The following is a 115,343-nucleotide window of genomic DNA, read 5'->3' as shown; positions in this document are numbered from 1 at the left end:
GCCAAATTAGCTGTGGGCAGTTCAATAACATTGGTTGAGTTTTTGTGGTGTACTCATGAAAGAACAAAAGACAAGAATAAGGTCTAAAATGGCACATGAGGATTTATCGTAATAATAACAAGAAAAGAATTTAAAATGAACATAAATGAGTTAATAGGCGAAACAACCACCTACGATAAGAAGCAACAACTCGAAGTCAAGAGACCTAAGAGCTGGCTAAAAAGTGTTTCAGCCTTTGCCAATGGTGAGGGCGGAACATTGGTGTTTGGTATCAGTGACGACGACCAAGTGGTAGGACTTGCTGATGCAGAAAGTGATGCAGAGAGAATAAGTGAGGAGATAAAGACCAAACTTGACCCTATACCTGCCGTCAACCTCGAATTTAAGGAGGTGGACGGCAAGAAGCTTGTGCTGCTTCATGTCTATAAAGGACAAGAGACACCATATTATTATATAGGTGACAAACAACGATTGGCATTTGTGAGAGTCGGTAACGAGTCAGTGGTAGCTGACAGACTTCAATTGAAGAACCTTGTTATGAGAGGTGCTGGTCGTTCGTTTGATGCTATCCCATCACCATACAAGTTTGAGGATATGTCTTTCTCCAAACTCAAATCTGTTCATTTTAAGCGATTGAACCAATCGTTTGATGATAGTGATTTCGTTTCATGGGGAATAGTTGACATTGACGGGAAACTAACCAATGCCGGTGCATTATTGGCAGATGATTCCCCTATACGCCATTCTCGTATCTTCTGCACACGTTGGAATGGACTTGACATGACGAGTGGTTTGGGGGAGGCTTTGGATGATGCCGAATTGGAAGGTAGTGTCATCAGTCAATTGCAAGATGCAGTTGCTTTTGTGAGAAACAACTCTCACAGAAGATGGTGGAAAGAAGCTGAGTATCGAGAAGAACTGCCAGATTATCCTGAGCGTGCCGTAACCGAAGTGATATGCAATGCCATCATTCATAGAGATTATATGGAACTTGGCAGTGAGATACACATAGATATGTATGACGACCGCATGGAAGTGTATTCCCCTGGTGGCATGTTTGATGGACGATTGATACAACAACTTAATCCTCTGACTGTGCCATCGAAACGTCGCAATCCTTTATTGGCAGATTTCTTTCATCGCTTGAAACTGATGGAGCGTAGAGGTAGTGGCATGAAAAAGATAATTGGTGAGTATAAGCGTTTTGAAAACTTGGAAAATTATCACGCACCAGAGTTTAGTTCCAATGCAACAGAATTTCATGTTACTCTATGGAACCTCAATTATGGGGAGGATGTCGTAAAAGACAACCTTCATGTCGTAAAAGAGACGGATGATGTCGTAAAAGATGTCGTAAAAGATGTCGTAAAAGAAAAAGCAAATGCTACAAAAGAATTTGTTAAAGCACAACGGCAAATTTATAAGTTGATTTCGCAGATGCCCCAAATCAGTGCTGCGCAAATGTCAGAGAACATGGGGATTTCTTTGCGACAAGTGCAACGATACCTCAAGCAACTTTCCGACCAAAACCTAATTGTAAGAGAAGGTAGTCGCAAAAATGGCATTTGGAAAATCTTGGACGATGAATACGAAGGCTTCTTCAAAAGAATATAAACGATAATAGCAGGTGGCTATATCCATAATAAGTAAGTAGAGAAGGAGAAATATGGGCAAGAAAATATGATACTTTCTTGCCTATTCTACATACAAATCCTTATAAATGTCTTTTAGTTGCTATAAGCACTCTCACCATGCTCGTAGATGTCGAGACCTTCCTCCTCTACTCGCTTGTCAACACGTACACCTACACTCTTATCTACTACCTTGAAGATAATATAGGTAACTACGATGCTGTAGATGATGCTTACCACGGTGGCTACTACCTGAATCCAAAGCTGATGCCAGTCGCCATAAAGGGCACCCTGCACGCCTTCGGCTCCTGTTACATATCTTGTGGCGAAAACACCGGTGAGGACAGATCCCAGGATACCACCCATGCCATGAACACCAAAGGCATCGAGGGCATCATCATACTTAAACTTCTCCTTCACCACTGCTACCATGAAGAAGCAGACGATGGTGGAAATGATTCCGATGCAGAAAGCACCCAATATATCGGTACTGCCTGCGGCTGGAGTGATGGCTACCAATCCGGCTACGGCACCGGTACAAGCACCCACCGTGGTTGGCTTCTTGTTGACAATCCAGTCGATGAGCATCCAGGTGGTGGCTGCAGCAGCTGTGGCGATATGGGTTACAAGGAAGGCATTGGCTGCCAGACCATCAGCTGCCAATCCGCTACCGGCATTGAAGCCGAACCATCCCAACCAGAGGAACGACATTCCCATGAACACGAAGGTGATGTTGTGAGGTGTGATAGGATGACCCGCACGGTAATCATCACGCTTGCCTACACAGAGTGCCATGACCAAAGCAGCTACACCGGCATTGGAAACACTTGTCGAAACCTCCGATAACGCAAGCCAGAGGATTGCCGCTATCCGCATATTCTGTGGAGAATGCCCAGGAATATCCGAAGGCTACCCATATCAAACTGACCACTGCCACAATGAATACCGTCTGCATCAGAATGCTCAGGATATTCTTCTGGCGAACCAAACCACCATAAAAAAGTGCTATACCTGGGATTGACATCAAGAGCACCAAGATGGTGGCCATGATCATCCACGCTGTGTTACCCGTATCAAGCGTAGTTAATAATAAACTGCTCATATTTATATCTTATAGTTAAATTAGAATACAATATTATAATATAGTCTCTCAAATATAAACTTCAATACCAATCATAAAGTTCAATGTTAAAACTTCAATGTTCAAACCTCAAAATTCAAAGTATCTTTATTCCTCTTTCTCAGCGTTATACAATGCGATATCGCCTCGCTCGCCAGTTCTGATTCTAACGGTATCCAGCACCGGAATCACGAAGATTCTGCCATCTCCTACCTCGCCTGTCTGGGCAGCTCCCTGGATGGCTGCGATGGTTGGCTCCACGTTCTTGTCGCGAACCACGATGTTCAGGAGCACACGCTCTATACTGCTCGTATCGTACATCACGCCACGATAAATGCGTGCCTGGCGCATCTTTCCCTCACCCCTTACATTATAATAAGAGAACCACTCGATGTCGGCAGCTAAAAGTGCCTTCTTGACATCCTCGAATCTAGACTTACGGATAATTGCCTCAATCTTCTTCATAATCCTTTAATAATTAATAATGTGTTAATACTTTTATTGATTGTCTCCAACGAAAAACGGACTTTCATTGATTGTCACGCAAATCAAGTCATCCTTTTACATATTGTTCGTTTTCGGCTGCAAAATTAATACATTTTGTCAGAATTTCAAAGATATTAAAAGCATTTCGTTTCTACTTTTCTACTGATATTATAAATTTATCCGGCTATCCTATATTCTGCTTACAATTTGTAATCTATCCTACTTTTCTGCATTACAAATTGTAAGATACTAAAAAACAACCATCATTTTCTGCATATCTTTTCTTGCACATCTCAACAAATAGTCGTACCTTTGCAACCAAAATCAAGCAAATAGTCATCGAAATATTCGAAAGACTATCAAAAAGTCAAGTTTCGAAAGAGGCAAGACTGGAAAGAATGTCGAATCTCAAGATAGAGACAAGGCGTGAGAGATAGAAGAAGAGTATTCAAACTTTAAGGACAACGCAAAATGAAAGAAACAGTTCATTTCACAAAAATGCAGGGTGCTGGAAATGACTACATTTATGTAGATACCCAGCTGTACGACATCCCCGACCCAGAAAAGGCTGCCATAGCCTGGAGTGCTTATCACACAGGCATTGGAAGCGATGGACTGGTTCTCATCGGAAAACCGCAGGATGGCAGAAGAGCAGACTACTCGATGCGCATCTTCAACGCCGATGGTTCAGAAGCGATGATGTGCGGCAACGCTAGCCGATGCATCGGAAAGTACCTTTATGAAAAAGGACTAACTCGAAAGGAAACCATCCGACTGGAAACGCTATCGGGCATCAAAATCTTGAAATTGCATCTTCAGGATAACAAGAAAGTTGTGGATTCAGTAACAGTGGATATGCTGAAACCAAGATTGGAAAATCCAGAGCAGTTTATCGGTCCTTCTGTACTCGAAGCCGACGGAAGAATCTTCGAAGGCACTTACGTTTGCATGGGCAATCCACATTTCGTTACCTTCGTTGATGACATCGACTCCATCGACATTGCCCATTACGGCAAGATACTGGAAAGAGACCAGGCTTTTCCGCAGCGCTGCAACATCGAATTCGCGCAGGTTACTGATTCTGACATCATAAGAACACGAGTTTGGGAAAGGGGAAGCGGAATTACAATGGCCTGTGGAACAGGAGCCTGTGCCACTGCCGTAGCCGCAGCCCTGACCAAGCGTGCTGGCAGAAAAAGCAGTATCGTAATGGATGGCGGAACGCTCCACATTGAATACAGCGAGGCAGACGACCATGTATACATGACGGGACCTGCCGCCTTCGCCTTTGAAGGAGAAATTGAGATTCCAGAATAAATAAGAGCAAACTTAAATAATAATAAGGTTGATGAAGATACATCAGAAAAAGAGATATCTGAAGAGACCGCAATAAAAGGAGAACAAAAATATGGCATTAGTTAATGAACATTTCCTGAAACTGGCAAACAACTATCTGTTTGCCGACATCGCAAAGAAGGTGAAAGCCTACAAGATTGCCCACCCTAAGCAGCGAGTAATCAGTCTGGGCATCGGTGACGTAACCCAGCCTCTCTGCCCTGCCGTCATCAAGGCGATGCACAAGGCAGTGGATGAGATGGCAGAACAGGCTTCCTTCAGAGGCTATGGTCCGGAGCGTGGCTACGACTTCCTTCGCGAAGCTATCATCAAAAACGACTTTCTGCCTCGTGGCATCCACCTCGACGCCAACGAGGTGTTCGTAAACGATGGAGCCAAGAGCGACACTGGAAATATTCAGGAGATTCTGAGATGGGATAACAACATCGGTGTCACCGACCCGATTTATCCGGTTTACATCGACTCTAACGTGATGATTGGCAGAGCGGGAGTCTTTGAGAACGGCAAATGGAGCAACGTAACCTACATGCCATGTGATGAGAGCGACGACTTCATCCCTCAGATTCCAGACCACCGTGTGGATATGATTTATCTCTGTTATCCAAACAACCCTACGGGTACGGTCATCTCGAAAGAAGAACTCAGAAAATGGGTAAACTATGCCATCAGAAACGAGAGTATCATCCTCTATGATGCAGCCTACGAGGCATATATCACCGACCCGGAAATTCCTCATTCTATCTACGAAATTCGTGGAGCCAGAAAGGTGGCGATAGAATTCCACAGTTATTCAAAGACAGCCGGTTTCACCGGTGTACGCTGCGGATACACCATTGTTCCTAAGGAGTTGAAGGCTAAGACTTTGACGGGCGAGGAAGTGGCACTGAACCCTATCTGGGACCGCCGCCAGTGCACCAAGTTCAATGGTACCAGCTATATCAGCCAGCGTGCTGCCGAAGCCATCTACACTCCTGAGGGCAAGGAGCAGGTGAAGGCAACCATCAATTACTATATGGAGAATGCCCACTTGATGAGAGCTGAACTCCAGAAGCTCGGCTTGAAAGTTTATGGTGGCGAGAATGCCCCATATCTCTGGGTGAAGACGCCAAACAACACACCAAGCTGGAAATTCTTCGAAGAGATGCTTTATGGTGCCAGCGTAGTCTGCACCCCAGGTGTCGGCTTCGGTCCATCAGGCGAAGGCTACATCCGTCTCACCGCCTTCGGCGAACACGAAGACTGCAAGGAAGCCATGGAGAGAATTGCCAAGTGGCTGGGAAAATAAACATTCCAACAGATTATTAAACATTGAATATCAAAAATTTTAAAATATATAAGGTATGAGCAACTTAAGATTTGAAGCTGTTTCAGAGGCTTCCAAGAGAAAGCCTGTTGAGGTAACCGCTCCTAGCGAGCGACCAAGTGAATTCTTCGGAAAGAAGGTATTCAACCGACAGAAGATGTACAAGTATCTCCCTGCAGATGTCTATGAGAAACTGGTAGATGTCATCGACAACGGAGCTCGTCTCGACCGTAACATCGCCAACGCCGTAGCCAAAGGCATCAAGCAGTGGGCTGACGAGAATGGCGTAACCCACTACACCCACTGGTTCCAGCCATTGACAGAAGGTACTGCCGAGAAGCACGATGCCTTCATCGAGCACGACGGCAAGGGTGGTATGATCGAGGAATTTTCAGGTAAGTTGCTCGTTCAGCAGGAGCCTGATGCTTCTTCATTCCCATCTGGCGGTATCCGCTCTACCTTCGAGGCTCGCGGTTACTCTGCATGGGATCCAACATCTCCTGTGTTCATCATCGACGATACACTCTGTATCCCTACTGTCTTCATCTCTTATACAGGTGAGGCTCTCGACTATAAAGCTCCGTTGCTCCGTTCATTGCACGCTGTAAACGTAGCAGCCACAGAGGTTTGCCACTACTTCAACCCTGATGTCAAGAAAGTTATTTCCAATCTCGGTTGGGAGCAGGAGTACTTCCTGGTAGATGAGAGCTTGTATGCTGCACGTCCTGACCTGATGCTGACAGGCCGCACCCTGATGGGTCATGATTCGGCAAAGAACCAGCAGATGGACGACCACTACTTCGGCGCCATCCCTGAGCGTGTTCAGGCATTCATGAAGGATTTGGAAATCCAGGCTCTTGAGCTCGGTATTCCTTGCAAGACCCGCCACAACGAGGTAGCACCAAACCAGTTTGAGTTGGCACCTATCTTCGAGGAGACCAACCTTGCCGTTGACCACAACATGCTCCTGATGAGCTTGATGAAGAAGGTGGCTCGCCATCACGGTTTCCGCGTACTTCTCCATGAGAAGCCATTCGCAGGCATCAACGGTTCAGGTAAGCACAACAACTGGAGTCTGGCTACAGATACCGGCATTCTGCTCCATGGTCCTGGCAAGACACCAGAGGACAACCTCCGTTTCGTAGTCTTCATCACAGAAACTTTGATGGGTGTATATAAACACAATGGCTTGCTCAAGGCTTCTATCATGAGTGCTACCAATGCACATCGTCTGGGCGCCAACGAGGCACCTCCAGCAATCATCTCTTCATTCCTCGGCAAGCAGTTGACCGACCTTCTCGAGCACATTGAGAAAGCCGACAAGAAGGACCTCTTCACCGTGGCTGGCAAGCAGGGCATGAAGCTGGATATCCCTGAGATTCCAGAGTTGATGATTGATAACACCGACCGTAACCGTACATCACCATTCGCCTTCACCGGCAACCGTTTCGAGTTCCGTGCCGTAGGTTCTGAGGCTAACTGTGCATCAGCAATGATTGTATTGAACACCGCCGTAGCCGAGGCTTTGACCGACTTCAAGAAGCGTGTGGATGAGTTGATTGCCAAGGGTGAGGATAAGACATCTGCCATCATCGATATCGTTCGTCAGGATTTGAAGACCTGCAAGCCTATCCGTTTCGACGGTAATGGTTATTCAGATGAGTGGGTAGAGGAAGCTGCCAAGCGTGGTCTGGACTGCGAGAAGAGCTGTCCAAAGATTTTCGAGCGTTATCTCGACCCTGCATCTATCAAGATGTTCGAGGATATGGGTGTCATGAAGAAGAACGAGCTGGAAGCCCGTAACGAGGTGAAATGGGAGACCTACACCAAGAAGATTCAGATTGAGGCTCGTGTAATGGGCGACTTGAGCATGAACCACATCATCCCAGTGGCTACTCACTATCAGAGTCAGTTGGCTAAGAATGTGGAGAACATGATTGATATCTTCGGCGACGAGGAAGGCAAGAAATTGACAGCCCGCAACATCAATATCATCAAGAAGATTGCCGAGCGCACTCAGATTATCGAGACCGGTGTTGAGGAGTTGGTTAATGCCCGCAAGGTAGCCAACAAGATTGAGAATGAGCACGATAAGGCGATAGCTTATCATGACACGGTAGCTCCAAAGATGGAGGAGATCCGTTATCAGATTGACAAGTTGGAGTTGGCAGTAGCCGATGAGCTCTGGACCTTGCCTAAGTATCGTGAGCTCCTGTTCATCCGCTAAGGTCATTATCTTCAAATCGAAATAAAAAAAGCTCTAAAAAGGGCTACTCTTCATCAGATATAACAATTGAACGATCAATCTATTTCTTTTATTGGTTGTTTAAGTTTGCGCGGAGTGTGGTTGTGAAATCACGCTCCGCTTTTTTTCCCAAAAATTACGCTAAAATCTGCTGAATAGCTTAAAATGAGCGATTTATGAGTGTTTCACCTCAATGGAGGTAATGATTTAGCAACGGTTCTAATTTCTGCAATCTGCATACGTTTGCTTACCTAACAACTCTTATTAACTGCAAAATTACAACAATAACACGAAACCGCAAGGGATTTTTGCAACTTTTACAGTTAAATTTCTGTAATTATATAATGTGGCATAATCGTAATCACAGAAAAAAATGTATTTTTGTAGGCAAGAATCATATAAAAACAAGACCCGATAGCTTGACGAATCAGAGGCTACCGGGAATCAACGCTACAAAGATAGTGTTTTTTCTTGTTACAACCAAGTAAATGGACGATTTTTTATGGAATATTTAGAATTTGAGCGAATCTTGTCTGCCAAACGAATGCAGAGATATAAGGATGCTGCGAATGGTGACACTCGCAAGGCTATGGCTTTGTATCGCTACAACTTACGTTTGTCGCAGGAGATGTTTACGATAGTTAGCTGCTTTGAAGTGGCATTGCGTAATGCGATTGATAGTCTTTTGGTGCCGACCTTGGGAGAGAATTGGCTGAAAGATTCTGTTCAAGACAATGGAATATTCTCCAATGGACGCATGAACGAGACAAGGAAAATCATAGAAAAGGCATACAACCGATTGAATAGACAAGGCATATACTCTCATTCCAAACTGATTGCAGAAATGGAATTTGGTGTTTGGAAATATATGTATTCCTCACTACAATATCGTGTGACAGGACAATGTCTGCTAAGGGCATTCCCTAACAAACCTCGTTCGTCAGCTGCGATTCAATACAACAACACATACATATTCAATGAACTTGACAAGGTGAACAGTTTGAGAAACAGAATTGCACACCATGAACCTATCTGTTTCAGACTTCATGCATCGGAAATTGACACAAGTTACATCGTCAATGAATACCAGAAAATTCAGACTTTATTCTCTTGGATGGGAATAGATTCTCGCTCAATGTTGTATGGGCTCGACCATGTGCAGAGTGTCTGTTCCAAAATCAATGCCTTAAAATAAGGCATATTTACATTCTTTAACCAAATTTCGTGCAGTCATCAAGCCATTGGTGTATCTATATCAAAATAGATAGTACGAAACAATTCGCTCATGGCTTCGAATATAACAACATTAGTAGAAAAAGCAAAACTAGGTGACGCTGACGCTTTCAGCACATTATACCAGATGTATTATCCTAAGATGAAAGGGATATGCATCAATATTCTTAGAGAGGACAAGGCTGTCGTTGATGACCTTGTCCAAGATGCTTTTGTACTTGCGTTTGTTTCGTTGAAAGACTTGAAAAATACTCATAGGTTTAGTCAATGGCTTACAAGTATCACCACTAACCTTGTCTTGAAATATCAGGAGAAAGGTAAGAAGTACAATTTCATTTCCTTGTCTGAAATAGAGGAAGATTTTAGTATCGTGTTGGAAAATGACAGTGCTTCCCAGCAATCAATTCAGTATGAGGAAATCATGTCGGCAATAGACAATTTGCCAGAAGGGTATAAGAAAATATTCAATATGTCCGTATTGGATGGCTTATCACATCGAGAAATCGGAGAATTGCTTGATATTGCCCCACATAGTTCTTCCTCACAATTGGCAAGGGCAAAGGCAATGTTGCGAAATACATTGTTTCCAAGGGCTATGCTTCTCATCGCATTGGCGTTGATAGTCATTCCTGTATATAGATATTTTACAGCAAAGAAGAAACTCGTTTCTAAAAATGATGTGAATATAGTTAGAACCCGAAAGCCAAGTAAAGGCATTACGCCTATGCAAAAGAAACCTAATGTTTCTGTTAGTAGTGCGCAAAATGCTGTTTTATGCTCTAATTATCTAAGTGTTCAACATGGAAAGAACACTGTAATAACTGTTAGTGATTCTATTAAGGCTGGTCAAAATGTTATTGTCGAAATATCCGATTCTTTGCAGGAGAGCCAACATTTTTTGGCAGATAACAAGCGAGATAGTATCATCATAAAAGATTCTGTCTATACACCTATTCCAAATGAGGAAAAATGGATTGCAGGTGATACAAGGACGCACAAGAAAAGTAAATGGCAATTGCTTGCAGCAGGTTCTTTGGGTACTACTCTTGCACAAAACGTCTATAAGATTATAGCAGGCAGCGGTGATGATATAACGAGTGAACAACCATCAGAAAAGAGCTTTACGACATGGGAAGAGTATGCGGAATATCTACATCGCTTAACTCCAACAGACCATACGGCTGAAAATGTTGCCATGATGGATATTGCCGATAACAACAAGGGTAAAATTGAAGAGGCAGAACATCATGACAAACCTATAACATTAGGATTGGCTGTGAACAAGAATATTGGAAAGCATTGGAGTTTGGAAACAGGACTCCAATACTCTTACTTGAAATCATACTTCACCTTAGGTACAGGCGATTACCGTGTTGACAAGGAACAAAAGTTACATTACATCGGTATTCCTGTCAAGCTCTCATACCAATTCATGAGGTACAAGAGGCTGTCAGCTTATGGTTCAGCAGGAGCAAGCATTCAGATACCATTATATGGAAAGACTTATGCAGATTATATAGTAGGAGGAAAGTCTGGCTATACAACGGATTGGAAGACAACATCTTCAATGCAGTGGACTGTTAACACAAACATTGGAATACAATATCAATTTGCACCAAAGCTGACTTTATTTGTTGAGCCTACGCTGAATTGGTATATTCCGAATGGAAGTGCTGTCAAGAATGCTTGGACAGAACGTCCATTTACCTTGACTGTGCCTTTCGGCATTAGGTTCTCTTGGTAAAAAAGTCTCATTTTGCGTGCAGTCTTTATGAACTTTCTGTATCTATATTTACAGAAAGTTCAAAAAATAAGATACATGCAAAAAAGACATACAGACAGGAAGATGTATTTCCGTGACTTGGAGATAACATCTAAGGAGTTTTACATCAGTTACTTGTCAGATTTCACGGAACTGACATCAAAGAGTAGAATCTTGGAGGTTGGCTGTGGCGAAGGAGGAAACTTAGTTCCCTTTGCACAGTTGGGCTGCAAGGTGACAGGCATAGATGTTGCGGAATGCAGAATCAAAGATGCTAAGGCATACTTTTCTGAGATCTGTAATCATGCAACATTTGTATGCTGTGATTTCATGCAATATCCTGTTCCATGTAATGAAGAGGATAAATATGATGTAATACTATTGCATGATGTGATAGAACACGTTCCGACAAAAGAACTTTTTCTTGTACACCTAAGAAAATTTCTGAAAACAAAAGGTGTGCTGTTTGTCGGATTTCCAGCATGGCAGATGCCTTTTGGGGGACATCAACAGATTTGCAGAAGCAAACTTTGCTCCCATCTTCCATTCATTCACTTGTTGTCAAACCCTTTATACAAGTTGTTGCTAAAAGCATGCAATGAAGAGAAAGGAACAATAAATGAACTTATGAGCATAAAAGATTGCCGAACAAGTATAGAGTTGTTTGAAAGACTCATACACCAATGTGGCTTTTCGGTAACTGACCAAAAACTTTGGTTCATCAATCCTCATTACAAGCAGAAGTTCCATCTTACCCCACGGCTCTTGCCTCATTGGGTCTGGAGAGTGAAGTATATCAGAAATTTCTTCACCACTTCATGCTGGTATGTATTAAGCATCGGTAATAAAGAGAAATTTTAAAGGAAAGTTATATCGTAAAACTTGATAATCCATGAGGGCGCTAAGCGTACCCTCATAGATTTTTATAATCTTAGACTTTTCTCCATTGAAAACAAATGTAACTTTAGGTTATTCCATTGCTCTTTGAACCATTCAACAATAGGCTGTCTATTGACATATAAAAACAATTGGTTAGGCTTGGTAGAATCAGCGAACACCTTGATTTCTGCATTCTCCACTTTGAACTTTCTTCTGTGTTCCTCGGAATAGAGTGAACCGCTAAAGTTGAGTGCCTTTCCGGTCAGAAGCACTCCGATTTGCTCGATGGAGAAGCCAATCTTCCTGCACAGGTCTTCCATTTGCAAGCGTGCATCCAACATAGGGAACCAAGGCTTGGCTTTGCGGATGATGTCGTTGAGTAAAGAAACCTCTTCTGTGTGCTTGCTCTCTAAATTCGCAACCTCCGATTGGTGCTTCTGCCGCATCTCGCCAAGCTGTTTACTGTGGCTGTCCTCCATTCGCTGCACCTTCTCATGGAGTTCGTCTATGTATTGCTCTCGGTCTGTTACAAGCTCACACAACTTTCGGTTGTGTTGTTCCACCTCCTTCAATTTTCCACTGCCCAAAAGAGAACCAATCTTTGAAACAAGGGCGGTCTTGGCTTCCATCTTAGCAGCCTGTAGCTTCTCCGTGCTGATTTCACTCTTGGTTTGTTGTAGAAGTTGTTCTGCTTCCTCTACATCGGATTGCAATAGTTTCATGCAGTTTTGAAGTCTCTCCGTCTCTCGCTTGATGTTGCGGTAATACTGTGCCGTGGTGGTATGCCTCGCATCCGATCCACGGATACCTCTCATCAAGCCATACTTGCCCATGGCTTCAGCATAGCTGTCGTGATAGCCAACCATCTTGTCACGGTTGAGCACATCATCGGCACACAACCTCACGACATTGGCTTTCTTGCGGTATGTCCGCTTGCCCTCTTCCGTTGTCTTGTTCTTCGCCTTTCTCCGTTCGCCAGTCACTATCGGAACGATGGAGGCGTGGAGATGTGGCGTGTGCTCGTCCATGTGGAGAACCACCGACACGACATTCTCCTTGCCGAACGTGTCCTGCAACCACTTCAAGCTGTCGTTGCACCAATCGTCAAGCTGATCATTGGCTGCGATGTTCATCATGTCCTCGTGCGTTCCAGACAGCACGGTTCTAATCACCCTCACCTGGTCATTGGTTATCTTGCGCTTGATGCCTGCCGTCTTGATGCGGTGGGCGATGGCTTCGTCACGACCATACACACCGCTCGGCATCTTGACAAGCTCACGGTTGAGGTGAGTTCTCGTAGGGTCAGCGTTGTCGGGTATCACCTTGCGCTCTATGTGGTCTGACTCCCTTGCGTCAGAGCTGCCCTTTGCCTTCTTGAAATCCAAACTGAAATGTCCCATAATAAACTTGTTTTTGAGTTGTACAAATCCGCTTGCCGCATTGCGCCCTGCGCATGGCTCACGGGGTTTCAAAAGGGGATGCCCCTTTGCTCAAATGGGTGTTTTTAGCGGTGGCGTGCCACTGCGTCAAGAAAACGCCCTATTGAGCTATGGCTTTTCCGTTCAGAATAGCCATTGGAGCAGGAACCGCCTACATACCTAAGGCTGCGCCTTTCTTCCGAGGTGGAGCAGTCCGCTTAACAGGCTGTACTTGGTGTACCGACTGTTTGGATTTCACTCCGCACAGATAGTCGTTCAAGTCGTTGTACTCGCTGTACAAGTGGGATGCATCCCTCACACGGTAGCTGAGGGCGTTCTCGATGGCAAGCGTTGCCTTCCGCCCTGCCTCGTCGTTGTCGAGCAGACAACTGATGCGCTCGTAGCCGTGGAGTGCGTCAACAGCCTTGTCCACATTGCTTGTGGAGTTGAGTATCACGTAGTCCTGCGCTTCCAATGACGGACAAGACGGAAACTTCTCCATGCGTAACGAGAGAAAGGAAAGATAGTCCATCATGCCCTCGAAAACATAGCAAGAGTATCTTGGCTCGCCTTGCTGTCGGATATGTGTGATGTCCTTGGGGGACATGCAACCCTTGAAGAATCGGTTACGAACCTCGTAACCGCCCGACTTGTTCTTGAAGCCGATGGCGAAGTAGTTCTTGCCATTATGCGAGAAGTGGAGTTCCACACATTCCTTTCGGGCTATGCACAGGTCAATATTCCGCTCGCTCAGATAGCGCAGGAGTGCAGGGTGGTTGAGCTCCCTAACCTCCAATCTCTCAAAACTCGGCTCGGAAGCTTGCTGAGGGAAAGAAAAGTCGGTCGGGCGTACATGGGGCGCTTGCTTCTCCATCTTGTCCAAGAGATATGGCAAGTTGTCTGATGCGTAAAGGTATGACGCAAGGGTGATGATGTTGCCGCCCTTGCCCATTCCGAAATCGAACCAACTGTTCATCGTGGTGTTCACCTTGAAAGATGGCTCGCTCTCGTTTCTCAGCGGTGACTTGTACCAAAGGTTTGCACCCTGCTGTTTGACAGGGTGGTGTCCCAAACTTAGCAGATAATCTGCAATCTTGATTTGCTTTGCTTCTTGAATATTCATGTCTTACTGTGGATTAAGTGGTGTATGTATTTCTGATGAATTGTTGAAAATAGTATGTATTGGTATGATAACCAAAGGCTTATCTTCTCAACAAACTCTCAACAAATGGTTCTTTTCAACAAAATCACTGGGCAAAAGAGAAAGACAGGCATTAGCGGTCATGTTTTCTCTTTTCAACAGTCTCTTTCTTTTGTTGAGAGATTTGTTGAGAAAATGTTGAGCCTTAAATACTTGATATCCAACACTTCTTTCGTCATATTCAACAATTCAACAAAATTATATGCTATTTAGCTTGTCCCTCGTTACAGTGTAGAACCTGCCCACACGTTTTGTTGGCGAGTAGTGACCGCTGCTGTTGTAGTTGTACTCGTATGAGGTGTAGGTGAGGGCGTTCTCTGAAGGTTGCAGCTTCCAACAGTCCTGCACTATCTTTCGCACAAGGTGCTTCTCCGCTTTCACGTGGTTGCATTGCAACAAGGCGATTGCATCATTGAGGCAGAATTGCAAACTGTCGGTTTGGGTGTTCTCCATGACCTCAAGGAACAGCTCCGACATTTCCACCTCAAGTCGGTTGCGGTTGCAGCGTATGATTCTCCTCAGAGCATCGGTCGCTATCTGTTCGGGGGCGAACCACATTCGGCTCTTGTGCTCTGTGGATAGCGTTCTGCCTTGCAGCTGGAACAGAAAAGCAGGTATCTCAGCCTTTAGTTTCTCCAAGAAGTTGGTATCATCCGCTTGCAATGATGAAATCTTCCTCACCCAATATCGGGTCTCTCCCTCGTCAATGATGACAGGCAAGGACTCGTTGTTGGAACATAGCACGAACTTGGCAAAGAAAGAAATTTCATTTCTGTCCTTGCCCTTGGCTTCCACCTTATACGAGAGTGTGGTGCTGAGGTTCTTCAACCGCTCGGAATCCTCCCTGCGGCTGAGCAACACCTCGTCCACGACAATGAGCAGCTTGCCAGCCCAATCGGAGTTGAACTGACTGCGGAAGTCCTCGTTGGTGTTGAATGTTACGTTGTCTTGAAACAACGCTTTCAGAAAGTTCAAGAATGTGGTCTTGCCAGTGTTTCTTTCCTCTGATACAAGCAACAGAATGGGCAACTTTTGCACAGGTTTGAGATAGAGTAGTTGCAGGTAGTCCATGCCAAGCTCGTATTGCTCACCAAAGATGTGACTTAGCAACTTCTTGATGTTCGGAAAGTCCCCTTGCATTGGCTTGTGACCTATCGGCTCGTATAGATTGAGGAAACCATCTATCACCGTGCGATGGTTCACATGTTCTGGAACGGTACAGAAGCCGTCATACTTGTGAACGTACACATGCATGTCATATGGACTAAAACGCATCGAAAAGAACTCCAAACAAAACTTAGAGAAACGTCATAAATAGCTCATTTTCAATACATATTCATTAACATAACGCTCCAACCGCCTATTGCGAGTTTCATCCGTTTATAGTAATTTTGTACCACGGTTGTACCATGGGCAGAGGGACACACGGTTCTTAATGAGGGTTCTTATTTCCTCTTATTTCCCCTTGTTTCCTCTTAAAAGTTTCCGTCAAGGACCATCCCCCATGAGTCACTGCAAAATTCAAAAATAACGGTAAAAATGAATACTACAACTCGCATTCCAATCGTGCTGATGTCCGTAGAGGAAACAGCGCAGGCAGTAAGCATCAGCGTCAAGACAGTACGCAGTCTTATTCGTCAAGGCAGGCTAAGAGCCGTAAATTTCGGTACACGCATGACCAGGATCTATTTGCAAGACCTTCTTGAAATAGCCAAGGGACAAGGTTATCAGGTGGTTCTCCCTTCTTCCCTATCGTTAGAAGGAGCAACGTCCAAGAAAGCACAGAGGCTAAAAGATGCCGAGACTGGCTCAGTCAACAAGTTGGCAAAGTGTCGCAAGACTCCCAGGGCTGGTGAAAGAGCACCTGATGGAGTAACCCACGACACCCATTACACAATGGCAGAGGTGTTGAGCACCTTTAATATCAAGTATGGAAGATTCTATGAAGTCCGCAATCGTTACCAACTCCAGTCAGTTCACGCATGGGGAACGACCTGCTTCAAGAAAGAAGACGTGGAAAGGGTTATCGGGCTTTATAATGAAGAACAGGGTAAGAACATTTCCGATGACTGGTACACCTGCTTCGACATCATGAAACTCTACGGATTAGGCAAGACACAGGTACGCAGATTTGCGGAGACCCATGGAGTGAGAATCCGAAAGTTCAAAGGCGGAAGAGCCAACTACTATCTGAAAGCAGACTGGGAGGCTGCACGCAAGAAGGCAGAGAAAAGCAGTACTACGACCAAGGCAAAACGGAAGTGAGACACAAGTCAAGAGATGGTTCAAACAAACTCATATACGACCCATGCCGTTGCAATTGCTATGCAGCACCCATCCATGTCGGTCGAAACAAACCCACAACGCAGAGTAACGGATATAAGACAAAAAACGCATCCAATACCTGCTTTTAGTCTGATTTTGAGCGTAAAATCATACTCAAAAGCAAATTCAGGTTAAATTCTGGCTGTATTTGAAGCCATCTTTGCTTTTCTCTTTTCACGGCAATCTAACTTTGCATCGGATTTGAGAGTTAAAGCGTTGCGACCATGGCTATTCGCATCCACAGATACACATCGGTAAGAATAATAAAAGAATAACAATATGACGAACATTTGTACAAAGGTCACCGTGCGGAAACGACCTATCAAGAACGGACAGACTTCCCTCTATCTGGATTTCTATCCTCCAATCCGCAACCCGAAGACAGGCAAGCTCTCACGCAGGGAGTACCTTGGTCTTTACATCTACACCAACCCTGTTGAACGCTTTCAGCAGGAGTACAACAAAAGTATGATTCAGAAAGCGGAAATCATCAAGTGCCGCAGGACTGAGTCCATCATCAATGAGGAGTATGGCTTCCTCGACCGCAACAAGGGCAAGGAGAGCTTCTTGGAATATTTCAAGAACCTCATGATTGAGCGTGGCAGCAGCCAGAACTGGGCAACCGCCTACATGCACTTCCACAATTACACGCATGGCGAGTGCCGCTTCTGCGACCTTACCGTTCCGTACTGCCAGGGATTCCTCGACTACCTGTTGTCGGATGCCTGTATGCACAACGGCAAGCGCATGATGGGAACAACAGCCAACAACAACCTTACCAAGTTGAAGTGCATCCTTGCCATCGCATACGAGGACGGACTGCTCAAAGAGAATATCGCCAAGAAACTTGTGCGTGCCAAGGCTCATGGCAACAAGCGGCAGTTCCTCACCAAGGAAGAGTTGTTGCAGTTGTCTCAGACTCCTTGCAAGAGTGATGTCCTTCGCCGTGCAGGTCTCTTCTCCTGCCTTACAGGTCTTCGCCTTTCTGACTGCATCAGACTCCAGTGGGAGAATATCGTCAAGTTGGCTGATGGCGGCTGGGGAATGGACATTATCACAAAGAAGACTTCCACCGCTGCAATCCTGCCTATCAGCGAAGAGGCTTTGCAGCTCTGTGGCGAGCGAAGCACTGGACAGGTGTTCAAGAATCTCACGAACAGTACAGTGGCATTGTATCTCAAACCGTGGATAAAGGCTTCCGGCATCGAGAAACACATCACCTTCCACTGCTTCCGTCATACCTTTGCCACCTTGCAGTTGGCAGAGGGAACGGACATCTACACCGTGAGCAAGCTGCTTACCCATAGCAATCTTGCCACTACTCAGGTGTATGCCGATGTGGTGGACGAACTCAAACGTGATGCGGCAGAACGTATCTCGCTCAAAATACCAACAAAGGAAGAGAGTGACCAGACATAAGTGAAAAACATAATCAGGATAACAAATGGAAGAAAACAAATCATTATCGTTCGACCAACTGCCCAGTGCAGTTGGCGAACTTCTGACAAAGGTCAATACGATGATGACTCGTCTTGATGACATTGGTCAGAGAATAGGCAATGCTCCGAGCGAGAATGACCATGTTCTTATGGACATCAGAGAGGCAAGTGCCTTCGTCCGAAAGAAAGTCTCATCGCTTTATGCTTACACATCTGAAAGGCGCATTCCTTTCTACAAGAGAGGGAACACGCTCTACTTCTTCAAAGACCAGCTGATAAAATGGATTGAGGCAGGTGGCTCATGGGACAAGCCTTACGAATCGACCCAGGAGGAACAGGCAGACTTCGAGGCTCATCTGGCAATGTTGCAGAAAAGCAAGAAGAACAAGCCTGCCTCCATGAAGAGGGTCAAGGGCGAGAAAAATCCTGATGGGGAAGAATGGCATGACGGATAAGAGAATCATGTAATCTACTTTTTACGAAAGGGGAAAGAGAAACTATTCATTCTTTCTTTGCTGAGTAATCCGTTTCACTAATAATCAGTTTTTCAAGATGAGTAACCAAAGCATAAAATACGGAATCCTGCTGACCAAGGAACAGCTCGATTTCTTGAAGGATGACAGGCAGGGCTTCCACCGCATGACCGCCTTCGGCACTTTTGTATCAATGGCATCCACCAAGCCAAGTGTTTATCTGAAGACAGGCTTCTCCGCTTCTCTCTCCATCGGGCAGTTTGCCATCTCTACCGTTGAGCTGTCTGCCCTTTGGAAGTGTGACCGCAAGACAGCGGCAAAGGTGGTGGAACTGTTCAATCAGGTGGGCATCCTCTCAACCGAGAGGAACAACCGCACCTCCATACATACGATACTATGCATCGCCTTCTGGTACGTTGACGGCATCAAGGAAGCCATCAAGAACCCCTTCTACAACCGTCAATCCGTGACTTCCGCCACCCAAGAGGAATCGGTGTCCAATGTCCCATCCGATACCGCTTGCTCTTCGGAAGGCAATCTTTCCAATGGCATAGGTCAGCAGAAAGACAGCAGCGTCAATCCTGCCACTACTGACATTCTGCAGCCCCATGTTCCTGCCTCTTATAATACCTCTTCCCCTTTCGTTAATTCTCATGTTATCGGGGATGGACTTTCAGATCCTTCTCCGATACCACAAGACTTCAAACAAAGGGAAAAGGAAGGTGATGACCATTTTGAGTATGAGGTTGGACAGCCGTCAGAAGATGACTGCAATCAAGGAGAAGGGGCATCACCCATTGAGTTGCTGCCGTCTCCTGTCTATGATGACGAGGGCAACCTCTTGCAGCCACCGCCCCATGAAGGACGATGCGAGGATCACACGGAGAGACATGGCGCGCATATCACCCCAAGTCACTCATGATGTCATCTCTACTTTTCCCTTATTTCGACTATTGACGTTCCCGACAGGCAAGCTATCCAGAAGCCGCTACCTCTATTAGCCGTAGTTTTTTTTCGGAGGTCTAAACAAGAAGTACCAGTGTCAGACGGTTTCGCTTCGCCCACCGCTTCCTACTGGCATTCTTGAATGTTCGCAGGCTCACATTGGCTGTCCTGTTATATCAAGTATAAACTTTATAAACCCCATCTACAATGACAAAAGACAAGAATAACAACACGGAGAAAACCTCAAGGAAGAGACCTCCGAAGACCAGACACATTGACGTTCGTTTCACAGAAGAACACTACGACTTGGTAGTACATAATGCCCGACTGTCAGGCAGGAGCAAGAGCACATATCTTCATGACTTAGGCATCGGACACAAGCCATCCCTACCCATGACCGCAGAGCAGGAGGAAGCCTTGAAGGGCTTAATCGGGGCAAGGTCTGAACTGGTTTATGTGCGCAATGCGCTTCATGCCCTGCCACAGACCGAGAGACTAAAACTCTTCAAGAGAGCCGACTTCATGGAACGTTGGCTTCAAGGCATCAACACCCTGATAGAGGAATTGAGCCGCATTAGAGACAAATTCTTGGATATGTTATGATAGCAAAAGCGTCAGCAATTCAGCATGGTCAGGCAATGACCAATTACGCAACCAAAAACAATCGCGCGGACATCGTCAAGACCAACCATCTCAGCGAGGGTCTGCCGCCGATGGGCATGTGGGACGAGATGGTGCTGCATCAGTCCATGTTCAAGCAGAGGTATGCCAAGAAGCCCATCGAACTGACGTCCATCCGCTTTGAGCTTTCCCCATCTGAGGAGGAGGCACGTAACTGGACTATGGAGGACTGGAGAAGATTCCTTGACGAGTTCATTCGTGAGATGGATGGTATCTCCAAGGTGAACCACATCGGCAAGAAGAAAGGCAAGGCTGCAACTTCGGTCAAGCCGACCAACATAGCCAACTCACAATATTTTGCCGCCCTTCACCGTGACTCCAAGAGTGGCATTCCCCACCTGCATCTGGTGGTGAACCGCATCGACATGGACGGTAATCTCAATGATGTGAAGTTCATCGGTGAGCGTGCCGTGATGGCTGCGAAAGCCATCAATCAGCGTCATGGTTGGAAGGATGCCATGGATATTCGTCAGGAACGCATTGCAGAGGTGACCAAAGCCTGTATGGATGTGCTGCGTTCAATGCCGTTCTTTGATTGGGATGAATATGCCGACCGATTGAGGGCAAAGGGATATGACATCGAGCTTATCCGTGACAAGAATGGTCAAGGCAGGGTGCATGGCTACCGCTTCAAGTTCGGAAAAACTACCATCAAGGCTTCCGAACTGGGTGTAGGAAGGAATCTCACCGCATCGAAAATCGGGAATACCTTCCGCAAGCTGCACCCTCAGCCAACACCTGTTGCAGTTGGTCAAAGACCTTCTCCTTCTGTTTCAAACGCTACCACATTGGACAGCAGAAATACGGCATCGCAAGGTGGTCTGTCTCGTACAAGCAATGTTGCCAAACCTGACCTTCCTGCCGGATTGAGAAAGATTATTGAAGTCGATGGTGAGCGTTTCAGCATAGTCATGCCGAGAACTGCTTACGACACGATGAACAGTTGTATCGAAGTTCCCGAGAATGGATCCGCAAGCCACACTGACATTCTGAATGTAGCCATGCTGCTCTTCATGAACTACCTTGATGCTGCCACATCGATGTCTGAGTCATGTGGTGGCGGTGGCAGTCCTGGCAGTGGCTGGGGACGTGATAAGGACGATGATGACCGTGAATGGGCAAGACGTTGCGCAATGCAAGCAAACACACTCTGCAAGCCGATAAAGAGAGGCATGAAACGATAACTTTTCAAACAAGAACGGTATGGGAAGAAACAAGAAAGATGCCACACAGGATGTGCTTAACCTGTACAATCAGATGCAGGAGGACGAGAACATCGAGAGTGGCAAGGAAGAAATCAAAGTGACCCTGAAAGAGATTGAATCAGCCAAGAAAGCACTCTATGAGGCAAAGGAGGAACTGGGCAATGCCTATCGGAGGTTGGAATCAACGAAAGTGGCACTTATGGCTGCCCACAGGAGCACGGACAACATCGTGGATAGTATATGCCATGCCATAGTCAAGGCAGAGCAGAGCAACCTCAAAGTCGGCATCAACGATGAAGGAGTTGCCCAGTTGGATAAGCGGAACAACACCGCCATTTCTGCTTTCAAGCAAGCCCTTGACGAGCATGAGAAGCGGATAAACGACCTGTTCACTCACCAGCAGAAAGAGCTTAAACGAATCCGCAATATCGAGGAGGGTGCATACTTCAACGGTAGCACCTATGCCTGGATGTTCGGCTTGGCTTTCCTAAGTTGGTCTATCATCTTTGTTGAAATCACCATTTGGATATGCATCACACTTTTTTAGAAAACTCAAAACATCAGAATCATGACAGACAACGAATACAGCAAGGCAAGAAAAGCCGCTGTTGATGCCCTTATCTACTGGGCAAAGACAGGCATGAGAGAGTTCACCATGCGTGACGCAGTAAACGACTATCTGGAGGCGAGCGGTGCTAACCGCCCCTCCATCGGTGGCGAATAGACCATCCTTGCACACAGAAAAAATGCAGCCAACCGACTGGCGATTGACTGCATATACAATTCATTTTGCAATAAGATTACTTACTTTCCCTCTTTTCCATCGGTTTTATTAGATGAGTTTGTTTTTGTAGTTGCTGTTTTTGATGAGGTTGCTCGTGGAAGAAGAGTTGGATTAGAGCCTATTGACCAACGATTATTCTTCGGTTGCGACGGAGGAACATTTGTGTTTGTGCGACTGGTTTCTTTTCGCTTTTGTTCCGCTTTTCTTTTTTCCTCTGCTCTTCTCCTCGCATTTTCCCGTTCTAAAGCAATGCGATTACGTTCATTAATCTCATGAAGACGTTGATTGTTTATCCTTTGTTGCTCTTGTTGGAATCGTCTCTCATTTTCTTTTCTAATTTGTTCATTACGTTCTTCTTCAAGATATCCTAAATTCCGCAGCATTTTAGTTTAACTTATTTTATAAGTACCTGAGCAACAAAAAGTTGCTCAGGATTTTGCCATGTCAGATTTTTCACCTATCTTAGTGTTGCAAATCAAAATATGTATCAAACCCGACAGACATGGCAAAGGTAGCAATAAAATCTGAGAAACTCTCTCCTTTTGGAGGAATTTTTTCAATAATGGAGCAATTTGACTCCAATCTCTCATCTGTAATCGACTCAACCCTCGGTATGAGATGTAGGCTGTATGGTTATCAATACAGCGAAATCATCCGTTCGCTTATGAGCGTTTATTTCTGTGGCGGCTCATGCATAGAGGATGTCACCACTCATCTGATGTATCACCTCTCGCTTCATCCGACACTTCGCACATGCAGTGCCGACACGATTCTCAGAGCCATAAAGGAACTGACCCAGGATAACATTTCCTACACATCCGACACTGGCAAGACCTACGACTTCAACACGGCAGACATGCTGAATACACTGCTCCTCAATTGCCTATTGTCCACAGGGCAGCTGAAAGAGGGCGAGGGGTATGACGTTGACTTCGACCACCAGTTCATAGAGGCTGAGAAGTTTGATGCGAAACCCACATACAAGAAGTTTCTCGGGTACCGTCCAGGTGTGGCTGTCATTGGCGACATGATTGTCGGCATAGAGAACAGCGACGGCAACACTAACGTTCGTTTCCACCAGAAGGACACGTTGAGGAGATTCTTTGAGAGGATTGAACAGAAAGGATTGACAGTCAATCGTTTCAGGGCAGATTGCGGATCCTGCTCAGAGGAAATTGTGGAAGAGGTCGGAAAGCATTGCATGACTTTCTATATCCGCGCCAACCGCTGCGGTTCGCTCTACGATGACATCTTTGCACTCAGAGGGTGGAAGAGAGAGGAACTGGGCGGCATTGAGTTTGAACTGAACTCCATTCTTGTTGAGAAATGGAAAGGGAGGGCATACCGTCTTGTAATCCAAAGGCAGAAGCGAATTGACGGTGAGATTGACCTGTGGGAAGGCGAATACACCTACCGCTGCATCCTTACAAATGACTACGAGTCTTCCGAGAAAGAGATTGTCAAATTCTATAACCTCCGTGGAGGGAAGGAACGCATCTTCGATGAAATGAATAACGGATTCGGCTGGAACAGGCTTCCAAAATCCTTCATGGGAGAAAACACGGTGTTTCTTCTGCTTACGGCACTCATACGCAACTTCTATAAATTCATCATGGCGAGGCTTGACGTGAAGAGGTTCGGACTCAAAGCAACAAGCCGCATCAAGGCGTTTGTCTTCAAGTTCATCTCTGTGCCAGCCAAATGGGTCAGGACATCAAGGCAGTATGTGCTGAATATCTATTCATGCAACAACGCTTATGCTGATGTGTTCCAGAATGACTTTGGATGACACCGACAACTTATGGTCGTGATTTTGCGTATTGCCTCAAGTCGCATGGTGGGGTAAGGGGATTTAATGCGTCTTTGTGGCGATTTTTGCTGCGTTGCACCCTCTTTTGCCACAGTGTCGCTACCTTTTTGACCTCTGTGTCATCTTATGAGGGCGGTTGCGGATTTGAGGTTGAACTTTTGTGCAATGTTGAAGATTAGTAATTCTATTCAACATTTGTGCTAAAAGTCGGCTCCATCGCCAATTTGCCAGCCGTTATGCGGCAGCTTAAAAAAAGACGACACCAAACCAAAAAAATCATCTTGACAACCACCCGACTTTGAACTACGAAGGATGAAATTTTTCAGGGACAACTTCCAGCATTTCCAAAAAACAGTTTAACCATTGACTTGGAGACAAACAAACAATTTGAGCATTAAGGTTTAAACCGAATTTTTCCGAAATTGACCTGACCTGACTTTTCCTGAAAATCGACTTTAAAGCTGTTTTTACAGATAAATCAGGTTTCTCTAACAGACAGGAAATAAATGCTAAGTATTTGGCTTTAAACTTAAAATCAAAAAATAAGTGTTTTCTTTTAATGTTTAACAGGGCTGATTTGACAGTTGGCGGTGGCAAGAAACTTTCAGGACCTACCTCATAGACAAGTTTCAAATCAAAAAAAGTATGATAGAAAACGGTATATGGATTGTAAAGCTTCCTCGAAAATAACTTTTGTGTAGGTTCTAATTGAAGGACAATGGAACCTCCCAGAAAATTTCCAAGACTCTCAAACATCAGGATTTTGAAAATATCGGAAGTAATGCCATAAGGAATATTTGACACCACTTTGAAAGGAAATTTCGGAACTGCAAAATTCCTAAAATCACAACCGACAACTTGAACATTTCGGGCATCAGAAAATAATTTTCGTAAATGTTCAACCAAAGCTGTGTCGTTTTCAATAGCAACAACATTGTTGGCGATTTTTAATAAATGAACAGTAAGAAACCCCTTGCCTGCCCCAATATCTAAAACCGTATCCTGATTACTTATATTTGCTTGTCTTATTGCATCTTTTATTAGCACTTTATCAATAGTAAAGTGCTGACCCGTAAAACGAACGGGCAATTTCTTTTTTGTCTTCATAAAATAAAAAATTTAAATTAAACAATATGCCTTTCGGCATTATTTGACAATCTCAATAAAATCAGTAGGAATATACGCAGTAGCGACAAGGCACAATCCCGAGATCTCAACAACAATTCTTTGTTGTCCTGCTATTCTGGCAACTTTTCCAACCACTCCCTTGAAGTCACCAGCTATTACTCGTACTTTATCTCCACTTTTATAGTGACACTGTTCCGCTGTAACAATGCGTACATGCTCACTATCAGTACTTGTTGCTTTGATAAAATTTATCATTGCATTGTATGGTATAATAAGCGGAGGATTTTTACCGTTTGCCTCTGGAGGAAGCGTCTTATCCAAATAATATTTTATAAAAGAGATTGGGGCATCAACTGTCTTTTTCACAAAACTGTCTGATTGTTCCCTTGTGGCGTATATAAAAAGAAAGTTGGGAAGAAGAGGCTGTTGTATTCGCTTCTTCTTCCCAGCAATCACTTTTAGTACATAGTGCATCGGCACGTATGTCTTAATATCATTCTTCTTTGCTTTCTCTACGGCTGCATTTACCCTGTTATAAGTAGCACGAAGAACAAACCAGTTGTAACCTTCCTGCTGGACATATTCCGAGGACACCCCTGTTTGTGAGCTTTGGGCTTCGGGGGAGACATTGGAGGCAAATCCAATGTGAGGAGGTGAATCGCAACCTCGTTTGGTATGCGCATTAAGCAATGCGTTCATATCGGCTTATATGTCGTTGCTCGTTAATAGCAATATAGACATAAAAAGAGCGTGGAAACGTCTGTTGTCTATTCCACAGTCTGAGGCTCTAGCAATTGCCTATCATAGTTGAACAGACAACGTCAGAGCCCACGCCGATATGAATAATCATTTCCATTAGGAGACCATAATAAACAATTGTTGTGCCCGAAAAGGTACAATCCGTGCTTACAGGTCTCCGCAGGAGCGATATTATCACACCCGGGACATCTACCGTTGGCTTTGCTCAAGACTATGATAACTGTTAATTTGCTAGATTACAGACTGTCTTAAACAGAGCGTTAGTAAACGCCTTCATTATGTCTGGACTATCTTTCCCACCCAATGCCCGCTTTGTACCGCTTTGTCATTATGACTCCGCCATACTCAGCACGGCGTAGGCTGCCTTGTATGCCATCACGAAAGAACACGTCTAACCTCAATGGCTATAAACATGGCGATAATAGTCCGCTGCAAAAGTACAAAGAAAATCTCAATACAACCTCATTTTGTTATGGAAAAGTATGTATAAACCTTAAATTTAACCATAATTAACTAATTCTTGCTCAAATCTCGTATATTTTGTGTAAGGAAATGGCCTCTTATTGGCGTAAAAAGCAAAAGACAGATGCGAATGTCACATCTGTCATTATTGTTGTCGCACATGTCTTTCTTGAAAGAAAGCCTATGGCTGGTTTATTTCAGAATGATTTTCTCCTTTGCTGGATGACATAAGGAGAATGTACTTTTGCCGTCTTTGTTTGTATAGCAGAAGTCGCATGAATTTATAATATCCATGCCAATCACCACATCATAGTCTGAATTGTCGTTAAGCAGAGCCTGAACATTCAACTCTGCTGTTCCTGTTGGAAGGATAACATGAACAAGGTAAGTCCAGGATTCGACATCACCTCCTGCACTCGAAATAAGAGCCTTGTTCTTCGGTTGTAACCCTAAAGCATTTACAACTTCCTGTGAAATCAATGTATTGGTCGCTCCTGTGTCCCACAATACATTTTCAACTTGGCAATGAACAGGAACAGCCACGTTTGCCGACAAATCTACGGCTGGACAGATAATGACGTTTGTAAGAATAGCCTCTGGCTGGGATTCGTATTCTTTTGTATATACAGCCATTCCTACCTCAACTCAATTTTTCCCGTATATGAAGTTTGTTGAGGAACAGGCTCGTCAGTGATAAGGCGAACCAAACGGACATAACCTGTCCGTGCAGCTCTATTTCCGTTAATGACGGGAGCCTGAACTGCGGTTGCAAAATCTATTGTCTTGTTCTTTATAACTTTCATATACCTACAATTTAAAAAATGTCCCGCTGGGTACGCTGTTCTTATGGGAAGCGAGCGGGATTTGTCAATGCAAAGGTAGGCATTCAATTCCAAAAAACCAAACAATTGGAAGAAAAACTAATCTAACTACCCTAAATTTAACATTTTATCAGGAAAACTACTAAACAATGAATACGTCTTTCAAACGCTATTCTATTGCCGCCGAATTATTAACCTGCATTGTCTTTCAGCATTATATGCCGACTGAGATACAACCGAGGTACAAGACATCCATTTTCGCCCTATGTAGAAGCCACAAACAAGGCTCTCTCACCCCTCCTTTTCTTTTTCGATTGTCTCACTCTTTATGGCTGATGAAAGTGGGACTTTTCATCAAAAATGCGCTCTTTGGATAGCAACCAGCCAAAATTGCCCAAAATATTTTCATAAATAATCTTAAAATTGCTTTTTGCCCCTGTCATAGTTTTTTCTCTTTGCCGAGTGCCTTGAACTATAGATTTTCCCCTGTTCAAAATTTGTACCGTTTTGAATTTGTTGTTTTCAAGAGAGTACTGTGGCTCAGCGTGTTAGGATATATAAAAAGGCTTCTTGATGAACTCCTTGCCGTAGTCCTGACGCAAGGTTTCCATGTTCCAAGGAATGCGCTTTCTTACCTTTTCACCACTGATGTTAGGTTGGTCAACCACCTTGTACAAGGTAGTGCCAACACGGATGAACACCTCGTTTGGCGGAGGTGCTGCCTGTGGCTGTTTTCTTTCCACAGCTACAGGTTGTTTGTTGTTGTTTGTCTTGCTCATAATCTAACCTTTGTGAGTTGATAAAATTAAAGTTGCAAAGGTAAGGGTGGAAAATCAAAACGCAAAACACAAACTTGCGCAGAATGGAGAAGTTTGCACCGGCAATGTTAAAAGATTGGAAATCAAGGTGCTTGATGTAGGCTTTCGGGATAAAATAAAACGAAAAAATCCCAAAGAAAGGCTTCCTTGTAAACCTTTCCTCGGGATGAACAAAAAGTAATTTTACATTATACTTTTACTTGTCTGGTTCTAATTCTTCTACTGCATAAATGGCATGTAGTTCAACTTTCTTAATCTTAGGATATGCCGTTTTATAATAATCTGTCACATCTTTGACTATACTTTCTTGGTCATAGTAAAATGTAGCCAAAACGACTTCCGTATAATTACCAATAGGTAATAAATGCCAAACTTCGGAGTTATCGGCATTTGGCTGAATCTTAAGAATTCCATCCATGCGGACATTTCCTTTATCATCTGTAATGGTTAGTCTCTTGGTTACATAAGAGCCGAAAGGAATATAATCACGAGTACGTATTGTATAATATTTATTGTATGAGTCTTTCTCTATGGCATCAGCTGCAATAGTTGCAGAATCCTCAGAAGAAACACCTTCAACAAAACATTTTCTATCTACCACATACATTGTTCTACTAAGTTCCCAAAGAGCCGTCCAATCTTTTACTTCAACCTTTAATACAGCAGTATTTCCATCGGAATCGGTTATGGTGATAGTGGTATTTCCTACAGAAACACCACTTACATAGATTTCTTTCTCTGCTTCATTTGTTGAGCACGAGACTTTGGCTATACTTTCATCGGAAGATGTTGCTGATATTTTGCCTTTAGCTCCATTTACATTAACTTTGCTGCTACTTTCCGTATAGGTGGTAAGAGAGGTAATCACAATCTTTTTACCAGTATTTATGTCACCAATGATTTCGTCTTGTGTGAGTTGAATACCAGAGTCATCATCACCGCAGCTTGCCAAAGATAGCAAAGCGGTTAATGCAATAAGAATCATTTTAATTTTCATACATTTCTTCAATATTAAAGGGTTACACTTATATCTAATAAACGCAGACCGTATCAAAAACTTGCATGAGATTTCATATTTTTCTTCATGTGCAATATAAATCACCCTATCAAGAATTTTGTGAATCAATAAATCTATACGACAGTAAATCAATAAGTCAATACGACAGTGAATATCCAAGCGTCAAAGATGCGACCATTCTCAACTAAAAGCATTTGTCCCTCCGTAGAGTTGCAGGACAATGGCTGTTTTCTCTTTTGCTCCGTACAACCTCTTGAAGATGGCATCACGAAGTTGCGCTGCACCATTAGAGGTGAGACGGAAGCAAATGGCAACAACCATAGGGAATCCATACAATGTTTGCCAAATACCTTTGGAAAGTTCTTGCCTCTGTTGGACTTCCGACATCAACAACATACCTTCTTTATATATGGCTCGTATCACAGAGTTGAGTTTCGGGGCGGTAACATGAAGCATATCCACCAACTCGCCCTCACTCATCCACAAGTTCTCCAAGTTGGACGGAATGGATAACATTCCATTTCCGTCCACGGTGATTACAGTCCTTTTCATGCCATCCCTCCCATTGCAGGCAAATGCCCCTTGATTCGACTTTCAAAGACAGATATGTCATGGTCAAGCTTGGTGCTTGTCACCTTAGCGTATATCTGCGTTGTGGTGATGTTCGTGTGACCAAGAATCTTACTCACACTTTCTATCGGCATACCATACTCCAAGGCTAAAACAGCCCAACTATGACGGGACACATGGAACGAAACCCGCTTCTTGATGCCACACATTACAGCTACTTTTTTGATGCGCTTGTTGATGCCGTCAAGATTACCAATGTTGAACAAGTGGTTGCCCTTTCTGAAAGATTTGTATCGCTCAACAATCTGCATAGGAATATCCATCAGCTTGATTTGAAACGGCACGCCTGTCTTCTGACGTTTGGACACAATCCAAGGAGCACTGTTTACCATGCTGATATTGTCCTCAGTCAAGTTCTTGATGTCAATGAATGATATACCTGTCCAACAACCAAAGATAAAGAGGTCTCTTGCAAATGCCATATTGGGGTCTTCCAACTTTATATCAGTCATGGCAGTAAGCTCATCCAAGGTCAAGAACTCACGTTCCTTGTGGTCTGGGTCAACGTGGTACATGGCAAACGGATTTCTCGGTATCTTGCCGTTGTAGTGTGCCGCCGTAACGATATGTTTCAGAGGTATGGAGTAAATCCAAATGGAGGACTGCGCAAGCCCTACCACATTTTTCAAGTAAAGGCAATAGTCACGGATAAACTCCTCGGTAAGCTCATTCATGGACATATCGCTGCGCTTGTACTGATACTTGATGAACTCGGCAACGTACTTTCTCACCACAAGATACTTGTTGTAAGTGTTCTTGGCTCTGTCCTTGCCTACACGCTTGGCAAAGGCTGCGTTCTCCTTGTCGAAAGCTCTGAGCAAGGTCTCGTATTCGGTGCCTATGCCTTGATAGGCGTTTCTCACCATTTCAGCGGTAACGAACGCCTCACGGTCGGAAAGTCGTTGGTAATGCTTGGCGATTTGAGCCTTGATGTTGTCGAGCGCAAAATTCACCTCCTTGGCTTCCTTACTCTTGCCTATGGCTCTGTTGCCCTTGGCATCCCAGATAGCCTTGGTAACGCTCTGCTTGCAACTGAACTGTGCGATAGTTCCGTTGATTGTCACACGTCCCATGATAGGGACAATTCCGTTTCTCTCCTTGCTTCCATTTACATAGAAGACTGTCTTGAAAGTGCATCTCATAATTCTTACTTTTTTGTTCGGTGCAAAATTAAACTATGAGAGCTGCATGGCAAAATCAAAACTTACGCAGAATGGGGAAATTTGAACCGTCACCGTTAAAAATGCTTATTAGGGCGTTTCTGCGAGGTAATGATTTGAAAGCGTTTCTATTTCTCCAATCTGCGTTTTTCGCTATTCCTCGTCTATGCCACTTAATGCCAACAACAGCCACAACCACTTGAAACTCAAAATAAAAGCATCATTCTGCTATATTTTGCTTTTTTAGGCGTTATTTTTCAAAAAAAGAAGGACTAAAAAAGCAAAAAATAGCAGATTTGAGCTTTTGTTTTGAGTTTCAAGTGGTTGTGGCAGTCGTTGGCTTTTTGTGGCATTCGTGAGGAAATGCGAAAATGGCGGATTTGAGAAGTAGAAACGCTTTCAAGTCATTACCTCAAAGAAACGCTCTAATAAGCATTTTTAACGGCTTCGGTTTTTACTTCTCAATTCTGCGCAGGTTGTGAATTTGCCATGCAACTCTCATGATTTAATTTTGCACAGAACAAAAAGCAAGGAATTATGAGAAGTACATTCAAGACAGTCTTCTATGTAAACGGAAGCAAGGAGAGAAACGGAATTGTCCCTATCATGGGACGTGTGACAATCAACGGAACTATCGCACAGTTCAGTTGCAAGCTGAGCGTGACCAAAGCGATATGGGATGCCAAGGGCAACAGAGCCAAAGGCAGAAGCAAGGAAGCCAATGAGGTGAACTTTGCGCTTGATAACATCAAGGCTCAAATCGCTAAGCATTACCAACGGCTTTCCGACCGTGAGGCGTTCGTTACCGCTGAAATGGTGAGAAACGCATATCAAGGCATAGGTACGGAGTATGAGACATTACTCAGAGCTTTTGACAAGGAGAACGCAGCCTTTGCCCAACGCGTGGGAAAAGACCGAGCTGTCCGAACCTACCGCAAGTATCTGACGGTAAGAAAGTACGTTGCCGAGTTCATCAAATTTCAGTACAAGCGCAGCGATATGTCCATGAATGAGCTTACCGAGGAGTTCATCCGTGATTTTTGTCTGTATTTGAAGAATGTCATTGGACTCACGCAATCTACCATTTGGATATACTCCATACCATTGAAGCATATCGTCACGGCAGCACACTACAACGGCAAGATACAGAGAAATCCGTTTGCCATGTACCACGTTGACCCAGACCACAAGGAGCGTGAGTTCTTGACAGAGGAAGAATTGGACATATTTGCAGGAATAGAGTTGGAAAATCCCAACTTTGCTTTTGCGAGAGACTTATTTATGTTTGGTTGTTGGACAGGTATCTCTTTCGTTGACATCAAGAATCTTACAGAGGACAATGTTGCCATTATAAGTGGGTCTCCATGGATAGTTTCTCAGCGTCAAAAGACAGGCGTACCATTCAAAATTAAACTGATAGATGCAGCCATACAGATAATTGAACGTTACAAGCCATTGAGAAAAGATATGCACTTGTTTAATATTGGCTCACTTGACATGGTAAACAAGCGTATAAAGAAAGTGGCAAAAATGTGTGGCATCAAGAAGCGAATTTCATTTCATGTAAGCCGGCATTCGTTCGCAGTTTTGGCTTTAAACTACGGTATGCCGATAGAGAGTGTAAGCAAGATACTGGGACATACGGACATCGCCACAACACAAATTTACGCAAAGGTGACAAGTACTAAATTGGAGCATGACATATCAGCTTTTGAAAGTCGAATCAAGGGGCATATGCCGACAATGGGGGGAATGGCATGAAAAGGACTGTAATCACCGTGGACGGAAATGGAATGTTATCCATTCCGTCCAACTTGCAAGACTTGTGGATGAGTGAGGGTGAATTGGTTGATATGCTCCATGTCACCGCCCCGAAACTCCATGCTGTGATAAGGTCGATATACGAGGAAGGTTTGTTGCCCATGTCGGAGGTACAACAGAAACAGGAAACCTCCAAGGGCATTTGGCAAACGATGTATGGTTTCCCGATGGTTGTTGCCCTTTGTTTCCGTATAGGCTCTTATGGTGCTGTTCGGTTTCGGGACACCATCATGAAGAAGTTGTACGGGGCAAAAGAGAAAAGTAGTGTCATTGTCCTACAATTCAGTGGAGGAACAACCGCCTTTAGTTGAATGTCCTCTTGCTTGTTTGTTGGCTTGGCGCTGTCGTACTGTCGTGAATAAGTACTGAAGCATAAGCATGACATTCTTACTTGTAGGGGGATGAGTTCTGTTCATAAAAATGACGGACAAAACACCCCTTATTTTTGTTGAATTGTTGAATATGATGAAAGAAGTATTGAACATCAGGCATTTACGGCTCAACATATTCTCAACAAATCTCTCAACAAAAGAAAGATAATGTTGAAAAGAGAAAACCATGAACACCATTCCTTTCTTTCTTTTTTGCCCAGTAATTTGTTGTGTAGAGCTATTTGTTGAGAGTTTGTTGAGGGTATAAGTGGTTGGTTCTCATAAAGATAATACCTATCTTCAACAATTCAACGTTTTACATGCCCTCACTTGGTACGCTGTAAAATGTGCTTGTGGATTAATTGGCAACCGCTCTATTCTCCGAAATGGTTGCAGCAACGTTCCTTGGAGGCTTTGCGCCTCCAGCCACTTGGGCGAACCTCCGCAGTGTTTTAGCATGGCATTAGATTTATGCAGACTATACCGAGGACACACAGCACACATAACATACTCGGCATAGTTCACAAAGGAAATCAACAACACACAACTGAAACACTTGGCAAGTTTCACACTGAAAATATCACCTTTTCCTTTGCAAACTCCATGTACAAAGTAGCTTGTGTCTGTGACCTTGTTCTTTCAATGTGGCAGCTTTGATGTTTGGCGTAAATTGAGAGAATTAAGGTCTGCAACCTTGGGCATGGAAAGCCGAAAGGCAAATATCTCGTCTTTTGTTCTTAGAGGAGGAAGCGAGGTTATGTTTTGGGAACCCCAAAACGCCTCGCTCCACCATGAGGGCGGAGAAATTTTGCTCCCAACGGTTGCAGAAAGTGAGTGTACCAACTGTAGGCAGTGCATAGAAATATGTAAATAGATTTGTCAGGTGTAGTTTATTCTTCCTTTATTTGCACAAAAGTATGTTTTGAGTGTTATAAAAAATAAAAAAATGCACTATTACGTTGATATTTTTGTATTTTTGCACTCAGTTATCTTGGACAGCAGAATTTGAAACACTGAAAATCCGTAATCTGTCTATATGTAAAATCTTTAAATTTGGATTATTATGACTAAGAAGTTTTGGTTAATAGCACTCATCGTAGCTTGCACTGTTGTATTTGGCAGTTGCGATAAGTCTGAGGAATTGAGTGTTGAGCAATGTAAGTTGGATATGAATCTATTCAACCAAACCTATACTGTTAATGATGAGGGGTGCTGTGTGCTAAAAGGGAGAAAGCCAATAGCAGCAGAAGAAATACAGAGTAAGGTCAAGGGCTATGGTTGGGAGAGTATTGCCACTTATGAGGTACAGGAAAACGGAAAGTTGAGCAAGGAGGAATTTTGGAAAGACAGATTTGGTGGCAGCCCTACACACTTTTGGTTTGAGACATCACAGCAAGCTTTTAGTTATTTTTATAGTGATGCCTTGCCAGCCTTTTGTTTCAGTCGTGTATCATGGACTTATGACATGGACAAAGGCTTCATACTGTTTGGCAGCAACAAGCAGACAACAGACAGCAGATACATGCAGATTCTTAAGCTTGACGAGTCGAATGGCAAAACCTTAATGTACACCATACAAAAATTGGGAGCGACGAGTGATGGCAGCAATGGTTACAAGTCTATATATGGCATGATTGTATATAAACGCATGACCGAAACCGATTTGGAAATGATGAAGAAAAGTTACACGTATGATACGGATATTGACCGTTCTGTTCCCGACAACTGCAAGTTTAAGATTAAGGCATACTATGCAGAAGACGACAAAGACAACACAGACCCTGTGTTTCAGACCTTCTGCCTTGTAACATTTGAGCTTACCGATGAATATGGTTTCAACTCTTCAGATAATGCCTATTACAACTACTACGATTCAATTACTTGGACGAGTGATTGTCGTGATATGCCAGATAGCTTTGGAATCATGGAACGTAAGACAAACTGTTTGAATACTTCCTATTGGTGGAGCACATACTTCTTCACGCCTCATGACAATACTATTGTCTATGCCAATGGCTATAAAGATGGCCGTATTGTCTATCAAGCCCGAAAGAGGCTCTATTTGGTGAATGATGGATTCTTTGGTTACGATTGGGATAACGTAAGGTATAATTCCAAGAACCCCGAACTAACAGAATATTGCTTGCTGGACAAGAGCCGTGAGTTTATCCTAACTCCACCTACTGCCTACAAAGAAGACATTACAAAACCGTATGCAGAGTTACGTATTGTACTGAAAGGAGCAAAAGACAAAAACGACAAGGAATATATGTTAGGCGTGCTTGAACGTGAAAGAGAAGGTCTGTTGAAGATTATGGACCAGTACTATGAAGCACATAGTACTATAAAAGAAACAGAAAAGGCTTCGCTGTGTAAAACGTTTAAGGCACTACCCGAAGATGCTGATATTAAAGCATATTGGCGTACAAAACATTCTCGCATGGTACTGATACTTAAAACTGACGGGGAAGACCCTATAAACAGTGAATACTATGTGCATGCGGAACCAATTAAATGATAAATAAGTTTAATGTGGACAACAATAGTCATAAGGCGAAGTTAATCTTTGTTTTATGACTATTGTTTTTTTGCACCAACATAGTGTGGTTTCATTTTTATTTTGTATTTTTGCAACTGTAAAGAGTTGTTAGGCAAAGCAAACATATGCATATTGCAGAAGTTGTGACTATTGCCAAATCATTACCTCTATTGAGGTTGAACACTTATAAATCGCTCATTTTAAGCTATTCAGCAGATTATAGAAGAATTTTTGGGAAAAAAGCCTACACCTAAGTACACTCTGTATTTAGGAAATACTACCTGCCTCGGTATCAGAATCTGACTACACACATTTCTCCATCAACACAAAGGTGATGAAGCCCAGGAGAAGAGCGTAAGTGGCTTGCTTCTGAAAGCCATGGGCATGGGTTTCGGGAATCATCTCGTCGCTCGTTACATAAAGCATGGCACCACCGGCAAAACCCAGCATCACGGGGAGGAAGGTGGAAGAGGCTGAACCCAAACCGAAACCCAACAGAATGCCTGCCACTTCGAGCAGGGCGATGAAGATGGAAATGAAGAAGGTGCGGGGCGCTGAAACGCCAGCCATCATCAAAGGAGCGATGATGACCATTCCCTCGGGGATGTTCTGCAGGGCGATACCGAAAGAAACGCCCCACTCCGTGGCACCTTCTGCAGAGCAGACGCTCACACCTGCCGCCATTCCCTCTGGCAGTTTGTGCAGGGCTATCGCCATCACGAAAAGCATCACATGGCTGAGTCTGTCATTGTTGCGATGCTCCTCGGGGTCTAGTCCCGTGATATGATGAAGATGGGGAGTTACCAGATCTAGTACATTTAGAAACAAGGCTCCTGCCATCACGCCGATTACTACCAGCCACCAAAGACTGGTCTGCTCGAAGGCTGGCACTATCAGTCCCAACGTGGAAGCCGCCAACATGATTCCGGCACAATATCCCAATACGGCATCGTTCCATTTATGGGGCAACTCCTTGACAAAGAATCCCAGAATGGCACCAATAATGGTGGCACCACAGAGTCCGGAAGCACTTATCAATACGTTTGTCATTGCATTTTTTTGTTTTTAAACTATAAAATATATCGAAGTTATCAGTAATGTATGTGAAGATGCAGATACTTGATAGAAGATAAAAAAAGCATGGACAACCTCACGGCTATCCATGCCCATCTATTTCGTATCTGATCTATTCTATATTAATGTGTATAGTCATGGTGAAATTGTTTTTTATTTCAACTTCTTATCATCGAAACTATTTCAACTTCTTATAACCGTAAGCTGCATTATTGCCCAACTGCTCTTCAATGCGGATAAGCTGGTTGTACTTGGCCATACGGTCGGTACGACTCATAGAACCCGTCTTAATCTGACCGGAGTTAGTTGCTACGGCAATATCAGCAATTGTAGTATCCTCGGTTTCACCAGAACGATGGGAAGTTACGGTGGTGTAACCATGACGATGAGCCATCTCGATAGCATCCAGAGTCTCGGTGAGAGAACCAATCTGGTTTACCTTGATGAGGATAGAGTTAGCTGCACCCATCTTGATACCCTTTTCCAGGAACTTCACGTTGGTAACAAAGAGGTCGTCACCTACCAACTGGCAACGGTCGCCGATGGCAGCGGTCAACTTCACCCAGTTATCCCAATCGTTCTCATCCAAACCATCCTCAATAGAATCGATAGGATATTTGGTAATCAACTCCTCCAGGAACTTGATCTGCTCAGCAGCAGTCAGTTTCTTGCCATTAGGATCCTTCTTCTTGCCATCCTTCAACTGGCGGTAATCATAGAACCACTCACCATTCTCCTGAACGGCAAACTCACTGGCTGCACAGTCCATGGCAATCTTCACGTCCTTACCTGGCTCATAACCGGCATCCTTGATAGCCTGGCAGATACTGTCGAGCGCATCCTCAATACCATCGAGTGCAGGAGCAAAACCGCCCTCATCACCAACGGCAGTAGAAAGGCCGCGGCTCTTCAGAAGCTTAGCCAAGGCATGGAACACCTCAGCACCCATACGGATGGCCTCCTTCTCGGAAGGAGCACCCACAGGACGGATCATGAACTCCTGGAAGGCGATAGGCGCATCAGAGTGAGCACCACCATTGATGATGTTCATCATAGGAACTGGAAGGGTGTAAGTATTGCAACCGCCGATGTAGCGATACAATGGGATGTGGAGATACTCTGCAGCAGCATGAGCCACAGCCAGAGAAACACCGAGGATGGCATTGGCACCCAGATTAGACTTGGTTTTGGTACCGTCGAGCTCCAACATCTTATAATCGATGGCACGCTGCTCCAAGGCAGAAAAACCTACCAAAGCCGGAGCAATCACCTGATTCACGTTCTCCACAGCCTTCAAGACGCCCTTGCCGCCATAGCGGTTCTTGTCGCCATCACGAAGTTCCAAAGCCTCGTTCTCGCCAGTGGATGCACCAGAAGGAACCGATGCACGACCTACGACACCTGACTTCAATGAAACTTCAACCTCTACTGTAGGATTGCCACGAGAATCCAAGATTTCTCTTGCATGAACATTTTCGATAATCATAATACTATAATACTTTTAATTACATTAAACATTTCTTATTTCTGATCTTATTTCCGATCTGATTTCTGAGTGCAAATTTAAGTATTATCTGGCAAACCACCAAATTTTTGGCATCATAAAAAGAGGTATTCGCCCGAAAATACCTATTTATAGGTAAGAAGAGGCATCTGCCCTATCATGAACAGTTGAATTATTTCAGTTCGTCTAGGTAATAACTGATTCTTCCTCCCTCGTCACCTATCTGCACATTGGCATCATACCAGGAGATAATCTGGAGCTTGTAATATCTCTCGCCATCCCACGAACGGATTACGTAGGTATGGAAAGAAGGAGTATATACTGGAGGTGGCCCCGAGAAACTCATTGCCTTTTCGAGCACCGGATTGCCGCTTACCAACTGCTTGGCAGGACCATTGTTCGGGTCGAACCAAGGGTTCTCGTTCATATCCAGTTTGTTGGCGATGCAATACTTGTTCCAGTCGTTCTGTGACATGGTGACATAGACGCTTGCTGAATCATCCACGGCGAAGGTCATATTGTGTTCTGCCAGATAAGCATCTACCTGCGCCTTGCTCGTCCACTTGTCATATTCGCCATAGCCCAGGTCGGCAGCTCCGCCCTTGCCTGGTCCGCTCGTTCCACTGTTGGTGCGGAGCTGATAACCATTGAAGGCGAGGTCCCACTCCGTAGCAGGATAAGCCATCGTATTGGGGTCATCCTCCATGTTCTCCATCACCATAATGCTGCTGGCCTGTCTTTTTACCGTCTTATAGGTTAACTTGCCTGTAGCTTGATTCTTGGTAAAGATGGTATCGCCGTTCTCATCACGCTCTGCATCCTCGAAGATGTTCTTCTGCACACCTTCGCTCCAATACTTTACGAGTTTGGCAGTACCTTTATAATGGAAATACTCCTCTATTGGTTTGCCGTCTATAAAGGCGATGACACTCTGGTTAGGATTCAGCACATTATAGCGATGTCCCGTCTTCAGGTCAAAATAGAGCCAGTCGTTGGTAACACCCGTGCTATAACCTGTTTTTCGGGGCAAGGTATGACCTGTGAAGTCCTCTGCCTCATAAGATACGCAGCTCGTCATTGCGGCTGCCATACCTATTATATATAGTAATGCTTTCTTCATTATTTTTTCTTTCTAAATGCTTTTACCAATTCATCTACCAACACTTCCACCTGCACATGCGCCTTGGCTCCTGCCGTGGCTGGCACGTTAAACATGGTGATGCCCGAACCCAGGGTCTTTGGCACATAGTTAAAGATGTTATCCACACCCACCGTCACCTTCACCTTATTATAGAAGGTCTGAATCACCGACAGGTTGCACAAAACATACTGAGGCAACTGGCAGCGGAAGTAGGCATCGTGGCTCTCGCCGTTTACAGAGAGGCGGTCCTGCACATCAAACTTCTTCTCACCCATGTAGCTTGCCGAGAAGGTGGCACCCAGTCGGTAGTTCTTCTTGTTGTACTTATAGTCGAGGCTCGCCGTAGCAGCATGAGGCGAAGTGGTGTTCACCTGGATGCCATCCGTCTTGCTCACGTTCACGTAGCTGTAGGTGGCATTCATCGTGAAGTGGTTGAGGAAGTGCCAGCGCATGATGGTCTCCAGTCCGATGAGGTTCTGCTTGGCGAGGTTGGTATATTCAAAGTTATACTGCATGTCGTAGATGCGCCATACGCCCTCAATCTTCTTGCGGAAGAAGTTGCCATACACATTGCCCGAGATGAAGAAGTTATCATTCGAGTACTCTGTGCCCAGACTCACGTAGTTGTTCTTCTCAGGCTTCAGGTCCTCGTTACCCTTAATCATGAACATGCCGAGGTGGTCCCAGTTGAAGAACAGCTCCTTGATGCTTGGCGAACGGTAGCCCATCGAATAGTTGGCTCTCCATGCCCAGTGATCCGAAGGACTCCACTTGAAGGCAATCTTAGGCATCGCCATCAGTCCGAAGGCACGGCTGAAGTTGGTTCTCACACCTGCCGAAACCATCCAGTGGTCGTTCATCGTCCACTCGTCCTGCAGGAAAGCCTCCGTCTCTTTTAATGAACGGGTGCGCATGATGTGGGAGGCATCGCCGTTGAATCGGTCGCTCGTCAGGTCATCGCTCAGGTGCTCGATACCGAGGATGAGGTCGTGGCCCTCGAACTTCTGCGAGGTGATGGAGAGGCGAGGCTGGAAGATACGGCTTTTATACACTTTGGTACGCTCGTCGATACGCTCGTGGCGCTTGAAGCGGTCGTAGAAGTCGCCATGAAGGGAGGCGGTAATCTTGAACCAATCCTTGAAGGAGTACTTAATCTTGGTTCCAGCTGTCCAGTCACGCGCCTGACTGAAGGTCATGTCCTGAATGAGGTCGTAGGTGTTCATATAGAACGCACTACCGTAGGCAAGAATCTCCAGGTTCTTGAAAGGGTCGTAGAATACCTTCTGCGATACCGAGATATGCTCTGTACCCTCGATGCCCATTGGCGGACGGGAAGCCACGCTGGTAATGGTCACGTCGTGGTCGAGCCAAGGGTTCGCCTCTTGGGTATAGACCTTCTTGTCGTTCTCTGCCTGGTACATGTAGAAGGCATCGCTCGAAGAATACCACACGTCGGTCTGCGAAGTTACCTTGCCTGCATTGAATCCTGCCGACACCCAGCTTTGCAGGTTCGGGCGGTCGGCGTTTTTCTCAAACATATACAGGAAATCCTTTTGGGAAGGATTCTTGTAGTTGGTCTCGTTCATCTGTCCCCAGCGTACACCAGCCTGAATATCGATAGGCTTGGTAGTCTTCTTGGTGATGAGGTTGATGACGGCACCCGATGCACGGCTTCCGTAGAGGGTACTGCTGGCACCCTTCACGATTTCGATGCGGTCGATGGCATGGAGGTTGAAACGCTCGTAATCGAGGTTACCCGCCATGTCGCCCGTCAATCGCTCGCCATCCTGCAGGAAGAGCACGTGGCGGGCATCCAAGCCCTGCATGGAGATTTCGTTGCCGAAACCCACCTTCTGGATGTTCATACCCGGTGTCTCCTGCTGCAGAGCCTTGGTCAGGTCGGCATAGCCTGCATCTACCAGTTCCTTACCGCCGAGCACCTGCGTGCTCACTGGCGAGAGCTTGATAGGTCGGGCGGTACGGGAACCTGTAACCACCACCTCGTTCACCTTCATCACGTCCTCGGTCATGAAGAGCTTGAGGGAGCTGTCGCTTCCGATGGTTCCATTCAGAGGGTTATAGCCCACGGATACCACCTGGTAATAACACTTGTCACTCTGAGGCACCGAGATGGTAGCCTCACCATCCATGTTGGTAACAACACGCTGTGGCGATTTCAATTTCTCGTTGTCGGCGTAGGTGATGACTGCGCCGATGACTGGTTGCTCAGTGGCTTTGTCGAAGATACCGAACTTCACCTTTCGCTGCGCAGCGACAGGGAGGGCGAGTATCAGCAGTAAGCCGATAAGCATTACATTTCTAATTGTCTTCATTTATATTGTCATTCTATTTTTTCCAATTTCTTACACGATTTCAGCCTCGCTATGGCTTGTTTCTCTTCCCTTCATTTTTTACTTGCAAAGGAAAGAGAGATATGTCTGGGCATATCCCTCTTTCCTTTTATATATAAGCTACAGTCTCTTATTTGATTCCGTGCTCCTTTTTATACGCAGCCAAGTCTTTTTCGTACTGTTTAAATTCAGCTGCATAATTGTTGATGCGATTCTTGTCTATTGTTTGCAAGAAACATTCTGAACGTACATTCATCATGTTATAGCTTACAACAAACTGAATTTGATGCGTGTTAACATTATAATAGCCTTGTATAAAACTACCTTTGACAACAGAGCCATTTGAACCATCACCATCGAAATCTGAGCCATCTTCATTTTGTCCCCAGCAAGAACCATTCTCACCTTTGAACTTAATCCAACCGCTTCCGGAATATTCTTTTTGTTCCCATGAATTCAGTTCTGTACACTTAACATCACACTTAAAATTGATGGTCATACCCATGGCACCTACAGTAAAGCCTAACAACGATATGTTGAAAGTTTGTTTGTCAGTTCCACTCCATTGAAACTTAAATTTCGTAGGACAGCCAGTTGCAAGCAACGTTTTATCGACACCGCTCATTGTCGCTTTTGTGCTAAGAACAATGTCTCCATTCAGATAGTTTTTGGCACTTTCGACCAAAGCCTCGTCAGCATTACCTTCTGTAATTTCTTGATCAGAAGAGCAAGAAGAAAGGACAATAAAACCTGTTAAGACCAAGAAGAAAGCAATAAAATACTTTTTGATTTTCATTTATTAAAACTCTTTTGCATGATAATCGCTTGGCTGTATTTTTACAGCCAAGTGATATGACAAGAATATATTACTCATTACCTTCGAAAGTTACAGCAGTATCGAATGCAATACCTAACCAAGTAGCAAGGCATTTTACGTCATAAACCAACTTGCCATTTGCTATAGTACCACTAATTGTTCCTGCATAGTCAGTTGACCCCCAAATCTTCAAGGTAACAGTGCAAGCTCCCGAGAAATTACCTGTAGAAGGATCAATTGTCAAATTAGATGCTGTAATTTTAATAGTACCTGGCATCTTACCAACCTGAAAAGCCTCAGAAACAAGGCTGCTAATAGTTGCTCCATCTGAAACAACAGTAGTTACCTTGTCTTTCACAGGGGCTTTAGTGCTGCCATTCATGTCAACTTTTGTAAAGTCACCAACATAGTCAACTGTAGTAGCTGCCAATGTGCTAATACCCATCTCTGTAGCCGCTGTTGTTGCGGCATTTGACATTGCAACGATTCCAAACATTGCAACGATTACCATTAATATTTTTTTCATGTTGTTTAAAATTTGAAAATAATAATATGCTAAATTAATCTATCCCACTTTATTGCACCAACTTTTCTGTATGAAGCCCACAAACTTTTCAGGTGATTTTTATAGCTTGTTATGAAAGTCTTTGTTACCTCTTTGTCAAAAACGTCTTGAGAAACAGCTAACCCTATCTGATTTTCTGTATTATCAAAAGATTCCAATGTTGAAACTCCTGCTTTATTATAATAGTAATGAGTCAAAGTTGGGAAAACAATATCACCATTACCCAAGTTGAGCAGTATTATTTCATATGTTGCATAAATAGAACTTAAATCTACTTTTTTGAGTGCAGGCAAATCTCTTAATTCAATAGATTCTATAACGCCCTTATTTGGAGTTGGTAATACTATCGTTTCAAGTTTTGGACAATCTACACAATGAAGAGCGTTGCCAATATTAGCATCAAAATCAGCTGGATTCTGGTTGGCAATGATAGTATTTGACAAATCTAAAACACTTATATTTTGATTCTTTGTCAACTTCAAATTAGTAATACTTGTTGCTCCACTCAGATCCAATCCTAAAGTAGTTGTTTGTGTCAACCAAAGTGCTGTAATATTATTTCTTGGCATCAAATACCCCAAAGTATATTGATGCTCACCACCTTCATAGCCAAAAGCAATATGGTTACTTGGATAATATGGATTATTTATAACATATTCCAAACCTTCTATAGATTGAATTTTGTCAATATCTGCATATTGGTTTTCAAACATTAATTGGAAACTAGCCATATCCATCTTAGCCATAGGTATGCTAATATCTATTTTATCATCTGCTGTGAAAATTCTAGGAAGTGTTTGCTTCAAAAATGTACGGAAATACTCGTCAGGAACTTCTCTCAATGTATTATACTTCTCCAAAGAACCCTTATCATTTACCATTTGCATATCAACAGTCTTGTTCTCTGCCTCATTCTGGGTATAGAAAGGCATCAAATCCTCTACATTATACTTGCAGGAAGCAGGGAGATAAAGTTTTGTAAACTCATGAAGGATAGTAGCTTTCACCTCATCATTCTCAACCTTGGCTGTTACCAAGCCGTCGAAGTCGTAGATGTCATTGCCTTGCAAATCAAGACCTGTAATCTGTGAAGGAAGTGAAGCGATATGGAAAACTGGACCATAGCCATTGTTGCTAAGGTTCAACTCTTTCAAATTAGGAAAAACAGAAAGTTCCTTCAAGGCAGCGGTATCAACCTTTGTGCCTGAAAGGTCGAGAGATGTGGTGCTGTTGGCTTTGTCGTCAAGGAGCATTTTGCCATTTTCATCAAACTGGTATCCCTTACCCTTGAGGATAGTCATCAACTCAGAGTTGCTTACAGCCACATTGCTGTAAGAAGGTGCATCGTCGTCACTGCCGCAAGAAGCAAAGCCGAGGCAGAGTGCCAGGGCAGCGAGACCGATGAAATTCTTAAAAATCTTCATTGTTTTTTGAACTTTTAAAATGTTTATAATTAAAATTAAATACTATCTTGAATTAGGCTGCAAAGGTACATATTTTTAAGAAGGTATGCAATACCTAAAAATTAGGAAATCGTCATCCTCATTTATGGGGATACAAAAGCAAAAATCATGTTTTTCATGCTATTTTTCACATATTCTAGGTATTTTAAAAAGAGGAGGGTGTGTCTTGGACTTTTGACACACCCTCCTCTTGTCGTTTATGGAATCATCTCAAAACTAATCACATGCAGCTGATTGCTGCTTACATGCAGCTCGTAACGCCGAGCGAGGTAGCGATGGCCGTCAGGATGCTGATGGCTATCTGAATCACCATTTTCCAGGTTTCCTTTTTCATCATCTTTAGTTTTTTATCTATACCCTAGGCAAGATACTTATGACACACCCTCCTATAGGCTAGAGAGTAATTTGCACGTTGTCGCCGTTAGAACCGGCATCGGTATTGCCGCCGGAAGTACCCGTGTCACCCTTGTTGTCGCCTTCAGAACCGGTGGTTCCTCCGCCCTCGGAGCCGGTGGTTCCGCTGCCGCCTGCATTGCTTCCGCCGCCAGTAGTGGTACTTCCGCCGTTGCCGTCGTCGCCGCCATCAGGGTCGATAGGCAGGTTGAGGTCAACGTTGGTCTTGCCCTCCTTGATGGCCTTGAGCACGGCAGCCTGAGCGCTGCGGCTAGCCACGAGGTTGAACTCGGCGTCGTCGATCAGGTTCTTGAACTCCTTGCCAGGCTCCCACTGAACCTTCACCTGGGTGATGTTCTGCGCCGTAAACTTGTCGGCAGTCTCTGCGCCCTTGGAGCCGAGCAGGAGAGAGAAATCGCCCAAATCACCCAGACGAATCTTCTTGCCCTCGAGCAGCATCTCTCTCATGCAGTCCACTGCCATGTAGAGGATGGCGCTGATGTCAGCTCTAGAATACACACTGCCGTGAGAAGTGATGTGCTTGGCAAACTTCTCGATGGTCATCACATCGGTGTACTGCGAGATGGCGAACGCATTCTGCTTCTCGGTCTTCACGAGGTCAAGGTCCTTCTTCTCAGGATTCTTACCCTCCTGCTTAGCCTGGTTGATGCGTGACTTTGCCTGGTTGATCTCCAAAAGGTTTGCGTTCACGCTGCGCATTACGATGCTGTAGTTAATCATACTCGTTTTGTGTTTAATGAGTTCTTGTAAATCACAATTACCCAGAAAGCCCCGTTTCTGTGCTTTTTGGGTCTTAATAGATGACCGGCGCCTGCCATCATTTAAGACCCGCTGCGGTCTTCTATGATGACCGCCCTGAGGCACAAAAGGCTGTTCTTTCGATTGCCGGTGCAAAGATACAAAGATTTTTGGTATCCGACAAATTTAGGCATGTGATAAGGGTCGATTTTCAGCAGCTTACGATTTTGAAACGTATTCAGTATTCAGTATTCAGTTTTTTTCGCTGTTGTTTTCATCCTCTATATAGATAGTATATTATATATTATATATATATATTAATATATAATATAAAATAATTACTTACAATTTGTAACCATAGAAAGGGTAACTATCGCGAAAAAAACTGAATACTGAATACTGAACACCCTACCTGTAAGGTCAAAAGCTTTGAAACCTCAAGAAGTTGCGCAACGTGGAGAAGCTTTTTCGGATTATTTACCTTTTGACTTTGAACTGCTCCATCCATAATAATAATTGCTACTTTTGTTTGGCAACCTACCCTTAACCTTGCCCTTGCGAGTAACCTGCCCATACTTATCCTTGTAAACCGTAGTGGTCTTGCCGAAAGAGTGGGTCTTACTTTCTGATGTTCCAGTAATTTGTCCATACTTGTCTTTATACACAATCACACGCTTGCCACCTCTTACCGTAGTTTCAGCAGTACCTAGGTTCTCGCCATACTTGCCACGGACAGTCTCTTTGACTGTCTGAGCATCAATACAGGAACTTAGTCCTGCGAATATAAGGAATGCCAAATATTTCTTCATACAATGCGTTTTATTAAGTTAGCGGACAATCCTATCCGTATTTTGCCGGTAAAGATACAAAAAATATAGATATGTTGAATGTTATTTCTAAGATTTCGACTATAAAAGTACAACTTTTCCGTGTTTTCTATCTGTACGGCGACACAAAGCCCTCTATGATGCCTTTCGAAAGCATGTAGCGTACTGCTAAAGGCCAAAGAAAACTAAAAAAACTCCGAAAATTTGTCTGTTAGCCTAATATTCATTTACTTTGCATTTTGAATATTAACTAAACAGGTAAGATTATGCCAGATTTTTCAGACACAGAGCGACGACTTATCGATTTATTGAAGGTTGGAGCAAAATTTTCTGCTAAAAATTTGGTGTTTTCAAATAAAAGTAGTATTTTTGCCCCGATATTTAAATTATAGGCTTATGGTACATGTAAATGAAACAATAGTAATAAAAAGCTCTTCTGCTAAGATGGCGGAATGGGTCAAGAAACTGAAGGCTCATAAGGCTGAGCAACTGGAAAAGTTGCGCAACGTAGAGAAGTGTGACTTTGAATTTCAGTTCTGATGAAAGAGGCGGTCTATTCTTTTTCTAATAGTGCTGGAGATAAATTTTACCTTCGCCTTGCAGCTGATAGTGATTTGTTTCTTTCAAAAGAATTGACTTCTTTTTTGAAAGATAAGGATTTTGAATTATGGGGTATTTATCTTGAGAGATTAGGTAACGTCCAAAAAGTGACACCTATGAAGCTTTTGAATAAAGTATCTCAATTCAATAGTTCGTTAAAATTTGAGATAATGGCTAAGCAGCTTTACGTTGCCAGCCAAAGAGTTCTTTGATAGTATGACTAATTAACTTTCGGTTCGGTATTCTCCGACACTTGTTGAAAATTAATTTAGCGATGTATGTGCTTGCCATAATCTCCTTGAAAGAAGCCATGGAATACGGCAATTCATTTTCCTTCATCATCACTTTCGCAACATTCTGTGATGCGAATGATGCATTATAGGAAAAGTCCAACTGGTTCTTGTGTCTTGCTTGGCAATGCGTAAGACCAGTATATTGCTTTGCATCGCGAAAACAAAACTCTATTTGGAATCTTGAGCGGTATGTGCGCAACACTTCCTCACCCGACATGGATGTCTTTGTTGAGAAGAAAAGCTTGTGTTTTCCGTTCGGCATAACCCAAATGACAAGGCGCACTTTCTGCTTCAATGCCTTTGAATAGGCTATGAGTGTGTAGGCTGTGCCTTCAAGTCCTTCAATATGCAACTCTGCCATACGTGTGAGGTCAAGTTTCTTGTAGTTGATTTTTCCGTCAAGTGTCTTGGGACGTCCAGGCTTATTGGAACGAGGTCCCGTATACACATAATATAGGCTCGCAGTATCCCTGAAGCGGCTGACAAGATGGAAACCGCACTCTTTGATTCCGTCCACAAACGGACGGATAGAGAAGAAAGCGTCAGCGACAACAATATCGGTGACCTTCAACAAATCCTTCTTATAACGCTTGATGACCGCTATGTAATGTTGCACGAGAGTCATGTTACGCATTTTCAATTCTCCAGTAGATGGAGTCTGATGGGCGCGCAGCATCATGCAACTGTTGGCATGGACATCGACAAGTGCAAGCCCCATGATTTCAAGCCCATGCTTCATGGAACTTGCACAACCGGACCAGAAAGTACCGATATGCGGAGTCTTCTTACCCGACTTGCTGATGTAGCTCGGATCGATGGCTATAGCCAATAGACCATCCATATTCAAGTAACGTCGGCATAGGGCAAGGTTGAACTTCACCCAGTCTATGCATTTAGCACGACCACGGTTGAAGTTCGTTCTGTAGGTCTGCTCACAATGGGTGCCGTAACGCTCCATTTGAGTGAAATTTATCTTTCTTTGTATCGTCATGTACAATAAAAGTATTTCCAAGAGTAGACTCTCGAAAGTTTTGCTTAACTTTGCAGATGAACTTTTGATAGCATCTCTGCATATTTCCGTATATTGGTTGAGTGGTTCTGATGTCATATAACTTTGAGCTTAGAGAACTATAAAGTTACTGATAATCAGCCACTTAACCAAATTTTATTAGTTATATTACGTTAATTAACTCTCTCATTTTCAATCGATTACATAAGAATTAACAGAGTATTGTCAATTGATTGCAACATTTTTTATAGGTCATCCTAATGCTATATTGTATTATCAATGTGATGACATCTCAGATGTTCCTATGAGTTTTAAGAAAAAAGAAACGGGAATGTTGGTGCAGGAATATCGTAATCGTTTGTTTACTAGTATGTTTGAAAAAATAGTTAGAAAGTTAAATGTTTCAGTTATAGATACTCCTATATACATTGATGCATGTGGTAACGATGTGTACATTCATTTGATGTCGCGTGAGATACATGCTGATATAGCAGAGATTATCAGTAAGGACATTCACAAAGGTTTTGATAAATAAAGCTTTTGTGAATGTCCTTATTTTTTAGTATCCAACGAGAAGAATTCCTTTTAAGGGCAATTTGATTCTGTTGGTAATATACATTGTCTCCAAGAACGGGTAGATTCTTTCAAAATCATTGTGGTTGCGGTATATCTTCCTCACGGCAATCACTAAATATTCCACGCCAAACATCATTGATGCTTCGAAAATATCTTTTAAGAACTGGTGGTTCTCGGTAGCCCTGCCGGCTTCTACCTCGATAACTGTTTTCTTGTCTGCACTAATGGCATCTGCATAAAAATGTTTGTCTATACTGTTGTTGTATCCGAAAAGAACAGGAACCTTGATTTTCCCTTCGTCCTTCTTGTTTTGTTCCACGCAATAACCGATTTTTTCGAGCCCTGGACGAACTATAGATAAGACATCATCAGACCTCAAATCGTTTGTAGAAGATGAAATCTTATCTTCAACTTCTTTAAAGACATTAACAACGTCTTCCATAGGTTCGGTTAACCCCATGGAGCGTGGAAAGAATTGATATAAAATGTTTGTATCTTGCATAAATCTGAATCTTAAATTTTCAGGGCAAAGATAAGTATTTTTGCTGAGATAGCCAAGAGAAATCTCCATTATTTGTATAGCCATAACTATACAAAGAGTAAGCTTTCCTTATGTTCGTGTTCTCATAAAATCTTATTTTGTTCATTCTGACAAATAGCCGTTGTATAGTTATAACTATACGATTATCAGATATTTGTATAGCTATAACTATGCATTAACAAACATTGGCCATCTTTTGGCCTTTATTGGCCTTTTATTTTACAGATATATTTATTCTTAATGTATCTTTGCAATCCAAAAAATAACGAATTATGGAATTGCTGATAAAGGAAATATTAAAGCGTAAAGGTATATCTGTGAAGGAATTAAGCCAACAGTTGGGCGTAACTAGAGACGCTTGTTATAAATATATTAATGGAAATCCTACCATCAAAGTTTTGGATAGGATAGCTAAAGTGTTAGATGTAGATGTAAGGAGTCTGATTAATGGTAAGGATGGAAAAAATTTTTGTGCATCAGACGATGTAAAGGGAAAGGTATAAGGATAGCTATGAATTTGATCAGTTTGTTTTCAGGAGCTGGAGGTTTTGATTTAGGCTTCCAGATGGTAGGTTTCAAGATAATAATAGCAAATGAAATTGACTCCAAAATTTGCCCCACCTTCCGTGCCAACTTCCCCGATGTTCATCTCATCGAGGGAGATATTCGAAAGTTGAGTCCATCTGATTTCCCAGATGATATTGATGGAATCATCGGCGGTCCTCCTTGCCAGTCTTGGAGCGAAGCGGGCTCGTTGAAGGGAATCAATGACGCACGAGGACAGCTCTTTTATGATTATATCCGCATATTGAAGGATAAACAGCCGCTCTTCTTCGTAGCTGAGAATGTATCAGGAATGATGGCTGCCCGCAATGCTGAGGCTGTTAAGAACTTCCTGGCACTCTTCAATGAGGCTGGATATGATGTGAATCTTCAGATGTTGAATGCCAACGATTTTGATGTTCCCGAAGACAGAGACCGAGTGTTCTATGTAGGTTTCAGAAAAGATTTGGGCATCAAGGAGTTTGTTTATCCTACGCCGCAGAACCATCGCCCTACGCTTCGTGAGGCAATCTGGGACTTGAAGGATTCGGCAATTCCTGCCAAGGAGAAGAATCATAGCAATGGTGATGCTTGCAAGGTGCCAAACCACGAATACTTTATAGGTGCTTTCTCACCCATCTTCATGTCGAGAAACCGAGTAAGAGCATGGGATGAACCTGGATTTACGGTACAGGCTAGCGGTCGCCAGTGCCAGCTCCATCCTCAGGCGCCGAAGATGATTAAGGTAGAGAAGAATCTGCAGAAGTTTGTGCCTGGCAAGGAGCATCTCTATCGCCGTATGTCGGTAAGAGAAGTAGCTCGGGTTCAGACATTCCCTGATGATTTCAAGTTTATCTATACCGATGTGAATATGGGTTATAAGATGATTGGTAATGCCGTGCCGGTGAATCTTGCCTATCATATGGCGATGCAGATTAAGAAGACGCTTGAATCACGGGGAATCAAGAGCAAGAGGGCATAGGGGTATTTTTTATAGGAGGTCGTAATATGAAAGTAGTTTCATTCTTTTCGGGATGTGGAGGCTTGGATTTAGGTTTTGAACAAGCATCAGTTGATGAATGCGATGGATTATCATGTGCCGCAAGAGCGCTATCGTGTATTTGTTGTAGGTATAAGAAGGGATATTGATGTTAATTATCAATTTCCGGAACCTGATACCTATTCTTTCATAACCCTGCGCCAGGCTATTGGTGAAATTACAGAAGAGCCTAGAAAATATATTTCAGAACCGGTGAATGCTGAATATGGTCAATGGTTGAACCATGATGTCTATATGGGACCATTTGATGATAGGTATATGGCTAGAAATCGGGTACGTGGATGGGATGATGTCTCATATACGATGCAGGCGAAAGCCCGCAACTGCCCATTACATCCTCAGGCACCCAAAATGATATATGTATCTAGGGATAAACAGATATTCCGTCCGGGGTATGAGCATTTGTATCGTAGGCTGAGCGTGAGAGAGTGTGCTCGAATCCAGAGTTTTCCCGATCATTTCCGTTTTATTTATCACGATGTTTCTGATGGGTATAAAATGGTGGGGAATGCTGTTCCACCTCGGCTTGGCAGGGCGATAGCTCTGTCTACCAAGGATGCATTTCAGTCTTATTCGTCTAAGCCATATTCCGTGCTTGTTGCTACTTATCGTGATGATAGGCAGTTGCGTATGTCATTGGAAAATAAGCTCTATTATGTGAGGGCTGGTTTAAGGGCAGGAGCCATGCAGTTTTCTCTGGGCATGAAAGCTCCTCATTATCTCTTTCTGCACAAAAGTGGTTCATATATCCTGCTTATCTTAAAGGAAGTAGAACCGAGACTGGTATCATCAAAGTATTTGGAGAATCTGGGATTTCATCCTTCTGGTGATCAGTATTGGGTATTTGAAGTCTTGGATGTAGAAACAGAGAACAGAACGGAATATATTAAAAACTATGTTTCAGAGCATGGCGGTATGAAGATGAAACCCTATATCTTGGAGCTAAAGCTATAAGTCTTTTTCCTGAGAATATCATAGGAAGTAGAGAGAAAAAGTGATTTTCTCAACACCAAAGGAGTGCTTTCACAAAAACATTTCGAAATTTTTGCACTTGCTTGTTGAATTCGCGGTTATGAGTGGGCTCAGTTATAGTTATAATCAAGTAAAACAAGCAGTGCAGAGTGCTGCACCTACCATTCATATTCCATAAAAGTAACAGGGAGAAGTGATGCTGCAAAAATGCTCACTTTTCCCTCTTTTTTTTCAAAAATCTAAAAATCAGAAAAATAATCGTACTCATTTTACGAATTAAGGAATCGTAGTACACGCCTCTATTTCGCTCCTTTTTTATAACTTCACGCTCGAATTAAAAAAAAGAAGTTATGGCAAGAGGACGTAGTTACATGAATTCATATGCCGATGGCTATATGAGAGGCAAGGTTGTCAAGGAAGTGGGAGCACTCCTTGACCACATGATAGTGGAGGAAATCACAACCCCCACAATAATAAATTTGGAGTTTGGCTCTGCTTACGATACCATCAGAAAACTAAAGCAGCAAGATGCCTCAATATCTTTTGAGATCATCAGACAATTCTGCTACGTCATTGGCTACTATCTCTACAAGGAAATAGAGGCGGTGGAGAACTACAAGAAAGATGTAAGAAATAGGGAATCCAGGCTTGCCATGCTGTATGAGATGAAAGAAAAATATAAGAAAATTTACGGAATGCAAGCCGTAGTAGTTCTCAACCTCATGCATCAGGGAAAGGATTTGCTGGCTTTAATGAAGCGAGTATAAGTAAGATTTTAACCGGACCACTATGTGTATCAAACTGATTGTGGGCTAATTATTAATTAAAAAATATATCTAAAAATAAGAAAGAATATCTGATGAATCCGGAGACTACTTGTCCCCTAAGGGTGTATGCCCTTATAGCTCTCCTGGAATTTGCTTGTACCAGCAAAATTGTTAGCGCAAACAGACTCTGACGTCCTCTACTAAGGAATGAGTGACAAAGTACTTAATTACTAACCATTATAAATTTCGAATTATGGGGAAATTTATCATCAAGCTCGTTCGCTTGATACTGAAGTATGGGCGTTTCAGCCTTGTTAGCGTGGTCATTCAATTGAATGGAAACAGCAAGTATATTGAGTATATGAACAACGAATTTAAGGAGGAGAAGCCATGCTTGGAGAAGGAAGAACCATAAATGTATCAGGTAATGCCTGTTATATAGAGTATGTGGAGAATTGCTATATGAATGGTAGCTCCAAAAAGAAGAACGATGATGATCCTGCGGCACGCATGACGGATGAACTGAAGGGAGAGAAGGGACTGGCAATCTTGAAGAATCTGCAGATGCATGGGGTACTCGACGAGAACTTCTACCCTCTGGAGTTGTCCAACTCAGAGTCTGCGGTCCTTGCCTATCAGATAGCCATAGCGCTGGATATCAAGGAGATGTGGAAAGTGTTCTCTGACCTTTGGAATATTTCTTCCAATGCCCTGAGAGCTGCTTATAATAGAGGTATGGAGCAGAAGAAGACGATAAAATTCCTGGATGAAATAACCCCTTTGCTGAAAGTATAGTACTAGTACGCGTACATAGTACGTACTAGGTAAGTATAAAAATATCTCTGTATCTTTGCACCCGTAATCAGACAAGTAAAGTCTGGTTGCGGGCGTTTTTTGTTTATAGGAATCCGGTACCGTTCCTGAAACTGAAATCTGGCGAATATCTCGCAGCCCAACCCTTTAATATGATATATTGATATGGCAGAAAATGCTTATGTGTTTTTTCATCCGCAGTATGGCGGATTGAGAGTGGTGAACAACGACGGGGGATTGTTCTTCTGCATCGAGGACCTGGTTGCCATCACTGATATCGGCAGAGATACATTGTTCCCGGTATTAGCCGACACGGAGGGGAAAGTGGTCGAAATGTATGTGGAAGTGCATATAAAAAAGGTGCCGAAGGATTTTACACATCGTTTGTTTTTCGGTGAATTCTTTGGCAATGCTGACAAGGTGGTGCAAAAAAGTAGAATAGCTTGGAGAAATATGATATTCGTTGACTCTCAGGTGGTGAAAGATATGACGATAGACTGTTCGAATGATCCTGAGCGTAAGTTGTTTTACAAGTGGGTCAAGGATTTTATCCAGCCTGTGATGGAGGACGAGGACAGATGCTGGCGTCATGAATGTGTCATGATGAAAAGAGTCTGTTATGACCCTCTAAAAAAGCCGATTGACATCCGATATGCTGCCGACGGCCTGTATATCAACGATATGAGAATCAACTGACATTATTCATCTTATAAACAAGAGATTACAATCATGAAACAAGTAGCAAAGAAGCAGCTCCTCAACGCCCAGAAGGTGGACGGAGCCATCATCAGTGAGGAAAACGGTGCCATCAGCTTCCGCAAGGCGCCATGGAACGATAGCGAGGTTATCTGCGAACAGCCTAAGGTGATACCGGGCAGAATGGTATGCTCAGGCGAGAATAGAGGTGACATGTTCGACTTCAAGCCTTACGAGCGTACGGGTGAGAAGATATTCGAGGAGATCTTCAAGACCAATCACGCCGTGGTGCGCACCACCAAGCGCTCGGTGCAGGTGAACTATACCTTCAGTAGAGACCTGGACAAGCAGGACATGCTGCGCTATCTCAAGGCAGAGCACAAGGAGCTGCTTGCCGGATTCAAGGAGAAATTATAGTGATTAGTGATTAATGATTAGTGATTAGTGATTAATGATTAGTGATTAATGGATAATGAATAATTAACATTCAACATTTAACATTCAATATTCAAAACGATGGAACATCTTATAGCATATAATCCGTACAAGAATGGCAATAAGGGGAGCGTAAGCTCCCAGCCACTCTCGGTTTACGACAAGACCATCGCTTATCCCTGGATGGCAGACCTGGTAGCTGCCATCCGTGGGGGTAACGATGAACTGAAGAAGCAGCTGCCTTTCCGCTGCGCACACTACTATCAATTCCAGAACAACAGACGCTCGCAGAAGAACGCTGTGGCCGAAAGCTTCCTCTTCCAGACCACCATCGACGTGGACGACAAGGAATATGTGGACAAGGCGATAGAGAAGGCACGTGAACTGAACTGCAGCGACACCATCTGGAAGGGTGCCCTGCTGCACCTGGAGTACTCAGCCCGCAAGAAGCTGCACATCGACATCCGCATGCCCATCGGCATGACTATCGAGGAAACGCAGCGAGCCTATTGCGAGGCGCTGGGCGTGCCCTACGACGAGAGCTGCATCACGCCAGAGCGCATGCTCTTCATCACCGACAAGGAGTCGGAAATCTATCGCTCACCCCATTGGTACGAGGTGCTGCCACAGGAAGAGCTGAAGAAGCGCAGACAAGCCTACCTGGACCGTGGACTCACCATCGATGGAAGAGCTGGGAAAGTTAATAGTTTACAGTTAACAGTTAATAGCAATGCTGCTCATGCTGCTCATCTCAGCCCTGCTGGAGTTCTTCAGGATGCTGGGGCTGTGGCAACCGGCAAGAACCTCGCAGCCTTCGACCTCTTCCGCAATGCGGCTGGCCTGAAGGATGTAGATATCAACACCCCAGGCTCCCGCCACTCATCGCTTCTGGCAATCATGAGCGCAGGCGCATCGAGAGTGATGGCCGAAGAGGAACTGAAGGCGGTGGTGGCGCAGAAGATGCCTGCCTTCTCGCAGGAGCGTGACTGCCAGCAGCTCATCCACGACTTCTATGCGAAATATGGCGACAGTTCGAAGCCGATGTCACAAGCCGTGATCCGCATCAATGCCCAGGCAGAGAAGTACTCCCAGAAGGATGCCGATCCCTTCAAGACCATGAGTTCCGTGGGTTCCGAGGGCGGCACGGATTCCAATGCGGAAGATGATAAAATCGCTCCGCCTCCGATGCCCGAACATCTCCCCAAACTCGTGGAACTTCTGCTATCGAAGACTCCAGACGTCTATAAGCCTGCCGTGGCACATGCCATCTTCCCGCCACTTGCCACACACCTCTGCAAGACCACCTTTAAGTATATCGACAATGTGGAGCATGAGGCTACCCTGATGTGCTGTCTGCTGGCAGGCACGGGAGCAGGCAAGAACTGTGTGCAGATGCCTATCAACATGATTATGGAGGACATCAGACAGCGCGACCGTGAGAACCTGAAACGTGAGAAGGAATGGAAAGACGAGGTGACACGCAAGGGCGCCAACAAGGATAAGCGCAAGCGCCCGGAAAACCTCATCATCCAGGAGATAGATGCAGATATGACCAACCCAGCCTTCGTGATGCGCACGGCCGAGGCACAGGAACATTTCCTCTATACAACGCTCAACGAGATAGACCAGTTTGATGCCCTCAAGGGGCAGGGCAACCAGCAGTTCAAGATCATCTGCCTTGCCTTCGACCCGGGGAACCAATATGGTCAGACGCGCGTGGGCACATCGAGCGTCACCGAGCGCATCACCATCCGGTTCAACTGGAATGCATCGACCACCATCCAGCTGGGGCAGCGATATTTTTCCAAGGTGCTCACCGACGGACCTATCAGCCGCATCAACTTCTGTACCATCCCGGAGCGGGAAATTGGTGCCGAAATGCCTGTATACGGCGAATACGACGATGCCTTCAGAGAAGCACTCAGACCGTACATAGAGAATCTGTGCAAGGCGTCGGGTAGAATAGACTGCGACGAGGCTTCTGCCCTGGCAGAAAAGTTGAAGGAAGAGAATGCCGACTTTTCTCGCATGTCGCAAAACAGGGTGTTCGAGAATCTTTCCTTCCGTGGCAACGTTATTGCCTTCCTCAAGGCTTGCGTGCTATACGTGGCAAATGGCTGCAAATGGGAGCCTGAAATAGACGAGTTTATCAGATGGAGCGAGAGTTACGATCTGTGGTGCAAGATGATTTTCTTTGGCGCAGGCATAGCCAAGGCTAATGAGGTGGGAGAGAAATCGAACAAGCGAGGACCTGCCAACCTGCTCCAGCAGTTGCCCGACAACTTCACCTACACGCAGGCTGAGATGGTGCGTCTGCAGAACGACTTCGGCAAGAAGGGTACGGCGATGATGCTGAGAAACTGGGTGAACCGCCATTACATTGAGAAAATTCCTCCGAAGGGAGCAAATGCCGGCGGAGCTGACGGAAAGCAGGATGGAAAGGTGTTCAGTATTCAGTTATTCAGTTTTAAGAAGCTATTGTTTCGTTCCGACGGACTCGACCTGAGAGGTTTCGACGTTTAACAATATTGAAAACTTATAACATTTAACATTCAGACAAATGGAAATAGTATTAAAGCGAATTGCTAAAAAAAGAAATTATACCATCGGCAGACTCTATCTGTTGGCCGATGATAGTGTAAAGCGTATCTCGTTGCCCGGCAAGAAGATAGGCGATAAGAGTACATTGGTTCATACCTTTGACAGCCAGTTGCTGTCCAAGGATACGTATCTCTGCGATACCTTGGAGCCTACATGGCGCAATCTGTTGGGCATCAAACTAAAGCCAGAGGAAGTGGATGCCCGCTATAGCCGCATAAGTGGCAAGAAGGCACGTAAGGTATCTGGTCATACGGCCATTCCTGAGGGATCATATCCCGTGGTCATATCGTATTCGCCAAGATTCAAACGTTGGCTGCCATTGCTGCTGAGCGTGCCGAATTTCGAGGGCATCCGCATCCATGCAGGCAATTATCCTGACGACACGCAAGGCTGCGTTCTCGTTGGGGAGAACAAGTTCGAGGGCATGGTGGTAAACTCTCGCATCTGGCTACAGCGACTCATCAACGCCATGGAAGCGGCTCGCGACAGAGGCGAAAGCATCTGGATTACCATCCAATAGACAAGCAGCATCCCGGCATAAGGGATGCTGCTAATAAAGCAAATCCGCCCTTTACTTTTTCATCACTTTCCCGATAATCTCCTCGAAATCTTCCTTCTGCATGGCACCCATCTGCATGGTAGGATTGCCCTTCAGCGGGATAAAGAGGAAGGTAGGAATGCTGCGGATGCCGAAGACGGAAGCCAACTCGGGTTCCTGGTCGATATCCACCTTATAGAAATCTATCTTGCCGGCATATTTCCCGGCTAGAGATTCTACCATGGGAGCCATCATCTTGCAAGGTCCACACCAGGTGGCATAGAAATCGATAATGGCAGGACGGGAGCCTGCAAACACCCACTCATCGGGATGAGACTCGTAATCCATAATCTTCTTCCTGAAATCGGAAACTGTAAGCACCTGCACCTTTCCTGCAGAAGCAGACTCTGAAGAAGATTCTACATGAGAAGAAGCCCCCTGCTCTTTCTCCTTCTGAATCTGTTTAACCTGCGCCACATTTTGCGCCTTCTTCGTGCAGGCGCAAAAACAAAAAGGGAGGGCTACAAAAACAAGCAAGAATGCTTGCCTGAAAGGGATATGAATATTCACCATATAAAAATTTGTTATCTTTATTACACAAGTTTCGCAAGTAACCTCCGGTCCCCGAAGGGGGCCAACTTTCAATAACCGCTGGTGGAATGACCGAAGGTCATGGAACCTGCGGACAACCAATAGTAGGGAGAAAGCGTCCCCAAAGGGGGCGAACCTCATCCAGTCTTGCTCCTGTTCGCCCCCTTCGGGGACGATAAGAGAGTTTCTGTCACTATCCGCAGGTTCCATTCCCTTCGGTCATTCCACCCGCGGTTATTCACATTCGCCCCCTTCGGGGACGGTAGAATGCTACTTGCGAAACTTCAGTTAATAAGCCAAATCAACTGCCACTGGATATACGCGGCATGGGTCGAAATACTCGGTACAACTGTTTACCATTGCCTGCAAATCTGCCTTGGCAATACCATGGAATACCTGCTTGTCATTCACCCTGATGGTTACAGGCTTGCCGAGGTCAACCAGCTGATTGTTAAGATATACTCTCAGTTTGCCACCAGTGGCTACGGAATAGCTGCGGTTGAACTTCAGGTCGATGCCCCACTGCTTATCCTTCATGGTCGTGGTGTAATCCACATTGCTCACCTTGATGGAAACCACATTCTGGTCGATATCCATCTCGTAGTAAGTTCTCTGCTCTGATGGGCGAGCCAGCACCTGCAGGTTGTAGAAACCCGAACGGCGTCTGCCATCCATCTCGAAATCCTCCCAGAGCACGGTCTTAGGATATGGATTGCGCACAAACTGCTTGAGCCAAGGTGTGGTGAGACCATAGGTGATGTGATGCTGCATACCCGGCAAAAGATGAATGCGATGACGGAAGATAGGCGTCTTATCCACTGCCAGCGGACGGGCCAGCTGCGCAGAATCGAATGCCACCTGGGTGTACCAGGTAAGGTCGTTGCGATAGAAACCGGTATCATCAGCCCCCGTGAGGAAGGAGAAACCGATGTTGGCACAGTTCTCTACAGGCGCATTCTTCAGCGGTTCGCCACCAGCCATCGGACCGGCTGCTGCCCAATAATCTGCATAGAATGATGCCAGTCGCTGACTGCCATAACCACCCTCGCTGATACCGAACACATAGAGTCGGTTGGCATCCACCTCACCATTCACCAGGTTCTGACGAATCAGTTTTTCGAAAGCATACTGCTTAGACAGATGCCACCAGCGATAGTATTCACCCTCGTTAGGAATCTGAGGAATGAAATAGATGGAAGGCGAATCCTGGAAGCTCAGACCGAGCTTGATGCCATTAGACCACTCTCTGTCCTTAGGACCCGAGCCGTGGATATACAGGAAGAGCGGGAACTTTCCGTCGGCAGCCACGCCCTTCTTGCCATAATAATAAGGCATCACGGCATTTGGCTCCAGGCATTTAGGCAGGTTCCACGAGCTGTTCTTAGCCAGTTTCAAGTCTTCCGGCTCAATGAGTTTCTCCTCCTGCAAATTCCTGTTGGCATCGCACCACGCACTCCACACCATCTTCTGATAGCTGGCTATGTCCTTGCCATCTATCGCTTGCTGCAACTTGGTTTCAAGCGGAGCGTTCTGGGCAAATTCAGCCTTGCCTTCCTTCTCCAATGCTTTCTGCTGCGCTTTCAGCGACTGCAGAAAGTAAGTATTCACCTTCTTCTGCAAGCCCGGCGACTGCGCCATTGTCTGGGTTGTGTAGGTTAGTGATGCAACAGTCATCACCATGCAAATCATTTTTTTCATTTCGTACATTGATATTTATTTAATTCAAGTTTCGCAAGTAACCTCCGGTCCCCGAAGGGGGCCAACTTTCAATAACCGCTGGTGGAATGACCGAAGGTCATGGAACCTGCGGACAAACTAATAGTAGGGAGAAAGCGTCCCCAAAGGGGGCGAACCACATCCAGTCTTGCTCCTGTTCGCCCCCTTCGGGGACGATAAGAGAGTATCTGTGACTATCCGCAGGTTCCATTCCCTTCGGTCATTCCACCCGCGGTTATTCACATTCGCCCCCTTCGGGGACGGTAGAATGCTACTTGCGAAACTTCAGTTTATTTAATTACTAGTCTTTCAGGGAATAGGTAACCGTGGTCACCACCCTCACCTTTTTAATATAAGGTGTATTCGAATCCCTATCCTCTATCGAGAACTGCCCCTGGTCAGCATTCATGATCTTGTCAATCTTGCTCTTACTGTTTTCGGCAAACTGTGTGGCAGTCTGCTCGGCATTCTCTATCGCCTCCTGCATCATCTTCGGTTTCATCTTGCGGAATGCCACATACTCATACTTCACCGGATTCTCGTAGCCTCCATCCACAATGGCAACGCCCTTCTGGAGCAGGTCACCCTGACGGGCGATGATACCGCGAACCAGTTTCACATTATGCGAAGTAACGGTGATAATCGACGTGATGTTATAACGATAGCCCTGGCGGTTTTCGCCATATCGCTCAGCATTGAGGTCGATGACCACAGGTGCATTGACATTGATTTCGCTCGCCTTCACGCCATTCTCCACCAGGAAGTTTCTGATGGTTCTCGTGGTGGCATTGATTTTTTGATAGAGTTCAGGCAGGTCGTTGCCTATTTCCTTGGAAACGATAGGCCACGTCACCTTGTCCGCCTCCACCTCCTTCTCGGCAAGGCCTTTCACTACAACCTTACGGTCTTTACTAATCACACTCTCAAGTCCCGACTTGATACAGAATCCAAGCATGATGATGCCGATGGCTAAAATCACGGCTTGCTTAATACCAGAATTGATGTTCATAATTAGTCCTCCATTATTAAGTTGTTAAATTTGAGTTTCCAAAGATACAACAAAAATACAGAAAAGCAATACTTTATAATGATAAAATATGCTAAAACACACCATATCAACCCGTAATCACCATTTTTCCTGCCTAAAAACTTGCATATATTACCAAAAATCCCTACCTTTGCAATAAAACATTTCTAGCCAAAAACAATAAAATGGATTATAACATGATTGGGACCGCATGGTCGTTACTGCCTCCCGTCGTCGCCATCGCTCTGGCGCTGAAGACGAAAGAGGTGTATTCTTCTCTCTTTATCGGCATCATTCTGGGTGCCGTGCAATATTGTATTTCGATGGGAACGGGATTCGATGGATTCCTGGTTCACCTAACCAACCACACTGTGGGCGAAGGCGACGACGCCAAGGCCTACGGATTGATTCACTGCCTCTCCGACCCATGGAATGTAGGCATTCTGGTGTTCCTGGTGGTATTGGGCAGCATCGTTTCGCTGATGAACAAGGCGGGTGGTTCAGCGGCTTTCGGCCGCTGGGCTTCCAAGCACGTGAAGTCGAAGATGGGGGTGCAGATAGCCACCATCCTGCTCGGTATCCTGATATTCATCGACGATTACTTCAACTGTCTTACCGTGGGTTCGGTGATGCGCCCTATCGCAGTGCGCAACGGCGTGACCAAGGAAAAGCTCGCCTATCTCATCGACTCCACCGCAGCACCGGTCTGCATCATCTCGCCTATCTCCAGTTGGGCAGCAGCCGTATCGGGCTTCGTATCGGGAGGCGAAAACGGACTGGCGCTCTTCTGCAAGGCGATACCTTTCAATTTCTACGCCTTCTTCACCATCCTCTTCATGCTGGGCATCGTGGTACTGGGCTTCGACTTCAAGGCGATGAGCAAGTATGACGCCCGACTGAAGGAGTGGTACGAGCGCACCAACGGCGGAAAGCTCGACGAGGTGAGCGATACCAAGCTGCAAATCGTGGAACACGGCGTGGGAGCCAAGCAGCAAGAGAGTTCAGAAAGTAGAGGTTCGGTAAGCGACCTTGTGATTCCAATCATCATGCTCATTGTATTCTGCATGGCGGGCATGGTTTATTCGGGCGGATTCTTCGATGCCGCCAATGCCAACTATCTGAATTTCGTTGATGCCTTTGCGGGCAGCAATGCTTCGGTGGGCCTTGTACTCGGTTCGCTGGCAGCCCTGATTCTCACCATCGTGATGTTCACGGTGCGCAAGACCCTGCCATTCGATGAGGCGATGAGTAGTCTCATCAAGGGATTCGAGGCGATGGTGCCAGCCATCCTGATTCTTACCCTGGCATGGACCCTGAAGAGCATGACCGACTCGCTGGGAGCAGCAGAATATGTATCTGGTGTCGTGGCAAGCAGTGCTTCTGAGTTGCAGATGCTCCTGCCGGGCATCATCTTCCTGGTAGCCGGTTTCCTGGCCTTCGCCACCGGAACTTCCTGGGGAACCTTCGGTATTCTGATTCCTATCTGCATCGCCGTCTTCCCTGCTGCCGACCCGCTGCGCATCATCTCTATCTCAGCCTGCATGGCAGGAGCCGTCTGCGGCGACCATATCTCGCCTATCAGCGATACCACCATCATGGCGAGTGCGGGAGCCGAGTGCAAGCATGTGCATCATGTGTCATCGCAGTTGCCATACGCCCTGACAGTGGCAGGCGTAAGCTTCCTCACCTTCATCGTGGCTGGCTTCACCCATACCTGGGGCATGGCTACGAGTGCCATCGTATCGTGGATATTCGGTATGTTGATGCTCGGATTGGCTTTATTTTATCTAAATAAGCGCCAGAAATCAAAATAGTTCTTAATTTTCTTGCATTATTGGAATATTTTCAATATCTTTGCAGAAGAAAACAGATAAAGAATATATTAACATTTAATACAGAATACATTATGAAAGAATTGAAAGGAACAAAGACAGAGAAGAACCTCCAGGAGGCTTTCGCTGGTGAGTCAATGGCTCGTAATAAATATACATACTTCGCAAGCAAGGCTAAGAAGGATGGTTATGTTCAGATAGCTAACATCTTCGAGGAGACTGCTGCCAACGAGAAGGAGCACGCTAAGTTGTGGTTCAAGTACTTGGAGGGCGGTGCCATCAAGAGTACAGAAGAGAACCTTCTGGCTGCTGCCGAGGGTGAGAATGGCGAGTGGACAGAGATGTACAAGCGCATGGCTGAGGAGGCTCGTGAGGAGGGCTTCGATGAGATTGCCGCTAAGTTCGAGATGGTAGCTGAGATTGAGAAGCACCACGAGGAGCGCTATCGCAAGCTCCTGAAGAACGTTCAGGACAAGGTTGTTTTCTCTCGTGATGGTGACTGCATCTGGCAGTGCTCTAACTGCGGTCACATCGTAGTAGGCAAGGAAGCTCCAGAGGTTTGCCCAGTTTGCAACCACCCACAGAGCTACTTCCAGATTGAGGCTAAGAATTACTAAGTAATTCAAGTTTCGCAAGTAACCTCCGGTCCCCGAAGGGGGCCAACTTTCAATAACCGCTGGTGGAATGACCGAAGGTCATGGAACCTGCGGACAAACTAATAGTAGGGAGAAAGCGTCCCCAAAGGGGGCGAACCACATCCAGTCTTGCTCCTGTTCGCCCCCTTCGGGGACGATAAGAGAGTATCTGTGACTATCCGCAGGTTCCATTCCCTTCGGTCATTCCACCCGCGGTTATTCACATTCGCCCCCTTCGGGGACGGTAGAATGCTACTTGCGAAACTTCAGTAAGTAATTTGCAAATAGAATAACAAAGGGCAAAAGCATTGGACATCTAATGCTTTTGCCCTTTTTAACGTACTAAAAAACGGAAGCCACAACTTTATTATTGATGAATCTTATCCAGCATAATTTCAATCAATCTCGGCACACCGTAATTTTCTATCTCGCTTTCCTTAATCCAGATGTAATCATCGGGAAGAGAAGGTCGTTCCTCAACTTCCTGCAGATAGAAATCGGCAAGAAGAATGCGATGGGTCAATACATGCTTCACATCCTTTGCCAGCAATATCGGATCCTTCACGAAAGAAGGCAATTCCTTCATATCCGATATATTATACGGCTCCCACAATCCCTGCCAAATATCCCCCTCACCACGACGATGAATCGCAATCCACGATTCAGCCTCAGCATGTTTTTCTGCCTCAACTTGCGATTCCAAAGCTGGTGCCTTATATCTGATATACACATAAGAGAGATGACGGGTCTTCACCTTCACCGTTTTGTTCTTCACTGGCAGTTCCTCTACCCTGCCGTTTCGCAAAGCCTCACAGGTTTCGGCAAGCGGACAAAGAAGGCATTTCGGCGATTGAGGGGTACACTGAATGGCACCGAAATCCATCATTCCCTGGTTATAGGCTGCCGCCTCTGAAGCAGGCAACAGCGATTGCGCCAAAGCCGCAAACTCCTTCTTTCCCTGGGTGGAATTGATGGGTGTATCGATTCCGAAATATCGGGAAAGAACACGATATACATTGCCATCTACCACTGCGGCAGGAAGATTGAAGGCAAAGGAGCCGATGGCAGCGGCTGTATAATCACCCACTCCCTTTAACGATTTAATGCCATCCAGCGTATCAGGGAATTCACCCAAAGCCACGATTTGCCTGGCAGCGGCATAAAGATTGCGGGCACGGGAATAATAGCCCAAGCCCTGCCAGAGCTTCAAAACATCATCTTCGCTGGCTGCCGCCAGGTCTTCTACATGGGGATAGGTTTGCATAAAGCGCTCCCAATATTCCCATCCCTGGGCAATGCGGGTTTGCTGCAGGATGATTTCGCTGAGCCAGATGGCATAAGGGTCGCTGGTTTCGCGCCAAGGCAGTTCCCTGCCGTTTTCACGAAACCAACGGAGTATTTCAGTTGAAAAAAAAGAGTTATTGATCATTGTAATGCTTTTGCCCTTTCAGGGCGTATTTCTATAAACAACTATAACCCAGGGCGATGCCCTGGGCTAGGAGCTTCTGCCCTTTCAGGGCGTTACATTCTTGCTTCGGTCCTTTTAGCGGATTGCAAATCCGCAATAGTTACTCATACGGCGGCGGATTGCAAATCCGCCGAAACTGCAAATCCGCCGAAACTGTTCAAAGTAATTACTGCTCCGGATATTGCTCGTAAATCTTCAAGCCGAATTCATTGGCAAGCGCGTAGGCATGCTCCATGATATCGGCAAGGATATGCTCGTAATTAACCCAAACCTTATCCTTGATGAAGAAATAGAACTCGATAGGAAGACCGCACTGGGTGGCTTCCATGTGGCGAACCATCAAGGTCAACTCCGTATTCACCTCAGGGCGCTGACGCAGATATTTCTCCATGAATTTACGATAAAGCTGAAGATTGGTTGGAGCCAGAGCAGCAGGATTCAGCAGGTCTGCCCCTTCCTTAATACCTTCTTTCTCCAAATCCTCATCAGATGGAACTGCCGATTCTGCAGAAATTTCAGAAACATGAATACCATCCTTTGCCAATGCCTTCTGCAACGTTTCCTTCAACTTAAAGGAATCCTCCGTAGCAAAATGCTTGGCAAGCAAGGTCTGCTTTAAGGAATCATCCACCAATCGCACACTGCGGAAATCGAAGTAAACCACTCGCTTCACTCTTCTTCCCCCACTCTTCTGCATACCAATCCAGTTCTGGAACGAACCGTTCACCAGCGTGGCTGGCGAAATGGTAACGATGGTGTTATCGAAATTGCGAACCTTCACCGTGGTGAGCGACATCTCCTCAACAATACCATTGGCATCCACCGACTTCACCGTAATCCAGTCGCCCTTGTGGAGCATATCATTACTCGTCAGTCTCACACCGGCAGCTAATCCGAGGATGGTATCCTTGTACACCAACATCAGCACAGCCGAGGTGGCACCCAAACCGGCAAACAGAGTCATCGGATTCTTACCCAGCAGGATGGCTACCACCACCACTCCAGCCACGAAGAGCATCAATATTCTGAGCACACCGCAGAAGGTATGGAAATACTGCTGAGCCGAAGAGCGGCGCTCCTCGCTGTTCTCCAATCCCTTGAACGAACCGATAAACACCAATGCCGTGCGCACCGACATCACCACGATATAGATGCCCGTGGCACGCTCCAGAATCTCCTTGAATATGGGATATTCCAGATAGATGAGCGGCATGAGCGACCATATCACCACAGCCGGAACGATATGGCAAGCCGAGGTGAGCACCTTCCTGTTCAGCAACACATCATCCCAAGAAAACTCCGTCTTCTCCGTAATCTTCGAAATCAGCGGAACCAATATCTTGCGACAAAGGAAATCGCTCAGCATCGCCAGCAACACAGCGATGATGGTGAGCAATATATGACGAAGCATAGGCACGTAATCACCCGTGATACCCGCCCATGTTATCATTGAATCTACAAATTTTCTAATTTCCTCCATAAGCCATAAACAGTAAACTACAAACTATTAACTGTAAACTCTCAACTATAAACTATCAACTAAAGTCACGGTTGGCACAGCAGCTTGCAAACCTTGTCCGCAAAGTTTCGGGCATTGCTGCCATGCATGATACCATTATTGATAATAGAGAAGCAAAGCTCATGTCCATTGGCTGCAGTGCAATAACCAGCCAGCGAGATGATGCCCGTCAGGGTGCCCGTCTTAGCCTTCACATTGCCGTGGGCACTGCCGCTCCTCATACGCTTCTTCAGGGTGCCATCCACACCCGCTATCGGCAGCGAATGAATCAGATGCTGCTTGATGTTGTCGTTGCGGAAGGCATAGCGAAGCATTGCCACCTCCAGTTCGGCACTCAGATAGTTATAGAGCGAAAGTCCCGAACCATCAGCCAACTTATAGCGTGATGCATCCAAGCCCAGTTTCTGGTTGATAAACTGGCGCTCCACGCTGCGGGCACTCTTGGCACTCGCCGGACGGTTGCCCGTGGAAGCCGCTATCTGATAATACATGCTCTCGGCATAGAGATTGTCACTCTCCTTCATCATCTTGTGCAGCACCTGGTCCATGGTGTGGAAACGGGTACAGATGGTGAAAGCATTAGTAGGACAGGTCTTGGTAGAGGCATACATCTCCTCATACTCGATGCCCGCATCCTTCAGTTTAGCCAGGAATCTATCCATGAAGATATCCTTCCTGGAGAACACCAAAGGCGAAAGCACCGGGTTGTCATCATCCCAGCACCAGCCTTCGCCCAACAAATCAGAATCCTTCATCGAGCGGTCGGCATACACCTTGCCACGGATGGTATCTACACCCATCTCCTTCAGGCTGTTGACAAAGGCCGAGAGGTCATCACTGTTGAAACGGGGATCCATGCCGCCCACGCAATATACATCGCCATGGAGCACACCCTCCTCGATGGTTCCCGTATATTTCAGTTGGGTTTTAAACTGATAGGACCCGCCCAACTTGTCCAGCGCCGTGATAGCCGTAAGGAGCTTCATCGTACTAGCCGGGCGCATCAGCTGACGCTCGTTGTGCTTGTAGATGCAGGAGTCATCCTCCAGGTCCCAAACCATGATACCCACCTGCGAAGTTTCAAACATCTTGCTCTTCAGCAGATTGTCGATACCCACCTTCACCGATTCCGGCCAAGGCAATCTCAGCGTATCGGCAGCCAGCGAGTCTAACATTGTGGAGTCAGCCACTTCCGTGTCGTCCTGCATCTCCACCACTTCATCATTCGTCACATTCTGAGCCTGCATAGGCATTGCCATCAGCATCGCCGCCATCAGACTCAACATCATATATCTTATCTTTTTCATTGTCGTTTTTTAATTTCTTTCTCGAAAGCCTCTTCGTTGTCCGGCTGAATGGCCACCATGTTCTTGGCTCCGTATTCTATCACCATGCAATGGTCCAGCCCCATAAAGGTCTTGGCCTGATGCACGCTGATGATATCGCACACGGGCACATTCCTGTTCGATGAGAACCTGCCCTCATTGATGATGAGATACTCCATCTCGTCGTCCCTGTCGATAGGTTTCACCTTCTTAAATGTATAGGTGGTGTTCAAAATGCGCTCTATCATGCCCACGATGATGATGGCCAGGAAGATGCCGATAATCGCCATCTTTACCCAGAAGAAATATCCGGCAAGAAGGGCGAACACTGCCACCCCGATGCGAGCCGTCACCGAGAAGCGCTTGTGAAAAGTTCTATCTGCCATACCTATTCTATCCTATTCTGTTAAAAAGTCATTTTCAATTCAATTATATCCGCAAAAAAGTCATTTTTTACTACCTTTTGATAGTCTAAAAGACTATATTACCTTAAATTTCGCTGCAAAATTACAAAAATTCCCTCTCTTATTACTCATTTTAAAGAGAAATTAGTAATTTTGCAACGAATTAAGAATTAATTCCTAGAGAATGCGGCTTTTTATGCAAAGAAAAGGTCTCTTCTTATAGATAGAAATTAGATAAGAATAAACTCAGATGGTTTATAAGTATGATTTTCTGATTATCGGCTCAGGAGTTGCCGGTATGAGTTACGCCCTGAAAGTAGCCAGAGCGCATAAAGGTAAAGTGTGCATGATTTGCAAAACCTCTCTCGACGAGGCGAACACTTCATTTGCACAAGGTGGTGTTGCGTCAGTTACCAACTTGGAAGTGGATAACTTCGACAAGCACATTCAAGACACGATGATTGCTGGTGATTACATCAGCGATTACAATGCTGTAAAGCAGGTTGTCACCATGGCACCGAAGCAGATCGAAGAGCTCGTGCAGTGGGGTGTTAACTTCGACAAGCAGCAGGACGGCAAGTTCGACCTCCACCGTGAGGGCGGACACAGCGAGTTCCGCATCCTTCATCATGCCGATGATACGGGTGCTGAAATCCAGCGCGGGCTGATGGAGGCAGTGCGCAACTGCCCTGACATCGATATCAAGGAAAATCATTTCGCCGTGGAGATTATCACCCAGCATCACTTGGGCGCCCGTGTTACCCGACGCACTCCTTATATCAACTGTTACGGAGCCTACGTGCTGAATCCCGATACCCAGAAGGTGGATACTTATCTGAGCAAGGTTACCGTGATGTGTACCGGCGGATGTGGTGCCGTTTACCAGACTACCACCAACCCAGTCATCGCCACGGGTGATGGCGAGGCGATGGTTTACCGTGCCAAGGGTACCGTGGCCGATATGGAGTTCGTTCAGTTCCACCCTACAGCCCTCTATCATCCGGGCGAGACTCATCCTGCCTTCCTCATCACCGAGGCAATGCGTGGATATGGTGGCATCTTGCGTCTGCCTAACGGCGAGAGCTTCATGGAGAAATATGATAAGCGTCTGAGTCTGGCTCCTCGCGACATCGTGGCTCGTGCCATCGATAAGGAGATGAAGATTCACGGTCTTGACCATGTATGCCTGGATGTTACCCACAAGAATCCGGAGGAGACCAAGCGTCACTTCCCTAACATCTACGCCAAGTGTCTGAGCATCGGCATCGACATCACCAAGGATTACATCCCAGTGCGTCCTGCCGCTCACTACATGTGTGGTGGTATCAAGGTAGATTTGAACGGCTGTTCAAGCATCAACCGTCTCTATGCCCTGGGCGAGTGTTCATGCACCGGTCTGCATGGTGGCAACCGCCTTGCCAGCAACTCGCTCATCGAGGCTGTGGTTTATGCCGAGACGGCTGCCAAGCACAGTCTGGAGCATGTGGATGAATACGATTTCAACGAGAAGGTTCCTGCCTGGAACGACGAGGGTACCCTGACCAACGAGGAGAAGGTATTGATTACCCAGAGCGTCAAGGAGGTGGGCGAATGCATGAGCAACTACGTGGGCATCGTGCGCAGCGACCTTCGCCTGAAGCGTGCTTGGGACCGCCTCGACCTTCTTTACGAAGAGACCGAGAATCTCTTCAAGCGTGTCAAGGTGAGCAAGGAACTCTGCGAGCTCCGCAACATGATCAATGTAGGTTATCTCATCACCCGTATGGCTATCGAGCGCAAGGAGAGCCGTGGTCTTCACTATACTATCGACTACCCTGTTCATGCTTACGACAAGAAAGATAAATAAAGAATAGAAGAAACATAAAAAAAGCTCGGATGCGATTTGCATCCGAGCTTTTTTCGTTTATCAGATTTGCATCCGAGCTTTTTTCGTTTATCTCGTCAGCGAGAACTTGATGCTCAGACCGAAGTCCTGCGTGGTCGTCGGATAACTGCTGCTCGAAAGCAGCGGGGTGTTGGTCTGACGATCGTAGTAGAAACTCATGGTGAGCAACTTGCTCAGGGTGTAATCGGCAGTGAAGCTGAACTTCAAGGCATTGTTACCGCTGCTGGCGCTGCTCGTCATCGAAGCGATGTCGCGGACGATGGCTGCCTGCTTGCGGAAACTGAAGTCAGCACGGAGATTGAGGTCGTGGTTGGCACCACGCGACTTCTGCGTACTCTTGCTGTCCTGCTGATTCTTCTTGCCCGTTCTCTTCACCTTCTTGGCTCTAGGACCAAACAGGTCGAAGTCGTTGATGCGGTAGCCCATACCTATCACCCAGTCCTTGCTCAAGGCCTCGTTCACCTGGATACTCGTCATACTGAGGTTCAATACGCGGGTCTGGCGATACTCAGCCTTCAGGGTCATGTTGTTGTTAAACGTCATATCCATTCCGAGCAATGGCGAGAAGGCCTCGTTGATGCTCACCTGCGATACGTTGAACATGCTGCTAGGCGATGGATTGCCCGTTGAGGCATCGCTGATGAAGCCCAAGCCATTCATGAATTCCTGATAGGTACTGAAACTGTTATAGCTGCCCACAGCATATACACTCTTGTAACCATGATTGATGTTCACACTCTTGAAGTGGTCGCAGAACCAAGGCAACTTGCCGAGTCCACTGTAGCGGACAGTCCAGTTTGGCAACAGGCGGCTCAACGTTGGGAATATCGAGAGCGAACCGCCGCCCATCGATGTATAGGCATTGAGGAAGGCAGGTATCATCACATCACCACTGTATTTATTAACCGGGGTGCGGGATGCATCAAACTTACCTCCGCTCAGCTCAGAGCCAGCCGGATAAACCGCTCCGGCATATTGCGCCTCTACCCTCTGGCGGAAGCCTTCGAGCGAGTTGACAAACTTCTCGAAGGTCTTGCTCTTGTAACCACTGTTGGCATTGCCCATTCCCTCGAAGGCAGAACCCAATGAGATGGTGGTCATCTGGAAGGTTCCGCTCTGGGTGGTCGGCGTGCCCTCATACATATACTGTATACTCTTCTGCGTAGTCTTCGAGTGGGTGGCAGAGAGGTCGATTTTGAAATCCTTAACAGGTTCCAGGGTGGCACGGAACTGCCAGTTGTCTGTCTTGCTCGTCGTAGCCGGTGTTGCGATGGAATCGTTGAAGAGCAGCCAGTCGTTCTCCCTAGCCTTCTGGATATAATCATCGTCAATCATACCGAAGGCAAAGTCAAGTCCTGGAGCCATCTGTCCCACCTTCTTCTGTCCGAAGGCATCGCCCACGCTAGGGGTGAAGCCAGGCAGGGTCATCTGGTAGCTGTTGCGATAGGTGAAGCTCACCTTGCGCACCATCATCGCCAAGCGGGATGCAAACTGGGCAGCCTTGTACCACTTCTTGTTGTCAAGCGGCTCCTTCGGCAAAACGGTAAGTTTCAGCTTCAAGGCACTATCCACCTTCGAGAGAAGCTTAATCTGGTTGTTATCCACCTTTTTATATTTAAGGTGGAACATCTTGCCATCTGCCGTCTTCGCCGATACGATGAGGCGCTTGCTGTTCTTGCCATGCTTTACCAGCAGGGTGGTATCAGGCAGGAGGGTCACTTCCTTCTCAAAAGCCTTTTTGTTCTTCGGAAGCTTCTTTGCCAGGTCGTTTCTACCCTTATCCTTGGCGTTGGTCTTGGCGTTCTTGCCATTCTTCACGTCCTTGCCGTCGGTCTTGGCAATTTCCTTGTCGCCATTCTTCTCAGCCTCTTCCTTCGCCTTCAGCTCTTCTTCCTTGGCTTTCGCCTTGGCCTTCTTTCTGTCTTCCTTCTCCTTCTTCATCCTAGCCAGTTCACTCCTGCTCTTGGAACGTTCATACTTCTCGTTCACCTTCTTGAGGAATGGAACGTGGTTGTAGAGACGCACCAGGTCGATGTTTCCGTTCAGGGTCACCTCGCGCTGGCTGTTGATGGTATTGCCATACGAGTGGCCTTCTTCATCTTCCATGCCTCGCTCCCACGAATAGTTGGCGCTGTAGTTGGCATCGGTGTTCAGCCAGTCGAAGACTGGAAGCAGATTGAGCGGCACCTTATAAGATGCCGTGAAGTTCTGACTGTAGTCGAGCGGCGTACCCCAGCTCTTCACGCTGTTCCATACCGAACTTCTGTACACCGAGTCTTTCCAGGCATGATACTGGTCGGCATAGAGATCGGTGTTCACTTCCGGATAAGGCACATCCACCTGAGCATGGGTAGCACTCTGGAAGTTCATGTGCAGGTTCTTGGTCAAGTCCCAGCGCATGGAGAACTCTCGGTTCCAGAGGAACTGGTCGCTATAGGTGAGCGGCAGCTGCGAATTGAGCGTACTCTCCATATCGCGCTCCTCCAGCTCGTAGGTCTCGTGCGTCATCTCCGTATTGAAGGCGATGTTCTGAGGCAGCCAGTTCAGGCCGAACCGCTTCAGGATGTCGAGCCACTTGCTCTTGTTCTTGATCTTCTTGAACGGTTCCCACGATTTATACACAGGAGTCCAGGAATAATCCAGGGCACCTCGCCAGTTGTCACGGTTCTCATAAACCGTGGTCTCGCCGGTGGTACGCTGATGCGCATGACTGTAGGTCAACGAGAAGTTGGCTGGGTCGTACGGCATCGGATGACCCTTGGTGGCGATACCCACACGGGCATTGGAAACAGAGAAGTTGGTCTGCGTCACCTTGGTTACGGCGATGTTCTCGATGGAGTCTCGCTCTGCCTTCGAACCGGTGGCATCCAGAGCATCCTTCAGTTCCATATCGGTATCCAGCGGATTATACTTCGGCGAAGTCTTCTCCTTGGTCACACTATAATATAAAGGTATGCTCACCTTCGCCTTGTCAGGGAAGAACTTACCCATCTCCAGCGATGTGGTCACACTGTAGGTGCCGTAGTTGTCGGTGCTTCGGCTTGCCACGCCGTCTTCCAGTCCGCCAAAGCCCTCGCTCATATATCTTCCGGTGGCATTCACGCTACCAAAGTCGGAGAGCTGCACATTGAGGTTGGCATTGGCTGCCCAACCGCCCTTGTTATTGTGCTCCAGCAGTCGGAGCTCGTTGATCCAAACTTCTCCGCTCTTCTCCTCGCCCGAGTTGTTGCGCACACCGATCATCATCGTTTTCACCTCGCCCAGGGTAGGATTACCCACGATGGTGAGCTTGTTGTTCGGATGGTCGGCATCATACATGGTATAAGGTGCCATATAGGAAGCCAGCCCCTGTGCCTTCGCCTTGTTGCGCTCCTTCTTCAGGTTGGTGAAGACGCTGAGCGCCACGTTCAGCATGTTCTCCTCCGGCCATACCTTCTTCTTGTCGGCAGTGCTGTTCCTTACATATTTGCCAGGTTCAGTCACCTGCAGCGGAATCTCATACTCATAGTAGTTGTTCTTATAGTCACTACCCAGACGCAGGAACACAGACAGCTGATTATCCTTCAAGTTGGTGGTGTTCTGCTCCAGGGCATTGGCATGGGTGAACATCTGGATGCGCTTATACTGGCGCAAATCGATGGTAGAATTCTTGTAAACCGCCTTTGCCTCGCCATTGCTCAGGTTCTTGACCACCATGCTCAGCGCCTGCTCGTTGGCCTCAACCAGCTGTGGCTGACTAGGGTCTTTCTCTCGCTCAATGCCAGGAGGCAGCACATAGTTCACCGGTGTCTTCTCGGCATTCTCCTCCAGACTCACGGTGCTCGCCTCCAGGGTTCCGCCGCTGGCAGCTCCCAATGGCTGGTCGTAGGTGCGCCATTTGCTCATCACCAGGTCGAGGGTTCCGAATCGGAGCACCACCGGCTTCTTGAAGTTGGTGAGGAACATGCGCATGAAGCGGATGCTGGAGAAATCGTTGATGTTGCCCTGACGCTTCTCAAACTCATCCACTGGGATGCGGAACTGATACCAGGTTACTGACGACTTCGTGTTGTCGCGCCAGGTCTGGCTGTACTCTCGCTTATCCACGATGAAGTTGCTGCCCACCACGAGATCCTCCGGACGGATGCTCACGTGATACTGGTAGTACTTCTCATACTCGTTGAGCGTATAGTCCTGGTTGATATCTTCCACATCAGGGGTGGTTTTATAAGATGTATCATAACTCTCGGTACGGCTGTCGCTATCCGGCGAGTTGCCCTGAGGGTTGTTGATATACTTGTATCTGTCCAGGATGGATGTCTTCTGCTGGTCCCAGTCGGAACCGCGGAAGTAGTGGTAGTCATCACGTGCCGGATCGGCAAAGATGCTGTCGAACACCGCCTGGTTCACCTTGCCCTGAATCTGGTCGAGATAGGCACTCTTGTAGAATTCCTGCTCCTCGCCATCGGTGAGTCCGTTGAAGCCCACATCCTGCAGGGCACGGCTGCCGCTGGTGGTGGCGAATGCGTATGTCACGGTGCTCTGGGTAGGAATCTTACCCCACTGTGTATAGGTGAAGCTGTCGCTGCCATCCACCGGCATTCCACTCTCGTAGAATTTCTTTCCGTCTCGCAGAATATCCTCGCTCACCTCTCCCAGGTTGATGTAGAAGTCGCCACCATAGTCGGCGGCATCAGCCTGGTCCTTGGAGTAGATGAATGGGTCGAGCATCCAGAACTCGATGTATTCCACGTTGGCCTGCTCAAAATTGTTAGTATCCAGCTTTCTCATCATACCCCCCCAGTTGCGCTGAGGGTTCTGAAGCTTTCCGTCGGGCTGCAGGTCGTTCACATTGAAGTTATACGGACCCGGCTCCGATGGATAGTAAGCCAGGTTGAGCACGCTCAGGGTGTTGGTGGCTCCCTGATAGGTGCTCTGCTGACGCAATGGGAAGAGCTCCTTTACATACACCTCTCTTACATAATGATTACTCAACTGCTTCAGGTCGCTCTTGATGTGACCAGGGGTCAGCGAACTGCCTCGGCGGGTGAAGAGAGGGTCGATGCAATACCAGGCAAGGCGGGAGCGATGGAAGCCGCTGGTCAAGCCCGACTTGTCGTTGTAATCTTCCTTGAAGTTGAGGGATGGCACACTCGAAATAATCCATGAAGAAGGAGTCATCACGTCGATGGTTTCCTTGGTTCCCTCGAAATCGTCGAGATAGGAAGCGTTGTCCTGTGTGCCTCCTGCTTCGCCCGCAATAAGCTGGGCAAACTCGCCCTGGAAGGTGATATAGGATGGCTGGGTAAGATGCAGGAACGGAATCTTGTCGAGCATATTGGTCAGCCACTGGCTCTCCTTCTTCCAGTTCAGGTTCACACCCCAGATGGTATTCTTCAATGGTTCCGAACCCATCGCCACCTTGTTGGTGAGTGCCTGCTCGGAAAGATGCTGCAGCGTACCGCTTATCTGGAAATTCTTGGAGAAATCATATTCCCAGTTCAAGCCCACCATGGTCTTTCTCATCTGTCCGTAGTCGGTGTTACTTTCCAGCGATACGTTCACCGCCGTTCCGGCATCAATGATGCTCTGGTTGAGGATGGTCACCTCGCCGGCATTGTAATCCACGGAATAGTCGGAACCCTCGGTAAGGGTTACGCCACCTGCCGTTACCACCACCGAACCCTGCGGTACATTGTAGGCACCCAGGGAGATGACATTGGCTGCCGAACCCTTGAACTGACCCGTGATGAGATACTTGTTCTTCTCGGCCAACTGCTTGGCGATGGTCTTCGTACTATCGTAAAGTTCGGTGAAGGCATACTTGTCTGCCTGCTCCTTCGCAACGCCGTTCTTCACCAGATAATCACGCATATAGCTTCCGAATGGCTCTACCTTCGGGATGAACACACGACCGTTGGATACGGTGTAGCCCTCCACATAGTCGTAGTAACCATTGCTGCGCGCCTTGTTGTTGTTGTCGAGTCGGTCGGCTCCTACCACGCGGATGATAGGCTGGCTCTTGACCTGCGCCTCGGGAATATAACTGAGATAGACACCCGTGGTATCGCTCTGGTACTTGATGTCGAGACGGAACTTCTCCTTCTCCACCTGAGAGGCGAGATAGTAGACGTTCTTCATCATCAGGTCCCAGTTGCCCTGCTGCGGACTGCAGCTGGTGTTCTTCAGCGACTTCACGAAGAGTCCCTGCTTGGTATCGGTGATATCCGAAGCAAACTCACCCACCTGATAGGTTACGCCGCCGTAGGTATATTCGTAAGCCACGGCAAGTACCTGGTCGGTCTGTAATCCGGTTTTCAGGGATACGTATCCCATCGCCGTATTCACGGAGTATTCAGAGGAAGAGAGCAGTCGGGCACTCTCCAGTTTTTCATAATCGCTGCCGCCCACCAGTCCGCCGCCTTCCAATACGGAAGAAGCCTGGTCGTTATCACGGGCTGCCGCAAACTGGTTTGTCATCGCAGTATACTCGGTGTTAGCCTGGTTGGATGGCACCTTGGTTCCTCCCGCAGTCCACATCGGGTTGCTCAGCTTCTCGGTTTCACCCAGGTCGGTCAGTGCGATGATGTTTCGGGTATTCGTGGTGGTTCCCGTCTTGTTAGTTACCCAGATTTCCACACGATTGATGGTGACACCCGTTACCAGGTTAGGCAACTTCTTCATCCAGTCATCGTAATGGTTTCTGAAGAATCGGGAGAGGAAGAAGTGTCGGTTCTCCTCGTAATCGGCTACATTCAACTCGAAAGGTGTCAGCTGCACGCCACCCTTGCTCGATACACTCTTAGAGGCAGACTTCTTCTGCGAGAACACAGTCTGCAACTTGAGTTTTCCAAACTGCATATCGGTTCTCAGACCGAAGAGGCTGCTGGCACCCTTGATAAGCGACGAGTTGCTAGGGAAGGAAACATTACCCGCCTCAACCAGTTTGATGATTTCATCCTCCTTGCCGTCATACTTCAGCTTCATGTTCTGCGCATCGTAGTCGAAGGTGGCATCAGTGTTGTAATTCAGGTTGAGGTTCATCTTGTCGCCAATCTTACCGTTCAGATTCAGATTAATCTTCTCATCGAAGTTCATCATCGTGGTCTTTCGGTTGCGGATAGGCAGCGAAGGGTTGTCGATGTTCTTCTTGTTGATACCAAACTTCAGTTCGGCAGAACCCTGCGTCTTCACCCTGATGCCGCCAGGACCGAAGATTTTCTCAGCCGGTCCCAGGTCGAAGTGCATATCGGTGAAGTCGAACTTCTCCTTGCCCTTAGCCTGGTATATCTCGTCGTTCTTCTTTCGGTAAAAAGCGTTTCGCTCGTTCAGTTCAGTCCATGCGAGATATTCCGCTGGAGTGAGCATGATAGGAGCCGAGAGCCAGGTGTTGCCCATTTTGTTGCCGATGATGTATCGGTTGATGGTATCGTTGTAGATCACATCATACTTCAGGGCATCCGGACGCTTCAGGTCGAGCGGACTCTGGTAGAGGTCGCTCAGCGAGAACGGCTGGGTGCGCTGAATCTGCCAGCGTGGATGCAGCAGGGAATCTGGGATAGAATCTTCAGCTATCTGAAGCGGCTGGGCATTGATGCCCGACTTCTCATCCCCATCCTTTGCGGCATTGTTTCCGTTTGCGGCATTGTTACCGTTGCGGCCCTGGTTTCTGTTCTGATTCCCATTCTGTGCCGATGGTCTCGAAGCCTGAGCAGCCTGTCTGTTTTGTGCCCTCTGGTTTCTTTGCCTGGTTCTATCATTCTGCAGAAAAGGCAAAGCGAGGGCGTAGCCGAAGGTAGAAACCATCAGCCACGCCATCGCCAGATATATGATTCTTTGTCTTATCTTCATTTACTTAATTTGTTTCAATGCGAGTTTCACCACTTGCTCCACAGGCAGGTCGGGTTGAGCCTTCAGGATATCCACCACTACCTTTGCCGAAGGTGCCGGCGAGAAGCCGAGCATGGTAAGGGCACTGACAGCCTCATCCTTGATGTCGCTGTTCACCATCGCCACATTGCCGCCGTTGGCTGGCAATTCATCGGCGATGCCGAGGCTCACAATCTTATCCTTCAGGTCGAGGATGATGCGCTGTGCCGTCTTGAGTCCGATGCCCTTCACGGTTTTCAACATCTTGTCGTTGCCTGTGGAAATCACGCTGCAGAGTTCGGCAGGCGACATGGACGAGAGAATCATTCTCGCCGTGTTGCCACCTACACCCGATACGGTGATGAGCAGCCGGTAGAGTTCACGTTCCTGCTTGGTAGCAAAACCGAAAAGGGTGAAAGAGTCGTCTCTTCCACCAGCCACGAGCACCTCGTGAACATAGAGTTTTACTTCCTGCTTGCCCTGAATGGCGGTATAGGTATTGAGCGAAATGTTGAGTCCATATCCCACTCCAGCCGTTTCTACCACGGCCATCGCTGGGGTCAGCTCGGTTAAATCGCCATGAATATATTCTATCATATCTTGATTTCTCCTTTTAATTATGTGATGAAGCTAAGTTACACCTCTTTAATAAATTAATTATAAATTATAAACGATAGGAGGCGGGAAATATTGTACGGGAGCCTAGATATATTATCGGGTGTTTTAAATTAATATATCGGGTGGCTTAAATTAAGAAATCTCATTTCACGATGAAATCACGAAATTATAAGGAATCTGTTCAATCAGCCTTACAATTCGGCCTTCTCCCTACCTAAAAACCATGATTTTATTACCTTTTGCAACTTTTATGAGTTAAAAATCTATTAAAACGTCACGTATTTCAAGAAAAAGCTATACTTTTGCAACCGGAAACAGAAACAACAATAAAAATAAAAGAAATAAAAGAATAACAGATGAAAAAGTTTAGAGCAGCCGTAGTAGGTTACGGCAACATTGGTAAGTTTACAGTAGAGGCTCTCGAAGCAGCTCCAGATTTCGAGATTGCAGGTATCGTACGTCGCCAGGGTGCTAAGGATAAACCAGCAGAATTGGCAGATTATGAGGTGGTAGATGACATCACAAAGTTGAAAGATGTAGATGTTGCCATCCTTGCAACTCCTACCCGTTCTTGCCCAGAATATGCAGAGAAGATTGTTGCCCTCGGCATCAACACCGTAGATAGCTACGATATTCATACAGGTATCCTCGACTATCGTACCAAGCAGATGGAGAACTGCAAGAAGGCTGGCAAGGTGAGTGTAATCTCTGCCGGTTGGGATCCAGGTTCTGATTCTATTGTACGTGTATTGATGGAAAGCTTGGCTCCAAAGGGCTTGACATACACCAACTTTGGTCCTGGTATGAGCATGGGTCACTCAGTTTGCGTTCGTGGCAAGCAGGGTGTGAAGGAAGCGCTCTCTGTTACTATCCCATTGGGCGAGGGTATCCACCGCCGTATGGTTTATGTAGAGTTGGAGGAAGGTGCTAAGCTTGAGGATGTTACTGCAGAGATCAAGGCAGACCCATACTTCGCTCATGATGAGACTCACGTATTCGCTGTAGCATCAGTAGATGATGTAAAGGATATGGGTCATGGTGTGAACCTCGTTCGCAAGGGTGTATCTGGCAAGACTCAGAACCAGCGTTTCGAGTTCAACATGAGCATCAACAACCCAGCCCTCACCGCTCAGGTTTTGGTTAACGTGGCTCGTGCTTCCTTCCGTCTCCAGCCAGGTTGCTACACCATGCCAGAGATTCCTGTTATCGATATGTTGCCAGGAACCCGTGAGGAAATCGTAGCTACGCTCGTGTAAATATAAATCAAATATATTCCAAACTCGCCGGATGATTTTTCGTCATCCAGCGAGTTTTTTTGAAAGTTCAAGATTATGAAAGTACAATTTAGAAAGACATTCATAACTTGTTGCTTACTCTTTACTACAACAGAGAAAATACGCAAATCTTTTTGGTGGAAATATTAGAAAATACGCAATTTCTCAATAATATTATAGTAGTTTTTAAGAAGAAGGTGTGATGTGAACCCTAGGCTCCAAGACTTTTGTATATACAGCGTGTTATAAAGGTAAACGAAATGAATATCAAGGTTTTAGATATAGGTTTTTAGTAGTAGAAAACTAGTTTTTTGAGACCATGCCTTCACATCACAGCCCTGCCTTCACAAAAACAGGGGGCGTATCTTAGTCACTGAGGATTCTATCTTAGTCACTGAGATTTCTAGCTTAGTCACTGAGATTTCTAGCTTAGTCATTTATGAGCTCAAAACAATTTTTTTTCGATTATCTTCGCGAATCTTCGCGAAAGTTCAGAGTGAGTCGAAAAAAAGCCGTATCTTTGCACCGTAATTCAGAAGGAGATGCATCAACAAGAGTTACAAGAACTAAATAAAATAACAATTTTAAAGCGAAAGGAAAAAGTATGATCCAAATAGTATTGAAACAGAACAAAGACAAGAACAAGGACAAGAACAAGGACAAGAAGGGTGCCGAAGGCGAATATATTTTTGCCAAATCATCTATCACCCATCACGATTTCCAAGAAGAAACCGGATAAGTTATTGATAGACAAGAAGCAACATGAGTGACAGATACTAAAAAAGGGGCATTTATCCCTCACGCATCCCTCACGATTTTGGTTTTATCCCTCACGATTTTACTGATGCAATAAACTAAATAGGCTTCATCTGCACTTGAAATAGGCTTCATCTGCCTTTGAAGTAAGCCTCAGTTGCCATTGAAGTAAGCCTCAGTTCAAACTGGTTTAAGGCTTAAACAAAGTTTACGTGTAGCTCTATTAAAGTTTACTTGAGCCTCGTTCCAAATTCAAATGAAGCCCAGTTCGTTTTTTTTCTTTCATCTCCATATTTCGTCTCCATCGCAATTGGGGGTGTAGATTCAGGTAAAGTTTTCCAATGCTCTTGTTGCCCGTAAACCATTGGGATGCCTTTTTCTTCTTAAAAAAGCTTGGTATCTAAAAAAATAGTTGTATCTTTGCACAAAGAAAGGAAATAAGATATGGAAAAAGTTAAGGAAGTACCATACGGAGTGGCAGATTTCGTCACTGTGATGGAGCAGAATTTGTATTATGTCGATAAGACGATGTTTATACCCGAGTTGGAGAAGCAGCCCCGTAACCTCTTCTTCATCCGTCCTCGTCGCTTTGGCAAGAGCATATTTTTGAGTATGCTCCACTCTTACTATGACTGTAACCAAAGTGCTAAGTTTCAATCACTTTTTGGAAAGCTCTGGATAGGACAGCATCCTACGGAGTTGCAGGGCAAGTATCAGGTGCTTTTTCTCGACTTCTCGCAGGTAAGTGGTAATATCGATTCCTTGGAGCGTAACTTCGACTTCTATTGTTCCGTAAAACTGGATGGTTTCATGCGCCGCTATGGCGAGTCTTATTCTGAGGAAACGAGAGAGAAGGTGCGCAAGGCGGAGTATGCCATGGATAAGTTGGCTTTTATTCATGATGAGGCTGAACAGAAGGGATTTTCTCTTTATCTGATAGTAGATGAATATGATAACTTTACCAATGTGGTGCTCAATGAGCATGGCGAGAAAGTGTATCATGCCATCACCCATGCCGATGGATTCTATCGTGATGTCTTCAAGAAATTCAAGGGCAACTTCGAACGCATTTTTATGATGGGTGTCAGTCCTGTTACGCTCGATGATGTAACCAGTGGTTTCAACATAGGATGGAATATCTCTATCAAACCGGAATTTGACGAGATGCTGGGATTCTCTACTGCCGATGTCATCGAGATGTTTACCTATTATAAAAATCATGGCTGCATCCCGGCTGATAGTGATATCAACGCTATCGTCAACGATATGAAGCCTTGGTATGATAACTATTGCTTTGCAAAAGAAGCATTGAATAAGAGTATCAGAATGTTTAATTGCGATATGGTGCTTTACTATCTTCGCAATTATATGGATTACGGACGTTCTCCTCAGCAGATGATCGACCCGAATACCAAAACCGATTATGGCAAGATGAAGAAACTGCTGCAATTTGACAAACTGGATGGTGAGCGAAAAGGTATTATTCGCAAGATTGCTGAGGAAGGACAGATTTCGGCACAACTCTATGAGTCGTTCTCTGCTTACCAGATACCGAAGGCTGAAATCTTCCCGAGTCTGCTTTTCTATTATGGCATGCTGACCATCAAGGGCACACGTGGCTCAAAACTGGTATTAGGGATTCCTAACAATAATGTCCGCAAGCAATATTACGGTTATCTGGAGGAAGAATATCAGGCAAAAGCGTATGTGAATACCAACCAGCTGACGGATTATTATTACGATATGGCGTATGATGGCAAGTGGGAAGAAGGCCTGCGCTTTATGGCTGATGCCTATGCCAAGGTATCCTCTATACGTGATGGAATCGAGGCGGAACGAAACCTGCAGGGGTTCTTCATGGCGTATCTGAATCTGAACGATTATTATTATACTGCACCGGAGTTGGAACTGAATCACGGCTATTGCGACTTCTTCCTTCTGCCGGATTTGACCCATTATGCCACCAAGCATTGCTATATTCTGGAACTCAAGGTGCTGCCCAAGAAGAATTTCGAGGCGAAGGCTGAGGAACAGTGGCAGCAGGCAGTGGAGCAAATCAGGCAATATGCGGCAGCTCCTAGGGTGGAAGCGCTGCGTCAGGGTACCACCTTGCATAAAATTATCATGCAGTTTGAAGGATGGAACCTGAAACGAATGGAAGAGATTAATTGAAAACAAGAAAGGCTCGCAAGAAACAAAAACTTCTTGCGAGCCTTTTGAATATACTATATTCCAATTTATTTATGCGTCATAATGTCGAGCACCATATCATCGGTGGTTCTCATTGCATCGGCACCGATGGAGGTGAGGTTGCGGATGCACTTATCCACATCATCATCCACGATACCCTCGGCTGAGGTTACGCACTTGCCTTCCATCGAAAGAAGGGAGGAAAGAAGGGCGGTGCTCACACCCGAAGATATCTTCAGGGCACAGCTTGGCTTGGCACCATCGCAAATCATACCGGTGAGGTTTGCCACCATGTTCTTCACCGAATTGCAGATGCGGGTATAATCGCCACCCATCAGATAGGTGATACCGCAACTGCTGCCCGTACTGGCTACCACACAACCGCAAAGTGCTGAAAGCTTGCCCAGGCTCTGCTTGATGTAGATAGCCGTTAAGTGACTGAGCATCAAGGCACGAATCATCTCTTCCTCGGTATTTTCATTCTCCATGGCATAAACCACCACAGGGTTGGTGGCACAGATGCCCTGGTTGCCACTTCCACTGTTGCTCATCACCGGAATCATGGCGCCACCCATACGGGCATCGCAGGCAGAAGCGGTGCGGGAGATGATGTGCGAGAAGATGTTATCGCCAAAGATGCCATGACTCAAAGGACGGTCCATCGTCTTGCCCAGGCAATGACCATAGTTGCCCTTGATCGACTCCTCGGCAGCCTTCATATTATATTCCTTGGTCTTGAGGATGAAAGAGATTTCATCAAGCGGAGCGGTGGTAGCAAACTCATAGACCATCGGGAAATTGAGCTGGATATCATCATCAGCCTCATCACCCTTCGCTCCATCACGCTTATCGAAGACCACATCGCCATTGCGCTCCACATACACGAAGTTGGTATGAGAACCGGAGATGATGGCTGTGGCCTGTGCATCATCTGCATAGCAACTCACCTCGATATAGAGTTTATCCACATCTCCCTGCTTCAGCTTGATGTTGATGTCGGCATTCTTGATGAATTGCTTACCCTTCTCCAGGCTGTCGGGAGTCAAATCCTTGAGCACCTCGAGTTCATACTCAGGCTTTCCGATGAGGGCACCGAGCGATACAGCGATAGGCAAGCCTATCATACCCGTGCCAGGAATACCTACACCCATGGCATTCTTGAGCATGTTAGGACTCAGGAGCACCTGGATTCGCTCAGGACGCTTGCCCAGAGTGGTGGCTGCCTGGGCTGTACAGAGAGCCACCGCCATCGGTTCGGTACAACCAATGGCAGGCACTACTTCCTTGTTGACGAGCGCGATGATGCGCTCACGCTTATTTTTCTCTAACATAATATATTATAGGTTTAGTCTTCCAACTGGAACAATGGATCGTCTGGAGTCAACATGGTTGGCTTCTGGTCGAATTCCTTCAAGAGCTTCTCTGAAGCATACTTCTTGTTCACTACCAGGCGGAACATGTACTCGTTGAACCAATCGTTGGTCATGATGAAACAGCCGCTGAAGCCATTGTCAGCACCCCAACTGTTTTCCACCTTCCACTTCACAGGCTTGCCATTAGCATCGAGATCCACGGCACTCAGGGTCATGGCATGAGTAGAACCGCTCTCGAAAGTAGCAATACGGTCGGCCTTGTTCATTGGGAAAGATGTGTTGAAGAGGCTGGCATAGTCGAAATTGTCGAGTGCCAGATAGCCACGCTTTCTGTCGAGCTGCTTGCCCACATCGTAGCTTGAATACATCTTATGACCATCTTTCAGAGAGGCAATGGCGAGCTGGGCAATCTCCTCCATAGGAAGATTGAGATACTTCCAGTTGTGGCCATCGTAAGTGTGGCGGTCGTACTCCACCTCGTAGGTCTTGTGGTATGGACGACGTGGGTCGTTCATCACCATCAGGAAGGTGCCGTTCAGGTCCTTGCCCACGGTCTCCTCATAGAAACTCTTAGGAGTATATTTCTTAGCCTCGCCAATCTGCTTGCCATCCTTGTCGCGGAAAGCATAAGTGAACTCCTTCACTGGCTCACCCAGGGTAAGGCTGAGCATGTGATAAACCTGAGCAAGCATTTCACCCTTACGAGCCTGAATAGCAGCTGGTTTCTTGCCCTGTGAAACCATTTTGCGAAGTTCCAATCCATATTCACGCAGCTTGCTGCTGATGAGGCGGCTCATCTTGGCTGTATTGTTGCTAGAGAATGTCTCTGGCTGGGCGCTCATTGGTACGAGACCATACTTGCTTGCCAGGTCGGCAACACCGCAGAAGGTACCACCATCGTTGAGCGGGTTCTTGAAGAAGAACTGCACCTGAGGGGCTTCGATGCTCTTCTTGCCCAGGTCGATGACGCCCTGCAGCATGAGGTTAGCCTTCTCCAGCTGGTCGTAGAAGAAGAGATAATCCTGTGAATACTCCACCACTCTGCCCTGCTTGTCGTTGAGGGCGAAGTTAGAACGGAGCACATTGAAACCGCTGAACATCCAGCAGCGGCCGGAACTCTTCTGGTTGTGGATGCTCTGCGCTGGTGTCTCGATGCTGAAATGAGTATCAACAGGAGCCTCGTTGGCATGGTTCTTTACCAGGTCATCGATGTTGTTAGCAGCGATGGCATTGAAGAGTGCCTTGTTGGCAGCACCGCCATTCTGGCTCTTTGCCATCTGCTGAATCATAGATTCACTGATGCCGCCAACCTTGGTCTGCGCCATCATAGATAAGGAAGCCATCATCAAGGCTCCCGCAAATAATAGGTTCTTTTTCATTGTCATATCTCAATTTTTGGGGCAAAATTACGAAGAAAAAACGGAAAAAGCGAAAATATCACAATAAAAATGTTATTTATTAAAAAAAAGCATTACCTTTGCATGTACAAATAACAAGGAAATATGGACAAAAGCAAGTTTAGTCTATTAAGTAACATCAAATACCCTGAGGATTTGCGCAAACTGAGCATCGACCAGTTGCCACAAGTATGCAAAGAATTAAGAGAAGACATCATCGACGAGGTTTCCGTCAACCCTGGTCATTTTGCCTCCTCTCTTGGCGTGGTTGAAATCACAGTGGCACTCCACTACGTATATAACACCCCGAACGACCGAATCGTTTGGGATGTGGGCCATCAGGCATACGGACATAAGATACTGACAGGAAGACGTGAGGTGTTCTGTACCAACAGAAAGCTTCACGGCATCCGTCCGTTCCCTACTCCACTGGAGAGTGAATACGACACCTTTGCCTGCGGACATGCCAGCAACTCAATTTCTGCGGCACTCGGCATGGCTGTGGCGGCACGCAAACTAGGACAGTCTGATCGCAGCGTGGTGGCTGTAATCGGCGATGGCGCCATGAGTGGCGGCCTGGCCTTCGAGGGCTTGAACAATGTATCAAGCACTCCTAACGACATGCTCATCATCCTCAACGACAACGATATGAGTATCGACCGTGCCGTGGGAGGCATGGAGAAGTATCTTCTGAACCTCGACACCAATGAAACTTACAACAAGCTTCGTTTCAAGGCTTCGCAGTGGCTCCACTCCAAGGGCTATCTCAACGACAACCGCAAGAAGGGCATCATCCGCCTGAACAATGCGCTGAAATCGGCATTGAGCCATCAGCAGAACATCTTCGAGGGAATGAACATCCGATACTTCGGTCCGTTCGACGGTCATGACGTCAAGGAAGTGGTACGAGTGCTGCAACAGCTCAAGAAGATGAAGGGTCCGAAGCTGCTCCACCTGCATACCACCAAGGGCAAGGGTTACGAACCAGCCGAGAAGAGTGCTACCATCTGGCATGCACCGGGCAAATTCGACCCGGAAACTGGTGAGCGCCTCATCGCAGACACCAGCAACAAACCGCCTAAATACCAGGATGTTTTCGGCAACACGCTTCTGGAACTCGCCCAGCAGAACCCGAAGATAGTAGGTGTGACACCAGCCATGCCTACAGGATGCTCCATGAACATCATGATGAAGGCGATGCCCGACCGTACCTTCGACGTAGGTATCGCCGAGGGACATGCCGTCACCTTCTCGGGAGGTATGGCGAAAGACGGTCTCATTCCGTTCTGCAACATCTACAGTTCGTTTGCACAGCGTGCCTACGATAACATCATCCATGATATGGCACTGCTCAATCTGCCGGTGGTACTCTGTCTGGACCGTGCCGGACTGGTGGGAGAAGATGGTCCTACCCATCATGGAGCTTTCGACATGGCAGCCCTGCGCCCTATCCCTCACCTCACCATCGCTTCGCCGATGAACGAGCATGAGCTGCGCAACCTGATGTATTCGGCACAGTTGCCTAACCAGGGCAGCTACGTAATCCGCTATCCTCGCGGCAACGGCGTGCTGGTGGACTGGAAGAACCCGATGGAGGAAATCAAGACGGGTACCGGAAGAAAACTGAAGGATGGCGACGACATCGCCGTGATTACCATCGGTCCTATCGGAAACGATGCTGCCAATGTCATCGCCGAACTGGAGGCGGAAGGCAAGGAGCAGTGCGAAGCCAGCGATGAAGGCAAGGAACAATGCGAAGGCAAGCCTCTGAGCATCGCCCACTACGACCTGCGATTCCTGAAGCCGCTCGACAATAGCCTCCTCGAAGAGGTGGGCAAGAAGTTCAAGCACATCGTCACCATAGAGGATGGAGTAAGAAACGGAGGCATGGGATCTGCCGTTCTGGAATGGATGAGCGACCATGGTTACCAGCCAACCATCACAAGAATGGGACTGCCAGACGACTTTGTGGAGCATGGCACCGTGAACCAGCTCAGAGAAATCGTGCATCTTGACAACAACAGCATCAAAGAAACCCTGAAGGCTGTAAGCAGAAGCTAGAAGACTGTAAGCAAAACGTTAAGATTTGCATGATCGATATACATTATTATATATATATTTTAAATAGGAAATGAAAATAATCATAGCTGGCGCTCACGCCATCGGAACCCACCTGGCACGACTTCTGTCGCGCAGCAGGGAAGAGATTACGCTCATCGATGAAAGCGAGGAGCGATTGGCCAGCATAGGATCAGACTGCGACCTGCTCACCATGCTGGGCAAGCCTACCAGTCTGAGTACTCTGCGAGATGCCGGAGTTGCCGACGCCGACCTGTTCATCGCCGTCACTCCCATCGAAAGCATGAACATCACGGCAAGCATCCTTGCCAAGAACCTGGGAGCCAAGCGCACCGTGGCACGTGTGGATAACCCCGAGTACATGGAACCGCAGGCACAGGAGTTCTTCAGGGAACTGGGCATCAGCAAACTGATTTACCCGGAAATGCTGGCTGCCGTAGATATCAACAACGGATTAAAGATGAGTTGGGTGCGCCAGCGCTGGGATGTGCACGACGGAGCACTCGTAATGCTCGGCATCAAACTACGTGAGGGCTGCGAGATTCTCAACGAACCGCTCAAGAATATCAGCGGTCCTAACGATCCCTACCATGTGGTAGCCATCAAGCGAGGCAGCGATACCATCATCCCTGGCGGTAACGACGAGCTGAAGCTCTACGACCTCGCCTACTTCATGACCACCCGCAACTACATTCCCTACATCCGCAAGATTGTGGGCAAGGAACACTATGTAGACGTGAAGAACGTGATGATTATGGGTGGCGGCCGCACAGCCGTGAGAGCCGTGAAGAAGATGCCGGAATACATGGAGTGCAAGATTATAGAGATGAGCGAGGAGCGCTGCGAATATCTCAACGATATCCTCGACGATACCCACACCCTCATCATCCATGGCGACGGACGCGACATTCCGTTGCTTACGGAAGAGGGAATCAGAAGCACCCAGGCTTTCGTGGCACTGACCGGAAATGCCGAGACCAACATCCTGGCCTGTCTCACAGCCAAGCGAATGGGTGTGCGCAAAACCGTGGCGGCAGTAGAGAACGTGGATTATGTAAGCATGGCAGAGAGCTTGGATATCGGTACCATCATCAACAAGAAGATGATTGCCGCCAGCTACATCTACCAGATGATGCTCGATGCCGACGTGATGAACGTGCGCTTCCTGATGAGCGCCAACGCCGATGTGGCTGAGTTCATCGCCAAGGAGGGTTCAAAGGTAACCCAAAAACCGGTGAAAGACCTGGGTATGCCTATCGGCGTAACCATCGGTGGACTGGTAAGAAACGGTGAAGGAATGCTCGTTTCGGGTAATACCCAGATAGAACCGGGCGACTCGGTGATGGTGTTCTGCCACAACATCAACATGAAGAAGATAGAGAAGTATTTTATATGATAAAGAGAAGCATTTTATATGATAAATAGCAAACTGATATATAAGATATTGGGGCAACTGCTTTTCATAGAGGCTTTCCTGCTCTTTATCTCTCTGCTGGTAGCCTATTACTACCAGCAGGAAGATGTCTTCGCCTTCGTGATATCAACACTCGCTACCATCGGAGGCGGACTCATTCTGAAATGGAGGGGCCATGGAGCCGACAACTCGATGTCGCGACGCGATGCCTATCTCGTGGTGTCGCTATCCTGGATTATCTTCAGTCTCTTCGGAACCCTGCCCTTCATGATAAGCGGCTACATCAGCAACTTTACGGATGCCTACTTCGAGACGATGTCGGGATTCACCACCACGGGAGCCACCATCCTGGATGATGTGGAATGCTTCCCTCACGGATTGCTCTTCTGGCGATCGCTCACCCAGTGGATAGGCGGTTTGGGTATCGTGTTCTTCACCATCGCCCTGCTGCCATCGCTCGTAGGCGGACAGACCAAGGTGTTTGCCGCCGAGGCTACGGGTCCTATCAAGACCAAGCTGCATCCCCGACTCTCCACTTCGGCAAAATGGATATGGAGTATCTATCTGGTGCTCACCATCGCCTGCATTGTATCCTATTATGTGGCAGGAATGAATCTCTTCGACAGTTTCAACTATGCGATGACCACTACAGCTACGGGTGGTTTCTCTACCCACAACAGCAGTACATCGTTCTTCCATTCTCCGGCGCTGGAATACATCTGCACCTTCTTCTGCTTCCTCTCGGGAGTGAACTTCACCCTGCTTTATGCGGCAGTTATCAAGTTTAAGATCAAGGACCTGTTCAAGAACTCGGAGTTCAAGTTTTATATGCTCCTCGTCACCGCCTTTACGGCTTTCATTATGGTAGAGCTGATGGTGATGCGCAACTACGATGTGGAGCATGCCTTCCGCAGTGCCGTCTTCCAGGTGGTATCATTTATCACCACCACGGGATTGTTTAACGACGATGCAGCCCTCTGGCCTCATGTTACCTGGGTGGTATTGGCAGCCTGCATGTTCTTCGGAGCCTGCTCGGGCAGTACGAGTGGAGGTTTGAAGTGTATCCGTGGCGTGATGCTGGTGAGAATGGTGAAGAATGAGTTCCGACAGATTCTGCACCCTAACGCCGTGCTGCCGCTGAAGATTGATGGTGTCAACGTGCCGATGCAGAAGCGGGTAACGCTGCTCGCCTTCCTCACCACGTATCTCATCATCTGCCTGGTCATCTCCTTCACGATGATAGCCATGGGCATCGACAACACCAATGCCATCACCATCACCCTGAGCTGTGTGGGCAATGTGGGACCTACCTTGGGTACAGAGATAGGACCTACGATGTCGTGGAGCGAACTGCCTGATGTGGCAAAATGGTTCTGCTCGCTGATGATGCTCATCGGACGTCTGGAGATATTCAGCGTACTGGTGATCTTCACCCCTGCCTTCTGGAGGGAGAACTAGAGTTTAAGTGAAGAGTGAAGAATGAAGAGTTCTATAACTAGAAACATTTTATCAACTAATTCAATAAAAATTATGAAACCATTAAAATTTGAACCACTATTGAAGTCCACTATTTGGGGTGGCAACAAGATTATCGCTTTCAAGCATCTTGACATGAAGCAAGAGAAAGTAGGTGAGAGCTGGGAAATTTCTGGAGTTCCTGGCAACGAGAGCATCGTAGCTGATGGCGAAATGAAGGGCAAGAAACTCAATGAGGTTGTTGCCGAGTTGAAGGACAGTTTACTTGGAACCGAAAACTACAAGCGTTTTGGCAATGAGTTCCCGCTGCTCATCAAGTTTATCGACGCCAACACCGACCTTTCTATCCAGGTGCATCCTAACGATGAGATTGCCAAGAAGCAGGGTAAGGAGCGCGGCAAGACCGAGATGTGGTATGCGCTGCCAAGCGAGCCGGATGCCAAGCTCTACAACGGCTTGAAGATGCAGATTACTCCTGAGCAGTATAAGGAGATGGTGGAGAATGATACCATCACCGATGCCCTGGCTCAGTATAACGTGAAGGAGGACGACTGCTTCTTTATCCCAGCGGGCAGAATCCACGCCATCGGAACAGGCTGTTTCGTTGCCGAGATTCAGCAGACCAGCGATGTTACCTATCGCATCTACGACTTCAAGCGCAAGGACAAGGATGGCAACTATCGCCAGCTCCACACCAAGGAAGCATCTGAGTGCATCGACTACACCGTACTGGCAGACTATCGCCAGAACTACACTCCTGCCAAGAACCAGGGTGTCAGCATGGTGCAGTGCCCTTACTTCACCACAGCCGTTTATGATCTCGATGAGCCAATGACCCTGGATTATTCAGAGTTGGACAGCTTCGTGATTCTGATTGGCTTGAAGGGTGAGGCTAAGATTACCGACAACGAGGGTAACGAGATTACCCTGCAGGGCGGCGAGAGCATCGTAGTGCCAGCCAGCACCCAGACGCTGAAGGTAGAAGGAACCTTGAAGTTCCTGGAGACATACGTATAAATTTAAAGGTAAAAAAGTAAAAGGGTAAAAAGGTAAAAAGAGCCTGGCGAGATGTCATCTGCCTGCTTTCTTTTTACCTTTTTACCCTTTTACCTTTAAATATCCTTTTTACCTTTCTAAAAATCTTTCCACGTCCCTCTGAATCTTCTGGAATTCCGGAGAGAACTGGTAAAAGGTGTTCTTCTTCATCATCATTTTCACCTTGCCCAGACTGTTCTCATAGCATGCCATCTCGGTGCGTGCCTGCTCGGAATGAACCGCCCTGTCACGGATTTCATTCTCCCTTACATTGCGCAGGGTATCGCAGACACTCTGAACCAGCGGACTCACCACCAGGTCGAAAAGATGATGACCCTGTATATACAGATAGGCATTATGTTCGTTCACCCCCAAGGCATTCAGATACTGAATCATATCCGGAAGCTCATCCTTGAACTTCTTGAAGCGGCGCTCCAGCTGGAAAAGCTTCGCTCTTACCTTCTTGGCGAGATAATTGATGGCCTGCTGAGGTTCCTGGATTCTTACCGATGGCAATACGATGACCTTGTCGAACTCAGCCATGTCAAAATGCATCGACATCTTGCGATGACGGATATAGAAGAGAAGATGCCACACGAAAAGAGGCCATATTGTACGGGAATACGCCTCCAGAAATCTTTCGAAATCGAAGATATGGGTATCGTTCAGCGTCACCATCACGCAGGTTTCATGCAAACCCTTGGCGTAACACTGGAAATTCTCGATGGCATAAGCGTAGGTATGGAAGATATAGGGACTCTCCAGCATCTGCTGGGAAGCCTCGGTGGTACCCTGGCGCAGATAATCATAGTCGGCATCCACACAGGCTATCATATCCTTGCCCACCCCCTTGAGCATATTTCCGATAGCCGCCTTCTTGCCACGGTCGAGATGATTATCGCGGGTAGGCAACATAATCTCAAAATAACGCGTGTCATCCTCATACTTTCCCAGCACCGACCGCCAGAAGAAGACATCATCGTAGCTCTCGACGTAAGCCACAATCTTGCGCCGAGCCTTCTTCGAAGTCATCTTGTTGGCGGCCTCGAAGTAAAGCGAGTTGATGTTATCGGTTAAACGTTTAGCCATAAGCCGTTATTTTACTTGATAGTAATATCATCCACCTCCGTTACATGGTCCATCCAGCCATCCATGACCACGGCAGGACTATGGGTGGTCATGACAATCTGGATGTTCGGATTCAGTTTCAGCACCAGACCGATGAGCTGCTTCTGCCACTCCAGGTGAAGACTGATTTCCGGTTCATCCATAAAGAGGATATAAGACTGGTTGTCCTCCACCAGCACGGTGAGCAGGATGGCAAGAATCTGCTTTTCGCCAGCCGAAAGCTGATAAGGCAGAAGCTGCTCGCCCATCTGGTTGAATCGGATTTCATTGGCTGTTCGGATGATGGTCTTTCCGGTATCCTTGAAAAGATCATCTATCATATTCTGGAACATCCTCTTCGGTTCGCTCAGCTGCTGAGCCTTGAAGGCTGCATCCGGTTCGCCACTCTGCAATACGGCGATGATGCGGTTGCCGATGTTCACCTGGTAATCCAGATACTTGCGCTGCAGCTGGAAGAGCTGCCAGTCGAGTTCGGTAACCAGGGTAAGGTCTATCTTGTTGATCATCTCGGCATTCATCAGCGGTCTATCCACCGATCGGATTACATCGTAGCGAATCCACTTTGCCTCCTCCGGCTCCACCTTCAGGTGTACGCCCTTGATCATGTGACTAGGGAATTCGCCGCCAGCTGCCAGGCCCTTTACCACCTTATTTAATATAGTACTCTTGCCCACGCCGTTTACACCACTCAGGATATTGACACGGCGATCGAGGTTCCAAAGAATATGTTTGGTACCGCTCCAGAGAGATTCTATCTCTATCTGTTTGATATAATCAGCATATTTCTGCATAAGAATAATCTCCTATCTTTAATAGTCAAGAACGGAAAAAGACTATTGTCTTAACTTCTTTAACTTCTTAACTCCTTTAACTTCTAAAAAATATACCGCAAATATAGCAAAATTCCTCGAATTTTTGTACCTTTGCACTCGATTTTATTCAAAATAAAGAAGATTTAAATAGAAATAAGGAAAAATGGATAACAAACGACCTCTTATCGCCCACCTGTGCCTCTTCTGTTCAGGCGCATTCTGGGGACTGATGGCTCCCGTAGGCAAGGATGCCATGCTTCACGGCATCGACGGCATCGACCTGGTGAGCTTCCGTGTTTTGGGTGGTGCTCTCCTCTTTTGGCTCACCTCATTATTCACCAAGAAAGAGCATGTTCCAGTAAAAGACATCTTCAAGTTTGCTGCTGCGGGCCTCTTCGCCCTCGTGTTCAACCAGTGTTCTTACACCATCGGTCTGAACATGACCTCGCCTAGCAACTCCAGCATCATGACCACCTCAATGCCTATCTTCGCCATGGTTCTCTCCTTCCTGATATTGAAGGAGCCTATCACATGGAAGAAAGCACTCGGTGTACTGATGGGATGCGCAGGTGCCGTCATCATCATCATGACGAGTGCTACGGCTGGCAATGCCAAGGTGGGAAACATCTGGGGCGACCTGCTCTGTATGTCGGCGCAGCTTTCCTTCGCCCTCTACCTGTCGCTCTTCAAGAACCTGCTGTCCAGGTATTCGCTCTTCACCATCAACAAGTGGATGTTCCTCTGGGCAACGGTCCTGATATGGCCTTTCACCATCAGCCACGTGATGAGCATCGACTTTGCTCATGTTCCGATGAGCACCTGGTGGGAAACAGGCTACGTGGTTCTCTTCGGCACTTATCTGGGCTACATCTGCATGATGATTGGTCAGAAGACCCTGCGCCCTACCGTGGTGAGTGTATATAACTATGTGCAGCCGCTGGTATCAGTCACCGTAAGTGTCATCGTGGGTCTCGCCGTGTTCAAGGGCATGCAGGCCATCGCCGCCATCCTCGTATTCTCCGGCGTATGGCTCGTGGTAAAGAGCAAGTCGAAGCATGATATCGACCAGCACGACCACAGTCTGGCTTACGAGAAAAGACATGCGTAAATGATTGAATGTCGATTTCTTTATATTTCCCGCTAGGCGTACCGGCGGATTTGCGTACTTGGAAGAAAATATATTTAGCCTTAAGGAAAAATATAATTAGCCTTAAGGGAAAATATAATTAGCCTTAAGGCAAAAAATATAAGAGGATGTGCCATGGACTTATGACACATCCTCTTTTGTTATATAAGGAAGAAGATTAGCAGCCAAAATAAACCATCAATCCGCCCAAAACGATATACAGCAGGGCGTATGGGATGGCCGAGCGGAGAATCTCTCCATCCTTCCCCTCCATATCGCAAGCTGCAGTAGCGATGGCGATGCTCTGCGGACTGATCATCTTGCCACCCGTGGCTCCTGTGGTATTGGCGGCAACCAGCCAGTTCTCCTGACCGCCCTCCATACCAAAGAAAGTGCTCTGTCCCGTCATGCCCAACTGGTTGGCAACATGAGCCTGGAGCTTGGCAAAGAGGATATTCGAAGAGGTATCAGAACCCGTTACGAAGGTTCCGATGGCACCAATCATCGGTGCTACCAGAGGATAGAAGTCGCCCGTCACAGCCACCAGACCTGAGGCGATGGCAGTAATCATTCCCGAATAGTTCATCACACTTGCCAGGGCTATCAGCGAACAGATGGTCACCACCGTCTTTCGCAGATTCACCGTGGTACGGGCAAGAATCACCATCAGTCTCTTGAGGCTCAATCCCTGAACCAATCCACCAATCGTAGCACCCAGGAAGAGCATCAAGCCCGCATTGGAAATCCAGCCAAACTTAAAGGTGCTGTCGAGCACTGGCAGATGAACCGCACTCACCAAATGACTCTTGAGGAAAGCATTGACCGGAGGACAGAGTGCGCCGGAAACCAGGATGAATATCAATATAAAGAGGTAAACGCTCCATGCCTTCAGGCTCTCGGCAAGCGTAAAGGTTTCCTTATCCTGCACCTTGCTCTTTCTGGCAAACACCTTGGCGTATGCGATGATGGCAATAATGGCTGCCAGCGAACCGATGATGGCTGGTGTCTCCGAACCGAGATAATAGCCGCAGACAAACTGCACTACCACGGAAATCGCTCCCACCCAAAGGGCGATGGTGAGATTCTTGATAAGATTGTGCTTATCGGTAAGCGTCAGGATGATAAAAGGCAGGATGATAAAGAGAGGTGCCAGCTGGATGATGGCGAAGGCCGAAGTCTCGCAAATCTGTGCCGCCGAAGCCGATCCGCTTTCCGCCACCTCATTGCAGAGCGTAGTAACCGGCACGCCCACGGCACCAAATCCCGTAGCCACGGTATTACCGATCAAGGATACCAGAGCCGAGAACATCGGTTTGAAGCCGAGTCCGATGAGGATGGCAGCAGGTATCGCCACCGCCGTTCCGAAGCCCGCCATACCTTCGAGCAGTCCGCCGAATCCCCATACAAGGAGCAGCACGAGCAGTCCCTTATCATCGGTAATCGATGTAAACTGCCTCTTGATTACCTCAATCTGCTTGCTTTCCACGAGGATATTATAGCTGTAGATAGCCATCAGGATGATGATGAGAATCGGGAATACCGCCTTCAGGATGCCTTCCACCACCGCCCATCCCGTCAGGGCGATCACGCTATCCTCCGCATGTTCCGGGGCAATCATGCCCAGCGGCGAAGCAGCGAAGAGAGCGAGCAACACGGTAATTACGAGCGTCAGCAAGGCGCTTTTATGACCTGCCATCTTGAAACCGAGCATCAAGATGAACAGCAATACGATGGGAATAATAGAAACTATTGATGCCATAAGCCATTCAGTTTTTTAATGTTTTCGATTGCTAATTTTTATTTCTTCGATTACTAAATTTTATGTTTATAGCTGCAAAAATAATAATTTTCTTTGAAAAAAGAAAGCATTTTTTGAAAAAAATCTTTTTTTAGATGTCCGATTTTTCAATTTCATACGTCTATAGAGTGTTAAGGTTATGAGAACAGAAGAATTCAACCATATCATCCTACCGATGCGCAGCGACTTGAAAGCGTATGCGCTAAGGTTGACTGAGAGTGACGACAATGCCGAAGACCTCGTGCAGGAAGTCATGCTCAGGCTGTGGGACATGCGCCAGAATATCCAGGCAGAAGATAACCTCAAGGCGCTAGCCATTACCATCATGCGCAACAAGTTTTATGACCAGTGCCGACATGAGGAGCGGAACTTCACCACCGACAAGGTGATGGAAGTGCCCATAGAAGACCGGCGGGCAGAGCAACGGGACGAGGTAAACCTCATCAAGCAGATAGTGGCACAGCTCCCGCCCTTGCAGCAGCAGATATTCCGCATGAAGGAGATAGAAGGCTATACTGCCGATGAAATCATGCAGATAACGGGATGTACTGCCGATAATCTCCGAAAGAACCTCTCCCGAGCCCGACTCAAAATCAGAGAGACCTATATGAATATCGTGAAACAGAACAGAACAAAATAAAGAAGGAGGAAAGAAGATGAACGATAAAATAAAAAGAATCGATGAATTCAAGAATACAAATGAATTCAAGACGATACAGAACTTGCTCGACAAGTATATGAATGGTGCCACTTCCAATGAGGAAGAGGCAACGCTCAGAAAATATTTCGAAGAGCATGCCAATGATATTCCTGAAGAATGGGAATCCTATCGCGCCCTCTTCAGCTATATCGGATTCGAACAGATGAATCTTTCTCAAATTCTAAAAGAAGAAGAGAAGGAGGAGGATTTCGAAAAGAAAGATATCGAGAAGGAAGAAATCCCAAAGAAGGAAGCTTCTCGCAGCAGATGGCTCAAATATTTTGGCACGTCTGTGGCAGCAGCCGCTATCATCGCATTCCTGATTGTGGGCATCCAGAAGACAGCCCAGCCTCAGCCTGAATGTTATGCGGTTATCGACGGTAAGGTTTATACCGACCAGGAGTTCGTTCATAATGAAGCCCTGGATGCCCTGGATGATGTTTCGGCAGATTCCGAAGATCCATTCAGTGCCCTGGATATGATGAAACAATAAATTCATCTTTTAGATGAAACAATCAATCAAACTATAAAGTATAATATATATAATAAGGTATAGAATATGAAACGATGCAACTTGATAAAACGCTTCTTCATCGGACTGCTTCTTATCGTGGTAGCCTCGATTTCTGCCAATGCCCAGGAGGGACTATACGTAAAAAGTATATTCCAACGATTCGGGCACGCCAAGGGATGCAAGATGGTTACGATGCAGAATGCGCAACTCAAAGGTTACAAGCTCAAGATATACAAGAGCCTGGTATATAAGAACCATGCCACGGAAATAGCCCACTATCTGAAGGCCGACCGCAAGGCTGCAAAGAAAATCAGAGAGGTGGTGGAGAATGGCAAAATGGTGAGCGGCTATTACATGATGGCACCCTTGAGCAATGGCGACAACCGCTTTATCCTCTTCAGCAACCCGAGTAAAAGCAAGGGAACCGTGATTTATATCGAAGGCGACCTGTCGCCCGAAGATATCATGCAACTCTGCTATTCCAGAAGATAGAAACAACATTTTCCTTCTGGAATCTTCTCAATAAGAATAAGAAACAACATAAAATATAGTATTATGAATATCAAAAACGTAATGATGATGGCTGCCATGATGCCAGCCTTCGCCCTTGCTGAAACCAACAGCAACAGTGCACCAGCCTCGGTAGAGGCTAACGACACCACAATCAGAGTGAACGACCAGAACATCGTCATCAAGCAGGATGGCGAACAGACTTCTGTGAAGATATATAAGATGAACGGCAACGAGATGAACGAGATGACCAAGATTTCAGAGACCCAATTCGTAGATGGTCAGGAAGTAGAAAAGGTATTTGTCACCTCACCTTTCATCCCTCAGACTTTGAGCAAGCGCAAGCGCAGTCTGGAGAGTCATTATCCAACCTTCTTCTTCGGCTGCAGCCAGTTGCCAGGCAGCAGGGGAAGCATGGGAGGCAACAACGAGATGCACAGTCGCGACTCCAAGTCGTGGGAATGGGGCATTACCCTCACCAGTCTCTGCTTCCGCCTTTCCAACGAAATGGCGCTCACCTCCTCTCTCTCCATCGGACAGGTACACCACCATTTCAAGGACAATTATGTATTAAGTACCGAAAACGGGGTATCTGCAATGACTCCGATAGAAGGCGAGATGCTGAAGAAAAGCTATATCAGCTACAATGTGCTCCGCCTGCCTATCATGCTGGAGTGGCAGAAGCGCATAGGATGCCATGATGCATTCCTGGCGTTAGGTCCATCGGTAGAATACCGCTGGCACGAGCATTCCCGCTACTTCATCGGCAAGCACAAGCATACCGAAACGGGCGATATCAACCTCAACCCTATCGGCTTGAACCTGGAAGCCCGTGCCGGCTACTCAGGAGTGATGCTCTACGCCCGTGCCGGAATAACCCCGCTGCTCAACAAGACCAAGGCTCCCGAGTGCTACCCGATGACCATCGGCTTAGGATTCAGATTGTAACATAGCTGCAATGTAGCAGAAATATAGCTGTAATGTAGCAAAACATAACTGAATCTGTCCCCATCTGAAACACCCATTCAGATGAGGACAGTTTTTTATTCTGCCAAATTCGGGAATTAAAAATGGCCAAATTCGGGAAAAATTTTCGGCCAAATTCGGGAATTTTGCCCATTTTTCTGCTAAAATTACGCTAAAATCAGCCGAATAGCTAAAAATGAACTATTTATGAGTTTTTCACCTCAACAGAGGTAATGATTTAGCAACAGTTCTAAATTCTGCAATCTGCATACGTTTGCTGCCTAACAACTCTTTTCGGCTGCAAAAATACAAAAAAATAATGAATCTAAGAATTTTATTAAACAAAAAATATCAAACAGAGAAATATGTTGCAAAAAGCACTGTCTTACTAGTGGTCTGTAAAGTCTAAAAGTTGAGTAAAACGTCGTTCGTCACATACTGATGATTGATGAAATATCACACGTGCCTTACTAAACTTTTAGACTTTACAATCTACTAGTTGTTTATTTTGCGAAATACGTATTTACAACATTTGTTGTTGTATTTTGCAATTTTAGCAACTTGTCGGTAAATTCTAAAACTTTAAACTTAACAGAGAAAGTTTTTGTACCCTTTCCTTCTGATGGAAAAATAACATAAAATGTTTCTACGTTTTCCTGCTGTATTAAGTATGGCTTCTCTATAGTATGAGTCTGTCCATTAAAGGAGAAACTAGTTGTGTATGTCGTATCTTTGAATATAAGACTCGAAGTATAAGACTTTCCTTTTGGCAATTGCAACTCCCATTTTTTACCTTTTAAGCTGTCGATTTTAAATGATTGTGCATGAACTAATTGCCCATTTAGGAACAATAGAGAAATAAAAAAATATTTAAAAATCAACTTCATATTTATTTAATTACTTTATACCTGTTAATACTATATTACAATAGTTCGTTAATAATTCAATAATGTGCTAAGCAGCTATACGCTGTAAGCACGAGAGATCTTTGAAAATCTTGCTAATTAAAGTTCGGTTCGGGGTGTACCCGCTTGCTTTAAAAATTCGTTTCACCAGATAAATATTGGTCATCAGTGACTTGAATGAAGACATAGAATATTCCATTCCCATCTCCTTCATAGTTACCTTGGCAACATTTAGTGATGTGAACGAAGCATTGAAAGCAAAATCGAGTTTCCACTTATCGCGAGCCTGGCAGTCCATAAGACCAGTATAGCCTTTGGCGTCACGAAAGCAAAATTCGATCTGGAACCTGGTTCTATAATAAAGAAGTACTTCTTCACCCGAAAGTGAGGTGTCTGTAGAGAAGAATAGTTTCTTCTTGCCATTCGGCATCTGCCAGATGACAAGTCTAACTTTACACCTGAGTGCCTTGGAATAGGCTATCAAAGTATAAGCTGTTCCTTCTATATCTTTCATCTCCATCTTCTCCATTCGAGTGAGGTCAAGATTCTTCATATCAATCTTGCCATCCTTGGTCTTGGGGCGACCACGTTTTCCAGTACGTGGACCAGCATAGACATAAAAGAGACAAGCATTGTCACGAAAGCGGCTTATCAAAGAGAACCCTTCTTTCTTTATCCCATTAACAAATGTACTTGTAGAGAAGTAAGCATCTGCAACTATGAGGGTTGAGAGTTTAAGAAGTTCCTTGCGGTAACGCTTAATGACGCTGATATAGAAATCTACCATAGTCTTGTTTCTAAGACTCAGTTCTTTATTACTTAGCGACTGGTGTGCTTTTAACATCATGCAGTCTTTGGCATCAATATCAATGAGGCCAATACCCATGATTTCGAGACCATGTTTAACAGACTGTGCACATCCCGACCAAAAACGACCGATATGTGGAGTCTTCTTGCCAGCTTTGCTGATGTAGCTGGGATCAATGGCAATAGCCCATCTTCCCTGTTTACCAAAGAAGCGCTTGGCAAGTGAGACATTAAGTTTGAGCCAGTCAATGCTTTTCGACTTTTTTAAGCCGAATGCGTTGCGATAGGTTTGCTCAACATGCGAGCCATACCTCCCCATTTGGGTGAAATTTATCTTTCTTGGTATTACCATGAACAAAATTATCACCTCGATGAGTATTTTCTCGAAACTTTTTGTTAACTTTGCAGCCGAATCTTCAACTGCATCTTTAAAGATATCCATATATTGGTCAAGTCCTGTATTCATATAATTTTGCGTTTGTCGTGATTTGCAAAGTTACTGAAAATCAGCGACTTGACCAACTTTCTATAGTTAAGTTTTCATAAGCATTTCTTAATATAAGTTATTGATTTACAGACGATTAAATATTAATTTAACGCAGTATTGATATTATAATCTTGTAAAAAATACCCAGCATTAACTGAGTACATACAAGCAAGCTCAGGGTCCATATAAATAGCAGCACCCGTATTGGAGTTATATCCTACACATAACACATTATGGGCAGAGCTTTCTATTTGGCTATTTACATCAGTCATGACGGGATGCTTGGCATCTATTGCAGACTTATAATTTGTAAATGTTTGAGTTTTAAAGAAATGTGTTACAAAAGGCTCGATATAATCCAAAGAAACACCATCAATCAAAGGATTTGAATTATATGTCTGTGTATAATATAGAATATACGCTCCCTCATTTACTGTTCCACCAAAAACTTTATTGTTTGCATACTCCATAATTGATGTTACGCAGGCATTAGGTATTTGCTTTGCCATTGTTGTTGGCAAACTGCTTTTGACAAAGACATCACCTTTTTGTTTTGAATATTTTGTCGGGTTATAAATTATTTGAGTGGAAATCTGTTCTTTCGACACATTGTCTGGCTCGATTAAATCAGTCCCTTCACATGCGACCAAAAAAGTCACAGGAATAAAAAATAACAAATGTTTTATCTTCATATACATTTTCCTTTCCAAATGGTTTCGTCATTCAATTCTTGCACTTGTAGCAACCATCTTTAAATCTACAAGATTCTATATTTTTTGTAAATTTACAAAAAAAATATTTTAAGTGTTGAAAAATTAAAATTATTTATCCTTTTTAACAATATATCTTTGTTTGCCTAGAAATATCTTTTTAAATTTTGACGCTACAAAGATAGCGTGATTTTTCTGACATATCCAAATCCTGAGCAACTTTTTGTTGCTCAGGTCTTTAGATTTTTTCTTCTTTATTTATCTTCGGATTTAAGGTTCTTCTATCTTTTGAGATATTCCATTGCTCCTTGAACCATTCAACAATAGGCTGTCTATTGATACACAGAAACAATTGGTTCGGTTTGGTAGAATCAGAGAACACCTTGATTTCTGCATTCTCCACATTGAACTTTCTTCTGTGCTTCTCGGAATAGAGTGAACCGCTAAAGTTGAGTGCCTTTCCAGCAAGGAGCACACTAATTTGTTCAGCCGTGAAGCCTATCCTCTTGCACAAACTTTCTATTTGCAAGTATGCCTCCAACATCGGGAACCAACGCTTGGCTTTGCGGATGATGTTGTTGAGCATCGTTACCTCCGTGGAGTGCTTGCTTTTCAAATCTACGACCTCTGCTTGGTGTTTCTGTTGCATCTCGCCGAGTTGTTGGGTGTGGCTGTCCTCCATTCGCTGCATTTTCCCATGGAGTTCGTCAATGTATTGCTCTCTGTCTGTCACAAGCTCGCACAACTTTTGGTTGTGCTGCTCCACCTCCTTCAATTTTCCACTACCTAAAAGAGAACAAATCTTCGACACAAAGGCAGTCTTGGCTTCCGTCTTAGCAGCCTGTAGTTTCTCCGTGTTGATTTCGCTCTTGGTCTGTTTGAGCAGTCGCTCTGCTTCCTCCACATCGGATTGCAGCAGTTTCATGCAGTTTTGAAGTCTCTCCGTCTCTCGCTTGATGTTACGGTAATACTGTGCCGTGGAGGTATGCCTCGCATCCGACCCACGGACACCTCGCTTCAAGCCATACTTGCCCATGGCTTCAGCATAGCTGTCGTGATAGCCAACCATCTTGTCACGGTTGAGCACATCATCGGCACACAACCTCACGACATTGGCTTTCTTGCGGTATGTCCGCTTGCCCTCTTCCGTTGTCTTGTTCTTCGCCTTTCTCCGTTCGCCAGTCACTATCGGAACGATGGAGGCGTGGAGATGTGGCGTGTGCTCGTCCATGTGGAGAACCACCGACACGACATTCTCCTTGCCGAACGTGTCCTGCAACCACTTCAAGCTGTCGTTGCACCAATCGTCAAGCTGATCATTGGCTGCGATGTTCATCATGTCCTCGTGCGTTCCAGACAGCACGGTTCTAATCACCCTCACCTGGTCATTGGTTATCTTGCGCTTGATGCCTGCCGTCTTGATGCGGTGGGCGATGGCTTCGTCACGACCATACACACCGCTCGGCATCTTGACAAGCTCACGGTTGAGGTGAGTTCTCGTAGGGTCTGCGTTGTCGGGTATCACCTTGCGCTCTATGTGGTCTGACTCCCTTGCGTCAGAGCTGCCCTTTGCCTTCTTGAAATCCAAACTGAAATGTCCCATAATAAACTTGTTTTTGAGTTGTACAAATCCGCTTGCCGCATTGCGCCCTGCGCATGGCTCACGGGGTTTCAAAAGGGGATGCCCCTTTGCTCAAATGGGTGTTTTTAGCGGTGGCGTGCCACTGCGTCAAGAAAACGCCCTATTGAGCTATGGCTTTTCCGTTCAGAATAGCCATTGGAGCAGGAACCGCCTACATACCTAAGGCTGCGCCTTTCTTCCGAGGTGGAGCAGTCCGCTTAACAGGCTGTACTTGGTGTACCGACTGTTTGGATTTCACTCCGCACAGATAGTCGTTCAAGTCGTTGTACTCGCTGTACAAGTGGGATGCATCCCTCACACGGTAGCTGAGGGCGTTCTCGATGGCAAGCGTTGCCTTCCGCCCTGCCTCGTCGTTGTCGAGCAGACAACTGATGCGCTCGTAGCCGTGGAGTGCGTCAACAGCCTTGTCCACATTGCTTGTGGAGTTGAGTATCACGTAGTCCTGCGCTTCCAATGACGGACAAGACGGAAACTTCTCCATGCGTAACGAGAGAAAGGAAAGATAGTCCATCATGCCCTCGAAAACATAGCAAGAGTATCTTGGCTCGCCTTGCTGTCGGATATGTGTGATGTCCTTGGGGGACATGCAACCCTTGAAGAATCGGTTACGAACCTCGTAACCGCCCGACTTGTTCTTGAAGCCGATGGCGAAGTAGTTCTTGCCATTATGCGAGAAGTGGAGTTCCACACATTCCTTTCGGGCTATGCACAGGTCAATATTCCGCTCGCTCAGATAGCGCAGGAGTGCAGGGTGGTTGAGCTCCCTAACCTCCAATCTCTCAAAACTCGGCTCGGAAGCTTGCTGAGGGAAAGAAAAGTCGGTCGGGCGTACATGGGGCGCTTGCTTCTCCATCTTGTCCAAGAGATATGGCAAGTTGTCTGATGCGTAAAGGTATGACGCAAGGGTGATGATGTTGCCGCCCTTGCCCATTCCGAAATCGAACCAACTGTTCATCGTGGTGTTCACCTTGAAAGATGGCTCGCTCTCGTTTCTCAGCGGTGACTTGTACCAAAGGTTTGCACCCTGCTGTTTGACAGGGTGGTGTCCCAAACTTAGCAGATAATCTGCAATCTTGATTTGCTTTGCTTCTTGAATATTCATGTCTTACTGTGGATTAAGTGGTGTATGTATTTCTGATGAATTGTTGAAAATAGTATGTATTGGTATGATAACCAAAGGCTTATCTTCTCAACAAACTCTCAACAAATGGTTCTTTTCAACAAAATCACTGGGCAAAAGAGAAAGACAGGCATTAGCGGTCATGTTTTCTCTTTTCAACAGTCTCTTTCTTTTGTTGAGAGATTTGTTGAGAAAATGTTGAGCCTTAAATACTTGATATCCAACACTTCTTTCGTCATATTCAACAATTCAACAAAATTATATGCTATTTAGCTTGTCCCTCGTTACAGTGTAGAACCTGCCCACACGTTTTGTTGGCGAGTAGTGACCGCTGCTATTGTAGTTGTACTCGTATGAGGTGTAGGTGAGGGCGTTCTCTGAAGGTTGCAGCTTCCAACAGTCCTGCACTATCTTTCGCACAAGGTGCTTCTCCGCTTTCACGTGGTTGCATTGCAACAAGGCGATTGCGTCATTGAGGCAGAATTGCAAACTGTCGGTTTGAGTGTTCTCCATGACCTCAAGGAACAGCTCCGACATTTCCACCTCAAGTCTGTTACGGTTGCAGCGTATGATTCTCCTCAGAGCATCGGTCGCTATCTGTTCGGGGGCGAACCACATTCGGCTCTTGTGCTCTGTGGAGAGCGTTCTGCCTTGCAGATGGAATAGAAAAGCGGGTATCTCCGCCTTCAGTTTCTCCAAGAAGTCGGTATCGTCAGATTGCAACGATGAAATCTTCCTCACCCAATATCGGGTCTCGCCCTCGTCAATGATGACAGGCAGGGATTCGTTGTTGGAGCACAGCACAAACTTGGCAAAGAAAGAAATCTCGTTTCTGTCCTTGCCCTTGGCTTCCACCTTGTAGGAGAGTGTGGTGCTGAGATTCTTTAAACGCTCAGAATCCTCCCTGCGACTGAGTAGCACCTCATCCACGACTATGAGCAGCTTGCCAGCCCAATCTGCATTGAACTGACTGCGGAAGTCCTCGTTGGTATTGAACGTAACGTTGTCTTGGAACAACGCTTTCAGAAAGTTCAAGAACGTGGTCTTGCCTGTGTTCCTCTCCTCAGACACAAGCAAAAGAATTGGAAGTTTCTGCACAGGTCTGAGATAGAGCAGTTGCAGATAGTCCATGCCAAGCTCGTATTGCTCACCGAAGATGTGAAAAAGCAATTTCTTGATGTTCGGAAAATCCCCTTTCATTGGCTTGTGGCTTATCGGCTCGTAGAGATTGAGAAAACCGTCTATTACAGTTCGGTGGTTCACATGTTCGGGAACGGTACAGAATCCGTCATACTTGTGGACATACTTGATGAACTCCTTGCCGTAGTCCTGACGCAAGGTTTCCATGTTCCAAGGGATGCGCTTTCTTACCTTCCCTCCATTGATAGTAGGTTGGTCAACCACCTTGTATAAGGTTGTGCCAACACGGATGAACACCTCGTTTGGTGGAGGTGGTGCCTGTGGCTGCATGGTAGCAACTTCAACTGGCAGTTTGTTGTCATTTGTCATGTTCATAAATTCTCCTTTGTAACTTATAAAAATTAAAGTTGCAAAAGTAATGGCGGAAAATCAAAATACAAAACTCAAACCTACGCAGAATGGAGAAGTTTGAACCGACAGTGTTAAAAGATAGGAAATCAAGGTGTTTGATGTAGCTTTTGGGGATAAGGTAAAACGAAAAATCCCGAAGAAAGGCTTACAAAGAAACCATTCCTCGGGATGAACAAAAATGTATTCCTGCATGTCATACGTTTTACATGTCATACGATAAACATATAAAACGTATGACATCAAAAGTTCTGCTTTTTCTCACGACAACACTTCTCTATACGACAATGAATCAGTACGACAGCACCTCACTAAACTGCCAAGTATTCAATCATATTTAGCTAAAGGTGTTTGTACCTCCATAGAGTTGTAGGATTATGGTACTTTTCTCTTTTGCTCCGTACAATCTCTTGAGGATTGCATCACGAAGTTGTGCTGCGCCAAAAGAGTGGAGACGAAAGCTAATGGTAACTATCATCGGAAAACTATACAGCGTTTGCCAAACGCCAACGGAAGTTTTGTCCTTGCGTTGAACTTCTGACATAGACAGCATACCTTCCTTATATATGGCTCGTATCATAGAGTTGAGTTTGGGAGCTGTGGCATGAAATATATTCACCAACTCGCCTTCACCCATCCACAAGTTCTCTAAGTTGGACGGAATGGAAAGTGTCCCATTTCCGTCCATAGTGATAATTGTCCTTTTCATACCATTCCTCCTATTACAGGCAAATGCCCCTTGATTCGACTTTCAAAAACAGATATGTCATGGTCAAGTTTGTTACTTGTCACCTTGGCGTATATCTGTGTCGTGGTGATGTTCGTGTGACCGAGAATCTTGCTCACGCTCTCTATCGGCATACCATATTCTAAAGCCAAAACTGCCCAACTATGACGAGATACGTGGAACGAAACTTGCTTTTTGATACCACACATTGCAGCAACTCGCTTGATATGCTTATTGATAGTTCCATGGTCACCAATACGGAATAAGTGGCAGTCTTTTCTGAATGATTTGTATCTCTCAATAATCTGTATAGGTATATCCATCAGCTTGATTTGGAATGGTACACCTGTCTTCTGACGCTTCGACACAATCCAAGGAGCACCATTAACTATACAGATGTTGTTCTCCGTCAAGTTCTTGATGTCTATGAAAGAGATACCTGTCCAACAACCAAAAATGAAAAGGTCTCTCGCAAAAGCCATGTTTGGGTCTTCCAACTTTATCTCAGTCATGGCGGTTAGCTCGTCCAATGTCAAGAACTCACGTTCCTTGTGGTCTGGGTCAACATGGTACATGGCAAATGGATTTCTCGGTATCTTGCCATTGTAGTGTGCGGTCGTAACGATATGTTTCAGCGGAATGGAGTAAATCCAAATGGAGGACTGCGCAAGTCCTACCACATTCTTCAAGTACAGACAATAGTCACGGATGAACTCCTCGGTAAGCTCATTCATGGACATGTCGCTGCGCTTGTACTGATACTTGATGAACTCGGCAACATACTTTCTCACCGTTAGGTACTTGTTGTAAGTAGTCTTTGCCCTGTCCTTGCCGACACGCTTGGCAAAGGCGGCGTTCTCCTTGTCAAAAGCTCTGAGCAAAGTCTCGTACTCAGTGCCAATGCCTTGGTAGGCATTTCTCACCATTTCAGCGGTAACGAACGCCTCACGGTCGGAAAGACGTTGGTAATGCTTGGCGATTTGCGCCTTGATGTTGTCAAGCACGAAGTTCACCTCCTTGGCTTCCTTACTCTTACCTATGGCTCTGTTGCCCTTGGCATCCCAGATAGCCTTGGTAACGCTCTGCTTGCAACTGAACTGTGCGATAGTTCCGTTGATTGTCACACGTCCCATGATAGGGACAATTCCGTTTCTCTCCTTGCTTCCATTTACATAGAAGACTGTCTTGAAAGTGCATCTCATAATTCCTTACTTTTTTGTTCGGTGCAAAATTAAACTATGAGAGCTGCATGGCAAAATTGAAACCTACGCAGAATGGAGAAGATTGAACCGGCACCGTTAAAAATGCTTATTAGGGCGTTTCCATTGGGTAATGATTTGAAAGCGTTTCTACTTCTCTAATCTGCTTTTTCCTCATTTCCTTGTCACTGCCAACTAAAGCCAACGACTGCCACAACCACTTGAAACTCAAAACAAATGCTCTATTTCGCTATTTTTTGCCTTTTTAGGCGTTCTTTTCTGCTAAAAAATGCCTGAATACCACAAACGTGGTAGCAGGAATACTACTCATATGCTATTTCTGAATCCAAAAAATCGCCGTACCTTTGCAGCGTCAATCAGAACAAACAGCATGATGACTTTCAGAAGGACATCAGAATGTCTTTCAGAAGAATGTCTTTCAGAGAGAGAACATCAATCTGATTTCTGGGCGACAATTTATATAAATGAATAGATTGAATATTAACGTAAAATTAAAGAAAGGACATAGATTATGAGTACAGAAAAGAAACTTCGCTTTGAGACACTTCAGTTGCATGTAGGTCAGGAAAATCCAGATCCAGCTACCGACGCTCGTGCGGTGCCTATCTACCAGACCACAAGTTACGTGTTCCGCAACTCTCAGCACGCTGCCGATAGATTCGGACTCCGTGACGCAGGTAATATCTATGGTCGCTTGACCAACTCAACTCAGGGTGTATTCGAAGACCGTGTGGCTGCCCTCGAGGGTGGTGTAGCAGGTTTGGCTGTCGCTTCTGGTGCTGCCGCCGTTACCTACGCTCTGCAGAACATCCTTCAGAACGGCGACCACATCGTAGCTGCCGACAACATCTACGGTGGTACTTATAACCTCATCACTCATACATTATCCACACAGGGTGTCAGCTACACCATCGTGGATCCTCGCAACTTCGAGCAGGTAGAGGCTGCCATCCAGGACAATACCAAGGCACTCTATGCAGAGACCTTCGGAAATCCTAACTCAGATGTAACCGATATCGATAAGTTGGCAGAGATTGCCCATCGCCACAACATCCCATTGATTATCGATAACACCTTCGGCACTCCATACCTCATCCGTCCTATCGAGCACGGAGCAGATATCGTGGTTCACTCTGCAACTAAGTTCATCGGCGGTCACGGTTCATCTCTCGGTGGTGTCATCGTAGATGGCGGTAAGTTCGACTGGAAGGCAAATGCCGACAAGTTCCCTACTCTCGCTAAGCCAGACCCATCTTATCATGGTGCCGTATTCGCTGATGTAGCCGGAGCAGCAGCCTTCGTAACCCGAATCCGTGCGGTCATCCTTCGTGATACCGGTGCAACCATCTCTCCATTCAACGCCTGGATTCTTCTTCAGGGCTTGGAGACATTGAGCCTCCGTGTAGAGCGTCACGTTCAGAATGCATTGAAGGTAGTAGAGTATCTGGAGAATAACCCTAAGGTGGCTAAGGTTAATCACCCAGCCGTTCCTTCTCATCCAGACCACGAGCTTTACAAAAAGCTCTTCCCTAACGGCGGTGGCAGCATCTTCACCTTCGATATCAAGGGCGGCGAGAAAGAGGCATGGGAGTTCATCGACCACCTGCGCATCTTCTCTTTGCTGGCTAACGTAGCTGACGTGAAGTCACTGGTTATCCACCCAGCAACAACCACCCACTCTCAGTTGAGCCCAGAGGAATTGGAGGAGCAGCACATCTATCCTTCTACTGTTCGATTGAGCATCGGTATCGAGAACATCGACGACCTGATTGAGGCTCTCGATGAGGCATTTACCTACGTAAAGTAGTGATTAGTGAGTAGTGATTAGTGAGTAGTGATTAATTATTAGTGATTAATTATTAATGATTTAAATTAGAGTACAGTTATGGCAAAGATTTATAAACAGATTACTGATTTAATCGGTAAGACCCCATTGGTAGAATTGGGTAAGTATTCAGCATCCAAGAGTTTGGAGACTCCTGTAATTGCTAAGGTAGAATTCTTCAATCCTGGCGGAAGCGTAAAGGATCGTATCGCACTTGCGATGATTGAAGACGCTGAGCAGAAGGGTATCCTGAAACCAGGTGCCACCATCATCGAACCAACCAGCGGTAACACGGGTGTAGGCCTGGCTCTGGTATCAGCCGTAAAGGGCTACCACCTCATCCTCACCATGCCAGAAACCATGAGTGTGGAGCGCAGAAACCTGGTGAAGGCTTACGGCGCTGAAGTGAGACTGACCAGCGGCAAGGACGGAATGCCTGGTGCCATCAAGGCTGCCGAGGAACTCCGCGATTCCATTCCGGGTTCCGTGATTCTGGGACAGTTTACCAACCCAGCCAATCCTGCCAAGCACTATGCCACAACTGGACCAGAAATCTGGGCTGATACCGATGGCGAGATTGATATCTTCGTAGCCGGTGTAGGAACCGGTGGAACCATTTCGGGTATCGCCAAGTATCTGAAGGAGCAGAATCCTAACGTGAAGGTGATTGCCGTAGAGCCTGCCACATCGCCTGTATTGAACGGCGGACAGAGCGGTCCTCACAAGATTCAGGGCATCGGTGCCGGCTTCGTTCCAGAGACCTACTCTTCAGAATTCATCGATGAGGTATTGGATATTCAGAACGATGATGCCATCAAGGCAGGTCGTGAATTGGCTCAGACCGAGGGCCTCCTGGTAGGTATCTCATCAGGTGCCGCCGCCTTTGCAGCCACCGAGATTGCGAAGCGTCCTGAGAACAAGGGCAAGAAGATTGTTGCCCTCTTGCCAGATACTGGTGAGCGTTATTTAAGCACTGTACTCTATGCTTTCGAGGAGTATCCATTGTAATTCACAATCGGATATTATCTGAAGAAAGCAAAATCTATCATAATTTCCCCAACCCGCTTTTCATAGCAGGTTGGGGATTTTCATTTTTCGGAACTTCATATATATTTGCAAATGCGATACCACCGCCCTAACTACCTATTTTTATATAGTTAGGGCGAAGCTATCGCTAAAATTCAAGACCATTTACCGCATAAAGCGGTACGTTTGTAACCCAATCTCCCTGCTGATAATCATTCATAGAGATGCGATAGGCCTTCTTTGACCGGTTGTCTGCAACAAACTGGCGCAGGCTCTTTGCCTTGACTTTCGTCTCGGCTTTCACCTCCAGCGGAACAATCTCATCCTCCTCATCCTGGAGCAGAAAATCAATCTCCTGAGTACTATTGGTTTTGGCATAATAATACGGTTCATACCTGAGAACGAGCTGCTGCAAAACATACTGTTCCGTCAATGCTCCTTTGAATTCGGTAAAAATACTGTTGCCAGACACTATTGTCGCTGCCTTGAGATTAGACATCGCACCCAAAAGCCCAACATCCAGGACGAAGATCTTGAAGGCTGCCCGATTTTCATAACTGGCAAGTGGCAGTCGAGAAAAGGGGCAGTATCAGTTTAGAAAACGGACATTAAAATACCGTTTACCGCAAAAATACAAAGTAAAGTACCGCAAAAATACAAAGTAAAATACCGTTAAAACACAAAATAAAATACCACAAAAATACAAAATTATTTGTAGATTCCACTATTTATTACTATCTTTGCAAACAAAAACATATTGAATATGAAGTATTTAGATAGAATAGCAGACAGAATGCTCCAACTTCATTTGGAAGCCTTTGGAGGTAGAGTCTCTTACTATCACGACCGCTATGACCTGGAGGCAGACATCGTGCTTCATCTTGCAGATGGCCGCTATGCCTTGATAGAATGCAAGTTGGGTAGTCGGGAGATAGAAGATGGTGCCAAGCATCTCCTGCAACTACGGGATCTGATTCGTGAGAAGAACAAGACAGAGCATCAGATGCCACTCAGAGAGCCAGACCTGCTGATTGTCATGACAGGAGGCGAAATGGCTTATACCAGGGAAGATGGAGTAAAGGTTATACCTTTGGCTACATTAAAAGACTAAGAAAAGGGCACTCCACAAAAATATAGTTAGAAGGGGAACTACAAAAAATCAGATAGAACCTGATGAAGATGGTCTCCCTGAACTTAGACCCAAGATTGACTTTCACTTCTTAAGATAGCCATCCCATGACATACGAAGAATTCAAGCTATTGGCTGAGAGTCTGATGCACCAGGATGTCCAGTACCGCAAAAAGATGAAGGAGGAAGACGACTATCCGATGGATACCTTCTGCTATTATATCTCGGAGATTCCAATGGGACTGTTGCACTACGACCGCGAATGTCTTTCTGAAAGAGTGTATGACGGTGAGGGAAAACTGATCGACCGGTCTTACTGCTGTTCGGGTTTCAGTATCTACTATCCCGGAGTCTGCGATTCGCCAGCATACGACCGTCATCCTGACGAGACCTTCCGAGGCAGAAGCGCTGAACAGATCAGATTCAAGAAGGGTGACATCGTGGAAGTATATCGTGGCGATGAGGTGAAACTAGCCATCGTTGTCGATTCTCCGCTTACCACGGAATGGATCTGGGAGAGAAACCAGGCTGTCAAGGATAAAAGGGAATTGGATGAACTGCTATACGATGAGACGGATATGTCCCTTCTGTCATACCGACTCCGTAATAGGTGATGCCTCCGGCTTCCCTATCACCAAGGAATTCTTGAAGAAAATGAAGAAGAGATGGTTCTAGGGCGTTTTTTCAATGTTTTCATCTATCTTCCTCCCTATCACATGGGGGCAGTATCAGTTTTAAAAACGGACATTAAAATACAAGAACTCCGCCCTAACAACCTCGAAAAAAGGGGAGTTAGGGCGGAGCTATCTACAAATATCACTTCTTTTCTTCCAGATGCTTCTTCACGGCATCCTCGATATCAGCCTTGTAATTCAAGCCGTAAAGGCGATACAAATCCTGCATATGGAGCATGCGAGGGAGGAAGTTCTCCAAGTTTCGCTTGTCCTTAGCAGTCCACTGAACCTCAGAAAGGGCGGCAAGTCTTGGCAGCAACTCCCACTCCATCTTCTCGGCATCCTTCACCCACTCAGTCCAGATACAACCCTCGGCACCGATGATGTTCTTCTGCTCGGCAGGAGTCAGCTTATCAGAGCAAGGCTCCAGATCATATACGCGCTGGATGCTAGGAATACCCTCTATCTTGTTGATGCGAGGATTGCTGAAATAGAAATTGGTGATAGGAGCCACGATGGTAGGATGACCCTCACGGGCTGAACGGATGCTGGCATTCACACTGGTCCAACCGCAAACGGTGATGTCCTTGGATGGAGTTCCTTCCAGAATCTCATCCCAACCCATCATCTTTCTGCCACGATTTCTGATCTGCTTCTCTATCTCACCCATAAACCAGGTCTGCAACTGCTCTTCCTTGCTGTGCTTAGGAAGTTCCTGAATGCCAAGCTCCTCTATCTTCTTCTGACAGTTCCCGCAAACCTTCCAGCGGTTCTTTGGGCACTCGTCGCCACCAATATGAATATACTCTGATGGGAAAATGTCCATGATCTCATCCATCACGTCCTTGGCAAACTGAAGAGTCTGAGTCTTACCGGCACACAACACATCCTCGAATACGCCAAAGCGGGTAGCCACCTCGTAAGGACCACCCGTGCAGCCCAACTCAGGATAAGAAGCCAGGGCAGCCAGCATGTGGCCCGGCATATCCACCTCAGGAATCACGGTGATGTATCTGTCGGCAGCATACTTCACGATTTCGCGAGCCTCATCCTGGGTATAATAGCCCGATACAGGAACGCCGTCAAACTCATTCTTGTTGGTTGGCAGGATAGTTTCCTTGCGCTTGGAACCAATCTGGGTAAGCATCGGATACTTCTTGATTTCAAGACGCCAGCCCTGGTCCTCGGTAAGATGCCAGTGGAAATAATTGATGTTGTGCATCGCAAACACATCAATTAGCTTCTTGAGATAAGGAACGCTGAAATAATGGCGGCCCACATCTATCATAAACGCACGGTAGGCAAAGCGAGGCGCATCCTTCACCTCTACGGCTGGCAGGGAAACACTCTTCACATCCTTGGCAATAGGCAAAGCCTTCATCACACTCTGGATGCCGTAGAAGATACCCACATGAGAGGTGGCAGAAATGGTGATGCCCGCCTTGTTCACCACCAGGGAATAAGCCTCAGATTTTGGGTCGCCGGCATTCAGAGCCAGACGAATCTGCTTCTTCTCCTGCTTATCAGTAGTCTTCACCTCGATACCGGTTACCTCCTTGATATGAGATGCCAGGAACTCGGCATCCTTCTTCTGCTTCTCATCGCCAGCAGCGTAATAAATAGTTGTCTTTGAAGTAATTTTGAACGGAGCTGCCTCCACCTCCTTCACCTGCTCTGGTAAAGGAACGATTTGCCAACTTCCCATGTTCAAATCCTTGGCAGAAAGAGAAAGGCTTGCCAAGAGAGCCACAGTTAGAATGATTCTTCGTAACATAATTTTTGTATAATAGGTTTTAAATTAGTGCAAAATTACGATTATATCTCGAAAGAATGGCATTCATGCTACAGAAATATCGACTTATATACCAAAATTAACCTATTTTTGAATTTTAAAACCTATCAAACCGATATTTTGTTGTACCTTTGCAGCAATAATCGACTCATAA

General features: G+C 46.0%; 96 protein-coding genes and 3 pseudogenes (1 of these 99 only partly in view). 50 read left to right on the top strand and 49 right to left on the bottom strand.

The window, feature by feature from the left end:
• Together KUA49_RS04120 and KUA49_RS04115 are read left to right on the top strand one after the other, a co-directional pair.
• Positions 1-87 carry the end of an abortive infection family protein gene (locus tag KUA49_RS04120; protein ID WP_254949409.1) on the top strand. 87 nt of this gene lie to the left of the window's left edge, so only the last 87 of its 174 coding nucleotides appear in the window; its start codon lies beyond the left edge, outside the window; its stop codon occupies positions 85-87.
• A gap of 48 nt (positions 88-135) precedes the next feature.
• On the top strand, positions 136-1,614 hold the full coding sequence (locus KUA49_RS04115) for an ATP-binding protein (RefSeq protein ID WP_218413270.1): 1,479 nt from the start codon (positions 136-138) through the stop codon (positions 1,612-1,614).
• A gap of 113 nt (positions 1,615-1,727) precedes the next feature.
• Here the strand turns inward: KUA49_RS04115 and KUA49_RS04110 are convergent.
• Both KUA49_RS04110 and KUA49_RS04105 read right to left on the bottom strand, forming a co-directional pair.
• A pseudogene (locus KUA49_RS04110) lies at positions 1,728-2,733 on the bottom strand (ammonium transporter).
• A 126-nt stretch (positions 2,734-2,859) separates the two neighbouring features.
• The gene (locus KUA49_RS04105) at positions 2,860-3,216 is read right to left on the bottom strand and encodes a P-II family nitrogen regulator (RefSeq protein WP_006849503.1); all 357 of its coding nucleotides are present in this window, start codon (positions 3,214-3,216) and stop codon (positions 2,860-2,862) included.
• A 492-nt stretch (positions 3,217-3,708) separates the two neighbouring features.
• Here KUA49_RS04105 and dapF point away from each other — a divergent pair, with 492 nt between their 5' ends.
• From dapF to KUA49_RS04075, 6 genes are all read left to right on the top strand, one after another.
• Complete coding sequence (dapF, locus tag KUA49_RS04100; RefSeq protein WP_218413271.1) at positions 3,709-4,554, top strand: diaminopimelate epimerase; 846 nt, start codon at positions 3,709-3,711, stop codon at positions 4,552-4,554.
• A gap of 91 nt (positions 4,555-4,645) precedes the next feature.
• On the top strand, positions 4,646-5,878 hold the full coding sequence (locus KUA49_RS04095; RefSeq protein WP_218413272.1) for an LL-diaminopimelate aminotransferase: 1,233 nt from the start codon (positions 4,646-4,648) through the stop codon (positions 5,876-5,878).
• A gap of 55 nt (positions 5,879-5,933) precedes the next feature.
• Complete coding sequence (locus KUA49_RS04090) at positions 5,934-8,123, top strand: glutamine synthetase III (RefSeq protein WP_118116350.1); 2,190 nt, start codon at positions 5,934-5,936, stop codon at positions 8,121-8,123.
• Between the two features lie 520 nt (positions 8,124-8,643).
• Positions 8,644-9,336, top strand: coding sequence for an Abi family protein (locus KUA49_RS04085; RefSeq protein WP_153082174.1), 693 nt, complete (start codon positions 8,644-8,646; stop codon positions 9,334-9,336).
• Between the two features lie 90 nt (positions 9,337-9,426).
• A complete protein-coding gene (locus tag KUA49_RS04080; protein WP_118435390.1) occupies positions 9,427-11,118 on the top strand; it encodes a sigma-70 family RNA polymerase sigma factor in 1,692 nt (563 codons plus the stop codon).
• 75 nt (positions 11,119-11,193) lie between these two features.
• A complete protein-coding gene (locus KUA49_RS04075) occupies positions 11,194-11,997 on the top strand; it encodes a class I SAM-dependent methyltransferase (RefSeq protein ID WP_218413273.1) in 804 nt (267 codons plus the stop codon).
• Between the two features lie 62 nt (positions 11,998-12,059).
• Here the strand turns inward: KUA49_RS04075 and mobV (KUA49_RS04070) are convergent, their stop codons facing one another.
• From mobV (KUA49_RS04070) to KUA49_RS04060, 3 genes are all read right to left on the bottom strand, one after another.
• Complete coding sequence (gene mobV / locus KUA49_RS04070; RefSeq protein WP_318331672.1) at positions 12,060-13,415, bottom strand: MobV family relaxase; 1,356 nt, start codon at positions 13,413-13,415, stop codon at positions 12,060-12,062.
• A 190-nt stretch (positions 13,416-13,605) separates the two neighbouring features.
• Complete coding sequence (locus tag KUA49_RS04065) at positions 13,606-14,556, bottom strand: toprim domain-containing protein (protein ID WP_089544305.1); 951 nt, start codon at positions 14,554-14,556, stop codon at positions 13,606-13,608.
• A gap of 276 nt (positions 14,557-14,832) precedes the next feature.
• Positions 14,833-15,888 (bottom strand): primase-helicase family protein, encoded by a 1,056-nt coding sequence (locus KUA49_RS04060; RefSeq protein WP_318331671.1) that lies wholly within the window; start codon positions 15,886-15,888, stop codon positions 14,833-14,835.
• 285 nt (positions 15,889-16,173) lie between these two features.
• On the opposite strand from KUA49_RS04060, the gene KUA49_RS04055 reads away from it, so the two are divergent.
• The 8 genes from KUA49_RS04055 to KUA49_RS04020 all read left to right on the top strand — a co-directional run bounded on the left by KUA49_RS04055 (position 16,174) and on the right by KUA49_RS04020 (position 22,426).
• Complete coding sequence (locus tag KUA49_RS04055; protein WP_048317560.1) at positions 16,174-16,899, top strand: helix-turn-helix domain-containing protein; 726 nt, start codon at positions 16,174-16,176, stop codon at positions 16,897-16,899.
• Between the two features lie 339 nt (positions 16,900-17,238).
• Entirely contained in the window at positions 17,239-18,378 is a 1,140-nt protein-coding gene (locus KUA49_RS04050; RefSeq protein ID WP_048317558.1) for a site-specific integrase, read from the top strand.
• Between the two features lie 25 nt (positions 18,379-18,403).
• A complete protein-coding gene (locus tag KUA49_RS04045; protein ID WP_048317556.1) occupies positions 18,404-18,853 on the top strand; it encodes a helix-turn-helix domain-containing protein in 450 nt (149 codons plus the stop codon).
• A gap of 97 nt (positions 18,854-18,950) precedes the next feature.
• Positions 18,951-19,793 carry a hypothetical protein gene (locus KUA49_RS04040; protein WP_048317554.1) on the top strand — a complete coding sequence of 281 codons (843 nt, stop codon included), beginning with the start codon at positions 18,951-18,953 and terminating at the stop codon, positions 19,791-19,793.
• 230 nt (positions 19,794-20,023) lie between these two features.
• On the top strand, positions 20,024-20,419 hold the full coding sequence (locus tag KUA49_RS04035) for a plasmid mobilization protein (protein ID WP_048317552.1): 396 nt from the start codon (positions 20,024-20,026) through the stop codon (positions 20,417-20,419).
• Positions 20,416-21,681: a relaxase/mobilization nuclease domain-containing protein gene (locus tag KUA49_RS04030; protein WP_048317550.1), complete on the top strand. Its 1,266-nt coding sequence runs from the start codon at positions 20,416-20,418 to the stop codon at positions 21,679-21,681. The genes KUA49_RS04035 and KUA49_RS04030 overlap by 4 nt, the downstream gene beginning before the upstream one ends.
• Positions 21,682-21,700: 19 nt before the next feature.
• Positions 21,701-22,249, top strand: a complete 549-nt coding sequence (locus KUA49_RS04025) for a hypothetical protein (protein WP_048317548.1) — start codon at positions 21,701-21,703, stop codon at positions 22,247-22,249.
• Positions 22,250-22,270: 21 nt separating this feature from the next.
• Positions 22,271-22,426 (top strand): hypothetical protein, encoded by a 156-nt coding sequence (locus tag KUA49_RS04020; RefSeq protein ID WP_153093198.1) that lies wholly within the window; start codon positions 22,271-22,273, stop codon positions 22,424-22,426.
• An 80-nt stretch (positions 22,427-22,506) separates the two neighbouring features.
• Here KUA49_RS04020 and KUA49_RS04015 read toward each other — a convergent pair whose 3' ends face one another.
• A complete protein-coding gene (locus KUA49_RS04015) occupies positions 22,507-22,869 on the bottom strand; it encodes a hypothetical protein (protein WP_053078087.1) in 363 nt (120 codons plus the stop codon).
• Positions 22,870-22,988: 119 nt separating this feature from the next.
• Between KUA49_RS04015 and KUA49_RS04010 the strand changes: the two genes are divergently transcribed.
• Positions 22,989-24,275 carry an IS1380 family transposase gene (locus KUA49_RS04010; RefSeq protein ID WP_118354577.1) on the top strand — a complete coding sequence of 429 codons (1,287 nt, stop codon included), beginning with the start codon at positions 22,989-22,991 and terminating at the stop codon, positions 24,273-24,275.
• A 324-nt stretch (positions 24,276-24,599) separates the two neighbouring features.
• Here KUA49_RS04010 and erm(F) read toward each other — a convergent pair whose 3' ends face one another.
• The 7 genes and pseudogenes from erm(F) to KUA49_RS03975 all read right to left on the bottom strand — a co-directional run bounded on the left by erm(F) (position 24,600) and on the right by KUA49_RS03975 (position 31,074).
• On the bottom strand, positions 24,600-25,403 hold the full coding sequence (erm(F), locus tag KUA49_RS04005; RefSeq protein ID WP_118119549.1) for a 23S rRNA (adenine(2058)-N(6))-methyltransferase Erm(F): 804 nt from the start codon (positions 25,401-25,403) through the stop codon (positions 24,600-24,602).
• 39 nt (positions 25,404-25,442) lie between these two features.
• Positions 25,443-26,123 (bottom strand): UpxY family transcription antiterminator, encoded by a 681-nt coding sequence (locus KUA49_RS04000; protein WP_049129570.1) that lies wholly within the window; start codon positions 26,121-26,123, stop codon positions 25,443-25,445.
• A gap of 714 nt (positions 26,124-26,837) precedes the next feature.
• Entirely contained in the window at positions 26,838-27,278 is a 441-nt protein-coding gene (locus tag KUA49_RS03995; RefSeq protein WP_048316574.1) for a retropepsin-like aspartic protease, read from the bottom strand.
• A gap of 760 nt (positions 27,279-28,038) precedes the next feature.
• Positions 28,039-28,245, bottom strand: a pseudogene (locus KUA49_RS03990) (helicase); the annotation flags it as partial.
• 235 nt (positions 28,246-28,480) lie between these two features.
• Positions 28,481-29,281 (bottom strand): pilus assembly protein N-terminal domain-containing protein, encoded by an 801-nt coding sequence (locus KUA49_RS03985; protein WP_100766118.1) that lies wholly within the window; start codon positions 29,279-29,281, stop codon positions 28,481-28,483.
• 201 nt (positions 29,282-29,482) lie between these two features.
• On the bottom strand, positions 29,483-29,854 hold the full coding sequence (locus KUA49_RS03980; protein WP_218413612.1) for a hypothetical protein: 372 nt from the start codon (positions 29,852-29,854) through the stop codon (positions 29,483-29,485).
• Entirely contained in the window at positions 29,851-31,074 is a 1,224-nt protein-coding gene (locus KUA49_RS03975) for a site-specific integrase (RefSeq protein ID WP_318331670.1), read from the bottom strand. Before KUA49_RS03975 ends, KUA49_RS03980 begins: the two co-directional genes overlap by 4 nt.
• 555 nt (positions 31,075-31,629) lie before the next feature.
• Here KUA49_RS03975 and KUA49_RS03970 point away from each other — a divergent pair.
• Together KUA49_RS03970 and KUA49_RS03965 are read left to right on the top strand one after the other, a co-directional pair.
• Positions 31,630-32,853, top strand: a complete 1,224-nt coding sequence (locus tag KUA49_RS03970; RefSeq protein WP_022459668.1) for a site-specific integrase — start codon at positions 31,630-31,632, stop codon at positions 32,851-32,853.
• Positions 32,854-34,347: 1,494 nt separating this feature from the next.
• The gene (locus KUA49_RS03965; RefSeq protein WP_089545425.1) at positions 34,348-35,802 is read left to right on the top strand and encodes a hypothetical protein; all 1,455 of its coding nucleotides are present in this window, start codon (positions 34,348-34,350) and stop codon (positions 35,800-35,802) included.
• Between the two features lie 324 nt (positions 35,803-36,126).
• Here the strand turns inward: KUA49_RS03965 and KUA49_RS03960 are convergent, their stop codons facing one another.
• The 10 genes from KUA49_RS03960 to KUA49_RS03915 form a co-directional block, all read right to left on the bottom strand.
• The gene (locus tag KUA49_RS03960) at positions 36,127-36,873 is read right to left on the bottom strand and encodes a ZIP family metal transporter (protein WP_218413465.1); all 747 of its coding nucleotides are present in this window, start codon (positions 36,871-36,873) and stop codon (positions 36,127-36,129) included.
• 202 nt (positions 36,874-37,075) lie between these two features.
• Positions 37,076-38,383: a phosphopyruvate hydratase gene (eno, locus tag KUA49_RS03955; protein ID WP_119229179.1), complete on the bottom strand. Its 1,308-nt coding sequence runs from the start codon at positions 38,381-38,383 to the stop codon at positions 37,076-37,078.
• A gap of 190 nt (positions 38,384-38,573) precedes the next feature.
• Positions 38,574-39,479 carry an HmuY family protein gene (locus tag KUA49_RS03950; RefSeq protein WP_256624929.1) on the bottom strand — a complete coding sequence of 302 codons (906 nt, stop codon included), beginning with the start codon at positions 39,477-39,479 and terminating at the stop codon, positions 38,574-38,576.
• 41 nt (positions 39,480-39,520) lie between these two features.
• Positions 39,521-41,875, bottom strand: a complete 2,355-nt coding sequence (locus KUA49_RS03945; RefSeq protein ID WP_218413464.1) for a TonB-dependent receptor — start codon at positions 41,873-41,875, stop codon at positions 39,521-39,523.
• 148 nt (positions 41,876-42,023) lie between these two features.
• On the bottom strand, positions 42,024-42,689 hold the full coding sequence (locus KUA49_RS03940) for a DUF4903 family protein (protein WP_218413463.1): 666 nt from the start codon (positions 42,687-42,689) through the stop codon (positions 42,024-42,026).
• A 70-nt stretch (positions 42,690-42,759) separates the two neighbouring features.
• Positions 42,760-43,236 (bottom strand): calycin-like domain-containing protein, encoded by a 477-nt coding sequence (locus KUA49_RS03935; protein WP_218413462.1) that lies wholly within the window; start codon positions 43,234-43,236, stop codon positions 42,760-42,762.
• A 29-nt stretch (positions 43,237-43,265) separates the two neighbouring features.
• Entirely contained in the window at positions 43,266-44,699 is a 1,434-nt protein-coding gene (locus KUA49_RS03930) for a hypothetical protein (protein ID WP_218413461.1), read from the bottom strand.
• A 280-nt stretch (positions 44,700-44,979) separates the two neighbouring features.
• Positions 44,980-45,075 carry a smalltalk protein gene (locus KUA49_RS03925; protein WP_238405158.1) on the bottom strand — a complete coding sequence of 32 codons (96 nt, stop codon included), beginning with the start codon at positions 45,073-45,075 and terminating at the stop codon, positions 44,980-44,982.
• 56 nt (positions 45,076-45,131) lie between these two features.
• A complete protein-coding gene (locus tag KUA49_RS17615; protein WP_412178596.1) occupies positions 45,132-45,872 on the bottom strand; it encodes an HU family DNA-binding protein in 741 nt (246 codons plus the stop codon).
• A gap of 491 nt (positions 45,873-46,363) precedes the next feature.
• Positions 46,364-46,699, bottom strand: coding sequence for a hypothetical protein (locus KUA49_RS03915; protein WP_218413460.1), 336 nt, complete (start codon positions 46,697-46,699; stop codon positions 46,364-46,366).
• A gap of 414 nt (positions 46,700-47,113) precedes the next feature.
• Between KUA49_RS03915 and KUA49_RS03910 the strand changes: the two genes are divergently transcribed.
• Positions 47,114-47,257, top strand: coding sequence for a hypothetical protein (locus KUA49_RS03910; RefSeq protein ID WP_218413459.1), 144 nt, complete (start codon positions 47,114-47,116; stop codon positions 47,255-47,257).
• 234 nt (positions 47,258-47,491) lie between these two features.
• Here KUA49_RS03910 and KUA49_RS03905 read toward each other — a convergent pair whose 3' ends face one another.
• Positions 47,492-48,601: a transposase gene (locus KUA49_RS03905; RefSeq protein WP_237474194.1), complete on the bottom strand. Its 1,110-nt coding sequence runs from the start codon at positions 48,599-48,601 to the stop codon at positions 47,492-47,494.
• A 247-nt stretch (positions 48,602-48,848) separates the two neighbouring features.
• Here KUA49_RS03905 and KUA49_RS03900 point away from each other — a divergent pair, with 247 nt between their 5' ends.
• Positions 48,849-49,154: a hypothetical protein gene (locus KUA49_RS03900; RefSeq protein WP_218412925.1), complete on the top strand. Its 306-nt coding sequence runs from the start codon at positions 48,849-48,851 to the stop codon at positions 49,152-49,154.
• 24 nt (positions 49,155-49,178) lie between these two features.
• Here the strand turns inward: KUA49_RS03900 and KUA49_RS03895 are convergent, their stop codons facing one another.
• A complete protein-coding gene (locus KUA49_RS03895; protein WP_218412924.1) occupies positions 49,179-49,781 on the bottom strand; it encodes a hypothetical protein in 603 nt (200 codons plus the stop codon).
• Positions 49,782-50,008: 227 nt separating this feature from the next.
• Between KUA49_RS03895 and KUA49_RS03890 the strand changes: the two genes are divergently transcribed.
• The 10 genes from KUA49_RS03890 (at position 50,009) to KUA49_RS03845 (ending at position 58,143) form a co-directional block, all read left to right on the top strand.
• Complete coding sequence (locus tag KUA49_RS03890) at positions 50,009-50,239, top strand: helix-turn-helix domain-containing protein (RefSeq protein ID WP_218412923.1); 231 nt, start codon at positions 50,009-50,011, stop codon at positions 50,237-50,239.
• Between the two features lie 8 nt (positions 50,240-50,247).
• On the top strand, positions 50,248-51,261 hold the full coding sequence (locus KUA49_RS03885) for a DNA cytosine methyltransferase (RefSeq protein ID WP_218412922.1): 1,014 nt from the start codon (positions 50,248-50,250) through the stop codon (positions 51,259-51,261).
• 75 nt (positions 51,262-51,336) lie between these two features.
• Complete coding sequence (locus KUA49_RS03880) at positions 51,337-52,293, top strand: DNA cytosine methyltransferase (protein WP_218412921.1); 957 nt, start codon at positions 51,337-51,339, stop codon at positions 52,291-52,293.
• A 368-nt stretch (positions 52,294-52,661) separates the two neighbouring features.
• Positions 52,662-53,078, top strand: a complete 417-nt coding sequence (locus tag KUA49_RS03875; protein ID WP_218412920.1) for a hypothetical protein — start codon at positions 52,662-52,664, stop codon at positions 53,076-53,078.
• A 253-nt stretch (positions 53,079-53,331) separates the two neighbouring features.
• On the top strand, positions 53,332-53,493 hold the full coding sequence (locus KUA49_RS03870) for a hypothetical protein (protein ID WP_218412919.1): 162 nt from the start codon (positions 53,332-53,334) through the stop codon (positions 53,491-53,493).
• Complete coding sequence (locus tag KUA49_RS03865; RefSeq protein WP_218412918.1) at positions 53,469-53,873, top strand: hypothetical protein; 405 nt, start codon at positions 53,469-53,471, stop codon at positions 53,871-53,873. Before KUA49_RS03870 ends, KUA49_RS03865 begins: the two co-directional genes overlap by 25 nt.
• A 183-nt stretch (positions 53,874-54,056) precedes the next feature.
• Entirely contained in the window at positions 54,057-54,587 is a 531-nt protein-coding gene (locus KUA49_RS03860; protein WP_218412917.1) for a hypothetical protein, read from the top strand.
• 33 nt (positions 54,588-54,620) lie between these two features.
• Positions 54,621-55,004 (top strand): hypothetical protein, encoded by a 384-nt coding sequence (locus KUA49_RS03855; RefSeq protein WP_217764944.1) that lies wholly within the window; start codon positions 54,621-54,623, stop codon positions 55,002-55,004.
• A gap of 99 nt (positions 55,005-55,103) precedes the next feature.
• On the top strand, positions 55,104-57,545 hold the full coding sequence (locus KUA49_RS03850; RefSeq protein WP_218412916.1) for a hypothetical protein: 2,442 nt from the start codon (positions 55,104-55,106) through the stop codon (positions 57,543-57,545).
• A 37-nt stretch (positions 57,546-57,582) separates the two neighbouring features.
• Positions 57,583-58,143 carry a DUF5675 family protein gene (locus KUA49_RS03845; protein WP_218412915.1) on the top strand — a complete coding sequence of 187 codons (561 nt, stop codon included), beginning with the start codon at positions 57,583-57,585 and terminating at the stop codon, positions 58,141-58,143.
• A gap of 51 nt (positions 58,144-58,194) precedes the next feature.
• On the opposite strand, the gene trxA is transcribed toward KUA49_RS03845, so the two are convergent.
• The 3 genes from trxA to KUA49_RS03830 form a co-directional block, all read right to left on the bottom strand.
• On the bottom strand, positions 58,195-58,734 hold the full coding sequence (gene trxA, locus KUA49_RS03840; protein WP_412178595.1) for a thioredoxin: 540 nt from the start codon (positions 58,732-58,734) through the stop codon (positions 58,195-58,197).
• 306 nt (positions 58,735-59,040) lie between these two features.
• Positions 59,041-60,450: a hypothetical protein gene (locus tag KUA49_RS03835; RefSeq protein WP_218412914.1), complete on the bottom strand. Its 1,410-nt coding sequence runs from the start codon at positions 60,448-60,450 to the stop codon at positions 59,041-59,043.
• Between the two features lie 319 nt (positions 60,451-60,769).
• Complete coding sequence (locus KUA49_RS03830; protein ID WP_218412913.1) at positions 60,770-61,477, bottom strand: SIMPL domain-containing protein; 708 nt, start codon at positions 61,475-61,477, stop codon at positions 60,770-60,772.
• 203 nt (positions 61,478-61,680) lie between these two features.
• Here KUA49_RS03830 and KUA49_RS03825 point away from each other — a divergent pair, with 203 nt between their 5' ends.
• Both KUA49_RS03825 and rbr read left to right on the top strand, forming a co-directional pair.
• Positions 61,681-63,309, top strand: coding sequence for a Na+/H+ antiporter NhaC family protein (locus KUA49_RS03825; RefSeq protein ID WP_218412912.1), 1,629 nt, complete (start codon positions 61,681-61,683; stop codon positions 63,307-63,309).
• A gap of 92 nt (positions 63,310-63,401) precedes the next feature.
• A complete protein-coding gene (gene rbr, locus KUA49_RS03820; RefSeq protein WP_218412911.1) occupies positions 63,402-63,944 on the top strand; it encodes a rubrerythrin in 543 nt (180 codons plus the stop codon).
• A 385-nt stretch (positions 63,945-64,329) separates the two neighbouring features.
• Here the strand turns inward: rbr and mutY are convergent, their stop codons facing one another.
• The 4 genes from mutY to KUA49_RS03800 form a co-directional block, all read right to left on the bottom strand.
• Positions 64,330-65,391, bottom strand: coding sequence for an A/G-specific adenine glycosylase (gene mutY, locus KUA49_RS03815; RefSeq protein ID WP_218412910.1), 1,062 nt, complete (start codon positions 65,389-65,391; stop codon positions 64,330-64,332).
• A gap of 205 nt (positions 65,392-65,596) precedes the next feature.
• Positions 65,597-66,910: a mechanosensitive ion channel family protein gene (locus KUA49_RS03810; RefSeq protein WP_218412909.1), complete on the bottom strand. Its 1,314-nt coding sequence runs from the start codon at positions 66,908-66,910 to the stop codon at positions 65,597-65,599.
• A 65-nt stretch (positions 66,911-66,975) separates the two neighbouring features.
• Positions 66,976-68,256: a D-alanyl-D-alanine carboxypeptidase/D-alanyl-D-alanine-endopeptidase gene (gene dacB / locus KUA49_RS03805; RefSeq protein WP_218412908.1), complete on the bottom strand. Its 1,281-nt coding sequence runs from the start codon at positions 68,254-68,256 to the stop codon at positions 66,976-66,978.
• Positions 68,253-68,660 (bottom strand): PH domain-containing protein, encoded by a 408-nt coding sequence (locus tag KUA49_RS03800; protein WP_203049764.1) that lies wholly within the window; start codon positions 68,658-68,660, stop codon positions 68,253-68,255. Before KUA49_RS03800 ends, dacB begins: the two co-directional genes overlap by 4 nt.
• A 268-nt stretch (positions 68,661-68,928) precedes the next feature.
• On the opposite strand from KUA49_RS03800, the gene nadB reads away from it, so the two are divergent.
• Positions 68,929-70,524, top strand: a complete 1,596-nt coding sequence (nadB, locus tag KUA49_RS03795; protein WP_218412907.1) for an L-aspartate oxidase — start codon at positions 68,929-68,931, stop codon at positions 70,522-70,524.
• Between the two features lie 87 nt (positions 70,525-70,611).
• On the opposite strand, the gene sprA is transcribed toward nadB, so the two are convergent.
• Both sprA and ruvA read right to left on the bottom strand, forming a co-directional pair.
• Entirely contained in the window at positions 70,612-78,393 is a 7,782-nt protein-coding gene (sprA, locus tag KUA49_RS03790; RefSeq protein ID WP_218412906.1) for a cell surface protein SprA, read from the bottom strand.
• A complete protein-coding gene (gene ruvA, locus KUA49_RS03785; protein ID WP_203049758.1) occupies positions 78,394-79,008 on the bottom strand; it encodes a Holliday junction branch migration protein RuvA in 615 nt (204 codons plus the stop codon).
• A gap of 377 nt (positions 79,009-79,385) precedes the next feature.
• Between ruvA and KUA49_RS03780 the strand changes: the two genes are divergently transcribed.
• The 3 genes from KUA49_RS03780 to KUA49_RS03770 all read left to right on the top strand — a co-directional run bounded on the left by KUA49_RS03780 (position 79,386) and on the right by KUA49_RS03770 (position 83,231).
• Positions 79,386-80,285 carry a diaminopimelate dehydrogenase gene (locus KUA49_RS03780; RefSeq protein WP_218412905.1) on the top strand — a complete coding sequence of 300 codons (900 nt, stop codon included), beginning with the start codon at positions 79,386-79,388 and terminating at the stop codon, positions 80,283-80,285.
• 622 nt (positions 80,286-80,907) lie between these two features.
• The gene (locus KUA49_RS03775) at positions 80,908-81,042 is read left to right on the top strand and encodes a hypothetical protein (protein WP_318331668.1); all 135 of its coding nucleotides are present in this window, start codon (positions 80,908-80,910) and stop codon (positions 81,040-81,042) included.
• A gap of 461 nt (positions 81,043-81,503) precedes the next feature.
• Positions 81,504-83,231, top strand: coding sequence for an ATP-binding protein (locus tag KUA49_RS03770; RefSeq protein ID WP_218412904.1), 1,728 nt, complete (start codon positions 81,504-81,506; stop codon positions 83,229-83,231).
• 65 nt (positions 83,232-83,296) lie between these two features.
• Here the strand turns inward: KUA49_RS03770 and KUA49_RS03765 are convergent, their stop codons facing one another.
• Both KUA49_RS03765 and KUA49_RS03760 read right to left on the bottom strand, forming a co-directional pair.
• On the bottom strand, positions 83,297-84,580 hold the full coding sequence (locus tag KUA49_RS03765; RefSeq protein ID WP_218412903.1) for a serine dehydratase subunit alpha family protein: 1,284 nt from the start codon (positions 84,578-84,580) through the stop codon (positions 83,297-83,299).
• 14 nt (positions 84,581-84,594) lie between these two features.
• A complete protein-coding gene (locus KUA49_RS03760; RefSeq protein WP_218412902.1) occupies positions 84,595-86,001 on the bottom strand; it encodes an aminopeptidase C in 1,407 nt (468 codons plus the stop codon).
• Between the two features lie 123 nt (positions 86,002-86,124).
• Between KUA49_RS03760 and dxs the strand changes: the two genes are divergently transcribed.
• From dxs to KUA49_RS03740, 4 genes are all read left to right on the top strand, one after another.
• Positions 86,125-88,080, top strand: a complete 1,956-nt coding sequence (gene dxs, locus KUA49_RS03755; RefSeq protein ID WP_218412901.1) for a 1-deoxy-D-xylulose-5-phosphate synthase — start codon at positions 86,125-86,127, stop codon at positions 88,078-88,080.
• Positions 88,081-88,150: 70 nt separating this feature from the next.
• Positions 88,151-89,494 (top strand): Trk system potassium transporter TrkA, encoded by a 1,344-nt coding sequence (gene trkA / locus KUA49_RS03750; protein ID WP_218412900.1) that lies wholly within the window; start codon positions 88,151-88,153, stop codon positions 89,492-89,494.
• A gap of 18 nt (positions 89,495-89,512) precedes the next feature.
• Positions 89,513-90,970 carry a TrkH family potassium uptake protein gene (locus tag KUA49_RS03745; RefSeq protein WP_218412899.1) on the top strand — a complete coding sequence of 486 codons (1,458 nt, stop codon included), beginning with the start codon at positions 89,513-89,515 and terminating at the stop codon, positions 90,968-90,970.
• A gap of 72 nt (positions 90,971-91,042) precedes the next feature.
• On the top strand, positions 91,043-92,005 hold the full coding sequence (locus tag KUA49_RS03740) for a type I phosphomannose isomerase catalytic subunit (RefSeq protein ID WP_218412898.1): 963 nt from the start codon (positions 91,043-91,045) through the stop codon (positions 92,003-92,005).
• 108 nt (positions 92,006-92,113) lie between these two features.
• On the opposite strand, the gene KUA49_RS03735 is transcribed toward KUA49_RS03740, so the two are convergent.
• Both KUA49_RS03735 and KUA49_RS03730 read right to left on the bottom strand, forming a co-directional pair.
• Positions 92,114-93,112, bottom strand: a complete 999-nt coding sequence (locus tag KUA49_RS03735) for a DUF4435 domain-containing protein (protein ID WP_218412897.1) — start codon at positions 93,110-93,112, stop codon at positions 92,114-92,116.
• An 11-nt stretch (positions 93,113-93,123) separates the two neighbouring features.
• On the bottom strand, positions 93,124-93,942 hold the full coding sequence (locus tag KUA49_RS03730; RefSeq protein ID WP_203049737.1) for an AAA family ATPase: 819 nt from the start codon (positions 93,940-93,942) through the stop codon (positions 93,124-93,126).
• A gap of 184 nt (positions 93,943-94,126) precedes the next feature.
• Here KUA49_RS03730 and KUA49_RS03725 point away from each other — a divergent pair, with 184 nt between their 5' ends.
• Entirely contained in the window at positions 94,127-95,071 is a 945-nt protein-coding gene (locus KUA49_RS03725; protein ID WP_203049735.1) for a DMT family transporter, read from the top strand.
• Between the two features lie 196 nt (positions 95,072-95,267).
• Here the strand turns inward: KUA49_RS03725 and KUA49_RS03720 are convergent, their stop codons facing one another.
• Positions 95,268-96,848, bottom strand: a complete 1,581-nt coding sequence (locus KUA49_RS03720) for an L-lactate permease (protein WP_218412896.1) — start codon at positions 96,846-96,848, stop codon at positions 95,268-95,270.
• Between the two features lie 178 nt (positions 96,849-97,026).
• Between KUA49_RS03720 and KUA49_RS03715 the strand changes: the two genes are divergently transcribed.
• From KUA49_RS03715 to KUA49_RS03700, 4 genes are all read left to right on the top strand, one after another.
• A complete protein-coding gene (locus KUA49_RS03715; RefSeq protein WP_117728516.1) occupies positions 97,027-97,527 on the top strand; it encodes an RNA polymerase sigma factor in 501 nt (166 codons plus the stop codon).
• A gap of 16 nt (positions 97,528-97,543) precedes the next feature.
• Positions 97,544-98,080 (top strand): hypothetical protein, encoded by a 537-nt coding sequence (locus KUA49_RS03710; RefSeq protein ID WP_218412895.1) that lies wholly within the window; start codon positions 97,544-97,546, stop codon positions 98,078-98,080.
• 66 nt (positions 98,081-98,146) lie between these two features.
• Positions 98,147-98,593, top strand: coding sequence for a DUF6108 family protein (locus tag KUA49_RS03705; RefSeq protein ID WP_218412894.1), 447 nt, complete (start codon positions 98,147-98,149; stop codon positions 98,591-98,593).
• Between the two features lie 63 nt (positions 98,594-98,656).
• Positions 98,657-99,559 (top strand): hypothetical protein, encoded by a 903-nt coding sequence (locus KUA49_RS03700; protein WP_218412893.1) that lies wholly within the window; start codon positions 98,657-98,659, stop codon positions 99,557-99,559.
• 521 nt (positions 99,560-100,080) lie between these two features.
• Here the strand turns inward: KUA49_RS03700 and KUA49_RS03695 are convergent.
• The 8 genes from KUA49_RS03695 to KUA49_RS03660 all read right to left on the bottom strand — a co-directional run bounded on the left by KUA49_RS03695 (position 100,081) and on the right by KUA49_RS03660 (position 108,728).
• Positions 100,081-100,464: a hypothetical protein gene (locus KUA49_RS03695; protein ID WP_089544302.1), complete on the bottom strand. Its 384-nt coding sequence runs from the start codon at positions 100,462-100,464 to the stop codon at positions 100,081-100,083.
• Between the two features lie 67 nt (positions 100,465-100,531).
• Complete coding sequence (locus KUA49_RS03690; protein ID WP_153093847.1) at positions 100,532-101,755, bottom strand: transposase; 1,224 nt, start codon at positions 101,753-101,755, stop codon at positions 100,532-100,534.
• Between the two features lie 122 nt (positions 101,756-101,877).
• Positions 101,878-102,468 (bottom strand): C39 family peptidase, encoded by a 591-nt coding sequence (locus KUA49_RS03685; protein WP_218413634.1) that lies wholly within the window; start codon positions 102,466-102,468, stop codon positions 101,878-101,880.
• 256 nt (positions 102,469-102,724) lie between these two features.
• Positions 102,725-104,089 carry a MobV family relaxase gene (mobV, locus tag KUA49_RS03680; protein WP_117694495.1) on the bottom strand — a complete coding sequence of 455 codons (1,365 nt, stop codon included), beginning with the start codon at positions 104,087-104,089 and terminating at the stop codon, positions 102,725-102,727.
• Positions 104,090-104,279: 190 nt separating this feature from the next.
• The gene (locus KUA49_RS03675) at positions 104,280-105,230 is read right to left on the bottom strand and encodes a toprim domain-containing protein (RefSeq protein WP_089544305.1); all 951 of its coding nucleotides are present in this window, start codon (positions 105,228-105,230) and stop codon (positions 104,280-104,282) included.
• 276 nt (positions 105,231-105,506) lie between these two features.
• Complete coding sequence (locus tag KUA49_RS03670) at positions 105,507-106,718, bottom strand: primase-helicase family protein (protein ID WP_218421282.1); 1,212 nt, start codon at positions 106,716-106,718, stop codon at positions 105,507-105,509.
• A 415-nt stretch (positions 106,719-107,133) separates the two neighbouring features.
• On the bottom strand, positions 107,134-107,505 hold the full coding sequence (locus KUA49_RS03665) for a hypothetical protein (RefSeq protein ID WP_218412979.1): 372 nt from the start codon (positions 107,503-107,505) through the stop codon (positions 107,134-107,136).
• The gene (locus KUA49_RS03660; protein ID WP_412178603.1) at positions 107,502-108,728 is read right to left on the bottom strand and encodes a site-specific integrase; all 1,227 of its coding nucleotides are present in this window, start codon (positions 108,726-108,728) and stop codon (positions 107,502-107,504) included. The genes KUA49_RS03665 and KUA49_RS03660 overlap by 4 nt, the downstream gene beginning before the upstream one ends.
• Before the next feature lie 526 nt (positions 108,729-109,254).
• Here KUA49_RS03660 and KUA49_RS03655 point away from each other — a divergent pair.
• Positions 109,255-110,550 carry an O-acetylhomoserine aminocarboxypropyltransferase/cysteine synthase family protein gene (locus KUA49_RS03655; protein WP_006849406.1) on the top strand — a complete coding sequence of 432 codons (1,296 nt, stop codon included), beginning with the start codon at positions 109,255-109,257 and terminating at the stop codon, positions 110,548-110,550.
• A 78-nt stretch (positions 110,551-110,628) separates the two neighbouring features.
• On the top strand, positions 110,629-111,576 hold the full coding sequence (gene cysK, locus KUA49_RS03650; RefSeq protein WP_218412977.1) for a cysteine synthase A: 948 nt from the start codon (positions 110,629-110,631) through the stop codon (positions 111,574-111,576).
• Between the two features lie 166 nt (positions 111,577-111,742).
• On the opposite strand, the gene KUA49_RS03645 is transcribed toward cysK, so the two are convergent.
• Positions 111,743-112,165: a DUF4143 domain-containing protein gene (locus tag KUA49_RS03645; RefSeq protein ID WP_256624866.1), complete on the bottom strand. Its 423-nt coding sequence runs from the start codon at positions 112,163-112,165 to the stop codon at positions 111,743-111,745.
• Between the two features lie 255 nt (positions 112,166-112,420).
• Between KUA49_RS03645 and KUA49_RS03640 the strand changes: the two are divergent.
• Positions 112,421-112,705, top strand: a pseudogene (locus KUA49_RS03640) (AAA family ATPase); the annotation flags it as partial.
• Positions 112,706-112,830: 125 nt separating this feature from the next.
• Positions 112,831-113,337 carry a hypothetical protein gene (locus tag KUA49_RS03635; protein ID WP_218412983.1) on the top strand — a complete coding sequence of 169 codons (507 nt, stop codon included), beginning with the start codon at positions 112,831-112,833 and terminating at the stop codon, positions 113,335-113,337.
• Between the two features lie 202 nt (positions 113,338-113,539).
• On the opposite strand, the gene KUA49_RS03630 is transcribed toward KUA49_RS03635, so the two are convergent.
• Positions 113,540-115,171 (bottom strand): beta-N-acetylhexosaminidase, encoded by a 1,632-nt coding sequence (locus KUA49_RS03630; RefSeq protein WP_256624864.1) that lies wholly within the window; start codon positions 115,169-115,171, stop codon positions 113,540-113,542.
• Positions 115,172-115,343: the final 172 nt, after the last annotated feature.

The sequence above is a fragment of the Segatella copri genome (genome assembly GCF_019249655.2).
In the GTDB taxonomy this organism is placed as follows: Bacteria; Bacteroidota; Bacteroidia; order Bacteroidales; family Bacteroidaceae; genus Prevotella.
The sequence above is the reverse complement of the archived record's forward strand: the minus strand, read 5'-3'. Positions and strand labels throughout refer to the sequence as shown.

Bases quoted from the DNA above. Each gene is read 5' to 3' on its own strand.
- KUA49_RS04115 (WP_218413270.1), top strand. From the start codon at position 136: ATGAACATAAATGAGTTAATAGGCGAAACAACCACCTACGATAAGAAG.
- KUA49_RS04105 (WP_006849503.1), bottom strand. From the start codon at position 3,216: ATGAAGAAGATTGAGGCAATTATCCGTAAGTCTAGATTCGAGGATGTC.
- dapF (WP_218413271.1), top strand. From the start codon at position 3,709: ATGAAAGAAACAGTTCATTTCACAAAAATGCAGGGTGCTGGAAATGAC.
- KUA49_RS04095 (WP_218413272.1), top strand. From the start codon at position 4,646: ATGGCATTAGTTAATGAACATTTCCTGAAACTGGCAAACAACTATCTG.
- KUA49_RS04090 (WP_118116350.1), top strand. From the start codon at position 5,934: ATGAGCAACTTAAGATTTGAAGCTGTTTCAGAGGCTTCCAAGAGAAAG.
- KUA49_RS04085 (WP_153082174.1), top strand. From the start codon at position 8,644: ATGGAATATTTAGAATTTGAGCGAATCTTGTCTGCCAAACGAATGCAG.
- KUA49_RS04080 (WP_118435390.1), top strand. From the start codon at position 9,427: ATGGCTTCGAATATAACAACATTAGTAGAAAAAGCAAAACTAGGTGAC.
- KUA49_RS04075 (WP_218413273.1), top strand. From the start codon at position 11,194: ATGCAAAAAAGACATACAGACAGGAAGATGTATTTCCGTGACTTGGAG.
- mobV (WP_318331672.1), bottom strand. From the start codon at position 13,415: ATGGGACATTTCAGTTTGGATTTCAAGAAGGCAAAGGGCAGCTCTGAC.
- KUA49_RS04065 (WP_089544305.1), bottom strand. From the start codon at position 14,556: ATGAATATTCAAGAAGCAAAGCAAATCAAGATTGCAGATTATCTGCTA.
- KUA49_RS04060 (WP_318331671.1), bottom strand. From the start codon at position 15,888: ATGCATGTGTACGTTCACAAGTATGACGGCTTCTGTACCGTTCCAGAA.
- KUA49_RS04055 (WP_048317560.1), top strand. From the start codon at position 16,174: ATGAATACTACAACTCGCATTCCAATCGTGCTGATGTCCGTAGAGGAA.
- KUA49_RS04050 (WP_048317558.1), top strand. From the start codon at position 17,239: ATGACGAACATTTGTACAAAGGTCACCGTGCGGAAACGACCTATCAAG.
- KUA49_RS04045 (WP_048317556.1), top strand. From the start codon at position 18,404: ATGGAAGAAAACAAATCATTATCGTTCGACCAACTGCCCAGTGCAGTT.
- KUA49_RS04040 (WP_048317554.1), top strand. From the start codon at position 18,951: ATGAGTAACCAAAGCATAAAATACGGAATCCTGCTGACCAAGGAACAG.
- KUA49_RS04035 (WP_048317552.1), top strand. From the start codon at position 20,024: ATGACAAAAGACAAGAATAACAACACGGAGAAAACCTCAAGGAAGAGA.
- KUA49_RS04030 (WP_048317550.1), top strand. From the start codon at position 20,416: ATGATAGCAAAAGCGTCAGCAATTCAGCATGGTCAGGCAATGACCAAT.
- KUA49_RS04025 (WP_048317548.1), top strand. From the start codon at position 21,701: ATGGGAAGAAACAAGAAAGATGCCACACAGGATGTGCTTAACCTGTAC.
- KUA49_RS04020 (WP_153093198.1), top strand. From the start codon at position 22,271: ATGACAGACAACGAATACAGCAAGGCAAGAAAAGCCGCTGTTGATGCC.
- KUA49_RS04015 (WP_053078087.1), bottom strand. From the start codon at position 22,869: ATGCTGCGGAATTTAGGATATCTTGAAGAAGAACGTAATGAACAAATT.
- KUA49_RS04010 (WP_118354577.1), top strand. From the start codon at position 22,989: ATGGCAAAGGTAGCAATAAAATCTGAGAAACTCTCTCCTTTTGGAGGA.
- KUA49_RS04000 (WP_049129570.1), bottom strand. From the start codon at position 26,123: ATGAACGCATTGCTTAATGCGCATACCAAACGAGGTTGCGATTCACCT.
- KUA49_RS03995 (WP_048316574.1), bottom strand. From the start codon at position 27,278: ATGGCTGTATATACAAAAGAATACGAATCCCAGCCAGAGGCTATTCTT.
- KUA49_RS03985 (WP_100766118.1), bottom strand. From the start codon at position 29,281: ATGAAAATTAAAATGATTCTTATTGCATTAACCGCTTTGCTATCTTTG.
- KUA49_RS03980 (WP_218413612.1), bottom strand. From the start codon at position 29,854: ATGAAAAGGACTGTAATCACCGTGGACGGAAATGGAATGTTATCCATT.
- KUA49_RS03975 (WP_318331670.1), bottom strand. From the start codon at position 31,074: ATGAGATGCACTTTCAAGACAGTCTTCTATGTAAATGGAAGCAAGGAG.
- KUA49_RS03970 (WP_022459668.1), top strand. From the start codon at position 31,630: ATGAGAAGTACATTCAAGACAGTCTTCTATGTAAACGGAAGCAAGGAG.
- KUA49_RS03965 (WP_089545425.1), top strand. From the start codon at position 34,348: ATGACTAAGAAGTTTTGGTTAATAGCACTCATCGTAGCTTGCACTGTT.
- KUA49_RS03960 (WP_218413465.1), bottom strand. From the start codon at position 36,873: ATGACAAACGTATTGATAAGTGCTTCCGGACTCTGTGGTGCCACCATT.
- eno (WP_119229179.1), bottom strand. From the start codon at position 38,383: ATGATTATCGAAAATGTTCATGCAAGAGAAATCTTGGATTCTCGTGGC.
- KUA49_RS03950 (WP_256624929.1), bottom strand. From the start codon at position 39,479: ATGACGAGCTGCGTATCTTATGAGGCAGAGGACTTCACAGGTCATACC.
- KUA49_RS03945 (WP_218413464.1), bottom strand. From the start codon at position 41,875: ATGAAGACAATTAGAAATGTAATGCTTATCGGCTTACTGCTGATACTC.
- KUA49_RS03940 (WP_218413463.1), bottom strand. From the start codon at position 42,689: ATGAAAATCAAAAAGTATTTTATTGCTTTCTTCTTGGTCTTAACAGGT.
- KUA49_RS03935 (WP_218413462.1), bottom strand. From the start codon at position 43,236: ATGAAAAAAATATTAATGGTAATCGTTGCAATGTTTGGAATCGTTGCA.
- KUA49_RS03930 (WP_218413461.1), bottom strand. From the start codon at position 44,699: ATGAAGATTTTTAAGAATTTCATCGGTCTCGCTGCCCTGGCACTCTGC.
- KUA49_RS03925 (WP_238405158.1), bottom strand. From the start codon at position 45,075: ATGATGAAAAAGGAAACCTGGAAAATGGTGATTCAGATAGCCATCAGC.
- KUA49_RS17615 (WP_412178596.1), bottom strand. From the start codon at position 45,872: ATGATTAACTACAGCATCGTAATGCGCAGCGTGAACGCAAACCTTTTG.
- KUA49_RS03915 (WP_218413460.1), bottom strand. From the start codon at position 46,699: ATGAAGAAATATTTGGCATTCCTTATATTCGCAGGACTAAGTTCCTGT.
- KUA49_RS03910 (WP_218413459.1), top strand. From the start codon at position 47,114: ATGGTACATGTAAATGAAACAATAGTAATAAAAAGCTCTTCTGCTAAG.
- KUA49_RS03905 (WP_237474194.1), bottom strand. From the start codon at position 48,601: ATGACGATACAAAGAAAGATAAATTTCACTCAAATGGAGCGTTACGGC.
- KUA49_RS03895 (WP_218412924.1), bottom strand. From the start codon at position 49,781: ATGGCTATACAAATAATGGAGATTTCTCTTGGCTATCTCAGCAAAAAT.
- KUA49_RS03890 (WP_218412923.1), top strand. From the start codon at position 50,009: ATGGAATTGCTGATAAAGGAAATATTAAAGCGTAAAGGTATATCTGTG.
- KUA49_RS03885 (WP_218412922.1), top strand. From the start codon at position 50,248: ATGAATTTGATCAGTTTGTTTTCAGGAGCTGGAGGTTTTGATTTAGGC.
- KUA49_RS03875 (WP_218412920.1), top strand. From the start codon at position 52,662: ATGGCAAGAGGACGTAGTTACATGAATTCATATGCCGATGGCTATATG.
- KUA49_RS03870 (WP_218412919.1), top strand. From the start codon at position 53,332: ATGGGGAAATTTATCATCAAGCTCGTTCGCTTGATACTGAAGTATGGG.
- KUA49_RS03865 (WP_218412918.1), top strand. From the start codon at position 53,469: ATGCTTGGAGAAGGAAGAACCATAAATGTATCAGGTAATGCCTGTTAT.
- KUA49_RS03860 (WP_218412917.1), top strand. From the start codon at position 54,057: ATGGCAGAAAATGCTTATGTGTTTTTTCATCCGCAGTATGGCGGATTG.
- KUA49_RS03855 (WP_217764944.1), top strand. From the start codon at position 54,621: ATGAAACAAGTAGCAAAGAAGCAGCTCCTCAACGCCCAGAAGGTGGAC.
- KUA49_RS03850 (WP_218412916.1), top strand. From the start codon at position 55,104: ATGGAACATCTTATAGCATATAATCCGTACAAGAATGGCAATAAGGGG.
- KUA49_RS03845 (WP_218412915.1), top strand. From the start codon at position 57,583: ATGGAAATAGTATTAAAGCGAATTGCTAAAAAAAGAAATTATACCATC.
- trxA (WP_412178595.1), bottom strand. From the start codon at position 58,734: ATGGTGAATATTCATATCCCTTTCAGGCAAGCATTCTTGCTTGTTTTT.
- KUA49_RS03835 (WP_218412914.1), bottom strand. From the start codon at position 60,450: ATGAAAAAAATGATTTGCATGGTGATGACTGTTGCATCACTAACCTAC.
- KUA49_RS03830 (WP_218412913.1), bottom strand. From the start codon at position 61,477: ATGAACATCAATTCTGGTATTAAGCAAGCCGTGATTTTAGCCATCGGC.
- KUA49_RS03825 (WP_218412912.1), top strand. From the start codon at position 61,681: ATGGATTATAACATGATTGGGACCGCATGGTCGTTACTGCCTCCCGTC.
- rbr (WP_218412911.1), top strand. From the start codon at position 63,402: ATGAAAGAATTGAAAGGAACAAAGACAGAGAAGAACCTCCAGGAGGCT.
- mutY (WP_218412910.1), bottom strand. From the start codon at position 65,391: ATGATCAATAACTCTTTTTTTTCAACTGAAATACTCCGTTGGTTTCGT.
- KUA49_RS03810 (WP_218412909.1), bottom strand. From the start codon at position 66,910: ATGGAGGAAATTAGAAAATTTGTAGATTCAATGATAACATGGGCGGGT.
- dacB (WP_218412908.1), bottom strand. From the start codon at position 68,256: ATGAAAAAGATAAGATATATGATGTTGAGTCTGATGGCGGCGATGCTG.
- KUA49_RS03800 (WP_203049764.1), bottom strand. From the start codon at position 68,660: ATGGCAGATAGAACTTTTCACAAGCGCTTCTCGGTGACGGCTCGCATC.
- nadB (WP_218412907.1), top strand. From the start codon at position 68,929: ATGGTTTATAAGTATGATTTTCTGATTATCGGCTCAGGAGTTGCCGGT.
- sprA (WP_218412906.1), bottom strand. From the start codon at position 78,393: ATGAAGATAAGACAAAGAATCATATATCTGGCGATGGCGTGGCTGATG.
- ruvA (WP_203049758.1), bottom strand. From the start codon at position 79,008: ATGATAGAATATATTCATGGCGATTTAACCGAGCTGACCCCAGCGATG.
- KUA49_RS03780 (WP_218412905.1), top strand. From the start codon at position 79,386: ATGAAAAAGTTTAGAGCAGCCGTAGTAGGTTACGGCAACATTGGTAAG.
- KUA49_RS03775 (WP_318331668.1), top strand. From the start codon at position 80,908: ATGATCCAAATAGTATTGAAACAGAACAAAGACAAGAACAAGGACAAG.
- KUA49_RS03770 (WP_218412904.1), top strand. From the start codon at position 81,504: ATGGAAAAAGTTAAGGAAGTACCATACGGAGTGGCAGATTTCGTCACT.
- KUA49_RS03765 (WP_218412903.1), bottom strand. From the start codon at position 84,580: ATGTTAGAGAAAAATAAGCGTGAGCGCATCATCGCGCTCGTCAACAAG.
- KUA49_RS03760 (WP_218412902.1), bottom strand. From the start codon at position 86,001: ATGAAAAAGAACCTATTATTTGCGGGAGCCTTGATGATGGCTTCCTTA.
- dxs (WP_218412901.1), top strand. From the start codon at position 86,125: ATGGACAAAAGCAAGTTTAGTCTATTAAGTAACATCAAATACCCTGAG.
- trkA (WP_218412900.1), top strand. From the start codon at position 88,151: ATGAAAATAATCATAGCTGGCGCTCACGCCATCGGAACCCACCTGGCA.
- KUA49_RS03745 (WP_218412899.1), top strand. From the start codon at position 89,513: ATGATAAATAGCAAACTGATATATAAGATATTGGGGCAACTGCTTTTC.
- KUA49_RS03740 (WP_218412898.1), top strand. From the start codon at position 91,043: ATGAAACCATTAAAATTTGAACCACTATTGAAGTCCACTATTTGGGGT.
- KUA49_RS03735 (WP_218412897.1), bottom strand. From the start codon at position 93,112: ATGGCTAAACGTTTAACCGATAACATCAACTCGCTTTACTTCGAGGCC.
- KUA49_RS03730 (WP_203049737.1), bottom strand. From the start codon at position 93,942: ATGCAGAAATATGCTGATTATATCAAACAGATAGAGATAGAATCTCTC.
- KUA49_RS03725 (WP_203049735.1), top strand. From the start codon at position 94,127: ATGGATAACAAACGACCTCTTATCGCCCACCTGTGCCTCTTCTGTTCA.
- KUA49_RS03720 (WP_218412896.1), bottom strand. From the start codon at position 96,848: ATGGCATCAATAGTTTCTATTATTCCCATCGTATTGCTGTTCATCTTG.
- KUA49_RS03715 (WP_117728516.1), top strand. From the start codon at position 97,027: ATGAGAACAGAAGAATTCAACCATATCATCCTACCGATGCGCAGCGAC.
- KUA49_RS03710 (WP_218412895.1), top strand. From the start codon at position 97,544: ATGAACGATAAAATAAAAAGAATCGATGAATTCAAGAATACAAATGAA.
- KUA49_RS03705 (WP_218412894.1), top strand. From the start codon at position 98,147: ATGAAACGATGCAACTTGATAAAACGCTTCTTCATCGGACTGCTTCTT.
- KUA49_RS03700 (WP_218412893.1), top strand. From the start codon at position 98,657: ATGAATATCAAAAACGTAATGATGATGGCTGCCATGATGCCAGCCTTC.
- KUA49_RS03695 (WP_089544302.1), bottom strand. From the start codon at position 100,464: ATGAAGTTGATTTTTAAATATTTTTTTATTTCTCTATTGTTCCTAAAT.
- KUA49_RS03690 (WP_153093847.1), bottom strand. From the start codon at position 101,755: ATGAATACAGGACTTGACCAATATATGGATATCTTTAAAGATGCAGTT.
- KUA49_RS03685 (WP_218413634.1), bottom strand. From the start codon at position 102,468: ATGAAGATAAAACATTTGTTATTTTTTATTCCTGTGACTTTTTTGGTC.
- mobV (WP_117694495.1), bottom strand. From the start codon at position 104,089: ATGGGACATTTCAGTTTGGATTTCAAGAAGGCAAAGGGCAGCTCTGAC.
- KUA49_RS03675 (WP_089544305.1), bottom strand. From the start codon at position 105,230: ATGAATATTCAAGAAGCAAAGCAAATCAAGATTGCAGATTATCTGCTA.
- KUA49_RS03670 (WP_218421282.1), bottom strand. From the start codon at position 106,718: ATGCAGCCACAGGCACCACCTCCACCAAACGAGGTGTTCATCCGTGTT.
- KUA49_RS03665 (WP_218412979.1), bottom strand. From the start codon at position 107,505: ATGAAAAGGACAATTATCACTATGGACGGAAATGGGACACTTTCCATT.
- KUA49_RS03655 (WP_006849406.1), top strand. From the start codon at position 109,255: ATGAGTACAGAAAAGAAACTTCGCTTTGAGACACTTCAGTTGCATGTA.
- cysK (WP_218412977.1), top strand. From the start codon at position 110,629: ATGGCAAAGATTTATAAACAGATTACTGATTTAATCGGTAAGACCCCA.
- KUA49_RS03635 (WP_218412983.1), top strand. From the start codon at position 112,831: ATGACATACGAAGAATTCAAGCTATTGGCTGAGAGTCTGATGCACCAG.
- KUA49_RS03630 (WP_256624864.1), bottom strand. From the start codon at position 115,171: ATGTTACGAAGAATCATTCTAACTGTGGCTCTCTTGGCAAGCCTTTCT.